This is a genomic window from Streptomyces sp. ALB3 (assembly GCF_044385685.1).
Classification (GTDB): domain Bacteria; phylum Actinomycetota; class Actinomycetes; order Streptomycetales; family Streptomycetaceae; genus Streptomyces.
The window spans coordinates 111,106-226,448 of record NZ_JBISCE010000039.1 but is presented as its reverse complement, the minus strand read 5'-3'; the positions used below and the strand labels follow the sequence as shown (position 1 = coordinate 226,448).

The following is a 115,343-nucleotide window of genomic DNA, read 5'->3' as shown; positions in this document are numbered from 1 at the left end:
GGCACCGTGCGGCCGCCACCGCGGGCCCCGACGAACGAGTAGCACGGGAGCTGGACTCCACTGCCGGCAGAGCCCTGCGGCGAGGCGGTGTAGCCGCAGCCCTCGCCGCACTGAGGCGGGCCACGGAGCTGACGAAGGACCCGTCCGCGCGGGCGGACCGGCTGCTCCGGGCGGCGGAGCTCGCGCTGGAGTCGGGCCAAGGAGAGGTCGCGGCACTTCTGCTGGCCGAGGCGCGACAACTGGACCTTTCGGTCCGGGACCGAGGCCGCGCGGCCTGGGTCAGCATCGCTCTGGCCGAGGGGACACGGGGCGAGGGTGCCGCGACCGCCGCACTCGCCGAGCTGGCGGTCGAGATCGCCGCTGGAGGCGAACCGGCACTGGGGCTGCGCATGCTGTGGGGCGCGGTCCTGCAATGCTTCTGGGGAGAGCCGGGGCCGGCCGCCCGCGAGCGGGTCGCGGCCGCCGCCGACCGGATGCCCCTGCATGCCGACAACGCCGACCTGGTCGCTCTGCGGGCGTACTCAGCCCCGGTCGAGCGCGGGGCAGGGGTCATGGAAGGCCTGACGGGGCAGATGGAGCGCTCGTCGGAGAACCCGGAGGGGGACCAGCTCCTGGGGGGCGCCGCCGTGACGGTGGGTGCTCCCGCCCTGGCGAGCAGGCTGACGACGAGGTCGCTGGACGCCCTGCGCGCGCAAGGCAGGCTGTCGATGCTTGCCCGCGCCCTCTGCGTCCAGGCGGGGAGCGCAGCACGGCTGGGTGACGTGCGCGCTGGTCACCTCGCCGCGGAGGAGGCCGCGTCACTGGCCCGCGAGACCGGTCAGCCGCTCGTGCACGCGATGGTGAACGCCATCCGCGCGCAGCTGGCCGCCGTCAGCGGCGACCCGGCGTCGGAGGCGTGGGCTGCGGAAGCCGAGCGCGCGGCCCTTCCCAGCGGAGGGCGCCCCGTACTGGCCATCGTGCAGATGGCCCGCGGGCAGGCGGCCCTCTGCCAGGGCCGCTACGGCGACGCGTACGGGCACCTGCACCGTGTCTTCGACCCGGCTGACTCCGCCTTCCATCCCTGGTTGCGCTTCTACGCGGTCGCGGAACTGGTCGAGGCGGCAGTGCGCAGCGAATCCCCGGAGGCGGCGCGCGACCTCGTGCAGGAGCTGACCCCGTTCGGGGAAACGACTTCTTCGCCCGCCCTGCTCTGCGGACTGCGGCTGGGCCGGGCCCTGCTGAGCCCGCAGGACGGCGCCGAGCCGCTCTACAGAGCGGCCCTCGACGCCGTACCCACAGAATGGCCGTTCGAGCGGGCGCGGGCGTGCCTCGCCCTCGGCGAGTGGCTGAGGCGGCACCGGAGGCCCGCGGAGTCCCGCGCCTCCCTGCAGGCCGCGCGCGAGATCTTCGACGCCCTCGGCGCGTCGGCATGGGCGGAGCGGACTCGGCAGGAGCTGCGCGCCGCGGGGGCGTCGTCCCCTCGCCAGGACCCGGCCGCGGTGGACCGGCTGACCTCCACCGAGTTGCATGTCGCCCAGCTCGCCGCGCAGGGTCTGACGAACCGGGAGATCGGCGAGCGGTTGTACGTCTCGCCCAGGACGGTGAGCACCCATCTCCAGCGGATGTTCCCCAAACTGGGGGTGGCCTCACGCGGCGAGCTCGCCGGGGTGCTGGGCGGCACGATGACGTACGCCGGAGGTGCGGCGCCATGACGTACGCCGAAGACGTAGTCCGACGGACGCGATCCCCCCTGCTCGTTTCCTAGGTTTGCGCCATGCCCGGTCCGCACACGGCGGACGGGCGGGAAGGCACACCATGGGGACCATCACCGTCGGAGCCGAGGGCTCGACCGGCATCGAGCTCTACTACGAGGACCACGGGGCAGGACAGCCGGTCGTCCTGATCCACGGCTACCCGCTGGACGGGCAGTCGTGGGAGAAGCAGACCGAGGCGCTGGTCAAGGCCGGCTACCGCGTCATCACCTACGACCGCCGTGGCTTCGGCCGGTCGAGCAGGACCATGACGGGCTACGACTACGACACCTTCGCCGCCGACCTGGACATCGTCCTCACGCAGCTGGACCTGCGGGACGTGGTTCTCGTCGGGTTCTCGATGGGCTCGGGGGAGGTCGCCCGCTACCTCGGCGTCCACGGCTCGCAGCGGGTGGCGAAGGCGGCGTTCCTCGGTTCGCTCCAGCCGTTCCTGCTGCAGACGCCTGACAACCCCGCCGGTGTGCCGCAGAGCGTCTTCGACGGCATCGCGGAGCAGGCAGAGGCCGACCGCTACGCCTGGTACGAGAGCTTCTTCGTCGACTTCTTCAACACCGACGAGACGCTCGGGACGCGGCTCAGCGAAGCCGCGCTGCGGGCGAACTGGGTCACCGCCATCGGCTCGGCGCCCATGGCGGCTCATGCGTGCGTCCCGGCGTGGCTGACGGACTTCCGGGCCGACGTGGAGCGCATCGATGTGCCGTCGCTGATCCTGCACGGGACCGCCGACCGCATCCTGCCGATCGACGCCACGGCCCGCGAGTTCCGCCGGCGCCTGCCCGACGCGCGATACGTCGAGATAGCCGGCGCTCCGCACGGACTGCTGCTCACCCACGCGGCCGAGGTCAACGCCGCTCTGATCGACTTCCTCGCCACCTGAAGCCGGCGTCCTTTCCTCTGCACGCCACGGAACACACGGACAGATGGGGAACCTCTCATGAACGGGATCATGGAAACGGAGGCCACTGCCCTCGTTCCGGCTCCGTCGCAGACCCGGCACCTCGCGTCGGACGCTGACTGCGACGCCTTCGTCAAGGACATCTACGACCAGTACGGCTCTCTGCTCGTCCGGTACGCCACGCGGCTGCTGGACGGTGACTGGCACAAGGCGGAGGACATCTTCCAGGAGACCGCGGCCCGCGCCTGGAAACACGCCCGCTTCCTGGGCAGCCGTAACGAACGCCTCAGACCCTGGCTGTTCACCGTGGTCAGGAATCTCGTCATCGACCACCACCGGGCACGCCAGGTCAGGCCGTTGGAGCTCATGCCCGTGGAGGAGCTGGACACATCCAGCGACAGCACGGCATCCACGATCAACTCCCACGTGGTGGTGCAGGCCCTGGGGGAGTTGAACGAGCAGCAGCAAACCGTCATCCGCCTCATGTACGTCCTGGAATGCAGCGTGAGTCAGGCTGCCGAGCACCTCGGCATACCGCCCGGCACCGTCAAGAGCCGTGCCTTCTATGCCGTGCGGGCGTTGCGCAAGGAGCTGGAGAAGCAGGGGATCCTGGGGGTCTAGCCGCCCCGAGGCGGGTGCTCGCCGGAGCTCTCCCGAGGGCCCAGGTGACGTACGGGCGGGGGCGCCTTCTGCGGATCTCGCAGACCCTGCCGCGCCGCGCTCAGGAACTGACGCCGCGCGCACCCACCGCCTCGTCCGGATCCGGGTGCGCCGGAACGTTCCGAGCTTCGCCGAGAGCGCCTGCGCCGCTGCCGACCTCCTGGGCCACCGCCGCCCGCTCGACGCCGGACTGTCACCGGCCGAACGGTCGCCGAACCGGGTACTCGCCCAGGCCCCCGCTCGTGCCGGACGAGGCTCGCCCGCGGGAAGCCCCGGCGCATTCTCCACCGGAGCCGCCGCGGACCGAGCCCCAGGACGGGCACGGCCGCCGCGGCCCCCGCCCTGGAGAGGCGACGCCGAGAGGGCTCGACGGACCCGGCCCGGCGAGGTCATCGCTGACGAGGACCCGCTGTCACCTCGTCCGCACCGGCGGGGCTACCAGATCCTGATCTTCGTGATCTTGTGGATGGGCTCGCCGGGGACATTGCCGAAATGCCACTTGTCCACGGTCATGCCGGTCGCCGGCGCGCCCAGCCTCGGCACGTACTCCAAGGTGACCTTGTTGTCTCCGGTCCAGATCCGGTCCACACCGTAGATCGCCACGCTCTGCACGCCCGCGTTGGCGAAGCAGAGGGAGCCGCCTGCGTTGTGAAGCGACAGGAGACCCAGTCCGTTGCAATCGGTGCGGTTGATGGCGGACGCCGACGAGGTAGGCAGCACGACGGCCATGGCCCCGGCCGCCGCGACTACCGCGAGGCGTGTGATGAAGCGCTTCACTGGTGAGTTGTTCCTTCCATGGTGAGGTGGTGCCGCCGAGGGCCGCAGCGCACGGCGGCATCGCAGGGACGCATGCGCGTCCCAATCAGCGCAACGTGGAGAAGGGCGCTCCCGTTCACCACGTGAGCGCGTCGCTTCGGGCGCGGTCGCGATCTGCCACGGCGCTCTCGGCAGTGACCGGGACACTGCGTGGGCGCATCTCGGCATCGGCCCGGCGGATGTCGTCACCGATGACCTTCTCCATGGCATGACCTGCGGCGATGCGTGAACCGCTGTGACGTTCAGCCCGTTGGGTGAGCGAACGGTTGTCGTCCGGAGTGGAGAAGAACATGGTCGTCGAGGGAACGAGCACTGCCCGGTTCGAACCGGTACGAGCGGCGCTGGCAGCGCACCTCGAAGCCGGCGAGGAGGTGGGGGCGTCGATCGCCGTCGATGTGGACGGGGTCATGGAAGTCGATCTGTGGGGCGGCCACGCGGACCGAGCGCGGACGGTGCCGTGGCAGCGGGACACCTTGGTGAGCATGTGGTCGACCACGAAGACCCTCACCAATCTCGCGGCCCTCGTCCTCGTCGACCGGGGCGCGCTGGATCTGCACCGCCCCGTGGCGCACTACTGGCCCGAGTTCGCCGCCCAGGGAAAGGAACACATCGAGGTGCGGCACGTCCTGTCCCACACCTCGGGACTTTCCGCCTGGGAGCAGCCCTTCACCATGGAAGACCTGTACGACCGGCCCACCGCCAGTGCCCGGCTGGCCGCGCAGGCCCCGTGGTGGGAGCCGGGCTCCGCCTCGGGCTACCACGTGCAGACACAAGGACAGATGGTGGGAGAGCTTGTCCGGCGGGTCAGCGGCCGGACGCTGACGGAGTTCGTCGACACCGAGATCGCCAAGCCGGCGCAGGCCGACGTCCAGATCGGTGCGCGCCAGGCCGACTGGCCGCGCATCGCCGATCTGGTGGCCCCCTCGCAGCTTTCCGGGATACCCACCGGCCTCGATCCCGAAGGGATCTTCACCAGGACGTTGCTCGGAAGCCCCGCCCGCGACGAGCACGTGGACACACCGCAGTGGCGCTCCGCGGAGCTCGGAGCAGTCAACGGCCACGGCAACGCACGAGGTATGGCCCGTGCCCTCTCCGCCATCTCACGGCGCGGCCAGGGCAACGGCCTCCGGCTTCTCTCCGCGGAGACGGTGGACAAGGTGTTCGACGTACAGGCCGACGGAGTCGACCTGTTCCTGGGCGTCCCCGTCCGCTGGGGCATCGGCTTCGCACTCGCCGACCCGAGGACGATGCCGAACATGCCCACCGGCAGAATCTGCTTCTGGGTCGGCCGGGGCGGTTCGATCGTCATGATGGACCTCGACCGGGGCGTCACGTTCGCGTACACGATGAACCGGGTGGGCGACGGGGTCCTCGGCTCGGAACGCACCCACGACTACATCAAGCACGTCTACGCAGTCCTGGAATCCACCGACTGAGGCGCGGAGTTCCCCTCGCGCACCCGTGGTCCTCCTCGTCCGGCCCGACGGAGCCGAGGCGCTCTGCCTCTCTCGCTCCCGGCGCACTGGCCGATGCCCTGGTCATCGGTGGTGCTGCCGCGCCCCGCTGCGGGCGCACCCCGGAGACGGCAGCCTGACCCACCGGTCACAGCTCCGCCCGCGGAGTCTCCTGCCGAGCGGGAGGGCTGCGGCGTCCCCTCGGCCGCAGGACCGAGCACGTACGGAAGCCGCTGCTCGCGGTGCCCGCCACAACCCGCCCCACCGTCCCCGCACGAGCAGCCCGTCTTCGGGTGAACCGGTCCGGCCGTCCTGCCGTCGTACGAGACGAAGGGCGCCCCACTCCCCGGTGACCGGCCGAGAGCGATACCTCAGGGCCACTCGAGCCGCAGACCCGCAACCGCCTCTCCTTACGGGTGCCGCCGACGGCCACCAGCAGTCCGATCAGTGCGGAACACGCAGCAAGGGCGGACGCACGTGAACGCGGTCACCGGCGAGGTGACTTCGGGCCCTGCTCCTCGGACGCACCGGCCCGCTCAGCCCGCACGGTCCGTAGAGGACCACCAACCGACCAAGAGGAATGTCACTCATGCGCATCGCCCGTCCGGCCCTTCCGAGCCGCAGATCCGCGCTGCTCGGTGTCATCACGGCCGTAGGCCTGTCCGTCGCCACCGTCACTTCGCCCACCACAGCCGGCGCGGCACCCCAGCACCCCGAACGCCCGACGATCGTGCTGGAACACGGGGCGTTCGCCGACGCCGCGAGCTGGGACGGTGTCGTCGCCCGGCTTCAGAGCGCCGGCTACCCGGTGGTGTCCGCCGCCAACCCGCTGCGCGGTCCGGCGACCGACGCCGCCTACCTGCGCAGCGTCCTTGGCCACATCGACGGGCCCGTGGTCCTGGTCGGTCACTCCTACGGCGGCACGGTCATCAGCCAGGCCGCCGCGGGCCTCGAGAACAAGGTGAAGGCGCTGGTCTACATCGCGGCGTTCCTGCCCGACACCGGTGAGAGCTCGATCGGCCTGACGAACAAGTTCCCCGGCAGCACCCTCGGCCAGGCCGTCGAGTCCGTCGACTACTCCCTGCCCGAAGGCGGTCAAGGCGCGGACGTGTACATCCAGCCGGAGAAGTTCCGCAGCCAGTTCGCCGCCGATGTGCCGAAGGCCAAGGCCGGGCTCATGGCCGCAGGGCAGCGTCCGATCGCCGCCGCCGCTCTGGAGGAGCAGTCCACCCAGGCCGCCTGGAAGACGATCCCCTCCTGGTCGCTGGTCACCACGGAGGACCGCAACATCCCCGTGGCCGCCCAGCGCTTCATGTCGGCCCGCGCCAAGGCCCGCACCACGACGATCGACGCGTCGCACGCGGTATCCGTATCCCGCCCCGAAGCCGTCACCCGCATCGTCGAGCAGGCTGCCCGCACGGTCCGGTGACCGCCGGCCCCGTCCTGTCGCCCGACGCACCGCACCGCACCCGCGCGACCGTTGCCGATCGTGCGCCTCACCGTCAGACGCATTCACACCGGAAGGCAGAAACCACCATGGCGTTCATCACCGTCGACCAGGAAAACTCCACCAGCATCGACCTGTACTACGAAGACCACGGGACGGGGCAGCCGGTCGTGCTGATCCACGGCTACCCGCTCGACGGCCAGTCCTGGGAGAAGCAGTCCGCCGCACTCCTGTCGGCCGGCTACCGCGTGATCACCTACGACCGGCGAGGTTTCGGCCGCTCCAGCCGGCCCACCACCGGCTACGACTACGACACCTTCGCCGCCGACCTGAACGTGGTCCTGGAGACCCTCGACCTCGACGACGTCGTTCTGGTGGGCTTCTCCATGGGCACCGGCGAGGTCGGCCGCTACCTGGGCACCTACGGCTCCGCCCGGATCGCCAAGGCCGCCTTCCTCGCCTCCCTCGAACCCTTCCTCCTCAGGACCGACGACAACCCCGGCGGCGTCGACGGCACCGTCTTCAAGGACATCGAAGGCGCCGTCACCGCCGACCGCTACGCCTACTTCACCGCGTTCTACGAGAACTTCTACAACCTCGACGAGAACCTCGGCACCCGGATCAGCGAGGAAGCCGTCCGCAACAGCTGGAACGTCGCCGCCGGCGCGTCCTCGTACGCCTCGCTGGCCTGCGTGGCCACCTGGTCCACCGACTTCCGTGCCGACCTGCCCAAGATCGACGTCCCGGCACTCATCCTGCACGGCACCGCCGACCGCATCCTGCCCATCGAGGCCACCGGGGAACGTTTCCACCTGGCACTTCCGCAGGCCGACTACGTCGTCATCGAAGGCGCCCCCCACGGCCTGCTGTGGACCCACGCCCAGGAAGTCACCGACGCCCTCCTCGCGTTCCTCGCCAAGTGACCGGCGGCCGACGCCTCACCTGCCGTGAGGCGGCATGCGTCTGATTCCCGCGTAGCGGGGACACCGGAACCCATCTGCCCGGCAGCGGCGCCCCGGCCCCGCCCTCCCGGAGCGGCGCGGACCTCCTGCGCGAGGCCGGTCATTCCTCCGCGTCACGTACCAGGAGTGCGATCTGCACCCGGTCTTCCGCGTCCGGTACGGGGAACAGCGGGCAGAGACGTCGTAACACGTGGGGTGGGACCGGGGCCGGTCCGGTGTCGGTTTCGAGGGAAGGATGGGATGTGCTGCCGCGACCACCCGCGAGGAAGGCGACGCCCCATGGACGGAACGACCCTGCACAAGACCGCCGCCGACTGCGCCGAGGGGCTGCCAGGCACCCGGCTGGAGCATCCCTTCGGCGACGACTGGGAGGTCTTCAAGGTGCGCGGCAAGGTGTTCATGCTGATGACCGAGGTCCCGGGGCGTCCGGTCGTGATCCTCAAGGCGGACCCCGGAGAGGCCCGTGCCCTGCGGGAGCAGTACAGCCACATCACCCCCGGCTACCACATGAACAAGAAGCACTGGATCACGCTGGAGGGTGGTGAGGGCGTCGACAGGGAACTCGTCGACGAGCTCGTCACCGACTCCTACCGACTCGTCGTCGCTCACCTGCCCAAGGCCGAGCGGCCCGTCGACCCGGACACCTACGGCGGTGGAACGCGGGCGGCCCGGTGAGCAGGGTCGGCGACCGGCTGCAGGACACCGCCCGCCAGGCGGCGGACGTGTACGAGGTCGTGGGCAAGGTGTTCGTGATCCTCACCGACGACCCGGACGAGCCGATCGTCACTGTCAGGTGCGGACCCGGACACGCCCGCGCGCTCGTGCGCGGCCACGCAGCCAACTAGGCTGCTGTGGAAGCGGATTGCCGACCAGGCCGGCCAGGGCGCGGCGGCGTCCGGTTCTGCGGTGCCGGAGGTGATGGGGGCGCCGAGCGCCGTTACCCTTCTGCTTGTGACGAACAGAGTGCAGCGTGCATCCTGACCTGGCGGCGGATCTGGTGCGTCTTCCCTCGCTTCTGCGGTCCGTGAGGGAGCATGCGGCAGCTTTCCTCGACGGGCTGGAGGAGCGGGAGGTCGTTCCGCCGTTCCGGGGCTCGCAGGCGGCCGGTCTTCCCGAGCGGGGGAGTGGGCTGCAGGCCGCGCTCGTGGACTTCGCGGAACGCTGGGAGCCCGGCCTGTCGGCGAGCGCGGGCCCCCGGTACTGGGGTTTCGTCACCGGCGGGGTGACCCCCGCCGCGCTCGCGGGGGACTGGCTGACAGCTGCGGCGGACCAGAACTCGTTCTCCTCGCTCGACGGTGCCGGGCAGCGACTGGAGCGTGAGACGGTCTCCTGGCTCCGCGATCTGTTCGGGCTGTCCCGCGAGCAGGAAGGGACCTTGGTCAGCGGGGCGACGATGTCCAACATGGTCGGTCTGGCGGTGGCCCGGGAATGGCTCGGTGAGCGGCTCGGCGTCTCTCCCGCCGAAGAGGGGGCGGGCGCGCTGGGAGCGGTGCGGGTGCTGTCCGGAAGCCCTCATTCGAGCGTGCCCAAGAGCCTGTCGATGCTGGGCCTCGGCAGGGCGTCGCTGGTCCTCGTCCCCACCCTGGCCGGGAGGGAGGCGGTGGACCCCGTCGCGCTGGAGGCGGCCCTCGAACAGGCCGACGGCCCGTGCGTCGTGGTGGCGAACGCGGGCACGGTCAACTCGGGCGACTTCGACGACCTCCGCGCCCTCGTGCGGCTGCGCGACCGATACGACTTCTGGCTCCATGTGGATGCCGCCTTCGGAGGGTTCGCCGCGCTCTCCCCCGAGTCGGCGTTCCTGGTGGACGGCATGGACGCCGCCGACTCGCTCTGCGTGGACCTCCACAAGTGGCTGAACGTGCCCTACGACAGCGCCGTGCAGTTCACCCGCCGTCAGGACCTGCAGGTCCGTGTCTTCCGCAACACCGCCGCGTACCTCGGCCCCGACGCGGCGGCCGGCCCCGGTCCCGCGGGGGCCGGGACCGACCGTGTGCACCGGACGCCGGAGAACTCCCAACGGCTGCGTGCGCTGGCGGCGTGGTTCACGCTCCGTGCCTACGGGCGGGACGGGCACCGGGAGATCGTCGAACGGTGCATGGCCTGCGCGCGCTCCCTGGCGGCGTCCATCGACGCGGCTCCCGGGCTGCGGATGCTGGCCCCGGTCCGGCTCAACGTCGTGTGCTTCACCCTCGCCGAGAATCCCACCCCCGCCCGGCTGGCCGCGCTCGCCGGGAAAGCGGCCGGCCGCGTTTTTCTCACCCCGACCGTGTACGCGGGTGTTCCGGCGTTGCGCGCCGCGTTCAGCAATTGGCGGACCACCGAAGCGGATGTCCGTACCGCATTCGAAACTTTGTGCGAGAGCGTGCCGACGGATACCTCGGGGGCGTGAGGCGCGCACCTGAAGGGGGCAGTCGGTGACGTGGCAGGTCACCCGGCCTCCGGCCGGCTCGGCGTACCCCCCTGGCGCCGTGGCTTCCTCCGTCACGGGAGCATTGCCGCCGAACGCTGTTCGTAACCGCTACGATATTCCAGCGATACTTTTTCAGGAGTGCGCACAACTAGAGTCATGTGTGAACGAGGTTCATGAAATCTGGTAGGCGTGTTCGGCTGTGACTTCCAAGGGGAAAATCCATGGTTCAAGCGGTGCAGCGAGCGGTCCAGGTACTCAAGGAATTGGCGACCGGGACGCAACGGCTCGGAGTCAGTGAGCTGGCGCTACGGCTCAACGTCGCCAAGCCCACCGCCCATGCCCTGCTGCGCACACTGGAGTCCGAGGGCCTGGTCACGCAGGACGTGGAGACCAGTAAGTACCAGCTGGGACCGGGGCTCGTCACGCTGGGTAACGCCTATCTGGACTCGCACAAGCTGCGGATCAGGGCCGTCACCTGGGCCGACATCCTCGCCACCCGCACAGGTTCGGCGGTCTGGGTCGGGGTCATGGTGGAGCGGCAGGTCCTCGTGATCCATCACGCCTCCCGCCCCGGCGCCACGGTGCAGACACTGGAGACCGGGGCGAGCCTCCCGTGGAACACCTGCGCCCTGGGCAAGGCGATCGTGGCGTTCCTGCCGCCCGAGCAGCGCACCGCCCTGCTGGGCGGGGAGCTGCCCCGGGTGACCGGAGCCAGCATCGACGACCCGGAGGTCCTGGACGAGCAACTGCGAGGCGTACGCGAGATCGGATACGCGTCGGACAACCAGGAGTCCACCCTCGGGGACGCCTCGGTGGCGGCACCCGTCTTCGACCACACCGGGCAGGTGGCCGGCGCTGTCGCGCTGGTCGGTCCGGTCGAGCGGTTCCTGGACGAGTCCGCCCGCCACGAAGGGGCCATCGCCACGCGGGAGATCGCCCGCAGCCTCTCCCGTGACCTCGGCGCCCCCCGCAACGCCGGCCTGAGCGCCGAACGGTTCCTCACGCCGTGATCCGCAGGGTGGCGGCCGAGCCCTCCGCCGCCGCGGCGGTGGCGGAGGCGGAGGTGTGGCTGCTGCAACCTCACGCGGCGAGCGGGCCGGATCTCGATCTCGCCCTCCTCGGCGAGGAGGAACGCCGCACCCTGCGTCGGATCGGCGATCCCAGGAACGGAGTGCGGTACGCCGCGGCCCACATCTGGTTGCGCCGGCTGCTGGGGGAGCGGATCGGCGTCGGGGCGGCGAGCGTCCGGTTCGCGCGCGAGACCCGCCCAGGGGGGAGCGGGGCGCGGGAGGGCCGGCCGACCGTCCTGGACCCGGCCGGACGGACCCACTTCTCCCTCTCCTACGGCGGCGACTCGGTGCTCATCGGGATCGCCGCCCGGCCTCTGGGAGTGGACATCGAGCCCGTCCCCGACGCTGCCAGGGCGCGGACCCTCGCCCGTGTGCTGCATCCGGCGGAGGCCGCCGAGATCGCCGCGGACGATGACGTGGCTCTGGCGTTCGCCCGCATCTGGACGAGGAAGGAGGCGTACCTCAAGGGCATCGGCACCGGGCTCGGCCGCGCGCTGGACGCCGACTACCTCGGCCTGCTGGATCGCACGGCCACCCCGCGGGGCTGGGTCCTGGCCAACATGGACGTGGCCCGGGGCCACGCCGCGGCCGTCGCCGTCCGGACGGACCGTCAGGCCTGATTGCCGCCCGTCCGGTGTCTGCCCGGAGTGTGCCCGTAGGCCTGGCGGAAGACGTCGATGAAGGCACTGGCGGAGGACCAGCCGCACCGGTGCGCCACCGTCGTCACCGGCATGCCCTCGGCCAGCAGCACCAGCGCCTGGTAGAGGCGTAGCTGCGTGCGCCACTGGGGGAACGTCATGCCGAGGTCGGAGGTGAACAGGCGGGACAGCGTACGGGCGCTGACGCCGGCCTCCTTGCTGAGCGCCGCCAGTGTGCGCTGTTCCCCGGGGTTCGCCCGCAGGATGTCGCAGATCTCCTCGAGGCGGCTGTCGGTGGGTGTCGGAAGGTGCAGCGCCTGCTGCGCGGACGCCGCCAACCGGTCCAGCAGTACCGCCCGCAACCGGTGCCGCTCGGCACTGTCATCGTCCGGATCGCTCGTGTAGGCGAGGATCAGCTCCCGCAGGAGGGGCTTCACCGTCAGCACCGTCGGTGCGTCCAGCCCCAGCGGGTTGTCCGTCGCGGGCAGTCCGACCAGGCGCAGGTCGAGCGCCCCGTGAGCATGGTGCGCGTGGACGGTGCCCGCCGGCACCCAGATCGCCCGGGTCGCGGGCGCGATCCAGGTGCCCACGTCCGTCGTGATGGCCAGGACACCGCGCGCCGCGTAGATGATCTGGTGGTCGTCGTGTCGATGGGCGTCGATGTCCGCCCCGGCCGCCAGCCACTGGGTGCGGGTCGGAGCGATCGACTCATGGCGAACGTTCTTCATTACTTGTCCTTTTATCGGAAGCGCGCCGGTGAGTCCAGGGCGACGATGGTCCGGTGGCAAAGAACCGAGCAATCACCCTGTTGTCCGTCGGACACGCCTGCGTCGACGTCTACCAGGGCGCCGTGGCCGCCCTGGTCCCGTACTTCGTGGCCGAACGCGCGTACACCTATGCGGCGGCCTCGGGCATCGTGCTCGCCGCGTCCCTTCTGTCCTCAGTGGCACAACCCCTGTTCGGTGTGCTCACCGACCGGCGTGCGATGCCCTGGCTGCTCCCCGTGAGCACGGTCGTCGGAGGTCTGGGCATCGCCCTGAGCGGCCTGAGCGGGTCCTACGCCCTGACCCTCGTGTTCGTCGCCGTGGGCGGCGTCGGCGTCGCCGCCTACCATCCGGAGTCGGCCCGCGTGGCGCGCATCGCGAGCAAGGGCAGCAACACAGCCATGGGCTGGTTCTCCCTGGGCGGCAACCTGGGTTTCGCCTTCGCCCCGGTCCTGGTGGCCGTGGTCGTGGGAACGGGCGGCCTGCGGCTCTCACCCCTGCTCATCTTCCCCGCGCTGATCGGCAGCGCCCTGTGCCTTCCCGTACTGCGTGGGATGGAGCGCACGGCCGCCACGTCCGGTGCTCCCGCGCACGCACCCGCCCGGCGGGACGACTGGCCGTCCTTCACGAAACTGGCCCTCGCGGTGGTCTGCCGGTCGATCGTCTTCATCGGGCTGAGCACCTTCGTCTCGTTCTACGTGCGGGGGCGCACCGGCGGCGGCATGGCGGCCGGGACGGCCGCACTGTTCGTGCTCTACCTCGGTGGCGCGGTCGGCACCGTCCTGGGCGGCAAGCTGGCGGACCGCTGGGACCGCGTCACCGTGGTGCGCCAGTCGTACCTCCTGACCGTCCTCGCCGTGGCAGGACTCGTCTTCGTACCGGGCCCTGCCATCTACCTGTTCGTGGCGCTGACCTCAGCCGGGCTCTACATCCCCTTCTCGCTGCAGGTCACGCTCGGCCAGGACTACCTGCCCAACCGCGTCGGCACGGCCAGCGGCATCACCCTCGGTCTGACGATCAGCATCGGCGGCCTGTTCAGTCCCCTGATCGGACGCCTGGCGGACGCCACGTCCCTGCAGACCGCCCTCATGCCCCTGATCGCCCTCCCCGCGCTGGCCTGGCTGCTGTTCTGGACCCTCGCGGAGCCGGCCGTGCCCGGCCGGCCGGCCGCGACGACCGCTTCCCCCACTCCAGAGGAGGTGAAGAGCTGATGTCTTCATCGCGCTCTTCCGCAAGGGACCTCGTACCGCTCCAGAAGCGCCCGCACACGGACCGCGACGCGAGTCCGGCACGGTACGGGTGCCCACTGCGCAGCCGGGGGTGCGCGGCCACGCTGCCCGAGCCCTCCTGGCGGCTGGAGTCCACCCACCTCACCTCACAGGGCGAGATCGAGTACTGCCGGTGTTCCTGCGGGGCGCGGGTCATCCTCCACGACGGCGAGTTATCGGCGTTCATCAGCAGCGACGGGGAGGCGTGAGGGGGCGGGCAGGGCCATGCGGAACTGCTCCATCACCTCGTCGAGCCCCTGGGAACTCGCCGGCAGCACGCGCAGCGTTCCGCCGCTGACATCCAGGTGCTTGTCCAGCAGGAAGAAGCTCTGCACCACGTGACGCGCCCCCAACGAGTGGGCCACCGGCCGCAGCGCGTAGTCGAGAGCCAGCACATGTGCCGTACTGCCCCCGGTGGCCAGGGGCAGTACCGCCTTTCCCGCGAAGCCGAACTGCGGAAGCAGGTCCAGGAAGGTCTTCAACAGGCCGGAGAAGCTGGCCTTGTACGTGGGAGTGGCCAGGACGATCCCCTCCGCCTGGGCCACCTGCTCCACCGCAGCGGAAACCGCCGGGTGCCCGACCTGCGCGCCGAGCAGCGGCGCGGCCGGCAGGGTGCGCACCCTCAGATGGTCGGTGTGCCAGGCGTACGTGTCCAGTCGTTCCGCCACGAGTTCGCCGAGACGTTCGGTCCTCGAGGTGGACGAGGGGCTTGCGGAGATCACCAGAATCTTGGGCACAGTCAGTCCTTCGTTGTCAGGGGGCCAGTAGTTCCGGCACCGGATCTCGGTGGTCGTCCCGCCGCGACCGGGGCGGGGAGACGCTGTCCACGGGATGGTCCTGCTCCTCGTCGCTCCTCCCGGCGTCCGCGTCGGGCTGCTCGTGCTTCGCGCGGAGCCACCCGCAGATCTCCTTCACCGCACTGCGGCACCCCCCGCAGCCCGTGGTGGCCCGAGTGGCCCGGGCCAGGCCGGACTCCTCCCGCGCGCCCCGCAGCCAGGCGGAGACCAGGTCGTTCTTCGTGACGTTGCTGCAGCGGCAGACGACCGTCTGCCCGGGCAGGGAGCCCGGGTCCCGCGCGGGGTCGGCCACGGCCCGGCCCATCAGCAGGGAAAGGCGGTCGTTGGGTGCCGCGGCCCCGGAGTCGTAGAGCTGGCTCACAGCCGGGACGGAGTCCGGGAGTCCCAGCAGTACGGCCCCGACGACCTGCGCGTCCAGCACCGACAGCCGGGCGTACTGACCGCGCGCGGGATCCGTGAGGACGACCGTCTCGGCGCCGGCGGCTTCGCCCTCGCCCGCGCCGATGACGGCCAGGTCGACGCCGCGCACCTTGAGCCGGGTGATCGTGCGGGTGCCGGCGTACGGGCGTGGTTCACCGGTGAGCACCCCCGCGAGCACGTCCGCCTGCTCCCAGGCGGGGGCGATGAGCCCGCTGACCTCACCGTGCACCTCCGCGCAGTCCCCCAGCGCATGGATACGGGGGTCGCTGGTGCGCAGGTACTCGTCCACGACGACACCGCGTCCGACCCGCAGTCCGGCATCGCGGGCCAGGGACGTCTCCGGCACGACACCCGCGCAGACGATCAGCAGGCCTGCCGGGACCGAGGAGCCGTCACTCAGGACGAGCCGGTCACCGGTCCAGGCGGTGGCCGTGCGTCCGGCCAGGACCCGGACCTGGAGGCCGTCGAGGGCCGTCGCCAGCAGATCTCCGGCCACGGGACCCAACTGGCGGTCCATCGCATGGGGTCCGCCGTGCACGACGTCCACGCCGTACCCGCGCTCGGTCAGGGCACGCGCCACCTCCAGGCCCAGCACACCTCCGCCCAGGACGGCGACGCGGCCCCGCACGGGCAGCCGGTCCTCGACGAGCTGGCAGTCGGCCAGTGTGCGCAGAGCGACGACACCCTTGGCGGTACGTCCGTCCTCCTCGGCCAGTCCGTGCAGCGGAGGGAGGAAGCACGTCGCGCCGGTCGCCAGGACCAGGTCGTCGTACGGGAGGACGACGCCCTCGCCGGTACGCACCTCACGCCGGCGCCGGTCGACGGAGACCACGCGGACACCGGTACGGACGCGGACGCTTCCCTCGCGGTGCCGCGCGAGGTACGTCGCCCCCGGGGACAGCCGGCCCGCGAGGACCGAGGGCAACAGCACCCGGTTGTAGGCGGGTTCGCTCTCCGCGCCGACGACGGTGACGTCGGTGCCGGGAGCGCGCGCACAGAGCAGTTCGGCCAGACGGTGTCCGGCCGGACCGTTTCCGACGATGACGACACGGCGGCTCACAGCTGATCACCTGCCGGGGCGGCGGGGACGTCGTCCACGGGCTCCAGACGCGCCGCGCACACCTTGAACTCCGGCATACCCGACGTGGGGTCCAGGGCGGCGTTCGTGATCGAGTTGGCCCGTCCCGCGCCGGGGAAGTGAAAGGGCAGGAAGACCGTGTCGGTGCGAAGGGAGGCCACCGTGCGCACCCGTGCGACGGTCGTGCCCCGGCGGGAGACGACGCGGGCCAGGTGGCCGTCGCGGACCTCGGCCCGCAGCGCGGTCTCCGGATGGACCTCGACGAAGGCCTCACCCGCGGCGGCCACCAGTTCGGGGACGCGCCGGGTCTGGGCACCGCTCTGGTAGTGCGCCAGCACCCGGCCGGTGGTGGCGTGCAGGGGGTACGTGGCGTCGGGGAGCTCCGCGGCGTCACGATGTGTCACCGCGACGAACCGGGCACGCCCGTCGTCGTGGGCGAAGCGGTCCAGGAAGAGCCGCGGTGTGGACTCGCCCTCGCTGCGGCTGGGCCAGTGCACGGGGGCGTCGAGACCGTCGAAGTCGATGCCGCTGTAGTCGGCGGGACCGCCGGCCGACGCGCGCCTCAGCTCGGCGAAGACCTCCCGGGGCTCGGCGGGGAACCGCTCGGGCGGCTGCCCCAGGCGGACGGCGAGTTCGCGCAGCACCCACAGGTCGCTGCGGACCCCTGCCGGGGGATCGAGGGCACGGCGGCGGCGGAGCACGCGCCCCTCCAGGCTGGTCATCGTGCCGTCCTCCTCGGCCCACTGCGTGACCGGCAGCACGGCGTCCGCCATCCGGGCCGTCTCCGAAGGGACGAAGTCGGCCACCACCAGCAGGTCCAAGGCGGCCAGACGCGCGGTGATCCGCCGGGCGTCGGGAGCGGAGACGACCGGGTTCGAACCGAACACCAGCAGGGCCCGGGGCCCGCCGGGACGGCCGAGGGAGTCCAGCAGTTCGTAACCGCTGGGGCCCGCACCCGGGAGCTCTCCCGGGTCCACGCCCCACACCCCGGCCACGTGGGCACGGGCCGCCGGGTCCGTGATCTTCCGGTAGCCGGGCAGCTGATCCGCCTTCTGCCCGTGTTCCCGGCCACCCTGTCCGTTGCCCTGCCCCGTGAGGCATCCGTAGCCGGAGCCCTGCCGGCCCGGCATGCCCAGGGCCAGCGCCAGGTTGATGTAGGCCGCTACCGTGTCCGTGCCCTTGGAGTGCTGTTCCGCGCCCCTTCCGGTGAGCACATAACGGCGTCCGGCCGCGGCGAGCATCCTCACGGCGACGTACTGGTCCGCGACGGGAACGCCCGTGACGCGCTCGACCCTCTCCGGCCACCACTCGGCGGCCCGGCGCCACGCCTCCTCGAAACCGGTCGTCCGGCGGGCGATGTAGGAGCGGTCCAGGTGACCGTCCGTCACGGCGGCGTGGAGGAGTCCCAGCGCCAGAGCCAGATCGGTGCCCGGCGTCGGACGCAGATGCAGGGCCGCGCGCTCGGCCGTGGCGGAGTGCCGGGGATCGATCACGATGAGATCGGCCCGCTCCAGGTGCTGCATCAGCGGAGGCATCGTCTCGGCCACGTTGGCACCGGCGAGCAGGACCACGTCCGCTGCCGCCAGATCAGTGACCGGGAAGGGAAGACCCCGGTCCGCTCCGAAGGCGGCGGCACCGGCCGCCGCGGCCGAGGACATGCAGAACCTGCCGTTGTAGTCGATCCGTGACGTGCCCAGCGCGACCCTGGCGAACTTGCCCAGCAGGTAGGCCTTCTCGTTGGTCAGCCCGCCGCCCCCGAAGACGGCTACCGCATCGGGTCCCGACTCGTCGACGATCCGGCGCAGCCGGCCGGCGACGTCGTCCAGGGCGGTCTGCCACGTGACCCGTCGGTGGGCGTCCCGCGAGCCGTGGCGCAGCAGGGGGGAGGTCAACCGGTCGGGCGCGGACAGCAGGTGAGGGGCTGTCCATCCCTTGGCGCACAGACGGCCCGCGTTGACCGGGAAGTCCTCGTCCGCCCGGACCGAGACCTCCTCACGGGACGAGACGTCGAGTCTGGTCCCGCACTGGAGGGCGCAGTAGGGGCAGTGTGTCCTGACCATCCTCAGTTCCTCACAATGGTGGTCGGCCACGGTCGGCGTACCGGCCGGGGCGGAGGGCACGGGCGGGTGGGGCGCGAGGCGTCCTCGCGCCCCACCCGCCCACTTGCTAGGCCGGCCAGCCGAAGGCGCTGATGGTGTCGCGGGCACGGCGGGGCTCCGGGTCGTTGAAGACGAAGCACCGGGTGTTGCTGACGCTGCCGCCCTCGGCCTGCGCCGTCGAGAAGATCAGGACCGGGCGCGGAGCACCGTCCTTCGTCACGAAGTTCGCGCGGAAGTTGATGATCGGCGAATCCTCGTCCCAGCGCGAGAGGAAGTCCTCGACCAGGCCCTGGTCCTCGTAGATCTTGCGGATGTGCTGTCCCACGTACTCGTCGGGGGTGTCGGTGTACTCCACCAGGGCGACGTCGGCCGGGTTGGCGTGCATCACCCCGCCGTTGACGCCGATCAGGTGGATCGCGACCGGCGCCACCTCGTAGAACTCGCGCATGACCGCGGCCTTGTCCGCGGTGGGAGCGAGCGTCGGGTGCTCGGCGTCGTCGACCGAGCGGATCCAGGCGGCGGCGTCGGACGCGGCCGCGTTCTCCGCGGCCGTGTTCGACACCGGGAGGCGCTCGCCCAGCTCCGGCCGGCTCACCCAGTGGACGCGTACCTGGCCACCGGACTCCACCCGCACGGCGTTGACCCGGGCGGGACGCTCCTGGCCGTCCGTACCGCGGTAGACGACCGCGACGTTGTCCAGCCGGTTCTCCTTCTTGAGCGCGGCCAGCAGATCCTTCAGGCCGTCAGTCGCGCCGGCCACCTTGACCCGCTCGCCCAGGTGGCTCGCCTCCCCGCCCATCAGCAGGGACAGCGCCTTGTTGTGCAGGATGACGGCCCCGGCCCCGTCGGTCACCGCGATCGCCACCGAACTGTTGCCGATGACGTCGATGAGCTGGTCGGTGGAAGGCACCTTGGTGATGGTCATTTCCCACTCCTGATTCTTTTCGGACTCGGATTCATGCGATCCACGATTTCTTTTATCGTGGAAGCCAGAAGGTCTTTTCCGGCGAGATAGTAATCATGTCCGCCGTCGAATGTAAACGTTCCGAGGAAAGGGCCTGTGATGAATTCTTTCCATGCGGCCATATCTTCGGCGCGGACGAATTTGTCATCTCTGCCGCACAGTAGTGCCAGGGGTGCGTGGACGGTTCTTCTCGCTCCCCGGTATTCCCGCCGCATGCGGAGGTCGGCCGTCAGATGGACGCCTTCCTTGTCCCCCTCCTCATCCGTGAGGCGGCGTTCTGCCCGCACGGCGGAGAAGGCGGTGGCGATAAGAGCGCGGGGCGCGTACCCCGGCTCCCGGGCGCCGGATATCAGCAGGCCTGCGACCTCGCACACGGGGTCGGCCGCGAACCGGCCCGCCATTTCGTAGGCGAACAGTGTGCCCAGGCTGTGGCCGAACAGATGGAGGCGTCGCCCCGCCAGGTCGGGGGAGAGATCCGCGGTCCATCGGTCCACGGCCTGCTGCACCGTGCCGGCCGGCTGCTCGTCGGCCAGTCTCCCGCGGCCCGGTAACTCGCAGTGCACCGCGAGGAGGCCGGGGGGAAGCCGCCCTCCCAGGGGTAGGTACGGAGAAGTGATGCTGCCCGCCGGGGGCAGGAAGACCACCACGTCACCGGCTTGCTCCAGGTCGCCCTGTACGACGACGGATGATGTGCGCGTCATGTCGAACCCGCTCTTTCCGCTGCCGCTACGGACGGAGGAAGTTCTCCTCGATGCCTTTCAGGGTGCGAAAGGCGTCGAGGTCGATCTCGGCGGACTCGAGCATGGCTCCGCGCAGCTCCTCGACGTGCAGGACCAGCTCCACGAACTGCAGGGAGCTGATGATGCGGGTGTCGATGATGTCGGTCTCTGCGTCGAGCTCGGTGACGTCGGGATTGCGGCTGAGGATCCACTCGCGCACGTCCTTCCAGGTGGCCGTCATGACCACTCCCTCCTGCTGTGGCGGTTCACCGGCTCGCGCCGGCGGGCAGCCGGGACGCGAAGGCGTTGAAGGCGGCCACCCTGTCGGCCACTTCCGAGACCAGGGCGAGGTCGCCCGGCCCCACCGGGCCGCGGCGGTGTGCCGGGCCCCGCACGATCACGAGGCGTCCGCCGGGGACCCCGCGGAACTCCAGCGCGAGAGCGACGGCCGAACCGACCCCCCACTCCCGCAGCTGCTCGAGCAGCCGCGGATCGGTCTCTGCGGAGAAGCCCTCGTGATCGCTGACGACGAGACGCGGCCGGCCGGCGGAGTCCGCCAGCGCGCGCACCTCGGAGAGGGCTGCGGCGAACTCGTCCGGCGCCTGGACGACGGGCTCCCCGTGCACGGCCGGCGCCTCCAGCGAGATGGCGGAGGCGAAGAACGGCACGCACGCCTTGGCCGTGGCCGGCACGACGTCCGCCGGGTCGACGGTGCTGCGGATCGTGGAACTGACGTGGGCGAGGAATCCCAGTGATTCCTCGGCGGCCTTGCGTCCCGAGATGTACCGCAGGGCGGTGGTCCAGTCCTCGGCAGGCTTTTCCTGGCTCTTTTCGGGCATGATTGTCCCTCAGGTGGAATGGGAATTGCGGGTGAAGGGGGCCGAATGGCGGTGACGCGGTGAATTCGGCGTCCATGCGAAATCGCGGGAGATTGAGACTCCGGCCGATTAATTCGACCCTAACAGTGACGCGATACTCGCACAACAGGATTGTGAGGTCAGCTGAAATTGACCTCGGGGTCGAGCAGGCAGAGCTGACCGTCGGCCAGGTGCAGCCTGTCGTTACTGTAGTTCAGGGCCGCTGAACGCAGATCCCGCAGCGCCTTTTCCAGTCCGGTCGGTGAGTCCTTGAGATAGCCGTGACGCAGGCCGACGGCATCGATCAGATCGTTCACCGCGGCATGGCATTCCTCGGCGGCCGTGATCTTCAGGGAATTCAGCAGCAACTGGCTGCCGGGCGCGGACAGGTCCTCCTCCTCCTGGACCAGGTGCTGCGTGCGGCGCAGGAGGGCGTGCACGGTGTCGAGCCGCTGCCGGGCCCGCGACAGCCTGGTCAGCAGCAGTTCCGACCCGAGGTCCGCCCGGCTACGGCCGGCGGGGTCACGCAGCATGCGCACCACCCTGGAGAGCGCGCCCGCCGCCGTACCCAGCCACGCCGCGGACCAGCCCAGATGGGCCAGTGGCCCGAACACGGACTGGGCGATCCGGTGGAAGCCGCCGTGATCACCGATCACCTGGTGCGCGGGGATCGTCCCTGTCAGCCTCAACGGCAGACTGTGGCTCGAACGCATGCCCATGGGGTTCCACTCGCCCGACGCCTGCACCTCCAGCTGACGGCGGTGCGCGTACACGAGCGAGACGTGATGGTCGGCGGTGGCGGACGGACTGCGCATGGTGATCAGGAATCCGTCCGCCTGAGTGCCGCCGGTGACGATCGGGGCGGTCCTGTCGATCTCCAGCGTCCCGCCGACGGCCGGCATCCGCGCGTACGACTTGAAGAGGTGACCGCCCTTCCCCGGCTCGGTCGTCACCGACGCCAGGTACAGATCGCCGGCGGCGAGCAGGGGCAGCAGCTCCTCACGCAGGGGGGACCGGGCGTGCGCCACGATCGCCTGCGACTGCTGGCAGTGCATCGCGAAGATCATGGCCATCGACATGTCGGTACGGCCGAGAGCGAGGGTGACGTCGACCAGATCGGCGACGCCCCCGCCGAGCCCTCCCTCCGCTCGGGGCACGAGCAGCCCGAGCAGTCCCGTACGGCGCATCTGCGCCAGTGCCTCATCGGGGAAGGCCGCCTCGCGTTCGGTGCGGGGCAGGTGCTCCTCGGCGGCCAGCGCCACGGCGGCGACCCGCTCGTGAAGACTCATGCCCGCCACGGGTGGGGCCTCCGCGCGCTCCGGCCCCGCGGGGGTGGCCTCGGCCGTCTGTGCGGTCATGACGCTTCCTTCCCGGAAGTCGCACCGGCTGCCCTGAGCGTCCGGTGATCGATCTTCCCGTTCTGGGTGAGGGGTAGGGCGTCCCACCGGTGCCAGCGCCGCGGCACCATCGCAGGGGGCAGGACCTCGTCGAGGGACTTCTGGAGCTCCTCGGGTGACACCGGCGTGAGTACGGAGTAGTGGCCGACGAGTTCGCTGCGGTCGCCGTCTCCCGAGACGACCACCGCACACCGTTCGACGCCCGGGTGCCGGCTGAGTACGGCTTCGATCTCATCGAGCTCCATACGCACCCCGGCGACCTTGACCTGGCGGTCGCTCCGGCCGGCGTAGTGGACGAGACCGTCGTCGAATCTGGCGAGGTCACCGGTCCGGTAGAGCCTGCCGGTAGGTGACAGCGGGTCGAACGGGTCGTGGAAGAACGCCCGCCCGGTGACCTCCGGGTCGTTGAGATAGCCGAGGCCCACGCAGATGCCGCCGACGAACAGCTCACCCGTCTCACCGGGTGCGGCCGCGCGCCAGGAGTCCTGCTCCCGCACCAGCAGATACAGGGAGGTGTTGTCCACGGGTGAGCCCACGGGAATCCGGTCCCGCACGAGATCGGCCCGGGTCACCACGTGGTGGGTGATGTCGTCGGAGCACTCCGTGGGGCCGTACGCGTTGACGACCGCCACGCCGGGCAGCGCGTCCAGGACGCGGGCGGCGAGTCCGGGGTGCAGTTCCTCACCGGTGGACAGAAGCCGGCGCAGCGACGCGAGTGACCCTCCATCGGTTCGCCGCACCTCGTCGACCAGCCAGCCCACGACGGTGGGAACCAGTTCGACGACACTCACCCCGGCGGCGTCCAGAGCACCGATGAGCCAGCGCGGCAGGCGCAGGGCGGAGTCCCTGATCACCACGGTGCGCCCGCCGATCAGGAGCGGGCACAGCATCTGCCAGATCGAGATGTCGAACACGAGCGGCGCGGTGAAGGCCACCGCGTCCCGAGGACTCAGGGACAGGTCGTGCACCTTGGCCCAGAGGTGGTTGAGCATGCCCTGGTGCTCGACGGTCGCCCCCTTGGGACGCCCGGTGGTGCCCGACGTGAAGATCGTGTAGCGGGTCTCGTACGAGCGGTCGGACCCGCTCCGCCCGGGTAGGTCGCGGCAACGGCGCTCGACGGGCAGCACCAGGAGCGCGACGTTCTCCGCCGCGGCGGCCGCACGGGCCGCGTTGGCCATCTCCTCGGCCCCGGTGTAGTCGAGCAGCAGCCGCGCCGCGGCCCTGCCGAGGACGTCGCGGACACGAACCGCCGGCCACGCGGGGTCGACGGGCAGGTACGAGGCGCCGATGCTCTCCAGCGCCAGGAAGACCACGGGGGTCTCCAGGCTCCGGGTGCCGACCGCTGCCACCACGTCGCCGGCCTCGATGCCGCGGGCGAGCAGCAGCTCACGGACCGCTCCCACGTCCTCGACCAGAGTGCGGTAGGTGAGGGCGCGCTCGCCGTCCACCACGGCCGTGCGTCCCGGGTCGTTCTCGGCGTGCCGGATGACGTGATCGAGGAGAGCCGTGCCGGTGTCCACGGTGCGGGAGCGGCGCAGCGCCAGACCGCCGGCCCGGTCCACCGCGCCGGCCGCCAGGGGAAGGCGGGCCCACACGCGCTCCGGCGCGGCCGGACCCCGTGCCGCGCTCACCGCGCACCGGCCTCGGTGCGCGGGGCGGCATGGCGTGCCAGGTCGTGGAAGAAGCCCTCGACGGCCATGACCTCGCCGGCCTCCTCGGCCCGCCTGAACACGTGCTCACCCACGGCCATGTCCAGCACGCCCAGGCCGAACGGCGAGAAGACCACGGTGCGGTCGGCCGGGACGGTGAGCCGGCCGGTGAGCACGTCGAAGAGGGTTCCGGCGAGGAAGTCCCGGCCGCCGGTGCTCTGCTCGGCCAGGTGGACCGACGTGTTCGCCTTGAGCACGTGCTCGACGTCGTCGACCACGTTGACGCTGTCGAGGATGACGTCGGTGCTCAGGTCGCGCAGCGAGACGTGCAGGACGAGCGGGTGGTGGTCGAACCAAGCCGGGTCGCTCACGTGCGGTTCCGCCGCCGTCGTCGCGAGGACCACCACGTCGCTGGCCCGGATGAGCTCCTCGGAACTCCCGTACACACGCACTGACGTCCGGTCCCCGCCGGACTCGCGCAGATGCCGGGCGAAGTCCCGCGCGTACCGGTCGGACAGGTCGTGGACGCCGAGCTCCTCGGGCTCCCAGCCGAGCGTGGACAGGTACTGGTGCAGATAGCGGGCGATGAGCCCGGTACCGAGGAACCCGATCCGGCGCGGTCGCGGGCGGTCCGCGAGCAGGGCGCGAGCAGCCACCGCGGCGGACGCGGCGGTGCGCACCGCACTGATGATGGAGCTCTCCAGGCACGCGTAGGGGTACCCGGTGGCCGGGTCGTTGAGGATCAGCACGGCGGAGGCTCGCGGTATGCCCCGCTCCAGGTTGGAGGGGAAGCTGGAGATCCACTTGATGCCGTCCACGGGCCGCTCGCCGCCGACCGATGCCGGCAACGCGATGATGCGGGCCGAGGGGCGGTCGGGGAAGCGCAGGAAGTAGGAGGGCGGATTGACGGTCTGCGCCTCACCGTGCAGGCGGTACGCCTTCTCGACGAGGTCGATGACTTCGGGCCGGCGCCCGTCGAGCGCCCGGTGCACGGCCACGCCCGGTACCACCCCGAACCGGGGGACACCTACCTGCTCGTTCATATGCTCTCCAGAAGTTCGCGGATGTCGACCTGCCCGTAGTGGTCACTGACCCAGGCGTCGTTGTAGATGGTGTTGATGTAGCGCTCGCCCAGGTCGGGGGCGATCGCGACGGCACTGCCGGCGGGGTACTGGGCGAGCCACTGGGACGCGGCGGAGACCACGGTCCCCGAGGAGCCGCCGAGCAGGATTCCCCGGGCCGCCAGCTGCCTGCAGGTGTGGATCGTGTCGATCTCGTGGACCCGCATCACCTCGTCGACCAGGCCGGCGGTGAGTGACGGATCGATCAGCGGCATGGGTGCGCCGGCCCCCAGCCCCGGGATGTGGCGTGGTCCCGGGGTCCCGGCGAAGCTGACGGAGCCGACGCTGTCGACGGCGATGACGCGCACGTGGGGCCGGTGGAGGCGGAAGTACCGCGCGCAGCCCATGAGCGTGCCGCCGGTGCCGGCACCGACGAACAGGGTGTCGAGATCGGGGAAGTCCTTGGCGATCAGCGCGGCGGTCGTCTCGTAGTGGGAGATCCAGTTGGCCGGGTTCTCGTACTGGTTGAGCCACAGGTAGCCAGGGTTCTCGGCGCACCGCTGCCGCACGTAGGAGCGTCGCGCTGCCAGGAACCCGCCCGAGGCGTCGGGTTCGTCGAGGACCACGACCTCGGTTCCCAGGGCCCGCATCAGAGCGACGGTCGCCGGGTTGCAGTTGACGTCGGTCACACAGACGAACTTCAGTGCCTTGGACGCGGCTATCACCGACAGGGCCACGCCGAGGTTCCCGGAGGAGGACTCGATGAGCGTGGAGTCCGGCCCCAGCGTGCCGTCGTGCTGTGCGGCCTCGACCATCCAGGCGGCCGGCTGCATCTTGATCGAACCCGCGAAGTTGAAGCCCTCGCACTTGAGGACGAGAGGGATGCCGAGACTGGTTCGCAGGTCGAGGTACACGTCACTGTCCAGCAGATCGTGAGCTGCTGAGATCACAGGCATGCGTGCAGTTCACTTCCTTTCATGTGGTGGAACCGATCGTTGTGCGGGGGTTCAGCGGACGCCTGACGGTTGCTTCGGGAGGGCGTCCAGCTCCTGCGGTTCCTGGCGCCCGCCGCGCAGGAACACGGTGCGGACGACGGCCATGCACAGGGCGTAGTAGGCGAGGAACGCGACGAAGGCGGGAGTGCCGCTGCCGTCCGGGCCGCTGTACGAGGCGCGGAAGACCAGGTTGATCGCGACTCCGCCCAGCGCCCCCACGGCCCCGGCGATGCCGAGCACAGCGCCGCTCAGCCTCCTGGAGCGTTCGAACTCGGCCCGTGCGTCGCGGCCCGCCGCGACCGCCTCTTCCGCGTTCCTGCCGAAGAGAGCCGGGATCAGCTTGAACGTGGACCCGCTGCCGACGCCGCTGAGCACGAACAGGGCGGTGAAGCCCGTGACGAAGAGGGAGAACGTCCTGGTGTGCGAGGCGATGACCAGGAGAACCGTCCCCGCGGCCATGCCCATGAACGTCAGCAGGGTGATCCGGGCGCCGCCCCACCGGTCGGCCATCCGGCCTCCCAGGGGCCGGGCCACCGAACCCAGCAGTGGTCCGAGGAAGGTGAAGGACGCCGCCTCGAGCGGCGTGGAGCCGAACTGGCTCTGCAGCACCAGGCCGAAGGCGAAGCCGTAGCCGATGAACGACCCGAACGTGCCGACGTAGAGCAGCGAGATCCACCAGGTGCCGCGATGACGGACGGCCTCGCGCTGAGTGCCCGGTGTGGCGCGTACCGCGTCGACGTTGTCCATGCGCAGGGCCGCGAGCAGGGATACCAACGCGATCAGTGGGAGGTAGGCGGCGGCGACGTACGAGGGGTGTGTGTCGCCGGCGGTGGCGATCACCAGCAGCCCCAGCAGCTGGATGACCGCGACGCCCAGGTTGCCGCCCCCGGCGTTGAGTCCCAGTGCCCAGCCCTGGTGCCGCTGCGGGAAGAAGGTGGTGATGTTGGTCATGGAGGAGGCGAAGTTGCCGCCCCCCACTCCTGCCGTGGCGGCGATGACCACGAACACCCACAGGGGCGTACCGGGTTGCTGCACGAAGTGGACGGCGGACGCCGTCGGCACGAGGAGGAGCAGCGAGGCGAACACGGTCCAGGTGCGTCCGCCGAAGCGGGTCACGGCGTAGCTGTAGGGCAGCCGTAACAGGGCGCCGACGAGGGTGGGGGTGATCACCAGGAGGAACTTCTCACCGGGTGCGAAGCCGAGTCCGATGTCCGGGGACATGAACAGCACCAGGACCGACCACATGCTCCACACCGAGAAGCCGATGTGCTCGGACAGAACGGACAGCCACAGGTTGCGGCGGGCGACGCGCTTGCCGGAACGGTTCCAGAAGACCTCGTCCTCGGGGTTCCAGCCTTCGATCCATCGTCGCCGGGTGGACTGTCTGCGCGACATGAGTCTTCTCTTTCTGGTTTCGGAGAGACGGCCGGTTGGCTGTAGGGGATCTGCTGACGTTCGGGCGGGGTGGCGCTTTCTGGCCAAGGTCACGGCGGACGACCGGGAAACGGTGGCGCGCACGGACGGCGAGCCCGGCCCGGGAGGCCGGAGGGGACCGCCCGGCGGGCCGGGACGTTCCTCCGGGGCGACGCGGACGACCTGGCCTCACGGCGCCGACTGGTCATGGAAGGGCTCTCCTTGTGCTGGAACGGGACTGCGGCGGAGGCGATCGTCGCTTCGGGCCCAGGTGCGGGGCGGTAGCGGCCCGCCGTGCGGGAGCTGACCCGGTGCAGTGGCCGAGACGCGGTCGGTCGGCGGGAGAGGGCCTGTGCCTGTGGCATGTGGCCCATGAAGAATGTGGCGCCGGCGACCTGGCTTCCGCAGCGTAGATCAACCGAACGCTGTTCAGCAATAGGAAATGGTTAATCAGTTCTGGCAGGACTCCTGTGGGCCAAGTACGTCCTTGACGCCATGCGGGGAGTGCGTTTTGATGAACACCGTTCATCAGTACCGAACTTACGCCATCTTTGTTTGACAGTCTCTCGCCCGCAGTGACCCCAGCTCAGCACGCTTCGACGGCCCACGAGGAGAGAACAGCCAGTGAACGTCACACTCGCCCGGGAGTGGGTGGGCAACGCCAACACGCTCATCAGCCGGCAACGCGACCACCTGACGGAGCTGGACGCCGCCATCGGGGACGCGGACCACGGCGTCAACCTCACCCGCGGCTTCGCCCGAGCCCACACCGTCATCACGCGGGGGCCGCACCTCAGCGGCACGCCCGCCAGCATCCTTTCCTCCACAGGCCGACTGCTGATGTCGGAGATAGGGGGCGCCGCAGGCCCTCTCTACGGCAACGCCCTGTTCGCCACAGGCTCAGCATTACCAGACACCGACGAGGTGAACCCCGAGGAGTTCGCCACCGCCCTCCAGGCAGGTCTCGACCGCATCCAGGAGCTGGGTGCCGCGACACCCGGCGACAAGACCATGGTCGACGCCTACGCACCGGCCGTAGCCGCGTTCCGCCACGCCGCCGCCGGCGGCTTCGGCCCCGCCACCCGGGCCGCCGCGAGCGCGGCCGAGGCGGGCATGCGCGCCACCGTTCCCCTCCAGGCCGCCAAGGGCCGCGCTTCCTATCTCGGGCTGCGAAGCATCGGCCACCAGGACCCGGGCGCCACATCGACGGCCCTCGTCTTCCGGGCCCTGGCCGACACCTTCCAGGCGCCGCAACAGTCCCTCGCCCGCCCGGCCTGCTCCGGGTCGCGTCCCGCCCAGCCGACACACAGGAGGTGAGCCGGATGACATCCCTCTCCGGCACGACCCGGCGCACCGCTGAGGACCTGCCCCGTGAACCGGCCGGAAGGCGGGGCCTGCGGCTGGCCCCGCTGCGCGGCCTCCGCTACGTCCCGGACGCGGTCGGCGACCTGGCCGCCGTGACCTCACCGCCCTACGACGTCGTCACACGGCCGGACGGTCTGCGGCACCTGGAGTCGGCGGACCCGAACAACATCGTGCGGCTCATCCTTCCGCAGGCCCGCAGCGCCGCCGCGCGTCACGAACTGGCCGCGGCGACCCTGCGCGACTGGCTTGCCGCCGGCATCCTCGCCCCCGACCCGCAGCCGGCGCTCTACGTGTACGAGCAATCCCGCGGGGACCTCCTCCAGCGAGGTGTCATCGGTGCGCTCGGCCTCTCCGCTCCGGCGGAAGGCGTGGTGCTGCCTCACGAAGAAGTCATGCCGCACGTCGTCGAGGACCGCGCTGCCCTGATGCGTGCCACGGCCGCCCACCTCGAACCCCTGCTCCTCACCTACCGAGGCGACACGGACGTGGCCGGTGCCGCCGCCGTCATCGAGCGCACGGTCGCGACACGCCCTCTGCTGGCCACCACCACGGAGGACGGCTTCAGCCACCGCCTGTGGGCGGTCACCGGCCCCGCCGAACTCGCCGAGGTCATCGACGACCTGGCGGGCCGCCAGGCCCTCATAGCGGACGGCCACCACCGCTGGGCCACCTACCTGCGCCTCCAGCAGGAGCACGCCGCGGCCCCCGGGCCATGGGACCGCGGACTCGTGCTCCTGGTGGACACGGCACGCCACCCGCTCCAGGTCCGCGCCATCCACCGCCTCCTCCACCGCATGCCGGTCTCCGCCGCGCTGACACGGGCAAGCCCCTTCTTCCGCGTGCGGCACCTCCGGACCTCTCTGCCCGACGCCCTCCGCGCGCTCGGGGAGGCGAAGACCGCCGGAAACGCCTTCCTCCTCGCCGGCGACGGTGCCTTCCACCTTCTCGACAGGCCCGATCCGGCGCTCCTGTCCCGGACGGTCCGGCAGGACCGCCCCGAGACATGGCGCACGCTGGACGCCACGGTCCTGCACGAGACGCTCCTGCCCCACGTATGGGGAATCCCGGACACCCCACGGGACATCGCATACGTGCACGACACGGAGGAAGTGGTGCGACAGGCCGAGCTCCACCGGGCCACCGCCGTCATCCTGCGTCCCGTGCGCGAGGAACTCGTCCGCACTCTTGCCCGCGAGGGGGTCATGATGCCGCGCAAGACGACCTCGTTCGGACCGAAGCCTGCCTCGGGCCTGCTCCTCCGCAGCCTGGAAGTGGACTGACCCGGTACCACCCATGGGTCGGCCCCGCCCTCCGCCGAGCCTCAGGCGAGGTCCAGCAGTTGCTCGTAGAAGCCGCCGAACCCGCGTTCCCGGTCCACGAAATGCAACTCCAGGATCCAGTGACAGGTCCGTCCCTCACGGTCGGTCCGGCGCAGGGGCATGGCGTTGTCCGGGGTGACGTAGGAGTTCGTCCGCGCGCCGTCGTTCAGTTCGTGCGGGAACTCACCGACGAGATGGCCGGTGTGCCAGGAGCCGATCTCCCAGCCGGCCTCCTTCGCCAGCCCTTCGACAGCGGCGAACAGGTCCCGGCCGGTGATGTCCGCATCCGCCGCGAACACCGCGCGCCCCGCGTCGAAGACCTCCGGCAGGTCACGCAGCAGCCGGTGCTTGTCCGGGTCGTCGCCGAAGACGTAGGTGCGGCCGAAGTCGGCCTCGTACTCCTCGAAGACCGGACCGAAGTCGACGAAGGCGACGTCGTCGTCGCCGATGACGCGGTCCGGGGGGTTGTCCTGATAGGGGCGCAGGGTGTTCGCTCCGGAACGGACGATGCGCTTGTGCCAGTGTTTCGTGGTGCCGAACATCGCGTTGGCGAGATCCCTGATCCGGTCGCTCGCCACCCGCTCCCCGACGCCCGGAGAGACCAGGCCGCGTGCCTCCACCTCGGCGAACAAGGCGATGGCCTTCTCCTGCGCCGCCACCAGACCCGCGACCCGCTGGACCTCTGCCCGCTCGGAAAGGTCGGACCCCATACCCTGCCCCCTGTATCGCTCGGAACCCTCTGCGCCCCCTGCCCTGCGGCGGGGCCGACTCGTGGGACCGGAGGCGGAGCGGCGTACGCGCCACCTCCGCCGCGGTGTCGGCACGGCGCATCCGCCATCGTAGGAGGTCGGTTCCCGTGGCTGGGGCGATTGTGGCGGTCTCGCTCACACGGGTGCCGGGTGATCCGCTGCCCGTGCGCGTCGGTGACGCGACGCCGGCGCCCGGGGCCGGCGGTCCGGGGCCGGCCGCGATCACGGCCCCGGGGCCCGGCGGAAGGTCAGGCCGTCGCGGACTCCGCGGCCCGTGCCCCCTCCAGCACTCCGGTCAGCGCCTCGTCCCACAGCTCCGCGAGGCGTGTGGCGTCCGACGGGGAGAGCGCGCCCACGGCGTAGCGGAGCGCGGCGGCGAGACCGGCCGGGGTGTCGGATACCTCCACGTTCAACTCCAGCCCCACTTCCCGGAGTTCGAGTGGCGCGTCCGTGACGGAGAGGCCGTCGAGGGCCCAGTTGGTGTCCACCGCGTCCGCCGTGTGGATGAAGGCGATCTGCCAGACCGGGTTGCGGCGGGGGACGGTGACCGACGGATCGCGGAACTCCTCGGCCAGGCGGGCCACGGGGTAGTCGCGGTGGGCGAGGGCGGCCCGGACGGCACGCTTGCAGTCGTCGACCAGTGTCTGCGGGCTCGCGGTGGCGGCGGTGCGGGAGCGCACCGGTATCAGGTTCTGGAAGAAGCCGACCGTCTCGAAGTCCTCGACCGTGTTGCGGGTGTCGGTGGGCACGACGACGAGGATGTCGTCCTGCCCGGTGTACGTCTTCATGGCGAGGAAGAAGGTGGCCAGGAGCAGTTCGAACCGGGTGCAGCGCAGGCGGCGGACCAGGCCGTCCAGCTCCGGGCGCCGGCCGGCGAGGAGGGCGAACTCGTGCGACCCGGCCCGGAAGGCGTCGGGGTCGGCGACCGGGTCGGGGCTGGGCAGGACGCGTGGCGGCAGCGGGTCCAGGGCCGCCACCAGGGCGGGGATCTCACGGGCCGGGGGGAAGTCGCTGCGGACGCGGGCCGGGTCGTAGGGGGTGGCGGGGCCCAGCTTCTCCCCGTCGCCGCGGTAGAGGAGGGCCAGCTCCTCCTGGAGCATCGCCTTGGAACGCTCGTCTATCGCGATGTGGTCGAAGACCAGGAGGAGTGAGAAGAGGTCGTCCCCGCGGCGGTGGAGCACCGCCCGCATCATGCTCTGGCGGTCCGGGGCGGAGAACAGGTCCGCCTCACGGGCGAGGGCGTGCTGGACATGGGCCGACGCCGTCGCGTCCTCGGCCGCGTCCACCAGCTCGCGCACCTCCACCACGTCGGGCGCGGGCTGCTCGTGGACCACCGCAGCCACCCGGCCGTCGAGTTCGGCGTAGGTCGTGCGCAGCATGGCGTGCCTGGCCACGAGCCGGCGCAGGGCTTCCGTGAGGCGGGCTTCGTCCAGACCGCCTCTGATCACCAGGTGGTTGGCCACCGTGAGGTGGCGCGGGCGTCCCGGGGTGCGCCGTATGCCGATGAGGCGTTCCTCGGGGAGGGAGGCGGGCCGTACACGCGCCCATCCGCCGGCCGTCCGGGCGGCGGGGACGGACGCCGGGGCGGCCCCGACGTGACGGCGCAGCACCCGCAGCCCGCACAGGCCGGTCAGCCGGGCCACGTCGACCTCCAGCTTCGAGGTGCGCGGCAGGCTCGCCACGACGTCGACAGCGGTCGGCACCATGTGGAGCGGAAGCACTCGTGCGAGCCGGCTCCGGCAGGCGCTCCGGGTGAGGGTGGCGGACTCGACCACCACGCCGAGTGCGGCCTCCTGGTCGCGGCCCCGCGCCGGGTAGACGTGGCAGTCGGTCACCCCGTCGAGGCCGCGCACCGCCGCAGCCACCTCGGTCAGGTCGACACGAGCGCCGTGGATCTTGAACTGGGAGTCGGTGCGGCCCACGTAGTGCAGCAGACCGTCCGCGTCCAGGTAGCCGAAATCGCCGGTGCGGTAAGCGGTGCGGCGCCCCGGGCCCGGTCGCCCCGCCGCGTCGTCGGCCGCGTCGAACGGGACGAACGCGTCGGCCGTCCCACCGGAGACCACCCGTGTGGTGCGGGCCGCGATCCCGCCGACCAGGATCTCCCCGACGGTGCCGGACGGCACCGGTCGCAGCGCCCCGTCGACCACGGTCAGGCTGGTGTCGTCCACGGCTCGGCCGACGGGCACCGTCGTGTGCCGCTCGTGGCCGGGGCCGCACTCCAGCCAGGCGACGTCGATGCAGCACTCCGCCGGACCGTACTGGTTGAACAGCACCACGCCGGGCAGGGCCGCCCGGGCCTTCGCCAGGGTCGTGCCGGGCAGCGGCGCACCGCCGGAGAACACCCGGCGGAGGGCGGGCAGACCCGAGGACAGCGCGGCCAGGCCGCTGAACTCGTCCAGCATGCGCGGGAAGAAGTGGACCGTCGTCGCGCCCTCGTCCTTGCACCGGCCGAACAGCGCGTCGGCGCTCGCGGCCTCGAAGGCGGTGGTCAGCACGAGCCTGGCTCCGAAGCACAGGGCGGCGGCGGACTCCCACACGTAGAAGTCGAAACTGGGGCGGGAGGTCGAGAGCACCACGTCGTCAGGGGCGAGCGGGTAGACGCTCTGCCCCCATCGCAGGCGGTTCTCCAGGGCCGCGCCGTCGATGCGCAGGACCTTCGGCTCGCCGGTGGTGCCACTCGTCTGGATGTAGTAGCCGCTCGGGGTGAACGAGGGCTCGACACGGGGTCCGTCGGTGGGCCGCTCGGGCCGGACCGGGACGACCGCCGCCGTGGCGGGGGCGAGTGGCTCGCCCCCGGGGCCAGGCCGGGCGGGGTCGACCACGACGCACCGGGGCCGTACGGCGTCCAGGAACCGGGCACTGCGTGCGGCCGGGACATCGAGGTCGACGAGGACGAAGTCGGCACCCGTGTAGGCGACGGCGACCAGTGCGACGGCCTGCTCGACGCTCTGCGGCAGCGCGATCGCCACGGCCTCTCCGGGCCCCGCGCCCTCGGCCAGCAGTGCCGAGGCCAGACGGACCGCCGCGTCGTGCAGGCGGGCCGCGTCCAGTCCGGTGCCGTCCGCGCCCACCACGGCGGTCGCGCCGCCGCGCCGCAGGAGCGAGCTGTGCATCAACGATCCGATCATCGGTGTTCCTCGTTCTCCTGGGTGGCCCGCACACGGGTGCCGGCCTGGACAGGGGGTGCGGCTCGGACGGCGTCCGCCCCGGCTCCGGCCGGGGCGGACGCGTAGGCCCGCTGCTGGGCTCCGTACAGCGCCCCGTACAGCGGGTTCCGGAGCAGTTCGTCGTGCGGGGCGACGGCGGCCACGCGGCCCCGGTCCATCAGGATCACCTCGTCCACCTCCTTCACCAGCGACAGCCGGTGGGTGACCACGACCGCGACGCCGTCGTGCGCGCGGGCCGAGCGCCGTGACCAGGAGGCGAGGCGGGAGAGCAACTGGTCCTCCGCGAGCGGGTCGACGGCCGAGGTGGGCTCGTCGAACATCAGCAGCGTGGCGCCGCCGGGGAGCAGGCCGCGGCAGACCGCGATCCGCTGCCACTGCCCGCCGGACAGCCCGGTGCCGTCCGGGAAGGACGGGCCCAGCCGGGTGCTCTCCGACAGCCGTCCCCCGGCGAGGAGTTCATCGAGGCCGGAGTCCCGGTGGGCGCGGGCGCGGTCCTCGTCGGTGGCCCGGTCGTTGCCGAGAGCGATGCTGTCGGCCAGCGCGAACTCGAAGCGCGCGTAGTCCTGGGAGACGACCGTGGTGCCGCCGCCGTGCCGGGGGTCGATGCCCGGGCCGCCCGTCACGGTGCCCTCGGTCGGCGGAAGGAGCCCGGCCATGACCTGGACCAGGGTGCTCTTCCCGCAGCCGTTCGCACCCACCAGCGCGTAGACCCGGCCCGGCCGGAGATCGAGGTCGACCGAGGAGAGCGCCGGTGTGCTGCCGCCGGGATACCGGAAGGTCACACCGCGCATGCGGATGCCCCCGTGCTCCGCCGCCGGGCGGGCCACGGGGGCGGCGCGCTCCTCCAGGACGGTCCGTACGCCCAGCAGGATCCGGGTGACCCGCAGCGAGTCGGAGAGGGAGGACACGTACCGGATCAGCGCTCCCGTCAGCACCGTCACGCCGGACAGCAGCAGCAGAGCGGCCAGACCGGTGACCACCGAGGCGGAACCGTCGCGCAGGGAGCGGGTCAGGAAGGCGATGCCGGTGCCGTAGGCCCCGGTCATGACCAGTACGCCCAGGGCCGACCAGGCGAAAGCGGTACGGGCGCCGCGCGCGCGGGCCCGCTCGGCGTCACGGGCGTGGTCCCGGTGCCGGGCGAGCGCGAAGGCGAGGCCTCCGGTGAGCCGCAGTTCGTCGCGGTGGTCCGGGTCGGTGCCGAGCGCGAAGTACCCGGCACGCAGCCGGTCCGCCTCGGCGGCGGCCTCCCTGCCGCGTTGCCGGGCCCGCTCGGCGCGCAGGGTGCAGGCGTAGGAGAGGACCGACGCGGCGGGGACCAGCAGCAGCCAGCCGGTGGCGAGCGCGGCGACCACCAGGGTGCTGCCGAGCCTCAGCAGGGTTCCCGCGATGAGGCCGGTGACGTCGGCGCCCTCCGTCAGCCGGGGCCTCTCGGCGCGGATCACTTCCAGCCGGTCGAGCAGTCCGGGATCGTGGAAGTGCTCCACCGTCCGGGTTCCGTGCAGGAGTCGCTGGACCTCCTCGTCGACCAGCCGGCCGGTCCGGTCGACCATGCGGGCCGAGACGGCGAGCGCCGTCCTGGACAGCGCCAGCTGGACGACGAGCGCCGCGCAGGCTCCGCAGGCCAGGGTGACAGCGGTCGCGGTGTCGCGGTCGATCAGTGCCGCGAGCATGCCTGCGAGCCCCAGCGCGAACACCACGGTGGCCAGCGGGCGGAAGGTGAAGAGCAGCAGCGTGGTCCAGGCGCCGCGCCGGTCGGCGCGGAAGGACAGGCCGAGGAAGAAGGAGAAGGGCCGCACGGGAGCGGTGGGCCCCCTCCCGGAGGGGCGGGGCCCCACGGACGGGCCGGCCTCGGCGGAAGGCCCGGCCGGCTCGGAAGGTTCAGTCGTCATAGCGCCTCGCCTGGGCAGTGAACATGTCCGCGTAGCGTCCCCGCTGTCGCATCAACGAGGCGTGGTCGCCCCGTTCCCGGATCCGGCCGCCGTCCAGCACCAGGATCTCGTTGGCGTCCTTCACACCGGACAGCCGGTGGGAGACCATCACCGTCGTGTTCCCCGGCCCGGCCAGCTCCCCTGCCTCGCCGAAGAACTCCGCCTCGGCCTGGGCGTCGAGGGCCGCCGTGGGCTCGTCGAGCACCAGGATCCGGCAGTGCTCGGGGTCGAGGGCCTGCACCGCCCGCGCGGTCGCGACCCGCTGCCACTGGCCGCCGGACAGGTCCACGCCGCCCCGCACCCCCTTGGCCAGCAGGGGCGGGGGAGCGGCGGCCGGCACCAGGCCGGCCACCAGTTCGCGGGCGGCCTCCCGGACGGTGACCGGCGCGCCCGGGGCGAGGGTGACGTTCCGGTCGAGGGTCGCCGGGTAGCGGACGAAGTGCTGTCCGAGGAAGGCGAAGGCGGGGCGCCTCAGGCCCTCGGGGGACCCGACGGGCAGGCCGTCGTAGGTGACCGTGCCCCGGTCCGGCGGGAGCACGCCGGTGAGCAGGCGGACCAGGGTGGACTTACCGGCGCCGTTGAGGCCGACGACCGCCAGGCTCCGCCCGAGACGCACCTCGAAGGTGAGGTCCTCGAAGACCGGTTCGCCGCCCGGGTAACGGAACGACACCTGCTCGAAGCGGACGACGCTGCCCTCGCCCGGCACCGGCCGTGCGCGGTCGCGGTCCGTGGCGCGGTCCGGGCGCGGGCGCAGTACCCCGGAGGCCCTGACGTGGGCGAACAGGAGGACGGCGCGTCCCGAGTGGACGACGTTCATGGTCACCGCGAAGACGCCGGTCAGCGCGGTGAGGGCGGAGACGCAGACGGCGAGCCGCCCGGCGTCCGGCGGGCCGCCCGCCGGCTGCCGGGTGAGGACGGTGAGCAGGACCAGCGCCGACAGGAGCACGGCCGCGTACGCGCCCCGGACCGGCCAGGAGGTGCGGGTGGGCCCGTCACCGTCGGCGGTGGCCGCCTCGTGGTAGCGCTCCACGGCCCAGTCGGCCGCTCCGAAGACCTTGATCTCACGGGCGGCGGCGGGGGCGAAGGCGAGGGAGAGCAGGTAGCGGGGGCGGCGGGTGGAGTCCGCAACCGAGTACGCCTTGCCCTGCTCCCGGTCGTAGTCGGATTCGAGCAGCAGCGCGCAGAGCAGGAAGCTCGCCACCACCAGCAGGCCGGGCAGAGGGGCGAGGACGACCAGCAGGCACCCGGCGGCCACCGCCTGCGCCCGGGTCAGCAGGTGCTGGCAGGTCGCCACCACCAGCTGGCGGACCGGCACGGTGTCGCGCAGCGTGTCGACCACGGCCCGTACGGGGGCGTCGGCGCCCTCGGGCGCGGTCACGGCCGCCTCGATGACGGCGGCCTCGAGCACCCGTTCCAGTGCCCCGCCGTACAGGTCGGAGACGGCGGCGACCGACAGCGTCGCGAGCTGGCCCACCAGGAAGACCGCGACCAGGGCGGCCACCACGTGCGCGACCGCACCGGTGCCCGTCGCGTCCGGCAGCGCGGACCCGACCAGCAGACCGGTGCACCACGCGGACGCCGCCGGGGCCGCGGCGGCCACCAGCAGGACCGCGCCCGTGCAGAGGGTCCAGGCGGGCAGCGGGCGGAACCCGACGGCGAGGGGCGTCAGCCGCAGCCTGTCCGCCCAGGTCCGGGGTGTGCCGCTCACACCGCCCTCCAGTTCCGTACGGCGGCCGCCGTCGCCGCCGGGTCGTCCAGGTGGAACATGTGGCCTCCGTCGACCTCGGCGCGGACCGGACGGGTGAGGTAGGGCGCCCAGCGGTCCCACGCCCCCGGCGGACAGACGGTGTCGTCGGTGCCCAGGAGCAACAGGGCGGGGGTCCGGGCCAGTCGGCCGTCCGGACGGTAGGAGCCGTACAGGCGCAGGTCGCGGCGGAGCCGGGGCGCGAACGCGGCGAACACCTCCCGGTCGGCGGGGGTGGGCCGCCGGTCCCGGACGGTGCCGAAGGACCAGGTGAAGAGTTCGTCGTCGGTACAGGTGCGGGCGTCGACCCGGGCGGGCCGGGGGACGCCGTCGCCCGGCACCCCGGCGGCGATCACGACTCCGGCCGCCGGGGTGCCGCGCCGCTCCAGTTGCAGGGCCGTCTCGAACGCGACCAGTCCGCCGAGGCTGTGCCCGTACAGGAGGGGGGCTTCACCGGTATCCGCGGCCTCCTGATCACGGAGCCGCCCGGCGACGAACTCGCGCACGCTGCCGGGAGGGCTTCCCCAGGCCTCGGCCCGCGGGTAGTCCACCCCGCGATACGTCAGGGGAGCCAGTGCGCCGGCCAGGGGACGCAGCTGGTGCGCGAGGCCGCCGCTGTGCGGGAAGCAGTACAGCTCGGTCATGAGCCGCCTTCGCCGGTCGCACGGGCGGTGATGTCGTCGATCATCTCGTCGACGCTGGCGAACATCAGCATGTCGATGACGTCGTACTCCACCGCCCAGCGGGAGGCGATGACCTTGGAGACCGCGAGCAGGTCGACGGAGTCCAGACCGAGTTCGACGGCGCCGAGGCGGCCGCCCTCCTCCGGTGCGGGGCGGTCCGAGACGACGCGGTCCAGGACCAGGTCCAGCACCTGCCGGCGGATCGTCCCGGGGTCGGTGACGGTGTCCGGACGCCTCTCCGGAGCGGGGGCGGGCACCGGCGCCGGGGGCGAGGGGGCGGCCCGGACGACGGGGGAGGGCGACGGGGCGGCGGGCCGCCGGACGGTGACGGCACGGTCCGACACCACGGCGTGCACGCTGGTGCCGCTGGCGCCGAACGAGCTGACGCCGACCCGTACGACACCGTCGGGACCCGTGGGACGCAACGCCACCGGTCCGGCGGAGGGACGGGCGACACCGTTGGCCAGGGCGTCCGTGACCCGGGTGAAGTTCACGGTGCCCGGCATGGAGCCGCGCCGCAGCCCGAGGAGGACGTTCACCAGTGAGGCGACGCCGGCCGCCGCGTCGAGGTGGCCGAGAGCGGGTTTGACGGAGCCGACCGGCAGGGGCGCCGGGCGCCCGGCGAAGACCTCGTTGAGCACGCTGAGCTCGATCAGGTCGCCGACGGGCGTGCCCGTGCCATGGGCCTCCACGTAGGAGACGGAGTCCGGTTCGGCTCCCGCCGCGCGCAACGCGCCACGCAGGACCCGCAGTTGTCCGTCGAAGGCGGGTGCGGTGTAGCTGGCGCGCGCCGACCCGTCACTGCCCTGGTGGATGCCCTCGACGACACCGTGGATCTCGTCGCCGTCGCTCAGCGCGTCGGCGAGCCGCTTGAGGACGAACACGCCACCGCCACTGCCGCCGACCGTGCCGTCGGCCGACGCGTCGAAGGCGCGGCAGACCCCGTCCTGGGAGAGGATGCCGCCGCGCTCGTGCCGGTAGCCGCGCTTGGCGGGGAAGTACAGGGAGGCCGCCCCGGCGAGCGCGAGCCGCACACGGCCCGCGTTCAGCAGCATGCAGGCGTATTCGACGGAGGCCAGCGCCGTGGAGCAGGCGGTCTGCACGTTGACGGCGGGGCCGGTCAGCCCCAGCCGGTACGCCACGCGGCCGACTGTGTGGTCGCTGCCGTTGCCGACGAGGATCTCCGGGGGTACCGCCTCGTCGAGGAGCGTCCGGTCGTGCCGGAGGTGGTGGGTGAAGTGACTGGACAGGTCGTTGCCCGCGTAGAGGCCCATGCCGATGCCGCCGACGCACGCCACGTCCTGGCCGGACACCTGCCGCGGCGGGATCCCGGCGTGTTCCAGGGCCGCCACCGCGCAGTCCAGGAACAGCAGTTGCTGCGGGTCGGTGACGCGGCGCTCGCGGGCGGAGAGCATGTCGATGTGCTTGGCGCCCTCGACGGTCCAGCCGGTGGCGGCCGAACGCGGGACGTAGCCGGGGTGGTCGAGCTCGGCCGGGTCGATGCCCTGCTCCAGCAGTTCCTCGCGGCTGTGCGTGCGGACCGCGCTGCGGCCGTCGGCCAGGAAACGGTCCAGGTCGTCCAGGCTGTCACCGCCCGGGAGCCGGGCGGCGTAGCCGATGACCGCGATCGGGCCGGTGATCACGCGCCACCGCCCGCCGCCGGGGCCGGACGGCGCGCCGAAGCGCGGTCCTCCAGCGCTCCGGCGAGTGCGGTGACGCTGGGGTAGCGCATCATGTCCACGAGCGTGACCTCTTGTTTCTCCTCGCGCGCGATGCGCTTGGCCAGCAGCGGCAGGTCGACGGAGGTCAGCCCCAGGTCGAACCAGTTGTCGTCGGGATCGGCCAGGGGGCCCGGCAGCAGCTCGCGGGTCAGGCGCATCAGCCGGTCCGCGAGATCCCCGCCGCCCGCGGCCCCGGCGGGGGTGGGCTCCGGGGCGGGGGCGGCCGGCCCGGGCACCCGTATCCGCAGGCGGCAGGCGCCCTCCTCGTTCAGGTACCGGTTCCGGGCCGCCACTCCGAGGAGCAGCGAATCCGGCCGTCCGGAAGCCGTCAGGACGTCCGCCAGGTCCTGGAGGGCGACGGTACGGATACCGGAGAGCGTCGCGACGTCCTCGCCCCCGGTCAGGTGTTCCGCGCCCTCGACGCGGGAGCAGGAGATGACCCCGGCACGGACGTCGGACACCGCGGCGCGCGCTTCGGCCGCCGCGCAGGCCGCCGCGTAGTAGGGCACGCCGGCCCCGCCCAGATGGGCGTTGACGGATGACAGGACCGTCACCGTGGCGCCCAGCTCGCGCGCCACCGCGAACGTGTGGTCGAGGCCGTCCGTCTTGGGACGGACGACGTCCGGGGGCGGCACCTGGTCTCCGATGTCGGGGGAACCCGCGAGGTGTACGAGGTGCACCGGTGTTCCGTCCACGGCACCGCCCTCACCCCCGGACAGGACGCGCAGCAGGGCGTCGCGGCCCTCCTCGGTGCCGATGTCGCAGGCGATGCCCGTGCCGCCGGCGGCGGTGCGCCCGGCGACCGTCACACGGTGCCCGGCCCGGGCGAGCCGTGCGGCCAGCGCGGTGCCGAGACGGCCGGTCCCGCCGACCAGGACGTGGTGCGCGGGCCCGGCCTGCGCGGGCGTCAGCGTGACGGGGACGAGGGCCCGCGTCCAGACCGCCCCCCGGCCGTCCAGGCACCTGTCCCGGAGGTCGGCTCGGCCGGCCGCAGCCCGGACGGCGTCCTGGCCGGCCCGTGGGTCGGCCCAGAGCGTGCGGACGTTGGCGATTCCGCGTTCCGCGAGGTACGCGCGGATGAAGGCGGCGAGGGGGTGTGAGGTCGCCGCGGGGCTCGCGCCGTCCACCCGCTCCCTGACCAGGACGGTGACCGGTGCCGCCCTGGGCAGTCGCGCACACAGCTCGTCCAGCCAGGGCGTCCACCGGCCGCAGGCGGCCAGCAGGCCCTCCGGGCCGTCGAGGAGGGTGCCGGCCCCGAGACCCGCTCCGTGCAGGACGACTCCGGCGCGTCCGTCCCCGGGGACGCCGGGAGGGGTCCCCAGGTCGAGCAGGACGGGAAGGGCGCCCGCCGGACCGGCGGGACCGCCGGCGGTCCCGTCCAGCCAGACGACCCGCGACCCGCGCACCGGACCTGCCTGTCCGGCGGCCGACGTGCGGGCGTCCTCGTCGCCCTCCCGGACGAACCGTTCGACCAGCTGCTTCTTGCGCACCTTCCCGATGCCGGTCCGCTCGATGTCGGACGGCTCCACGACGATCACGCGCCGTACGCCCAGCCGGAGTCCGGTGAGCAGGTGCGCCCGCACCGCTGCCGGCAGCCCGTCGGGGAGGGCCCCTTCCGCGGCGGCGCAGAAGACGACCGGTTCCTCGGTGCCCGAGGTCCGGGACCGGTGCGCGGCCACCACAGCCGTCCCGGGGGCGACTCCCGGCGCGCCCTCGACGGCGGTCTCGATGTCGGCGGCGTTCCAGTTGACGCCGTTGATGATCAGCCTGCCCTCGTCACGGCCGGAGATGTGGAGCCCGTCGTCGGCGATCCACCCGAGGTCCCCGGTGCGGAACCAGCCCTCGGCGTCGGGGTCGGCCGCGCCCGCGCCGACCGCGTACCGCTCCAGCACGGAGGGGCCGCGCACCTCGACCCGGCCGGTCATCGGCCCGTGGGCGGACTGTTCCTCCAGCGGCACGATCCGGATCTCGGTCCCCGGCACCGGGAAGCCCACCGAGGGGACGCCGGGCGCGGCGGTCCGTGTGTCCAGGCAGGTGTTGTACGTGACGCCCGAGCACGTCTCGGTCATGCCCCAGGCCGGGGCGACGATGCCGGGCCGGAGGCCGAACGGAGCCAGCCGGCTCTCGAACTCCCGTACGTCGCCGACCGATACGGCCTCGCCGCCGTTGAGGTAGAAACGCAGCGAGGACAGGTCGTAGGAGGACCCGCCACCGAGGGCGGCGGCGGTGCGGGAGAGCAGTTTGAGGGCGAAGTTGGGTGACCAGGTCGCCGTGACCCGGTGGGCGTCGACCAGACGGAACCACTCCTCGGGGTCGGAGAGGACCACCCCGGGGGCGACCGTGACGTGCTCGGCGCCGATGTACGCGTCCCGCACCAGGTTCATCATGATGCCGCCGACGTGCGAGAGGGGCATCCAGTTCAGCCCGACGTCGTGGGCGCCCAGGCCGTTCATCCAGCTGGATCCGGCGGCGACGGAGAGCAGGGCCGCGTGGCGCTGGGCGATCACCTTGGGGCGGCCGGTGCTGCCGGAGGTCATGAAGGAGACGGTGCGTTCCGGGTCACCGGAGCGCGGGTGGCCCCTCTCCCAGGAGGCGCGGCGGGCCGCCAGGCCGGCGGGGCTTTCCCCGGCACGCGCGGCCGAGGCGTCGGCCGTCACCACCGGGATGCCCCGGCCGGCGAACCGTTCCCAGACGGAACCGTCGAACTCGGCGGTGTCCCGGTGGGTGACGATCAGGGAGAAACCGTACTCGTCCCTGAGCCCGGCCACCCAGGTCTCGATGTCCGCCGGACGGGAGGTGAGGAGTTCCGCGGGGACGAGGACCGGGTCCAGGTCGGCCATGACGCAGGACCAGAACGCCAGCAGGGTCGCCGAGGGCTCCACGGTGGCCAGCAGGACCCGCGCGGGCCGCCCGCCCGCCGCTGCCCGCAACCGGGCTCCGAAGACCAGCGACAGGTCCCTCAACTCCGCCCAGGACAGCCGTGTGCCGGTTCCGTCGGTGTCGACCACGGTGATGCCCCGGTCGCCCATGGCCGCCCTGGTGAGCGTGTGGCCGAGGGTCACCAGACGTTCCCGGGGCCCGTCGGCCACCTCGGACGGGGGTCCGACGAGCGCGATGATCCCGGTCTGCCTGCGGACGCGGGGCTGGGTGTGCTCCCGGCGCTCCCGTGCCGTGGCGGGCCCCTGCCCCGGTGCGAGGCCCGCCGCCGGGAGTTCGGTCACCTCGACGCCCGGCACCAGGCGGGCGAGGCGCGTGCGCAACCCGGCCGCCGGTTCGTCCCGTTCGAGCTCGACGTCGAGGACGTACGCGCCGTCGGCCCCGGGTGCGCCACGCGTGAACCGGCGCACCCGGATGTCCTCGTCGAGGGCCTCGGTCAGCGGACCTGGGGCCGGGGTTTCGTCGTGTCGCATGCTCATTCCGTGTCCAGAGACTTCCCGTGTACGGCGACCTGTCGCGCCCGGAGACCTTCACCTGCCCGGACCCCTCACGTCCGGAGACATCGAGGGGCGGCTACAGGCTCGGGGCGGTGGGAACGCCGTCCTTCAGCACGAGGTAGTGGCTCTCCATGTAGTTCGCGGGGGTCTTGATCTGCTTGCCCCACGGGTCGAGCGCGATCCGCTGCATACCGTCCGGCGCGTACTCCAGCATGATCGCCTTGCGGGCCCAGCCGCGCTCGTTCCCGCCGGTCATGTGCGGGAGGGTGGCGGTGAAGACGGCCATCGATCCCGCACGCATCGGCACCGGGATCATGCCCCGGGGGTCCTCACCGAAGATGTAGTTGCCGAACTCGCTCCGGTGGTGGCGCAACGTGCCGACCCGGTGGCCGCCGGGCAGCACCCGCAGGCATCCGGACTCGGCGTCCACGTCGGTGAGGGCGATCCACACCGTGAAGAGCTGCTCGTAGTCGACGAAGGTGTAGCCGGTGTCCTGGTGCCAGGGGAACGGGTCCGAGCACCGGGCGGGCTTGTACACCGACTGGTCCCAGTAGAGCCGCACGTCGGGGCCGATGATGTCGTGGCCCAGGTGCTGGAACAGCGGCAGCACGGAGAGCTGTTGCACCGCGCGCAGGCGCCGCGAGGGCTGGGCGCCGAAGCTCATCTTCTTCTCCGCCTCGGTGTTGCCCGTCCGGCGCAGGGTCTCCAGCCGTCGGGCGTCGTGCTCGTCGAGTTCGTCGGTGAGCCGCTGGAGGAAGCCCTTGTCGAAGACGTCCTCCAGGATCACGTAACCCTGCTCGTTGTACTGACGGGCCTCGGCCTGGGTGAAGATACGGCCCCGTTCACCGATGGGGTCCCAGGTGAAGTCGGTGTTGAGCGGGTGGCGCTCGAACTCGGGCCAGAAGCTGGACCGGAGACCGAAGTTCTCCTGGCAGAACAGCGCCCAGTCGGAGCGGCGGTCCGCGGCCAGCGGCATCCGCGAGCCGGGGAGGTGGACCCGCAGGTCCTCGTCGACGACGACCTCGAGGTCGTCGGGCAGAACGCCGTCCTCGAATCCGTGGGCGCGCGCCGAGGTCTCGCCGGGGTCCTCCCAGAAGGCGAACCGCCGGACGTCCGCGAGTGTGGCTTTCCGAATGGCTGACATCGAATCGTCCCTCCTAGCCACGCGCCGGCGCGCGGGAGTCGTCTGTGGGGATGGCGTCCGCCTCGGTGACGAGGGCCGCCGCGAGCTCGCCGACGGACGGGTGCAGGTAGACCAGGTTGACCGGCAGGGTGCTGCCGAAGCGGCTGTTCAGTTCGGCGACGACCCGGATGGCGGCGATGGAGTCCCCGCCGAGGTCGAAGAAGTCGTCGGCGTCGTCGAATCCGGTACGGCCCAGCGCCTTCTCCCAGGCCGCGCGCACCCCGGCCAGGAGCGCGGCGTCCCCCGTGGAGGGCGGCTCCGCCCCGGCCGCCTCCGCGTCGGCCCCGGCGGCCGTGACGGCTCCGGCCCGTTCGGCCAGGACGGCGGCGGCCCCTCCCACGGCGGTGACGCGTCCCGGGGCGTGCCGTGCGGCCAGCGCCGTGAGCATGCCCGCCACCGCGTCCGTCCCGGAGGGCGTGCACGGCAGCGGGGCGTCCGACTCCACGTAGGTCCAGGCCGACAGGCCCACCACCACGTGGCCGTCGGTGGACCCGGCACCCGTCGACACGGCCTGGATCTCCAGCCACGCGCCGTCCGACGCGCCTTCACCGACCCGGTCGGCCAGGCCGAGCATCGAGCACACCAGGGCGGCGCCGAGAAGGTCCTGTTCGGTGTCCACGGACAACCGCACACCGGTGATCCGGGCGAGGTCGCAGCGTTCCAGGACGGCGGCGGCGGTGGCCCTGGCCTTGCTGACCGCCAGTCCCGCCAGCTGCTCCTGGCCGTCGAGACGCAGGGTGCGCACCCAGTCGGCGCCGGTGCCGCGGACCGCCCCGGCCGCGGCGCGGGCGAGGGCCTCGGCCGCCGCTTCCGACGAAGGGCCCACGGGTGCGGACGCCACGGCGGGCCGGTCCCCGTACCGCTCGGTCAGGGAGGCGTAGAGCGCCTCGAAGCACTTCTCCGCCGCCGCGTCCTCCATGGCGGCGCCGATGTCCAGTGAGAGGGTCACCGTGTCACCCGGCTCGACGGTGAAGGTGACGGCGAGCGGGAACCGGACCACCTCGGTGCGCATGGGGAGTTCACGGATGGCGGCCTCGCCCAGACTCATCGAGTCGAAGTAGTCCCAGGCGAAGGTGACGTCGGGGGTGATCCGCCGCCCGGGGTCACCCGCGGTACCGGTCCCGAAGATCTGGGTGAAGGTGAGCGATCCGTGGCGCAAGCCGTCCAGGACGGCCGTCCGGCAGTGCCCGCGGAGGTCGCCGGCGGCGGGGTCGGCCCACAGGGGCAGCAGGTTGGCGTTGCTGCCGTACTCCTCGGTGCGGGGGCGCAGCGCGGGGAACGAATACAGCAGGGGCCGTCCCGCGAAGGCGTCGAGGCTGCCGATGGTGGTGGCGAACGACTCGACGAAGGGGGTGACACGGTGCTCGCGGCCCTGGGCCTTCACGGTGCCGAGCCAGTCGGCGGGCAGGCGGCGGCTGTAACGGCGGCCTCGCCAGCTCCGGTCGAACACCGGTCGGCTGCGGGCGTGTTCGAGGGTCTCACGCGGGATCCCGGCGACGGCCTCCCGCCAGTAGGCGCGGTCGGCGTCGGCGCCGGAGGTGTCCACCGGGCGACGGGGCGGCGGCCCGCCCGTACCGGTCCCGGCCGTACCGGTTCCGGCCGTGTAGATCCGTCCGGCCTGCTCCAGGATCTCGGAGAACTGGGTGCCGTCGATGATCGCGTGGGAGGCGGCCAGGTGCAGCAGCATCCCCCCGGCGGCACGCTGGCAGCGCAGCACGACGGCGCATCCCCGTTCCGGGTCGAGCGGGTCCCGGGCCAGGTCGCCCGCGACGCGGTCGCAGAAGGTCTCCTGGTCGGCGGCCGTCCCCTCGTAGAGGACGAACGCCTCCCGGTGCACCCGGGAGAACTCGGGGACGACGCCCCCGTCACCGGTGGGCCGCACGGTGAGCCGCAGGGCGGGATCACGGCGCAGGACCTCGTGGAAGGCGTCCCGCAGCCGGCCGGGGTCCACCTCCCCACGGATCTCGAAGAGCCGCTGAATGGTGTAGGCGGCCATGGCCTCGGGGCTGGTCCTGGACGCCGCCCATATCTCCACGGCACCGCGCGTGAGGGCGACGGCCTCCCCGACGACGGCTTCCTCGGGGACGGCCTCCCCGGCGACGGACGGCGCGGCAGAGGCCGAGGCCGCCGTCGGTCGCTCGACGGCCGCGACGGGCGTGCCCGGTCCCGTCCCGTTGACTTCCGCGCGCAGGCCCACCAGGGCCTCGACCGTCTCCTCCCACCGGCCGGGTTCGCCGACGAAGTCGACCAGGCAGGAGATCTCGGTGGCGCCCGCGTCGTGCAGTGCCCGGCACTGCCGCCGCCACTCGTCGGCGGTGCCGACGAGGCTCAGCCCGTCGAGGAGGCGCCGGGCGGCGGCCCGAGTGCGCGGCGTCCAGTCGACAGTGTCGAGCGAAGCGGGGTCGGGGTGGGTGCTGCGGAAGGTCTGGAGCATGTAGTTCTCGAGGTCGCGGCGCGCACTCTCACGGGCCGCCTCGTCCGGCGTGAACGCGGTGTGCACCAGCACGGTGACCTCGCCGCCCTCGGGGTCGAGCCCGGCCTCCCGGCGGCCGTCCCGGTAGGCGCCCAGCTTGGCCCTCAGCTCGTCCAGATCCTGCTGGATCAGGTTGGTGAGGATGTTGCGCCCGGTGCGCCCGGCCTGCCGGAACGACCGCTCGTCGCCCAGCACCGCCTGCCACAGCGGCAGCCGGGCCTGGACGGGCTTGGGGAAGAGCTCGACCTCGGCGGCGGTGCCTGCCGGGCTCTCCAGCAGGACCTTCTCCCCGGCCCAGAGCCTGCTCACCTCGTCGATCCGACGCTCGAAGAGCTCGCGCCGCTCCTCGTAGGGCCCGTCGGACAGGACGAAGTCGCGCCGCATCCAGCCGGAGGCCACGGCGACGCCGACGCGTCCCGCACTGGCGACGTCGAGCATCGCCCAGTCCTCGGCGACGGTGACCGGCGAGTGCAGCGGGAGCACCGCGCTGCCGGCCCGCAGGCCGATCCGTGAGGTCCGGGACGCCACCAGGGCGGCGAGGACGGCCGGGTTCGGGGAGAAGCCGGCGAAGCGGTCGAAGTGCCGCTCGGGGAACCAGACGGCGTCGAGTCCACCCTCCTCGGCGGTCTCGGCGAGCCGCACCACACGGTCGTAGAAGTCGCCGCCGTGCGCGGCGTCCTGCATGCCGAAGAACGACAGGCTGACGGCGAGGGGCCGCTGAGAGGCCGTCTCCTCGCCGGTCCCGGCGGAATCCTGGGGGGCGCGTACCGCGCGGGTCACGGCGCCGACGATCTCGTCGAGTACGTCGTCGGTGTGCGCGTCGGAGACGTAGCTGAGCCCTGTCTCCGTGATGTAGACGCCCTCGGCGATCAGGTTCCGCCGGAACTGGTGGAAGTCGCTCCCGATGAAGGCGAAGCTGGTGCTGTTGGCGCGGACGAACCGGAACGCCGAGCCCCGGCCGATCACCCGCACCCCGGCGTCCGCGTCCCGCAGCACCGTGTCGATCCGGCCGCGCAACAGGTCGCCGCGCTCGTTCAGCCGGGCGAGGAAATCAGGTCCCCGTTCGATGAGTTCGCTCATCACGGCGTTCGCGGCCGCCACCGAGAGCGGGTGCTTGACGTAGGTACCGGCGGTGTAGGTGAGCCGGTCCGAGGACACCCGCAGGTCCCGGGTCCACGGGCCGCCGTCGACGAGGTCCATGATCGCGGCGCGTCCGGCCACCACGGAGATGGGCAGACCCGCACCCACGGTCTTGCCGTAGGCGACCAGGTCGGCCTCGACGCCGTGGAGCTCCTGGAAGCCACCGGGCGCGAACCGGAAGCCGGTGAGCACCTCGTCGAGGACCAGCAGCGCACCGATCGAGCGCGTCACCCGGCGCATCTCGACGGTGAACTCCCGCAGGTCCCGGTCCGGGTACTGGTTCTGCATGGGCTCCATGACCACGGCCGCGATCTCGTCGCCGTGGTCGAGGAGGAACTGCGGCAGCTCCGGGTCGTCCACCGAGCCGATGAGGACGTCCTGCGCTCCGGAGGCCGGCACGCCGGGGGCGTTCGGTGTCGCGGCCCGCAGGGCCCGCCCGCCGGGCTTCGGCCCGTAGAGGGTGGCGTCGGAATGGCCGTGGTAGCTGTTGCGCAGCAGGACGATCTTCGGCCGGCCGGTGTGGGCGCGGGCCAGACGCATCGTGGTGAAGACGGCCTCGGTGCCGGTCACACAGAAGTTGACCCGCTCGGCACCGGTCAGCGCCTGGATCTTCCGGGCGAGTTCACCCGTGGCGGCGATCTCGTTGCCCACGTGGATGCCCTGGTCCAACTGGTCGCGGAGGGCCTCCGTGACGAAGGCGGGGTTGTGGCCGAAGAGGTGGGCACCGTAGCCCATGGCGATGTCGACGAGCCGGTTGCCGTCCACGTCCCACACGTAGGGGCCGTCGGACTTCGTGACCCAGATGGGGTACGACTCGGCCCGCTCCTTCTCGTCCCGTTCGGCGAAGCGGCGGTTGTTGCAGAGGGTGTCCTGGTAGGCCTCGGACAGCCGCAGTGATGCGGCGGTCGCCCCGGCGAACGTACGCCCGGCCCCCGGTACCGTCTCGGCGGCCGGCCCGGGAGCACCGGGAACGGCGGCAGCCGGCGCGGCGGGAGCGGGTGCGGACGGGGCCGGCGGGATGGCCGGCGTCCCCGGGAGCGGCGCGGACGCCGCGGCGGGGAGTACGGCACCCGGGGCCTCCTGCTCGATCCAGCGGGCGACCGCGTCCACGGTCACCACGTCCTCGAACAATTGCTGGACGGATATCTCGACACCGAAATCCTGCTCGACCCGGTGCGACAACTCGATCAGCACGAGTGAATCCGCGCCCAGGTCCAGCAGCGGAACAGCCGCCGGCACCTCGTCCTGGATTTCCAGCAGTTCACCCACCAACGCGCCGACACGCCCCACCAGAGCGGGCGGTTCCTCGTCCTTTGCCCCCGCGGCGACGACGCCTGTATCCGGTCGCTCCTGTTCGATCCAGCGGGCGACCGCGTCCACGGTCACCACGTCCTCGAACAATTGCTGGACGGATATCTCGACACCGAAATCCTGCTCGACCCGGTGCGACAACTCGATCAGCACCAGTGAATCCGCGCCCAGGTCCAGCAGCGGAACAGCCGCCGGCACCTCGTCCCGGATTTCCAGCAGTTCGCCCACCAACGCGCCGACACGCTCCACGAAAGTCATTGCGACAGACCTTTCTGCATTCACTGTGCTTGGACGGGCGCGACGATCGCGTGGACATTGGTGCCGCTCATTCCGAACGCGCTCACCCCGAGCGCGCACGTCTCGTGCTCCGGCAGGGGCGTGTCGTCCCGCACCAGCCGTACGTTGCCGCCGGACCAGTCGACGCCGGGGTTCGCGGCCCCCTCGGACCGGGTGCCGGGGATGATCCCGGTGCGCCGCACGGTGGTCGCCACCAGCAGCGACAGCAGCCCCGAGGCCGCTTCCAGGTGACCGAACCGCGGTTTGTTGGAGCCGATCAGCAGCGGCCGTCCCTCACCCCGGTCCCGCGTCCGGTAGGCAGCCGTCAGTGCCGCCACCTCGAGCGGGTCGCCGAGCCTGGTTCCCGTCCCGTGCGCCTCGACGTAGGCGACGCGGTCGGGCTCCACCCCGGCCCGCTGCAGCGCGCGGACGGCGACATCCTCCTGCGCGGCCCGGTTCGGGACGGTGACGCCGGCGGTGCGGCCGTCCTGGTTCACGGCGGTGGTGACCCTTACGCGTGCCCCGTCGGCGTGTTCCGGCGCCGCCGTCAGCACGAAGGCGACCACGCCCTCGCCCACGACGAACCCCGCCGCCCGGTCGGTGAAGGCGTTGCACCGCGCTCCCGGGTCGATCGCACCGGTGGCTTCGCGCAGGACACGCCCCTGCTCACTGCGGACGAGATGGGAGGCGATGACCAGCGCGCGGTCGATCTCGCCGTCCCGGATCGCCGCCGAGGCCAGGTGCAGGGCCAGCAGGCCCGAGGAACACGTCGAGTCCACCTGCATGCTGGGCCCGCGGAGATCGAAGGCGTACGAGATGCGGCCGGCCGCCATCCCCCGGTTGTTGCCGACGCCTACGGAACTCAGGTTCGCCGGCGGCACCCCGGCCAGGTCGACACCGAGCAGGTGGTCGGATTCCGTCATCCCCACATAGACACCGGTCCGGGAGCCCTTGAGCTCCTCGGGCGCCAGGTCCGCGTCGGCGAACGCGGCCAGCGCGACCTCCAGCAGCAGCAGTTGCTGCGGGTCGATGTAGCGGGCCTGACGGGGCGACACCGCGAACCGGAGCGGATCGATCAGGAATTCCTCGTCGGCGAACGCCAACTCGTCGGGTGTGCGGCCCGGTGGCCCGTAGAGAAGACTCTCGAACTCTTCCCGGGAGCGTATTTTTCCAGGGAGAGCGAGCCCTGAACCAGAAATCTCGACGACAAGAGGCATCTGCGAACCCGATCCCCTTACTGGGAATTTAGCCGAATGTCGCACCACGCAGGAAAGGAGCAGGGACGACGGTGCCGCCACGAGGACACCCCGCCCCCGCGGGAGATATACGCAATAATCCGCGTCCCGCCCGGGAAGGTGCACCCTGTATGTCGAGCGATTTGAGTGTGGCGACCACCGGTCGGCGCGTCAACACCCCTATGGGGAATAGGGGTGGTCGAATACCTGGGTTGTCGGACCGGTCGTGCGAAACCTGGCCTTTCCGGCCGAGGCCACCCCCTTTCACCTCGAAATCCGGTGACGGGCAACCGGCGGGCCCGGGACGGAAACCCCGTACCAGGGGCGGTCGCTGAGGGGGGCTTCGTCCCCCGCGCGAGGGTGGTCGGCACGTGGTCGCGGGCGGTGGGGTGCGGCGGTCAGGGGGCAGAGCGCCGGTGACCACCGTGCCCGCACGGCCGGCCCGGCGGCAGCCGGGGGCACCGTGCGACGGAGGAGTCATCGGCGCCGGCTCGGAGGAGGTGGCCGGGACGCGTGACCTGAGGCGGCCGAGGCGCTCGCGGACCCTTCGGGAGGTCCACCGGTTCCCGCGTCGGGCGGAGGTCCTGCCGACGGGGAAGCGGAACCCGCCGCCCACATGGTGGACGGCCGCCGCCCATGAGCGGAAGGGGGGGCCGGAAGTCACGCCGTGGGGGCTCCCGTGCGGACCCCTTATTGAATGGCGAAGGATTCTTGTTGAATGATTAAAGGCTTTGCTCGTGCGTCACCCGCCGTCATCCCGGCCATGGGGCGGGACGGGGCCGGGCCCCCGAGCGGAGGTGCGGGGGCCCGGCTGTGCTCATTTTGTTTCCCGCTCAATTACTGTGGACCCGCGCGGCGGGAAGCCGTCGCACCGACACAGAGGGAACGGTGACGAAGGCATTCCTGCGCTTCGGACGCCGCTCGTTGTGACCCCAGGTGACCCAGCCCAGCTGGGCGGCGGCCACCCCTGCGGCGAAACGGTTCTGCACGTCGAGCAGTTCCATGATCCTGGCCACCCGGCGCCGTACCGTACGCACACTGACGCCGAGGTGACGCGCGATCGGCTCGTCGCTCGGGTAGGTCGCCAGTAAGGTCAGCAAACGGAGATCATCTTCGGTGAGAATGCAGTCCTGTTCGGCAGTCATTGATCCCCCGGAATAATGAGACGGATGCATCGAGGTGGAGGTCACCCACCCTTGACGACCGCAATTGAGTCGATTGCAGTCCCATTGCGAGAGCCTAAGCGGCCGAATACGCCTCCTCAAGGGTAGGCTTTCGGACACCCGATCACGACATCAGGGCGTTACCCACGATTTCCGAAGTCTCGGGCGACAGCCCGCCGGTCTTGCGGAGCGACCGCAGTGTCCGCAGGACGAGTTCCCGCCGGACCGGGTCCAGCGACCGCCACATGTCGAAGCAACCGGCCAGTCGCGCCGCCGCCTGGGGGTTGAGGGCGTCGATGCGGAGGACCTGCTCGGCGGCGAAGGCGTAGCCGGAACCGTCCGACGCGTGGAAGCGCAGGGGGTTGTCGGAGCAGAAGGCGATCACGAGTGCCCCCACCCGGTTCGGGTTGGCGTCGGAGTAGGCGGGGTGGCCGGTCAGGTTCCGGACCCGGGCCAGCGTGTCCGGACGGCGGCTCCGGGCGTGCAGGGCGAACCACTTGTCCAGGACCAGCGGGTGTTCCCGCCAGCGGTGCCCGAACTCCTCCAGGACCTCCTCGCCGTCCGCGCGGTCGGCCAGCGCGGTGAGGGCGGCGAGCCGGTCGGTCATGTTGTCGGCCGTCCTGTACTGCCCGTGCAGCACCTCCGTGACCTCGGGGTCCGCCAGCTCGGCCAGGTACGCCAGGCTGGTGTTCCGCAGTGCGCGGCGCCCCGCGTCCGCCGCCGCGAACACGTAGGGGCGGCCGTCGTCCAGGCGCCGGTGGCAGGCGAGGAGCGGTGCCCGCAGGGTGCGTGCCAGCTCCGCCCGCGTGTCGTGCAGCACCGTGGCCAGCCTGACCGGGTCCACCTCGTCGAGCGAGCCGGACAGGGTTGCGAACCCGGGGAGTTCGAGCATGAGCGCGGCCAGTGCCGGGTCGGTCCCGTCCTCGTCGAGGAGACCGGCGAGCGCCTCGGTGAGCGCGGCGGGGAACGGCGGGTGCGACTCCGCCGCCGCGTCCGGCGTGCCCTCGGCGCGGTAGCGCTCCAGGAGCAGGTCGACGAGGCAGCCGTGCAGCGACTCCCAGCGCACGAAGGGGTCGTCGTCGTGCGCGGCGAGCAGCAGCCGGTCCTCGGCGCTCAGCGGAGCCCGGAGCCGTACCGGTGCCGAGAAGCCGCGCAGGAGCGAGGGCACCGGCCGCTCGGGTATGTCGGCGAAGGTCAGGGTGGTGACCGGTTCCCGCAGCTCGCAGACCCGTTCGGTGCCGGCCGGGGCCGCCTCGTCCGCCAGCCGCAGCGGCAGCCGGCGCCCGTCAGGACCCAGCAGGGCGAGGGTCAGCGGGAGGTGCAACGGCTGCTTCTCCGGCTGCCTGGGCGTGGGAGGGCACGACTGGCGCACCGTCAGGGTGTAGGTGCGGTCCTCAGGATCGTGCCGGGCGGTCACGTCGAGGACGGGGGTGCCGGCCTGGCCGTACCAGCGCGTGAACTGTGCCAGGTCGGCCTGATTCGCCTCCCCGACGGCCTCCACGAACTGCTCGCAGGTCGCCGCCTGCCCGTCGTACCGGGCGAGGTAGTGCCGCAGGCCCCGCCGGAACCCCTCCTCGCCGAAGAAGGTGTGGAGCATCCGGATGAGCTCGGAGCCCTTCTTGTAGACGGTCCAGGTGTAGAAGTTGCTGATCTCCTGGTACTCGTCCGGGCGGACCGGATGGGCCTGGGGCCCGGCGTCCTCGGCGAACTGGCGTTCCCGCAGAGCGCGTACGTCCCGGACCCGCTGGACCCCGGGGCTGCGCCGGTCACCGGAGAACCGCTCGTCGCGGTAGACGGCCAGCCCCTCCTTGAGGGAGAGCTGGAACATGTCCCGGCAGGTGACGCGGTTACCGGTCCAGTTGTGGAAGTACTCGTGGGCGACGACGGTCTCGACGGCGGCGAAGTCGTCGTCGGTGGCGGTCTCCGGATCCGCCTGGAGGTAGAGGCTGTTGAAGATGTTCAGCCCCTTGTTCTCCATCGCGCCCATGTTGAAGGCGTCGACGCCGACCAGGGTGTAGGTGTCGAGGTCGTACTCCAGGCCGAACCTGTCCTCGTCCCAGGCCATCGCCGCGCGCAGCGCCTCCAGGGCATGGCCGCAGCGCGGCAGGGCGCTCCTCTCGGCGTACACCCGTAACGCGACGTCCCGGCCGGAGCGGGTGCGGAAGGTGCCGTCGAGGTGCCCGAGGTGGCCGGCGACCAGGGCGAAGAGATAGCTCGGCTTGGGGTGGGGATCCGCCCAGGTGACCCAGACGCGTCCGTCGGGCAGGCGCCCGGCGTCCCGGCGGTCGCCGTTGGAGAGGAGGACGGGGAAGGCCTCCTCGTCGGCGACGAGGGTGCAGGTGTAGACGGCGAGGACGTCGGGCCGGTCCGGGAAGTACGTGATGCGGCGGAAGCCCTCGGGCTCGCACTGGGTCAGCAGGGTGTCGCCCGAGGCGTAGAGGCCGGTGAGCGCGGTGTTCGCCTTGGGTTCGAGCACCGTCACCACCTCCACCTCGGTGCGGCCGGTGCGGGGCGGCAGGACCAACGCGTCCCCGGTGAGCTCGTACTCGCCCGGGGAAAGCGCCGCGCCGTCCACGCGGACCGATTCCAGGACCAGGTCGCGGCCGTCCAGACGGACGGGGGCCGGGCCGTCCCCCACGCCTCTCCGCAGCACCGTCCTGGCGGTGACGCGCGTGCGGTCCGGGTCGAGTTCGAAGGTCAGCTCGATCGTCTCCGCCCGCCACTCGGGCGGCCGGTGGTCGAGCCGGCGGACGGGGGTGGATGACTCGCTGGTCTTGCTCACCGGGGTTCCTTACTCGTGTCACGGGGCCGGCGCGGCGGCCGGTGACCGCCGCGCCCCGCCTCCGGGAGGGGGCCCTACCTCTGGTACACGCCTCGTTCTCGGAAGGTGTCGAGGACGTGCGTGGTGAGGGCACTCATTGCGTGGTTGACCTGCTCGGCGGTGACGGTGCTGTCGTTCTGGAAGGCCAGCTCGAAGGTGTGCGCCCGTACCTCGCCGCTCTCGTACAGATCGGTGACGTGGACCCAGGCCAGCTCCAGCGGGGAGACGGCCTCCAGCTCCGTGCGCACCTCGCCGGCCGTCAGGCCGGCCGGCAGGTGGAAGGCGACGTCACGCCGGAGCAGCGGGTGCTCCGGCAGCTCGTCGACCTGCTCGGCGCCGTCCGGGGCACGCTCCGTGAGCAGGGCCGTCCAGTCCATCTCGAAGTAGAGGACCCGGTCCGTGCGGAGCTTCCAGTTGGCCGTCACCGAAGGGTGGACCTCGCCGCACAGACCGACCCGGCGGCCGTCCACGAAGAGGTGGACGGAGCGCGTCGGATGCATCAGCTCCATCAGCGGTGCGGCGTCGTCCGTGCCGAGGCGGAACTCGAAGCGGGTGCCGCAGGCATGGGCCAGCTCCTCCAGGACCCCCTTGAGGTACCAGAAGTCGAGGCCCTGGCCACCGTGCTGCCAGGCGCCGTACGTCTCCTCGCCCCAGAGCATGCCCCACAGGACGGGCAGTTCGAGGTGGTCGTCGTCACCCACGGCCTCGAAGAGGTGGGTGAACTCGAAGTACTTGCCCAGGGTCAGACTGCGCCGCTGGTTGTAGTCGGCGATGTCGAGCGCCTGGAGCAGGGCGTTGTTCTTCAGGAGGGAGAAGTTGCGGTCGATCGCGTTGCGCAGCTCGACGTGGCGGTTCAGCGGGGAGTCCTCGGACACGCCGAGGCGCTCGTGGGCGGTGCGGCTGTAGAAGCCGTCCGTGATCACCTCGAAGAAGCCGTAACCGACGAGTACCTGCTCCAGTGCGGTGCGGGCACGCTGGCGAGGGGTGGGCGCCGCGCCGCCGCCGGCCTCGGGGAGGACGGCGGGGAAGCTGTCGAAGCTCCACATCCGGCCGATCTCCTCGTAGAGGCACTCGGGGTTGAACACGTCCCACAGCCGGTGGCCGGGGACGCCGACGCGCAGTGCCCTGCTTCCGGACCGGCTCGCCCCGTCCGCCTCCTCCGCCTTGCGGACGGTGAAGCCGAGGCAGGTGAGCCGCCGTTCGACGGCGGCCGGGTCGAAGTCGACGGCGTAGTACGTGTCGAGGGCGTCCAGGTCCAGCGGGATCTCACGCGGGGCGAGCCGGGGATCGGGTGGGCAGACGGCCTCGCTCCAGGTGCGCGGGCTGCCGGGGGCCAGTGCACCCCAGGCGTCGAGCAGCGCGACCGTACGGGCGGCTCCGGCCCGGACCAGGGCCGGGTCGCCGCCGCGCTCGAAGCGGGTGGCGGCGGCGGTCTGCCTGTTGAGGGCGCGGGCGGCCCGGCGCACCGCGCCGGGGTCGAAGAGCGCCGACTCGACGAGGAGGGCGCGGGTCGCCCCGGTGACGGCGGCGCGGCGGGTGCCGATGACCCCGGCGACCGCGACGACGCCCTCGTCGTCCGCGACGACGGTCAGTCCGGCCGGGAGCTCGACCGGTTCGTCGGAGTCCAGGAGCACGGCGCTCTCGCCCTCCCGGGAGAGGCGGACGCGGAGCGGGCCGGCCAGCAGGCCGGCGTCGTAGACGTGGACGGGCTGGCCCAGTTCGCGGCCGGTGACGTTACCCGCGTCGACGGGGAGGAAGCCGGTGTGCTCGCCGTTGAGGGCGAGGGCCTCGGCCCATTCCCGGGGGAGCCGCGCGGGGTCGGCGTCCGCGAGGTCGCAGCGGGCGACGCCGAAGGCCAGGCAGGTGTCCGTCTCGACGAGGGGGCCCGGGGTGCCGGCCCCGGCCAGCGGCGCGAGCGGGGGCACCGGGGTGGGCGCCTCCAGACGGCCGCCGAGCTCGCGGGCGAGGCCGAGGTAGCAGTGGTGGTCGCCGCGGTTGGCGAGCAGTTCCACCGTGAGGACCTCGCCCGCGGGCGTGTCCTGGTGGCGCTTCACCTCGATGCCGACGTCCTCCAGGACCTCGCAGGCGGCCCGGGAGGAGGAGGGCAGCTCAGGACGGTAGTGGCGCAGCAGGGGGAGGCTCACACGCACAGCGCGGGCCTCCCGTCCATGACGCGCAGCAGACGCAGGTCGCCGCGGTAGACGGGCCTCAGCTTCGAGAGTCCGTACATCTGCGTGGTCATGCGGGACAACCCCCACCCGAATGCGAATCCGGAAAACACTTCCGGGTCGTAGCCGAACTCCTGAAGAACATTCCGGTGGACCATTCCCGCGCCCATGATGGTGACCCAGCCGGACTCGTGGCACGCGGAACAGCCGTCGCCCCGGCAGATCCCGCATTCCACGTCGATTCCGACGGAAGGCTCGGTGTACGGATATGACTTCGGCTTCAGACGCACGCGCCGGTCGCCGTAGAGTTCCCGGGCGAGGTGGACGGCGACTCCCTTGAGATGCGCGAAGGTGAGCCCGCGGTCGACCCAGAATCCGTCGAGCTGGTGGAACATCGCGAGGTGCGTGGCGTCCACGGCCTCGTTCCGGTAGACGCGGCCGGCCACCACGACCTTGACGGGCCGGCCGCCGGCACCGGCGAGGACACGGGCCTGGACGCTGGTGGTGTGGGTGCGCAGCAGGCGCTGCTCGTCGACCCAGAACGTGTCCTGCATGTCCCGGGCGGGGTGGTCGCGCGGGATGTTCAGGGCGTCGAAGTTGAAGTAGTCGGTCTCCACTTCGGGCCCCTCGGCCTGTTCGAAGCCGAGCCTCGCCATGATCTCGACACAGCGCTGTTCGACGATGCGGACGGGGTGGAGCGCGCCGCGCCGGGGCGCGGTGGCGGGCAGCGAGGGGTCGATCCGGTCGTCCGCGATCCGGCGGGCGGTGGCCTCGGCGGCGATGCGCTCGGTGGCCTCGTCCACGACGCGGGTGATCTCCTCCGCGATGCGGTTCACCTCGCGGGCGAACTCGATGCGCGCCTCGCCCTGGTGCTCCTTGATGGCGGCGCGGGCACGGCGGACGAGTCCCTTGCCGCCGAGCCATTTCACCCGCTGCGCTTCCAGTTCCCGGACGTCGCCCAGTGCGGAGATTTCCTGCACCGCACCTCGTGCCATGTTCTCCAATTCGGAGACTTCCATTACCCTGCACCACTCCTTGCGACGGCGGTTCCGTACCACATTCTCGTACGGCCAAGAACTCTAGCGCAGGCGCCAGTTGGGGCCCCGCCCGCTTAATGGCCGAATTTCGTCGGTCTGTTGATGCGGAAACCGTTCACTGTCCGCAGGGCGGAAGGAGCGTCATGAAGAACGGACGCTCCTTCCGCCCTGTGGGGGAGTCAGTCGTCGTCCTCGCCCAGGCTGACCTCCTCCAGGGCGAGCAGCAGCTCGGCGTGGTCGACGTCCGCCGTGCCGGGCGTCGGGCCGCCGTCGGCGAGCAGGCCGCGCAGGGCCTCGGCGCAGCCGTCGAGCAGGGCCCCGGCCTCCTGGGCGGAGTGGACCTCCGGCGAGAACTTCACCGCGAGCTCCAGTTCGCCGCCGGCGACGACGGCCGCCACGTCGATCAGGTAGTGGCGCTCCGCCTCCGGGCTCTGTTCGGCGCCGAGGGAGCCGGGCAGGGCGGCGAACAGCGGGTCAGGCTCCGGCCCGGCGCCGTCGAAGAAGCCCAGGTAGTTGTAGCTGACCTGGCGCTCCGGCAGGGCGAGCAGCGGGTGGCCGGGCGGGCAGGCGCCGCCGTACCTGAGCAGACCCCATTCCTGGTCCCGGCCGCGCAGCGACGCGAGCGCCTGCCGCACGCGGGGGACCGCGGCGGCGGGGACGGCGCAGTCCCGCAGGTCGAGCCGGAGGGGTGCGATGGCCGTGAACCAGCCCACGGTCCGCGTCAGGTCGACGGGCGCCTGAGCGTCCAGCCGGCCGTGGCCCTCCACGTCGAGGGCGAGGGCCTCGGCTCCGGCCCACCGCGCGAGGGCCCAGCCGACGGCGGTGAGCAGCACCTCGTTGACGCTGTTCTCGCCGATCCCGTCGAGCAGCCCGGCCGGGATCCTGCGGGTGAGGATCTCGGTGTCCCGATCCAGGAGGGGCCCGGTGGGCGTCCCGGGCAGGCTGCCCCAGCCGCCCGCGAGACGGTCGGCCCAGTCGTCGGCCCGCTCCGGCTCCAGGCGCTCGGCACGGTGTTCCATACGGCGGGCCCAGGGCAGGAAGCCGACGGTGGGGGCCGGGAGTCCGGGCTCGGCGCCGCGGGCGCCGGCGTCGAGGAGGAGCCGCAGGTCGTCCTCGATGATCCGCCAGGAGACCCCGTCGACCGCCGCGTGGTGGATCACCAGGACCAGGACGGCGTCGGCGCCGCCGGCCGGGCGGAGCAGGGCGGCGCGGACGAGCGGGCCGTCCTCGGCGCCCACCCGGCGGTGCAGGCCGGGCTCCGCCGCGTCCGCCGCCGCGGCGGCCTCCTCGCCGGGCGCCAGGTCGTGGACCTCGAAGCGGAGGCTGTCCGGGACGGAGTCCCCGGCGAGCAGCCGCCAGCCCTCCGCGGTGTGGGCCAGACGCATGCGCAACGCGTCGTGCCGTTCGACGAGCGCGCCGAGAGCCGCCTCCACGGTGTCCGGGCCGACTGCGGCGGCGACGTGGTAGCGCATGCTCATGGTCAGGTGGTCGCGGACCTCGCGGCGGTCGGCCTTCTCCAGCCACCAGCCGAAGACCGGCGGGACGGCGGCCCGTTCCACCGGCTCGGCGTCGTCGTCGGCGTCCGTCCCCAGGCCGGCCAGTCCGTCGCGGCCCGCCAGGTGGACACAGAGCTCGGCGGCGGTCTTGTGCTCGAAGAGGTCGAGCGGACTGAAGCGGAAGCCGCGCTCGGCCGCGCGGGCCACCGCCTGGATGGCCCGGATCGAGTCGCCGCCCGCCGCGAAGAAGTTGTCCTCGGGACCGATCTCCGCGGTGCCCAGGACGTCATGGAAGACGGCGAGCAGGGCCTCGACGTGTTCCGCCGCGACGGTCGCCACCGGTCCGCGGGACGCGGTGCTACGGGTCCGGCGCACCAGAGCCGGGTCGATGCCGACTTCGGCGGCGACGCGCGCCGGGTCCTCGGCGTCGGCCTCCAGCTCGTAGCCGACGGTGCCGAACGGCAGCAGCCCGGCCACCGCCTCCCCGGCGGCGCTCAGACCGATCAGCAGCCGGTCCTCGGCGGACTCCAGCGCCGTGTGCAGCGAGGCCAGACCCTGGGCGGGGGTGAGGGAGGCGAAGCCCCGGCGCTGGGCCAGCTCCTGCACCCCGGCGGGAGTGCCGGAGGCCATGCCGACCTGCTTCCACATGCTCCAGTCGAGGCAGAGGCGGGTGCGGCCGGTCCGGTGGGCGCTGTGCGCGGCGTGCGCGGCCTGGTAGGCGCAGGCCCCGGCGTACTCGGTGAATCCGGCGCCGCCGAAGAAGCCGTTGACGGAGCTGAAGACGACCAGCGGGGTGTCGCGGCCCTGGAGCGCCTCGTCGAGGGCGTGGCTCATCCGGATCCGGGCCTCGGCGCGGGCGTGGAGCCGCCGGGCGGAATCCTCGTCGGGCGCGGCCAGGACCTCCAGCTGCTCGCTGACCGAGCCCTCACCGGCCAGCTGGAACACCCCGTCCAGGGGGCCCCAGTCGGCTTCGGCGGCGTCGATGGCGGCGCGCAGGGCGTCCGCGTCGGTGGCGTCGAGGCGGGCGTGCCGGAGTTCCCCACCGGGACCCGTCCGGTCGGCGAGGTGGGCCAGCAGCGCGCCGCGCGCGTCGTCGGGACCGGCCGCTCCGCGCCCCACGACGACCACCCGGGCGTCGAACCGGCGCAACAGGTGCTGGGTGAGGTGGGCGCCGACGCCGCCGAGGCCGCCGACCACCAGGTACGCCCCCTGCTCGCGCAGCACCCGGCGCGGCCGCGCCGGGATGACCGGCTCGTCCAGGGGGCGCAGGCCGCGGGCCAGACGGACGCCGTCGCGGTGCGCGGTCTGCCCGGTCCCGCGCAGGGAGCACTCGGCGAGCAGGGCGTCGTCGGTGGCGCCGTCGACGAGGGCGACCCGGAGCCGGGGGTGGGACAGCGCGAGGCTCTCCGCGACGCCCGCGAGCGCGGCGTGCGTGACGTCCGGCTCGGCACCGGTGGCGACGACCGCCGCACGGGTGGCGAGGACCAGGGCGGGCGGCTCGGCGAGCCGGGCGGCGGCAGGCAGGAGCGCGGCCCACGCCGCGTGGGCCTCGCGCAGGGCGCGCGCGGCGGTCTCCGCGGGCGCCTCCGCTCCCGTGCCGGCAGCCGCTTCGGCGGGCGCGGTGTTCCAGCGGGTGTCGACCACGGCGTCGAGGCCGTCGAGGCGCTCGGCGGCGGCCTCGAACAGCGCGTGCAGATCCTCCGCGCGGTCGGTGCGGAAGCGGGCCCCGCCGGCCGCGTCGAACCCGGCGAACGGGGCACCCGGTTCCGCGGACAGGGCCGCGCCCGCCGGCGCCCGGCCGCCGATCCACAGCACACGGCAGGCGGGGTCCGGGTCCGGGGCCGCGACCGGCCGCCAGTCCGGTACGAAGTGCCAGGCGGGCACCGTCGCCCGGTCGCCGAGTCCGTGGGCGCGGCGCAGAGTGATCCGGTCGGCGAAGTCGCCGGCCTGGAACCCCTGGGCGAGGACGGGGCGGCGGATCTTGCCGATGGCCGTGCGCGGCCACTCCTCGGGGCCGATCTCGACGAGGGCCACGGGGCGCAGGCTGTGCTCGGAGACCAGGGCGGCCTCCACGGCGGCGGGGTCGGCGGCGCCGGGCGCGGTGGAGCTGTAGAAGACGACGAGGTCGTCGGTGGAGGCGTCGGGGCGGCGGACCGGGACGGCGGCGCAGCAGCCCTGGCGGACGCCGGCGACGGCCTCGACGGCGTTTTCCAGCGCGCGGGCCGCGTAGTTGAGGCCGTTGATGATGAGGACGTCCTTCTCCCGGCCGGTGACGACGAGGCTCCCGTCCACCATGAAGCCGCAGTCACCCATCCGCAGCCAGCCGTCCTCGGTGAAGGCCTCCGCGTCGGCGTCGGGGTTGCGGTAGTAACCGTCCATGACCTGGAGGCCGCTGACCTCGATCCGGCCGCCGACGCCCTCGGGGCAGACCCGGCCGTCGGCGTCCACGACCCGGAGCGCGAGGCCCGCCATCGGGGTGCCGACCTCGGCGAAGGGGGAGCCCTCACCGGGCAGGGCCCGTCGCACCGGGCGGTCCAGGGTGGCGTCGTTGAGCCAGTGCACGTAGGCCTGGCTGCCGGCGACCAGGTTGTGGGCGCCGATGACGGCGGAGCTGGTCTCCGTCATACCGAAGACGGGCTTGATGACGTCCGGACGCAGACCGTGCGGGGCCAGCAGGGCGAGGAAGCGCTGGTTGCCCTCGTGGGTGACAGGTTCGCCACCGTTCTCCCAGACCTTCAGCCGGCTGAGGTCCCAGGAGCCCTCGGCGATCTTCGCCGCCTGTTCGTTGACCAGGGTGAAGCCGAAGTTGGCCATCCAGCTGAGGGTGACCCGGTGGCGGTCCATCAGGTCGAGCATGCGGGTGGGGTCGGCCAGCACCCAGCCGGTGTCCACGTGGACCTGCTCGTTGGCCAGGCACAGGTCGCGCACGTGGTGCTGGACCAGGCCGCCGACGTGGTCGACGCCCAGCCAGTTCAGGGACACCTCGTCGGCCAGGTCGAACTCGTTCCTGACCGACTCGGCCAGGCTCACCAGGTTGCGGTGCGAGAGGGCCACACCCTTGGGTGCGCCGGTGCTGCCCGAGGTGAGGATCATCAGGGCAGGCGAGCGGGGCGCGGCCTCCCCGGCGGGCAGCGGCTCGTGGCGCCGCGCCTCCTCCAGGGTGAGCACCTGGGCGGTCAGGCCGCGGCGCTCCAGGACGCCGGCCATGACGTCCTTCTGCGCCTCGGTGGTGAGGACGGTGCGCCCGGTGAGCATGGTGTCCGGGCCGAGCAGGTGCCACAGCGGGTTGCCGGCGGCGTCGTACGGGGTGGCCGGGGTGAGCGGCACGGGCAGCACGCCGAGGAGGACGCAGGCCCAGACGCCGACGAAGATGTCGCCGGCCGCCGAGGCGTGCACGATCAGCTCGTCGCCGTGCCCGAGACCGCGCGCCCGCAGATGGGTGGCCACCCGGGAGACCTGGTCGAGGAGTTCGGCATAGCTGAGCCGGTGCTCCCGGCCCTCACCGTCGACGAGCGGGATGCCCCGGTCGGTGGCGGCGGCCTTCCGCAGCCGGTCGACCAGGTCGTCGGCGGGCGGGGCGAGTTCGGGCCCGCGCGCCTCGGCGGGGCGGGTGGCCGGATAGTGGCCGCCGCCGGCCATGAAGTCCTCGGGGAGCGGGAGTTCCTCGTCGCGGGTGGCGACGGGGACGGTGCGCAGCCGGACCGGAGCCCCGTCCGTGGCGAGGGCGAGCGCGGCGCGCTCCAGCTGGAGGTCGTCCGGCGGCGCGTCGGCGGCCAGCCGGGCGGTGTCCACCCGGCCCTCCGCGTCGCGGGGCAGCGTCGGCACCCGGCAGGCGCTGAGCGGCGCCGCCCAGGCGGGCAGCAGCGCCGCGAGCCGCTCCAGCGCCACCCGGCCGGGACCGTCACCCGGGGCGCAGAGGACGAGGCGTGCCCGTCCGGTTCCGGTGTCGCGGGCGACGAGGGCGGCGTCGGCGAGCCCCGCGCCGGCCAGCACGCGGGTGACGGCCGCGGGGGAGAGCAGGCGCCCGGCGAAGCGCAGGGCGTCCTCGCGGCGGGTGTCGAACTCGACGGTGCCGTCGCTGCGCTTCCGGGCCCGGTACCCGGTGAGCAGGGTCCGCTCCCCGGGCTCGGCCGCGACGGCCGCGAGGAGCTCCCCGAGGCCGTCGGCGACGAAGGGAAGCCGTCCGGCCAGTGCGAGCAGACCCCAGGCGTTGGTGGGCAGCGGCCGTCCGGCCGGGTTGCAGACGCGGTGCCGCCCGGGGACCTCACCCCGGTGCGCGCTGCCGCCGTCGGCCGGGTGGGCGCGGGTGACGGCGAGCACGTGGTGGTCACCGAAGCCGTGCGTCACGGTTCCGTCCGCCGGGGCCGGGCCCGCGCCCCAGGTGATCCGGTGGGTGAAGGTCCCGGCCGCGGCGGGTGCCGCGTCCGCGGTGGGACGGGAGGCCGGGCCCGCGAGGACGGCCGGGCCGTCAGGGAGCGGACCGGCGTCCCAGAACCCGTCGGACCGCAGGGATATCCGCTCCGTCCCGTCGAGCCAGGCCTCCAGGACGAGCGGCAGCCAGGCGTCGACACGCCAGTCGGCCAGCACCAGGAGGGAGGCGGGCCGTTCGGCGGGCAGCCGGAGGCGGCCGAGGGAGCCCGTGGGATGCGCGACGCATCCGGTCAGTTCCGCCGACACCAGCAGCGCCGCGTCGACCCGTACGGGCTCCTCGTCCCGCCCGCCGGGCTCGTGACCGGCGGCGGCCAGGGCCGCCCCGGCGGCGACGTCCACGACGAGGCGCGTGGCGCCGTCCGCCGTCGCCGGGCCCACGCCCGGCACCCCGCCGGAGAGCCAGACGGCCAGGCAGCCGAGCACGGTCTCCACGGCCTCGGCCGCGGCGACGTGGACCGGCTCGCCGGGCCGCACCCCGTGCTCGGCGAGCGACTTGAGGAGCCGGTCGGTCCGGTCGGCGAGGGCCTCGCCGCTGTGGGCGTCGGCCGCCGCGGAGGAGCCGCGGGCACGCAGCGCCGCGAGTACCTCACCGGCGGGGGCGGCGGCGTCGGTGGCGTGTTCGAAAAGGTGGAACGGCACTGCGGGCTCACTCCTCGGATCGGGCACGTACGGGCTGCGGCAGGGCGGGCGGAGAGGCGGTCAGACCGCCGCGGTCCGCAGCGACCGCTTGCGGGCGGCGGCCTGCTCCAGCCAGGCGGCGAAGAAGGCGCGGTTGTTGGCGCGCCAGCGGTTCACCGGCCGGTGGGGGTCGTAGTTCATCGGGACCGGCGGCGTGCGGCCCTTCTCCCGGGCGTTGAAGTACTCCTCCGCCAGCCGCTCGGTGGGGTAGTCCTGGTGGCCCTGGAGCATCAGGTAGGCGCCGTCGGCGGAGACCACCGTGGTGTGTCCGGACTCCTCGGACCAGTCGAGCGGGACGAGGAGTCCGTCGGCGACCGCCTTGGCGAAACCCTTCGGCTCCATCTGCGCGTACCGGCTCTGCGGCAGCCAGTAGCGGTCGTCGAGGCCCCGCATCAGCGGGTGGCCGGGGGCGAGGTTGGTCATCTCCACGACACCGGAGATCTTGGCCGGAAAATGCTCCTTCTCCAGGTCGAAGAAGACCTTTCCGACGACCTGGGCGCCCCAGCAGACGCCCGCGATGGAGCCGACCCGTCCGTCGGCGTCCCGGAGCGTCTCGACGACCTCGTCCCAGTAGGTGGCCGCGGTGAAGTCGGGGTTGAGGTCCATGGCCGCCCCGGTGAGGAGCAGCGCGTCGCAGTCCTCGAGGACGGTCTCGTCGTAGAAGTGGTGGGTGGCGGCGAGGATCTCCTGGTTGCTGCTCCGGTAGGGGTGGTTGCGTACCCGGAGCCAGCGCACGTCGGTGCCGGCGGGCAGGACCTGGGCCATGTAGTCGAGGTAGACCTCGGCCTGCGGCATCAGGTTGAGGACCGCGAGGCGGCGGGCGGGCGGGGCCTCGGCGGGGGTCGGGTCGAGCGGATCGGTGGTCACGGGGACACCTCCGTGGTGGTCTCGGGGGCCGGTCCTGCGGTCCCGTCGGGGTGGGCGGGGGCGGCCGGCCCTGCGACGGCGAGCAGCCGTTCGGCGACCAGGTCCGCGTGGCCGCGGACGAAGTAGTGATCGCCGGGCAGGACGGCGAGTTCGTGGCTGGGTGCGAGCAGACCCCAGCTGTGCCAGCCCTCGGCGTACCCCTCGGTCAGCGGGTCCGCCTCACCGATGAGGCAGGTGAGGGGCGTGCGCAGGAGACCGCCGGGAGCGGTGGCGACCCGGTCGAGGGCGCCGCGGAAGTAGCGCCTGGCCTCCGTGCCGTCGTGCCGCAGCAGCCGTCCGATGGTCTCCGCCTCCTCGTCGCCGAGGTCGTCGAATCCGCCCAGCGCGGCGAAGGAACGGGCGAGTTCGCGGTCGCTCAGCTCGGCGAAGGGGTCGTCGGCGAGGGAGTCGCCGGCGGCGGGCGGGTAGGAGGCCGCCACGACCAGGTGCCGTACGTCGAGGCCCTCCTCCTCCAGGAGGCGGGTGATCTCCGTGGCGAGGGCGACGCCTCCGCAGTGCCCGTAGACCAGCAGCGGGCGGTCCTTGAGGTCGCGGGCGGCCTCGGCGACGGCCCGGGCGACGGTGTCGACGTCCTGCGGCTGTTCGTCGGTGCCGTCGTGCTCGTGGCCCGGGAGGCGTACGGCGTGGACGGCGAGCCGGCCCGCGAGGGCGTCGGCCAGCGGCTGGTAGACGCCGGCGTGGCCGCCGCCGTAGGGCACGCAGATGACGGCGGGCGTCTCCGGCGCGGGCTCCGCGCCGCCGAGCAGGACGAGGGCGCCGGTGTCGCGGTCGGACCGGCCCAGGTGGTCGGCGAGGGCGCGGACGCTGCGGTACTGGTAGAGGGCGGTGATCGGGACGGTGTGGCCGGGGACCCGGCAGGCACGCAGGGCCTTGAGGGAGTTGCCGCCCATGTCGAAGAAGCTGCTCTCGACGTCGAGTTCGCCGGGGTCGATCCCGAGGACGCCGGCCCAGTGCTCGGCGAGGGCGGTCTCCAGCGCGGTGGCGGGGGCGGCCCGCAAGGCCGTGGTGGTGGTGAAGCGCGGGGCGGGCAGTTCCCGCCGGTTCACCTTGCCGTTGGCGGTCAGCGGCAGGCGTTCCAGCCGGACGAACGCCTCCGGGACGAGGTGGTCGGGGACCCGGCGGCGCAGCCAGGTGCGGAGCCCGGCGTGGAAGGCGGCCAGCCCGGCGTCGTCGTCCTCGGCCGGCCCGCCAGGGGCGGGGACCACGTAGGCGGCGAGCCGGCGGTCGCCCGACGCGTCAGGCGGCGCGGCGACGAGGCAGGTCTCCACGCCGGGGTGCTCACGCAGCAGGGCCTCGATCTCGCCGAGCTCGATGCGCACGCCGCGGATCTTGACCTGGAAGTCGATGCGGCCCAGGAGTTCGATCGTGCCGTCGGCGCCGAACCTGGCGAGGTCGCCGGTGCGGTAGAGCCGGTCGCCGGGCCGGTCGGACCAGGGGTGGGGCACGAACTTCTCGGCGGTGAGCTCGGGGCGGTCCAGATAGCCGGCGGCCAGACCGGCACCGCCCAGGCAGAGTTCGCCGGGCACCCCGACCGGGGTGGGCTCCATCCGCTCGTCGACGATGTACGCCGTCTGGTTGGCCATCGGCCTGCCGTACGGGATGCTCCGCCACGAGGGATCGACGGCCCCGACGGGGTACGTCACGGAGTCGACGGACAGCTCGGTGGCGCCGCCCGCGCTGACCACCTGGGCGGCGGGGAAGGAGGCGCGGACCCGGTCGGGCTGGGAGAGCGGGATCCAGTCGCCGTCCAGGACGGTGAGCCGCAGGGACCCGGGGCGGCGGCCGCGCTCCTCGGCGACGTCCAGGAGGGCGTCCATGAGGGCGGGGGCGGAGTGCCACAGGGTGATGCCCTCGCGGTCGACGAGGTCCAGCCAGTGCTCGGGGTCCTTGGCCCGGTCCGGTTCGGGCAGGACGAGCACACCGCCCGCGAGGAGGCTGCAGAACAGGTCGCAGACGGAGATGTCGAAGCTGAGCGACGAGACGCACAGGGTGCGGTCGTCCGGGCCCATGCCGAAGGTGCGGCAGTAGTCCTCGACGTTGTTGACGCGGCCCCGGTGGTCGAGCATCACGCCCTTGGGCCGGCCTGAGGAGCCCGAGGTGTAGATGACGTAGGCGAAGGCGTCCGGCGGCACGGTGAGGCCCAGCGGAGTGGCGGGCTGCCGGTCCACCAGGGCCGCCTCGGTGTCCAGGGCGAGCCGCGGCAGGCCGAGCCGGTCGGTGACCTCGGCACCGCTGCCCCAGGTGACCACGGCTCCGAGCCCGGCGTCCTCCACCATGTAGGCGATGCGCTCGGCCGGGTAGGCGGGGTCCAGCGGGACGTAGGCGGCGCCCGCCTTCATCACGCCGAGGATGCCGACCACGGTCGCCGTGGACTTCTCCGTGCACAGGCCGACCCGGTCGCCCGGACGCACCCCGAGCTCGACCAGCCGGTGGGCGACCTGGTTGGCGCGGGCGTCGAGCTCGCCGTAGGTGAGGCGGCCGTCCCCCGCGACCACGGCCGGCGCGTCGGGCCGGACGGCGGCCTGGTGCTCGGCAAGGCCGTGCAGGGTGCGCTCCAGGTCGAAGTCCGCCCCGGTGTCGTTCCAGCGGCGCAGGACCAGCTCCGCGTGTTCGCCGGCGACCGTCCCGATCTCGCCGACGCGGCGCTCCGGGTCGCTGCCCAGGCGTTCCACCAGGCCGCGCAGCTGGTCGAGCATCGTCCCGGCGACGTCGTCGTCCAGCCGGTGGCGGTAGTAGCTGAGGACGAGCATGATCTCGTCGCCGGGGAACGCGCGGACGGCGACGGGGTAGTTGGTGGGACCGCTCCAGCCGTAGTCGGTGAGGCGGATGCCGCCCCAGTCCTCGTTGTGGCCGTCGTCGAGAGGGTAGTTCTGGAAGCTGAGCAGGGTCTCGAAGAGCGGCTTGCCGCGCTCGACCTCGGACAGCTCCTGCACCCGGGCCAGACCGGTGAACTGGTGGGCCTGGAGGCGGAAGAGGTCCCGTTGCACCTCCTCCAGCCAGTCGCCGACGCGCTGGGCGGGGTCGATGCGGACGCGCAGCGGGACGGCGTTGATGAAGAGGCCGACCATCTGCTCGACGCCGGCCAGCTCCGGCGGACGGCCCGCTGTCGTCGAACCGAAGAGGACTTCCTCCTCGCCGCTGTAGGAACCGAGGAGGCGGGCCCATGCGGCGTGCGCGAGGGAGCTCAGGGAGACGCCGAGACGGGAGCACTGACGCTGGACCTCGGCGCTGGTGGCGCGGTCGAGGGTGACCGAGAGGGTGACCTCCGCGCCGCCGCCGCCCTCGTGGACGCCCTGGCCGCGGTCGACCGCCAGCCGGGTGGGGGCGTCGAAGCCGCGGAGGTACTCGCTCCAGAAGGCCTCGTCGGCTTCCGTGTCGCGGTCGCCGAGGTAGTGGATGAAGTCGCCGAAGGGCCGGGCCGGCTCCAGGGAGAGCGGGCGGCCCTCGCCGACGAGGGAGGCGTAGCACCCGAGGACCTCGTGGAGGACGAGGCCGAAGCTCCAGCCGTCCAGCAGGATGTGGTGGTGGCTCCACACGAACTCGTGCGCCGAGTCTGTGATCTGTCGCGCAGTCAGCCGGATGAGGGGCGCCTTGGACATGTCGAAGCCGCGCTGCCGGTCCTCTTCGAGGAGCGCCTGCCAGGCCTCCTCGGCGTCGGCCCGGCCGCGCCAGTCCTCCCAGTCCAGCGCGACGCGGACGGAACGCCCCACCACCTGGAGCGGCTCCTTGAGCCGCTTCCAGGCGAAGGCCGTGCGCAGGACGGGGTGCCGGGCGAGGGCCCAGTTCCAGGCGTCCTCGAAGGCGGTCCGGTCCAGATCGCCCTCGATGGTGCAGCGGATCTGTTCGAAGTAGGTGGGCTCACCGGGCCGGCTCAGGGTGTGGAAGAGCAGGCCCTGCTGGAGGGGGGAGAGCGGGTAGGCCGCCTCGACGTTCTTGGCCATGTGTCCTGGTGCCCCTAGAGGTTCTCGGTGGCCGTGGCGTACGGCAGCGGGAAGTCCCGGCAGAGTTCCCGTACGGAGGAGACGGTCTGCTCGCGGATCCCGTCGGGCAGCTCCACCTCGCCTCCGGGCAGGGTGCGGGCGTGGGTGAGCACGGTGTCGATGAGGGAGACGCAGCGTTCCATCTGCTCCGGCCCCATGCCCCGCAGGGCGGCGGTGTTGCTGCCGAGGCGGACACCGCTGGCGACGGTGGCGCCCCGGGTGTCACCCGGGATCTTGTTCTTGTTGACGAGGATGTGGCAGGACTCCAGGGCGCGCTCGGCGGTGAGTCCGTCGAGGTGCGGCGGCACCCGGAAGAGCACGATGTGGTTGTCGGTGCCGCCCCCTATCACCTCGTAGCCGCGGTGCGAGAGGGAGGCCGCGAGGGCGTCGGCGTCGGCGCGGATGCGCCCGGCCAGCTCCCTGAACTCGGGCTGGAGGAGCCGCCCCATGGCGCGGGCCTTCGCCGCGATGGTGTGCACCTCGGGCGAGCCCTGCATGAGCGGGAAGACGGCGCTCTGGATGAGCTGCGCCAGGGTGCGGGTGGAGCCCTCGGGGACGTGGCCGGCGTCGCGGCCCATCATGATGAGGCCGCCGCGCGGGCCGTAGAGCTGTTTGAAGGTGCAGGTGGTGGTGAAGTGGGCGGCGTCGACGGGGCTCGGGTGCAGCCCGGCGGCGACGAGACCGGCGATGTGGGTGACGTCGGCCAGGACGTACGCGCCGACCTCGTCGGCGATCGAGCGGATCCGGTCGAAGTCGACGACCCGGGTGTACGAGGTGGTGCCGCACACGATCAGCCGGGGCCGGTGCTCCAGGGCCAGATCGCGGAGTTGCGCGTAGTCGATCAGGCCCTTCTCGTCGAGGCCGTAGCTGTGTACGTCGAACAGCTTGCCACTCAGGTTGACGGGCGAGCCGTGGGTGAGGTGGCCGCCCTGGTCGAGGGCCATGCCGAGGACGCTGTCGCCCGGCTTCAGGAGCGCCTGCATCACGGTGTGGTTGGCGAAACTGGCGCAGTGCGGCTGGACGTTGACGTACTGGGCGCCGAATACCTGCTTGGCGCGCGCGACGGCCAGCTCCTCGGCCTGGTCCACGTACTGGCACCCGGCGTGGTAGCGCTTGCCCGGGTAGCCCTCGGCCGTGACGTTGACGATGCTCGAACCGACGACCGCCATCACCGAGGCGTCGGTGCCGCCGCTCGACGCGACCAGGGACAGCGTCTCCGTCTGGCGCACGTGCTCGCGCTCCAGCAGGTCGAAGAGTTCCGGGTCGTCGCGGCGCAGCGTCGCTATGCCCCGGTCCAGATTGCGCCCGATATGACTGTCGTGCATGTCTGTCTCCTCAGGTCCCGTCACCATGCGGCGTCGGCCAGCAGGTCGTGGATGGATGCGTGGGGTCGGTCCAGGCCGGCTTCGGCGAAGGCCAGCCAGTCCTGGCGGAAGCCCTTGACGGTGGCCTCCTCGAAGAGCGTGGTGCGGTAGGCGAGGATGCCGCCGAGTCCTCCGTCGGCCTCCCACAGGACGGCCGAGACGTCGAACCAGGCGACCGGGGTGTCCTGGTCGACCGGACGCATCGGCAGTCCGCCCAGCCGGTGGCGGGCACCGTCGCCGGGCTCCGCGCCGGACTGCAGCGAGAGCACCGTCTGGACGAGCGGCGGCCGGGAGGCGTCGCGGGCGACGCCGAGCTCCTCGACCATCGCGTCGAAGGGGCGGCGCTGGTGGCTGAAGGCGCCCGAGAGGGCGTCACGGACCCGCGTGAACAGATCGGCGAAGCTCACGTCGCCACTGGCGTCGATCCGCACCGGGAGGGTGTTGACGAAGCAGCCGACGAGCGGTTCGGCCTCGGCCCGGTGGCGCCCGGCCACGGGGACACCGATCAGGAAGTCCTCGGACTGGGTCAGCCGGGCCAGCCAGGCCGCGTACGCGGTCATCAGCCAGGCGTACAGGGTGCCGCCCCGGGCCCGGGCGGCCTCCCGCATCCGGGCCGTCGCACCGGCGTCGACACGCACCGGCAGCCAGGCGCCCGTGTAGTCCTGCTGGGCGCCGTACGGGTGGTCCGTCGGCAGTTCCAGCACGGTCGGGGCGCCGGCCAGCGCCTCCCGCCAGTAGCGGGCGTCCTCGGCCTGGGCGGGGGTGCCGTCGAGGCCGTGCTCCCAGACCGCCCAGTCGGCGAACTGGAGCTGCTCGCCCCTGCGGGGCGGGGTGCCGCCGGCGCGCAGCGTCTCGTAGTCCCTGGTCAGTTCCTCCAGGATCAGGTTCATCGACCACTCGTCGCAGACCGCGTGGTGCAGGACCAGCTGGAGGCGGGAGCCGGCGGGCCCGGTCAGGAGCAGGGCGCGGGCCGCACCGGGCCGGGCCAGGTCGAAGGGGCGGGCGGCGTGCTCCCGCAGCGCCGCGTCCGCGTCGAGGCCGGGCGCGTCCTGGTCCATGACCTCCAGCTCCCAGCCGCCCTCGGGCTCCACACGCTGCACGAGGGCGCCGTCCTCCAGGACGAGCCGGGTCCGCAGCACGTCGTGGCGGGCGGCGAGGCCGTCCAGGGCGCGGCGCAGCAGCCCGGCGTCGACGGGACCGTCGACGGCGAAGGCGGTGGAGACGTTGTAGGCGCCGGAGCCCGCGTCGAGCTGCTGGAGGAGCCACATGCGGCGCTGGGAGTGCGTGGCGGGGGCGCGGTCGAGGGCGGGATCGTGTACCGGGCCCCGGGGCGCGGGGGCGTCCTGCTCCGGCGGCGCACCGGCGGCGAGCTCGGCCAGGTGCGCGGCGAGTTCACGGAGCAGCGGGTAGTCGTAGACGGTGTCGAAGGGGAGGTCGTACCCGAAGTCGCGCTCCACGGCGTTCCCCAGCTGGACCTGCATCAGGGAGTCGCCGCCGAGGTCGAAGAAGTCGTCCTCCCGGCTGACCGTCCCGGCGCCGAGCAGGTCGCACCAGATGGCGGCGAGCTTGTGCTCCGCGTCGGTGCCGTCGTCCTCGGCCAGCCGCGAGGGCGGCTCCTCCTGCGTCGTCTCCGTCGTCCCCGTCGTCGGCCCGGTCCCTCCCGAGGCCGTCCGCTCGTCCGGGACGGCGCCGCGCGGCCGGGGCTCCACCCAGCAGCGGACGGGCTCGAACAGGTCCGTCGGCACGGAGGCCCGCCGGCCGTAGCCGCCGAGGAAGCGGACGCCGCGTGCCCAGTCGAGTTCGGCGCCGCACTCGTAGAGGGCGGCGAGCACCGCGAGGAGCCGCTCACGCGGGTCCTCGCCGGCGCCGGTGGCGGCGTCGACCAGGACGCCCCTGTGGCGGGGGGCCAGTTCGGCGGCGAGCCGGGACAGGCGGCCCTGCCAGGGGGCGACGAGGACGGGATCGCCCTGGGCGCCGATGGTGGCGAGGGCGGCCTCGGTGCGGCGTGCGTCCGGGTCGGCGACCGGCTCCGGCAGGGCGGGCCCGCCGGCCGCGGTGAGCGGGTCGGTCTCGCCGCGCAGCAGGTCGACCAGGACGTTCCCGCTGCCGTGCCCGATGACGATGCGGTCGGGCACACCGGCCTCGAAGAGGGCCCGTACCGGCGCCAGCCGGTCGATCAGGCGCTCGGCGGCGTTCCGTCCGGCCTCGGTCGCGCCGGAGAGCCCGGCGCGGCGTTCGGCGTGCCAGCCGGCCAGGGCCGGCAGCGACCGCGTCCAGAGCGCGGCCGTCCCGGGCGGGGTCGCGCCGTCCTCGTGGGGCAGCAGGGTGACGAGCGCGGTGGCGTCGGGCGCGCAGGTGACCGGGGCGGCGCCGGAGGCGATCCGCTCCAGGCCCTCGGCGGCCTCCTCCGCGGTGGTGGCGGTGACGGTGGCCCGCCACCGCTCGTGGTCACGCCCGGTGGCCTGGACGAAGGCGAGGTCGGCGAGTGTCGCCGGCTCGGGATGGGCCCGCAGGTGGGCGGCGAGCCGGGCCGCGTGCCGGCGCAGGGCCCCCTCTCCGCGCGCGGAGAGGGGGACGAGCACCCGGTGGGCCCCCGTGGCGGCCTCACGGGGCACGGCGGGGGCCTGCTCGAGGACCAGGTGCACGTTGGTGCCGGTCAGACCGAAGGCGCTCACGCCGGCGCGGCGCTGCGCGGAACCGTCCCAGGGCTCGGTGCGCGAGGAGAGACGGAGCGCCGAACGCTCGCTGTCGAGGAGCGGGTTGGGGCGGGTGAAGTGCGCGGAGGCGTAGCGGCGTCCGGTGCGCAGCGCCACCACGGCCTTGAACAGGCCGACCGCTCCGGCGGCCGAGTCGAGGTGCCCGATGTTGGACTTGAGGGAGCTGAGGACGCAGAAGCCGGTGCGCTCGGTGCGGCGGGCGAAGGCCGCGGTGAGGGCCTCGAACTCGATGGGGTCGCCGAGCCGGGTCCCGGTGCCGTGGGCTTCGATCAGACCGAGGGAGTTGGGGTGCACACCCGCGTTCCGCCACGCCTCCAGGAGCAGCTCCTCCTGGGCCTGGGCGCTGGGGGCGGCGAAGCCGTTGCTGCGGCCGCCGTCGTGGTTGGCGGCGCCGCCCAGGATGACCGCGTGGACCGGGTCGCCGTCCTCCTCCGCCCGGGCCAGGGTCTTCAGCAGGAAGACCGCGCCGCCCTCGCCGAGGCCGGTGCCGTCGGCGGCGGCGTCGAAGCTGCGGGACCGGCCTCCGGGCGAGACGATGCCCTCGCTGCCGGGGGCGGCGGTCGCGGGCGGGTTGCACAGGACGCGTACGCCACCGGTGACGGCCCAGTCGGCCTCGCCGTACGCGAGCCTGCGGCAGGCCTCGTGCACGGCGGCGAGGGCGGAGGAACAAGCCGTGTCGATGGTGAGGGCGGGCCCGCGCAGGTCGAGCAGGTGCGCCACCCGGCCCGCCTGCGCGGCCGGGAGGAGTCCGGTGACCAGCGGCGCGGACGCCGGGTCGACGAGCTCGGAGTAGGTCTCGCGGCCGGTGCCGAAGACCACCGCCGTACGGCTGCCGCGGAGGTCGGACAGGGGGCGGCCGGCGTCCCACACGGCCCGGCAGGTCAGCTCCAGCAGGAGCCGCTGCTGCGGGTCCATCTGACGGGCCTCGCGGAGCGACAGCCCGAAGAAGGCGTGGTCGAAGATGTCGACGCGGTCCAGGAGGGCGGCCTCCGTGAGGGAGGTGCCGGGAGCGGTGCCGGCGTCACGGCGCCGGTCGTCGGGGACGGGGCGCACCAGGTCGGCGCGGTCCTCCAGGAGCGCGGCGAGCCGGTCCGGGTCACCGCCGCCGCCCGGCAGGGCTGCGGCGATGCCCACGACGGCGATGGGCTGGGCGGGGACACGGTCCATGGAGGGCCTCATCAGAGTCGGAAGCTGAGGTCGGCGGCGGCCGGTGCGGCGGCGCCGGTCTCTTCGAGGGCGCCGGCGATGGCGGCGACGGTGTTGAGCCGGAACAGGTCGACGAGCCGGAGCGCGCCGGGATAGCGGGTGTCGACGCGTTCGTGGAGCCGGGTCAGGGTCAGCGAGGTGCCGCCCACCGCGAAGAAGCTGTCCTCGCGCCCGATCTCGGTGTCGGGGAGCAGCTCGCGCCAGATCGCGGCGATCTCCTGCTCCAGGGGCCCGCGCGGCGGTGCGGCCGGGACGGTCCGCCGGCGCCTGCCCTCGGCGGCCACGGCGAGGGCCTTGCGGTCGAGCTTCCCGTTGCCGGTGAGCGGGAAGGCGTCGAGCCGGTCGAGCCACGCGGGGACCATGTAGGCGGGGAGCCGGGACGCCAGGGCGTCCCGCAGCACCTCGGGGTCGAGCCCGGCGGGGCCGGCGACGAAGGCGACGAGATGCTGCTCGCCGCCGCTGCCGGCGACCAGGACGGCAGCGTCCGCGATCCGGGGGTCGAGTCCCGCGAGGGTGCGCTCGATCTCGCCGGGCTCCACGCGGATGCCGCGCAGCTTGATCTGGTCGTCGACCCGGCCGAGGAACTCGATCTCGCCGGAGTCGGTGAGCCGGGCGAGGTCGCCGGTGCGGTAGAGCCGTTCCCCGGGGGTGGTGGGGCTGGGATGGGGCACGAACCTCTCGGCCGTCAGCTCCGGCCGGCCCAGGTAGCCGCGGGCCAGGCCCTGACCGCCCAGGTGGAGCTCGCCGGGGACACCGGGCGGGAGCGGGTTGAGCGCGGCGTCCATGACGTAGGCCTCGGCGCCGGGGAAGGCGTTGCCGATGCTCGGGGAACGGCCGGGCGGCAGCCCGGCGCAGTCCTGGACGGTTCCGCAGACGGTGGCCTCGCTCGGTCCGTAGGCGTTCCAGAGGTGCACCGTGCCGCCCCAGCGCTGCGCCAGCTCGGCGGGGAGGGCCTCGCCCGCCAGGACGAGGTGCCGCAGGCTCTCCGGCAGGGTGCGGAGCATGGCGAGATTGGACGGCGGCATCGTCAGATGGGTGATCGACCGCTCGGCGAGGGTCTCCTCCAGCGGCGTACCGGGCAGCAGCCGGTCGGGGTTTGTGAGGTGCAGGCAGGCTCCGGTGAGGAGTCCCATCACGCACTCCCACACGGAGGCGTCGAAGGAGTACGGGGCGTACTGAAGGACGTGCGAGCCGGGGCCGGCGCCGAACGACCGGCGGTGCAGCTCGCGCAGTTGGGCCAGGCCGCGGTGGGCGAGCAGGACGCCCTTGGGTGTGCCGGTGGACCCGGAGGTGTAGATGACGTACGCCAGGTGCCCGGGTGTGAGGGCGGGAGCCGGGAGCGGTTGGGCGGCCTCGTCCGGCACCTCGTCGACGCGTACGGCCGGAACGGTCCCCGGGAGCCGGTCGGCGAAGGCGGCGTCGGTGATCCGGAGCCGCACCCCGGCGTCGCGGGCGATCCACTCCATCCGCTCCGCGGGCAGCGCGGGGTCGAGGCAGAGGAAGGCGGCGCCGGCCTTGGCGACCGCGAGGAGCGCGGTCACGGACGCCCGGGACCTGGGCAGGACGATGGCCACCCGGTCGTCGGGGCGGACACCGTGCGCGGCGACCCGGGCGGCGAGCAGCTCGGCGGCCCGGTCGAGTTCGCGGTAGGTGAGCACCCCGTCGTCGTCGTGGAGGGCGGGCGCGTCGGGATGGGCGGCGACCTGCTCGGCGAAGAGGGCCGGGAGGGTGGCGGGAACCGGGGTGGCCTCGGGGCGCCCCCGGTCGAGCGCGGCGCGCTCACGGGCGGGGGTGCTCAGGGGCAGGCCGTCGAGGGGGGCGTCGGCGTGCCGGCCGGCCTGGTCGAGGAGTGTCTCGAAGCAGTCGGCGTAGCAGGCGACGGTCCCGGCCTCGAACAGGTCGGTGCGGTAGTCCCAGGTGGCGTGCCAGCCGTCGGCGTCGCGGCCCACCATGAGCGTGACGTCGTACTGGGTGGCGACGGGTGGCACGTCGAAGCGGGCGGTCTCCAGGCCGGGGGCGCCAGGAGCGGGGGCAGCGGTGCCGTCGAGGACGAACATCGTCTGGAAGACGGGGGTGTGCTCCACGGTCCGCTCGGCGCCCAGAGCGGTCACGACCAGCTCGAAGGGCGTCTGCTGGTGGGCGAAGGCACTCAGGCACTCCTGGCGGCTCTGCTCCAGCAGCGCGCGGTAGGAGGGCGAACCGCTGTGGTCGGTGCGCAGGGCCAGGGTGTTGAGCAGGCAGCCGACCAGGTCCTCGGTGCCGGACTGGTCGCGGTTGGCGATGGGGGTGCCGACGACGACGTCGTCCTGCCCGGACAGGCGGGACATCAGACCCTGGTAGAGGGCGAGCACCGTCATGAAGGGAGTCGCGCCCGCTTCCCGGCCGAGGGTGAGCAGCCGCTCCACGGCCTCGTCGGAGAGCCGCCTGGTGAGGCGGGCGCCCCGGTACGAGACGGCCTCGGCCGGCGGGTGGTCGAAGGCGAGCCGGAGCCGCTCGGGGAGGTGGGCGAGCCGTTCCCTCCAGTGGTCGAGGTCGCGCCGGGCGAGGGCCGGGCGGTCGAGGTGGCGGCGCTGCCAGGTGCCGTGGTCGAGGACGGAGAGCCGGGGCGCGGCGGCCGGTGCCTGCCCGGAGGCCGCCGTGGCGTAGTCGCGGAACAGCTCGTCGAGGAGGAGCCGCAGGGACCACGCGTCGGCGACGACGTGGTGGATGACGAGGGCCAGGACGTGCCGGGGGCGTTCGCCCGGTGCGGGCGGCTCCTCGACCAGCAGCCAGCGGGCGGGAGCCTCGGTGGCCAGATCGAAGGGTTCCGCGAGGGCCTCCCCGAGCAGCCGGCCGGTGGTGTCCTCGCCGTCGGAGGCGAGGACGCGGGCCGGTGTCCGCTGGTGGTCCGCGGCCCGCTGGCGCAGGGTGCCGTCGGAATCCCTGCCGATCCGCAGCCTCAGCGCCTCGTGACGGGAGGTCAGGGCGTGCAGGGCGCGGTCGAGGGCGTCGCGGTCGAGAGGGCCGGTGGTGCGGACGGCCACGCCGATGTTGAGCAGGGGGCTGCCGGGCCGCAGCTGCTCGACCAGCCACATGCGCTCCTGGGCGAAGGAGAGCGGGGCGGGGCCGCCGCCGTCGCGGCGGCGCAGCGGCGGCAGGGACGCCTCCTGGGCGAGCGCCCCGTCGACGCGCGCGGCGAGGGCGCGGACGGTGCGGTTGCGGAAGACGTCGCTGAGCGCGATCTCCGCGCCGAACCTCTCCCGTACGCGCGTCATCAGCTGCATCGCCATGAGGGAGTGGCCGCCGAGGTCGAAGAAGTCGGCGTCAGGGCCGAGCGGTCCGGCGCCGGTCAGGGCGGCCATGAGGGCGCCCACCTCGCGCTCGGTGGGAGTGACGGGTCCGGCGGCCTCGCCGGTGTCGCGGACGGGTTCGGGCAGCGCGGCGCGGTCGGTCTTGCCGTTGGCGTTGAGGGGGAACGCGTCCAGCGGCACCCAGTGGCCGGGAACCATGTACGGGGGCAGCTGGGCGGTGAGCGCGGTGCGGACGGCGTCGGTGGCGGCCCCGCCGGTCCAGTAGCAGACGAGGTGCGGGGTCCCGGCGACCTCGCGGAGGACGACGAGGGCCTGGGAGACGCCGTCGACCTCCCGGGCACGGCTCTCGATCTCCCCGGTCTCGATGCGGAAGCCGCGCAGCTTGACCTGGTGGTCGTAGCGGCCGAGGTAGCGCAGCTCACCGTTCTCCGTGGCCCGGACCCGGTCGCCCGTGCGGTACATGCGGGCGCCCGGGACCCCGCTGAAGGGGTCGGGGAGGAAGCGTTCGGCGGTGAGCTCGGGGCGGTCCAGGTAGCCCTGGGCGACACCGAGGCCGCCGAGGAAGAGTTCGCCGTCGGCTCCGGCGGGCACGGGGGTGAGCCGGGAGTCGAGGACGTACGCGTTGGTCCCGGCGACCGGCAGACCGATGAGGGGCTCGTCGGACCCGGCGCGGGGGACCTCGTGCCAGGTGGAGTAGGTGGTGTCCTCGGAGGGGCCGTACAGGTTGAACACCCGGACGTGGGACGAGCGTTCGTGGACCGCGTCGGCGAGGGTGCGGGGCAGCGGTTCGCCCGCGAGGTTGACGACACGGACGCCGGGCGGGAGGGCGCCCGCGCGCAGCAGCTCGGTCATCGCGGACGGCACGGTGTTGATCAGGGTGGGCGCGGTGCCGGGCTGCTCGGCGAGCTGCAGGGCGTTGTCGACGAGGCGCAGCGAGCCGCCGGTGGCGAGCGGCAGGAAGATCTCGAAGACCGAGAGGTCGAAGCTGACCGAGGTGCCGGCGAGGACCACCGCGAGGTCCTCGGCTGCGAAGTGGGCGCCGGCCCAGCCGAGGAACGCGCGCAGCGCGCGGTGCGGGATGGCGACGCCCTTGGGCCGGCCGGTGGAGCCGGAGGTGTGAATGAGGTAGGCGATCCGCTCGCCGTGTGCCGGGACGGCCTCGGGCAGTGCGGCGGCGGCCGGCACGGTGGTGAGGTCGATCAGCGGGCCCGCGTCCCCGGGGAGGACGTCCCGGGTCTCCGGCTGGACGAGTACGACGCGGCAGCGGGCGTCCCGGGCGATGAACCGCAGGCGCTCGGGAGGGTATCCGGCGTCGAGCGGCACATAGGCCGCGCCCAGCCGGACCACCGCCAGCAGGGCGGCGACCAGGTCGGGCGTACGGCGCAGGCAGACGCCGACGAAGTCGCCGGGGACCACCCCGGCCGCCAGCAGCGCGCTCTGGACCGCGCCGACGCGGCCGGCGAGCCCGGCGTAGTCGAGGGCGTCGTGCCCGGTCCACACGGCGGGGGCCGCGGGCCGCTCTGCGGCGTGCCGGGCGAAGGCGGCCACCGGGTCGAGCTGTTCGGGGGCCGGGTCCAGGCGCCGGGCCGGGGCGAGCAGCGCGCGGTCGGCGGGCGGGGCGGGCACCGGCTCGGAGACGTACGCCTCCGGGGCGGCGACCATCGTCTCCAGGATCTGCTGCCAGTGCTCCAGCATCCGGGCGGCGGGCGCGGCGCCGAGGACGTCGGCGCGGTACTCCAGGGCGGCGAAGGTGCCGCGGACGGCGTCGCCGCCCCCGGTCGCGGTGAACCGGCCCTGGTCGACCTGGAGGAGCAGGTCGAACTTGGTGTGGTGGTGGTCGACGGGAAGCCGCGTGGCCTCCACGCCCGGCAGCTCGGGCAGCGGCACGTCGTCGGGCTGGACCACGAGCATGGCCTGGAGCGGCAGCCCTCCGAGACGGGCGGCGAGCCGGTCGAGGGGCACGTCGGCGTACGTGTACGTGTCCAGCGCGGAGTCACGGACACGGCCGACGAGCGCGTTCCAGCTGTCCTGCGCCCCGATCCGGACGCGCAGCGGCAGCGTGTTGACGAACAGGCCGTACGTGGCGTGGGTGGGCGTGCTCTCCCGGCCGGCCGCGGGCAGGCCGAAGACCACCTCGTCCTGGCCGGTCCAGCGGGAGAGGAGGACCGCGTAGGCGGCGGCATACAGCATGAAGTGGGTGGCCCCGCACTCGGCGGCGTACACCTCGACGCGCTTGACGAGTTCGTCGGGCAGCCGGCTCCGGTGGACGGCGGCGGGCGCCGGCTCGGTCGCGGCGGCGGTGTCGAACGGGAGGTCCAGGGCGAACGGCGCGCCGGACAGCGCGGCGGCCGCCGCGTCGAGCCGGTCGGCGTGCCCGGGTGACTCCAGCCTGCGGCGCTCCTCGGCGACGGCCTCGCGGTAGTCGCCGGGCGGCTGCTCCCAGCGGAGCTCGGCGCCGTCGGCCAGCCGCCTGTAGGCGAACTCCAGTTCGGTGAAGAAGAGCTCGGCGGACCAGCCGTCGGTGACGATGTGGTGCACGACGAGGGCGAGCACCCACTCGTCGCCGCCCAGGTCCAGGAGGGCGACCCGGTGGAGCGGCCCGTCGGCGAGGTCGAAGGGTACGGCGGTCTCCTCGGCGAGCCAGTCGGCCACCCCGTCGCGCGCGACCGTGTGCCGGGCCAGCCGGAAGGGCCGCTCGGCGGCGGGCACCACGCGCTGGGCGAGCTCACCGTCGCGCATCGCGAAGACCGCACGGAGCTGGTCGTGGCGGGTGACGACGGCCGCGAGCGAGCCCTCGAGGGCGTCCACGTCGAGCCGGCCGCGCAGGCGGACGGCCTCGGTGACGGTGTAGGCGCGGCTGTCGCGGTGCCGCTCCTGGAGGAACCACAACCGCTGCTGGGCGCTGGAGGTCGGGAAGAATGCGGTCACGTCTGGGTTCATGTCTCGGGCGTCCTCGGTGGGCCGGCTTCGTCAGGGTCAGGACGCCGCGTACAGCGCGTCGAGCGTCAGGTCCGCGCGCACCGCACGGCAGATTCGGGAGCGCTCGGAACGGATGACGAAGTGGTCTCCGTCGTAGACGCGCACCTCGTCGGTGGCGCCGCCGAGCCGCGTCCACGCGGACAGGTCCGCGGTCGGGACGAAGGCGTCCCGGCTCGCTCCGAACACGGTCATAGGACAGGGCGCGGGCTCCGCGGTGGGCACGAAGGTCTCGGCGACCTTGAAGTCGGCCCGCAGGACCGGCAGGTACATCGCCATCAGCTGCGCGCTCGCCAGTACCTCCGGATCGGTGCCGTTCAGCGCCCGCAGCTCCGCGATCAGTTCGGCGTCCGGCATCAGGTGCCGGGGCCGGTCGCGCGGCGGCAGGAAGGGCGCCCGCGAGCCGCCGACGAAGAGCCTGCGCGGGGTGCGGCCCCGCTCCGCCAGGTGCAGGGCGAGAGCGTAGGCCGCGTACGAGCCGAAGCTGTACCCCAGCAGCGCGAAAGCCTCCCGGGAGAGGTCCTCGCACTGCTCCGCCAGGTCGGCGACGAGGGCCGGCATGGAATCGAGGAGGGGCCGGCCGAAGCGGGCGCCGCGGCCCGGGAGCTCCGCGACGCGCACCTCGGCCACCGGTGCGAGGGCCTCGCGCCAGCCGTCGAACGCCTCGGTGCCGCCTCCCGCGAAGGGGACGCAGAACAGGATCACGGGCGCTGCTCCCGCTCGCGCAGGCTCAGGGGACGCATGTCGGACCAGTGTTCGCGGATGTGGTCCAGGCAGGTCTGCCGGCCGGCCGGCGGGGTGCGGGCCTGCCAGCCCGGTGGCAGCTCGCGGTGGGCGGGCCAGAGGGAGTACTGCTCCTCGTGGTTGGTGACGACGACGTACCGGGTGCTGTCGGCGGTGTCGTCCGTGGTCTCGCTGGGGATCTGGGTCATCGTGTCCGTGCCTTACGCGCGAGGGCCGTGGGGGATCGCGGCGACCGGCCACTGCCAGCCGTCGGATACCGGGGAGATGCCGTGCTGGATGTCGAGCAGGCGTCCGCGCAGGTCCAGCGCGGTGGACCGGCTCGGCAGCGGGAGGCGCAACCCGGTCTCGTCGCCGAGGAGTTCGACGGGGGCGACGACCGCTCCGGTGCCGCAGCCGAAGACCTCGACGTCCTCACCCGCCGCGACCGCGTCGGTCAGCTCGTGGATGTCGATGGGCCGTTCCTCCATCTTCAGCCCGGAGGAGGGGCCGAGGGCGAGGAGGCTGTCGCGGGTGATGCCCGCGAGGATGGTGTCGGAGAGCGGCGGGGTCACCAAGGTGTCGCCACGGCGCGTGAAGACGTTCATCGCGGTGAACTCCTCGACGTACCGGTGCTCCACGGCGTCCAGCCACAGCAGCTGGTGGAAGCCGTTCTCGCGGAGCGGGGCGGCGGCGGCGAAGCTGGCCGCGTAGTTCCCGGCCGCCTTCACGCAGCCGGTCCCGCCGGCGCCGGCCCGGCTGTAGTGCCGTTCGATCCACGCCGAGATGGGGGCGGTGAAGAAGGCGTCGGACGGGGTGGCGAGGATCAGGAAGCAGAACTCGGTGGAGGGCACCACGGACAGGTCGGCGGTGGCGCCGAACATGGTGGGCCGCAGGTAGAGGGACTGGCCCCGCTGCCCGGGCACCAGCCGCTCCAGGACCCCGACCAGCTCCTCCAGGGCCTCGACGAAGACGCGCTCGTCCAGCTCGGGCATGCCCAGCCGGGCGGCCGACCGGTTGAAGCGGCGTGCGTGCTCGTAGGGGCGGAAGAGCAGCGCCGGAGCGTCGAAGGCGTCGCCGAGGTTCCGGTACGCCTTCATGCCCTCGAAGATGGCCTGGCCGTAGTGGAGGGCCTGGGTGTGCGGGGCCAGCGGCAGGGAGTCGAGCGCGGTGAGCCGCGGGGTCTCCCAGGCGCCGTCGCGGTAGTACGCGACGGACATCACGGGGGCCATCAGCCGGCCGAAGCCCAGCGGGTCGGGCAGCTCGATCCCGGCGAGCCGCGCGGCGAGCTCGTCGGGCAGCACCGGGGACGGGGAGGACGGGGACATGGTCACACTCAGCTCCAGCAGCGCAGGGGGAGGTCAGGGCCGTAGTTGCCGACGAAACCGGAGACGGTGATCCGCCGGCCCGCGGTGATCTTGCGGATGGCGTGCACGCACGCGGCGTTGATGAGAATCAGGTCGCCGGGCTGCGGGGCGATCAGCACGGACTCCTCGGGGAGGATGTCGCGGGGATATCCGTAACTTCCCGGATACCTGTCGGCCATTCCCTCGTAATCCTCGTCGGAAATGACGTGGTCCCATACTTCCAGTTCACCGCCCTCGTCGGCGGTGTCGAGATAGATGTTGACGCCGAGCTGGCCGAGCAGGGAATGCGCCATGGGGTCGTCGAATTCCCGCCTCAGCACGTCCTGATGGGGCAGACCCTCGCTATCCGTGCGCCATACACGGGTGATGCCGAGCGGCATCTTCGCACCGTCGAGCGTCATGAGGGAGGAACCCCCGGGCCAGCTTTCGTCGAGCGCCACCCTCAGATGGTCGACAGGCGACGGGTGGGGGGCGCTCAGACGACGCATCCGATTCAGCAGGGGAAGCGTCCCGGCGAGATAGCGTTCGCGCCGCTCCGGATTCTGGGTGACGTTCCAGAAGGAGTCGATGTTGCTCTCGTAGATACCGGCACCTGCGGTGTTGTCTATCTCCTGGTACAGCAGGTCGGCCAGGGCCTTGCAATACGTCGCGTCGTAGAATTCGGGGACGCGGACGGCGACGCAGTCGAGCGCGAAGAGAGCGCGCAGGACCTCCGCGTCGAGGGTGTCGACGGTCACGAGCTTGTTGTGCGGGGACATACGAAAGAAGCCTTTCGTCAGGGGTGGTCGACGAAGACGTCCGGTGGCGCCGGTGCTCACCGGTCGATCAGGGCCCACTTGTCGGCGGTGGAGGCGACGTTGTTGGCCGGCAGCGCGATCAGCTCGGGCTTGTACAGGGGCGCCGAATCCATCGCCGGCTCCCAGGTGGCCAGGGCTTCGTCCTGCGGGACCTCGATGCGGAGGTCGTTCGCCAGGTCGTCGATCACCCGGAGCAGCAGCCGCACGCCGAGCGGCGCGAGGTGCTCGCGCCAGAGCGACTCGGCGGTCGATCCCGGCGGCACGAGGACGTGTTCCTGCGCCGCGATGGGCCCGCCGTCGGTGCGCTCGGTCAGGTGGTAGACGCTGCCGCCGGTCGCCCGGTCGCCGTCCCTGATGGTCCATCGGATGGCGTCCCTGCCCCGGTGCAGCGGCAGCAGGCTCGGGTGGTAGCCGATGGTCGCTATCCGGGCGCGCGCCCGGGTCTGCCGCCCGATGAAGGCGTGGGAATGGGCGGCGACGATGACGTCCACTTTTTCCGAGATGTGGTGGGCGCGCAGCTCGTTCGCCTCGGTCCACGGAATGCGCCGAGGGAATGACCAGCCGCGGAGGCGGTCCCACGACATGGGATCGGCGTCGTCCGTCCGCCCTTTCTTCAATCCCGGGGAAGCTGCCCCCAGAATGACGTGCCCGGCGTCCTCCACGGCCTCGGCGACTTGTACCGCAAAAGCACCGCGGCCAGAAATATAGATGTTCAAGCTTCCTCAACTCGCCATGCGTGAACGGGCTAGGTCCGCCACACGTTCAACTGTTTCAGAGCCACTCAGAAGGAGATCTGTTATTTCTGATGGTCGGTTGCCCGGCGCCTCGTACTCCTGGTTCTACGCTCGAAGGAAATGCTGATGCGAACGGGGCACGCGGCGGTCGGCCGCTCCTCGACGATGCCAACCGTAATGAGCCACACATGGGCCGATCAAGGATTTGTCATCAAGATGACAACGCGACGGAGTGCCTTCGAAAAAGACGAGGTCGGAACACCGGCGCGGGCGTCGCGCCCAGGGGGCGCGGCGCCGGGGTGGGGGGCGTCACACGGCCACGGGACGCGCGGCGGGACCCCCCTGGCGGCACGTCAGGTCATGGCGCGCTCGCGCCGGGCCGGCGGCAGCGCCGGCCATGCGGCGCGCGAGGGCCTGACCGGTGCCGCCGGGCCGGAGCCGGCGGGGCGGGGCGGCGCGGCCGGACCCCGGTGTGTGTACGGCCCTGTCGTGTCACCGCGCCGGCCCCGGGCCTCCGGTGCCTCGCGCCGCCTCGCCGGGCGGGTGCCGGCGCGGGCCGCTGCGGTGACGCGTCCCGCGCCGGGGCTTCGTCATGTCCCGGCGCGGCCGGTCGTGGCGGAGTGCGGGACGCCGCCCCCCGGAAGGCGCCGGGGTGAGGAGTCGGGCGGCCCCGGACGCGGAGGGGCACCGTCGCCTGTGGTGGCGACGGTGCCCGACGGCCCGGCGCGCCGGTCGTCACCGGCCTGCGGCGGGTCGGTTTCCCCGGTGTAGCCCGTGGCTCAGCCCCCGACGGCGCAGGCGTCCTCGTTGAGCGTGAACCGCGGCGGTGACGACGGGTCACCGGTGTGGCCGGCCAGATAGCCGAGGGTGATGCTCGCGCCCGGAGCGATCGCGGCGTTGTGCGAGGCGTTGGCCGCCTTGACCGTGTTGCTCAGCTGTGTCAGGTCCGTGTTCCAGTCCGAGATGATCGTCTGCCCGAGGGGCAACGGGAACGCGAGCGTCCAGCCGTCGACGGGGGTGCTGCCCGTGTTGGTGACGGTGAGGTCGACCTTGGTGCCCGTGCCCCAGGCTGTCACGGAGCGGTCGACGCGACAGGTGGGTTCCTCCCGCGCGAACGACACCCGGTGGAGGCCGCCGGGCAGGTCGTTGACCATGTAGAACTCCCCGTCGACGGTCGCGCCGATCGACGTCACCTGGGTGGGCGTCCTCCCGATCTCGGCCTGCTCGTAGCCGCCGTCGCCGTCGGGGCGCAGCGCCCAGACCGTGGAGGAGCAGTAGTCGGTGGCGATGTACGTCCCGCCCACCAGGCCGGCGTACTTCTGGCCCCGGTAGACGTGGCCGCCGATGACCGAGCAGCCGCCGGTGTAGGGGGAGTACGTGAACACGGGCTCGGTGTACGTCTCGCCGGGCACGCAGTCGCCGCCCTCGAACCTCTCCAGGCCCTCGTAGCAGGACCAGCCGAGGTTCAGCCCTCCCTGCCCGGGGGCAAGGTGGTCGATCTCCTCCCATCGGCCCTGGCCGACGTCGCCGATCCACATCGAGCCGTCGGCGCGGTCGAAGGAGAAGCGCCACGGGTTGCGCAGTCCGTACAGCCAGATCTCCCCACGGGCGCCGGGAGTGCCGACGAAGGGGTTGTCGCCCGGGACGCAGTAGGCGAGCGGGGCGCAGCTCCGGCTGACGTCGATGCGCATGATCTTGCCCAGCAGGGTGTCCAGCCGCTGCGCGGAGCGCAGGGGGTCCGCGGAGCCGCCGCCGTCACCGATGCTCCAGTACAGCTTGCCGTCCCGGCCGAAGGCGAGCTGGCCGCCGTTGTGGTTGTTGTACTCGGCGTGCTCCTGCGAGAGCAGCACCTCCAGCCGGGACTCGTCGAGCCGGTAGCGGGCGAGGGTGACCGCACCGTCGGGCAGGGCCGTGTAGGCGAGATAGAGGTCCTGGCTCTCGGCGAAGTCGGGCGGGACGGCGATGCCGAGCAGGCCGCGCTCGTTCCCCGATTCGTCCACGGCCGACGTGATGTCGACGACCGGCGCGGCGGCCAGTCCGGTGTCCGGGTGGTAGACGCGGACGGTGCCCGACTTCTGGGTGATGAACAGCCGGTCCGTGCCGTCGTCCGGGGCGGCTATCGCGGTGGGCCGTCTCAGTCCGGAGGCGACCTGGGTGGTGGTCGCGCTCAGCGACGGCAGGGGTACGGGCGAGGCGGCCTCCGCCGTGTCCGTCCGGGACGGGGCGTCGGCCGTGTCCGCCGTGGCGGGTAACGCGAGGGGGGCGGTCAGCAGGAGGGCCAGCAGGAGGGACCCGGCCCAGCGGTGTCGCGACATATCGGCTCCAGGGAAGGGGGCGCCCGCGCGGCGTGTCCCGGCGCGCGGGGTGGTCGTGCACAACGGTTTCTCGCACAGCGGTGGCGCTTCCGACGGTGACGGGTTCATGACAGGCAAGCCGCACCGTGGAGCGGGGGATGGGAGCGCTCCCGCGTCCTCAAGGCTGCGCGTCCGGGAACAGGGCGGCAACGTGCGATCACGCCACTTTCCCGCCGTGTGGCGCGAATGATGCGATGGCTGGAACGGTCACCCTCCGCCCCGTCCCGCCCGGAGGGCGACCGGTCCCGCGACGGCGGCCGTGCGGGCCGATGCGGCGGAGCGGCCGGCTGGGCCGGCAGCCGCGCGACCCGGCGGCCGGCCGGTCCGGGGCGCGACGGCCGCCGGGCCCGGCGGAGGGCACGGTCGTTACCATCCCGTGTGACCGAAACCGCCAAACAAGGTGTACCCCGCACACGCATACTCGCCGACCTGACGCCGCTGCGCTCCTCGCCCGACTACCGGCGGCTCTGGTTCGGGAACACCGTCTCCTGGATCGGGCAGGGCATGACGTCGCTGGCCGTCTCCCTCCAGGTCTACGACATCACCGGGTCCGCCTTCTCCGTCGGACTGATCGGTCTCTGCTCGTTCGTCCCGCTGGTACTCCTCGGGCTGTACAGCGGCGCGATGTCCGACACCATGGACCGGCGCGGACTCGGCCTCTTCAGCGCGGCCGGATCCTTCGTGCTCTCCGTGGGCCTGGCCGCCGTCGCCTTCGCGGGGATCGAGCACGTCGGGATCCTCTACGCCGTCGTCGCGCTCCAGGGCGTGTGCTTCGCGCTCAACTCCCCGGCCCGGAGTTCGATGATCGCGCGACTGCTCCCGGCGGAACAACTGCCCGCGGCCAACGCGCTCAACGCCATGACGTCCACCACGGGCGGCCTGGCCGGCCCGATGCTCGGCGGCCTCATCGTGGGCTGGTGGGGATACCGGGCGGCCTACACGGTCGACGCCGTCACCTTCACCGCCTCGCTGTACGCGATGTGGCGGCTGCCCTCGATGCTGCCCGACCGGGCGGCAGGGGAGAAGGGCGCGGGGCGGGCCTCGGTCGCCGACGGGCTGCGCTTCCTCGCCACCCGTCCCAATCTCCGGATGACCTTCTTCACCGACCTGAGCGCCATGGTGCTCGCCCAGCCCCGCGCCCTCTTCCCGGTGGTCGCCGTCCTCTGGTTCGGCGGTGACGCCAGGACGACCGGCCTCCTGGTCGCCGCCCCCGCCCTCGGCGCCCTGCTGGGCAGCGTGTTCTCCGGCTGGCTGGGCCGCATCCGCCGGCACGGGCTCGCGGTCCTCGTCTCCGTGGCGTGCTGGGGCGGTGCCATCGCCGCCTTCGGACTGACCCGGCAGCTCTGGCCGGGCCTGGCGCTGCTCGCGCTCGCCGGGTGCGCGGACTCCATATCGATGGTCTTCCGCAACACCATGCTCCAGGCGGCCGTACCGGACGACCTGCGCGGCCGGCTGCAGGGCGTCTTCATCGTCGTCGTGGCGGGCGGCCCACGGCTCGGCGACCTCGTGGCGGGCTCCGCGGCCGACCTGACGTCCCCCACCGTGGCGGTGACCGGCGGAGGCATCGTCTGTGTGCTCCTGGTGTGCCTGCTGGGGCTGCGATGGCGCGGCTTCGCCCGGTACGACGCACACGATCCACAGCCCTAGCGGGGGCGGGGACCGGGCGACCGCGGCCCCCGCGGGGCGGGGGCGCGCGTCCCGGCGGGACGCGTCAGGAGGCGTCCGTGACGCCCGGCATCTCGCCTTCGGTCGTCGTGGGGTCGAACAGCGAGAACACCGCGCCCTGCGGGTCGGTCAGCGAGGCGAACCTGCCGAACGGGATGGTCATCGGACCGAACGTGAGCTCCGCCCCGAGCGACCTGGCCTTCTCCACCGCCGCGTCGCAGTCGGCGACGGCGAAGTACACGTTCATGTGGGCCGGCACCTGGGGCGGGAACTCCTCGCCCATCTTCATCCTGCCGAGCACCGGGTCCGCGCCCAGGTCGTACAGCGCGAAGTCGACCGCGTCGTCGTCCAGGTGCTTCACCCCGTAGCCGAAGACCGCCGCGAAGAAGGCGTCGGCCCTGGCCGGGTCCCGGGTGTAGACCTCGGCCCAGCTGTAGGCGCCCGGCGCCCCCGTCGCCTGGAAGCCCTCGTGCGTGCCCGCCTGCCACACCCCGAACGGCGTCCCGCCGGGGTCGGCGGCCAGCACCATGGTCCCGAAGTCGCCGACCCGCATCGGCTCCACCAGCACCTCACCCCCGTGCTTGCGGATCTTCCCGGTGGTGGCGGCGGCGTCCGGCGACGCGAGGTACAGGGTCCAGGCGGGCGGTGTCTCCTGGCCTGGCATGGGGGGCGACAGCGCGGCGACCGCGTTGCCGTCCACATGGGCCTGGGTGTAGTCGCCGTACTCCGGCATGGACTCGCCGTACGTCCAGCCCAGGAGCTCGCCGTAGAAGCGCTTCGCCCCCTCGAGGTCGCCGAACGTACCGTCGGCCCAGCACGGAGTGCCCTCGGATTCTGCGGCCATGACTCGGACCTTCCTTCGCTCGACGGGGACGATCCCTCCCGTCACGCTAGTCAACCGGCGCCCGCGCGGCGCGCCGAACGCGTCTCAGCCCTCCCGCACGGCCGGCCCGACGACCGAGCGGGCGACCCCCAGCTCCACCAGGTCCTGGGGGCGCAGCCGGAGCTGGTCGGCGGTGGACCGCACCTGGTCCGGACCGCGTTTCAGGATGGCCGCCGCCAGTTCGGGGGCGATCACCGAGAAGTAACTGTCGGTGGTGACGTGGGTGTTGCCGGGCGCGGCCAGTGCGAGGGCGCCGCCCGAGCCGCCCTCTCCGATCACCAGTGTCGTCACGGGCACCCGGGCACCGGCCACCGCGGCGAACGCGTCGGCGATGGCGGCGCCCGCGCCCGCCCGCTCCGCCTCCGCGTCGTTGGCCGCGCCGGGGGTGTCGACCAGGGTCAGCACGGGGAGGCCCAGCCGGTCGGCGAGCCGGATCACCCGGGCGGCCGTGCGGTAGCCCGCCGGGCGGGTCGCCGTGCCGCACTGGGCGGCGTAGGCCACCGGCCCCCCGGCGCGCAGGCCCACTCCGCAGAGCAGCCCGGGGTCCCTGCCGCCGCAGCGGTCGCCGTTCAGCGGCATCCGGTGCTCGAAGTACGCGTCCAGATAGGCCTCGGCGCGTGGCCGCGCCGGCGCCCGGGCCTGCCGCACCGCGTCCCAGCCGCTCGCCGGCAGCGCCGCGGCCGACAGCGCTTCCGGCACGGGGGCGGCCCGCGCGGGGCCCGAGACCGTCAGCGCCGCCAGCCAGCGGCCCAGCGTCGGGGCGAGTTGCTCCGGCGCGACGACCGCGTCGATCTGGCCCGCAGCGAGCTGCCCCTCCGCGGTGTACGCGTACGGATCGGCCTCGGCGGGCCGCACCCGGGACCCAGCGAACCCGACCTGTGCCCCGGGCAGTGCCAGGACCACGTCCGCGCCCGCCCCCACGGTCGCCCAGCCGCCCCCGGTGGCCGGATCCCGCAGGACCGCCACCTGGGCCAGTCCCTCGGCCCTCAGCCGCGCGGAGGCCCGGGCCACCCGCTGGAGCTGTATCAGCGCGATCATGCCCTCCTGCATCCGGCTGCCCCCGGTGGCGACGAGCGAGACGAGGGGCAGCCGCCGCTCGGCCGCCAGCGCGTAGGCGGCTTCCAGACGGTCGCCCGCGTGCCCGCCCAGCGAACCGCCGAGGAAGCCGAACTCGAAGGAGACCAGGACGCACTCCCGGCCCTCCACGACGGCGGTCCCGTGGAGGACGGACTCCTCCTCGCCGGTCCTCGCCGAGGCACGAGCCCGGGAATCCGCGTAACCGCTCCAGCCGAGCGGGCCGTCCGGGGGAGCGGGACGCCTCTGCGGGCGGTGTTCCGTGAAGCTTCCGGTGACGGCGGCGATCGCCTCCCGCGCCGACAGGCGGTCGCCCCGCACGTCAGACACCGAGCGACCGCTTCATGATCTTGCCCAGCTCGTTGCGGGGCAGTGCGTCGAGGTAGCGGACGACGCGTGGGCGCTTGTGCGGTGCCAGCAGGTCCGCCACATGGTCCGCCAGCTCCCGCTCACCGGGCGGTGCCCCGGGGTCAGCGGGGACCACCCAGGCGACGATCCGCTCACCGAGGTCCGCGTCGGGCTCGCCGGTGACGGCCGCCTCCCTGACCCCGGGGTGCTCCAGCAGGGCGTTCTCGATCTCGCCCGCGCCGATCTTGTAACCCCCGCTCTTGATGAGATCGGTGGCCTTGCGCCCGACGATCCGGACGTAGCCGTCGGGGTCGACCGTGGCCATGTCGCCCGTCCGGAAGAACCCGTCCCCGGTGAAGGCGGCCGCCGTGGCGTCGGGCCGGTTCAGGTAGCCGGTGAAGAGGTTGGGGCCGCGCACCTGGATCTCGCCGATGGACGTGGTGTCCCGGAGCACCGTGCCGTCCTCCTCGACGAGCCTGAGCTCCACGCCCGGCAGTGGCGGGCCGACCGTCCCGGCGCGCGGCGCGCCATCGGCCCGCACACCCGTGTTCATCAAGGTCTCCGTCATCCCGTACCGCTCGATGACCCCGCGGCCGGTGGCCGCCGTGATCCGTTCGTGGTCGTGGAGCGGCAGCGCCGCCGAGCCGGACACCAGCAGCCGGGCCCCCGCCAGTGCCTTCGTGAGGTCGCCGGGTCCGGCGTCCAGCTCACCGGCCAGCCGGTGGTACATCGTGGGCACGCCGAACAGCATCGTTCCCCCGGAGAGCAGTTCCCGGGCCACGCCCCCGGCCGAGAAACGGCCGAGGTGACGCACGGAGCCGCCCCGGCGCAACGGCCCGAGGACGCCCAGGATCAGGCCGTGCACGTGGAACAGCGGCAGGGCGTGCACGAGGACGTCCTCGCCGGTCCAGCCCCAGGCGTCCTCCAGCGCGTCCAGGGACGCGGCGATCGCCCGGCGGGGCAGGACGGCGCCCTTGGGCGGGCCCGTCGTGCCGGAGGTGTAGACGACCAGGGCGGGGGACTCCGCCGAGGGCTCGGGGAAGTCCGCCCCCGGGGGAGGGCCGGCCGCGGCCGTGGCGACGTCGAGCCGCTCCAGGCCGCCCAGCGCGGACGGCAGTGCGTCGTCCTTGCCGGCCAGCACGACCGAGGGCGCGCTGTCCGCCACGATGTGCGCGAGTTCCCGCTCGCCGGTCTTCGGGTTGAGGGGCACGGCGGGCACTCCCGCCCGCAGGGCCGCCACGACGGCGACGACCGTCTCGGGGGTGGACGTGGCCCAGACGGCGACGCGTCCCGCCCCCGCGATCCGGGCGGCGAGGGAGGCGGACGCATCGGCCAACTGTGCGTAGGACAGGACGTGTTCGCCGAACCGGACGGCCTCGGGGGAGTCCGTCCGGCCGGACGCTCCGCGCAGCGCGGGCAGAAGAGAAGTCACCCGGCGAAGCCTAAGCGCTCCCCGCACGGTCCCACCCGGCACAGTCCCACCCGGCCCACGGCACCCGGACCACGACGCCCGGCTAGACGCCCGGACCACGACGCCCGGACCACGACGCCCCGCCGCGCGGTCAGCCGTCCCGCCGGATCGTCCGCATCCGGCCGTAGGAGTACACCGCTCCCGCCAGTGCCAGGTCGGAGAGCAGCATGAACCCGATGGAGTACGAGTCCTTGGCGCTGTAGATCGCCCCCATGACCAGCGGCGGCACGAATCCGCCGAGCCCGCCCATCGCGCCGACGATGCCGGTCACACTGCCCACCTTCGCCTGCGGTGTCACCTGCGAGACCAGGGCGAAGACACTGCCGCTCGCGGTGCCCAGCCCCGCCGCCATGCACAGCAGCGCGACCGTGCCGAGCGGATCCAGCGGCGGGTCGAAGGCCTGGACGACGGCCATGAGCGCCGCCAGCAGCAGAGCCCCGGCCGTGACCATGGCGGGGTGGAACCGGTCCGACAGCCAGCCGCCGACCGGCCGGAACACGACCGTGACCAGGGCGAACCCCGCCGCCTTGGTGCCCGCCTCGGTCGGCGACATCTCGTACCAGGTCTTCAGATACGTCGGCAGGTACACCCCGAAGGCGACGATGCCGCCGAAGCCGATCGCGTAGAGCGCGGACAGCTCCCAGGTCACCCGCAGCCGGCCCGCCTGCCCCAGCCGGTGCCCCAGCGAGTCCGCCGGGGCCTTCCGGCCCGGGTGGTCGGTGACGAGGACCGCCGCGAGGGCCGAGTAGACCAGCAGCGCGCCGGCGACGATCCAGAAGGGCAGGTTCTCGCTGTGCTCGGCGATGCGCGGAGTGAAGTAGCCGGACAGCGCCACGCCGCCCATGCCCATCCCGAACACCCCGAGCGCGAGCCCCCTCTTCGAGGGCGGGAACCAGGAGTTGACCAGGGGGATACCGATCGCGAAGGTCGTCCCGCCCAGCCCGAGCAGGAAGCCGACGGCCAGCATCGCCCCGTAGGAGTCCCTCGCCGGGATGAGCAGCAGCACCGGGACGACGGTAAGGGCCGACACGGCGGGGAACATCAGCCTGGCGCCGTACTTGTCGGTCAGTGCCCCCGCCGGGATGCGGCCGAGCGAGCCGACGAGCACGGGTACCGCGACCAGCAGCGACTGCTGGAAGGAGCTCAGGCCCAGCCGGTCCTTGAACTCACCCGACAGCGGGGAGATCAGGTTCCACGCCCAGAAGGTGAGGGTGAACCCGATCGTGGCCATGACCAGGTTCCGGTAGGCGGCGGCTGACTGCTTCCGGTCCGGTGCGGGGGTGTGCCTGTCGATGGTGTCCACACCGTCAGTCAAGAGTCGGGGAGGGGGCGCGGCACGGCGGACTGGGCCATCCGGGTAAGCCCCCGCACGGCAGACGCCCCATGGGCGGAGGGCCCGTCCGCGCCCCCTGGAGGGGCCGCTCGTCCGCCGCTTCCCGCACCGGGCTGCGACAATCGCCGGTATGGACCGGCTGGACAGAGAGATCCTCGGCATTCTCCAGGAGGACGCCCGGATCTCGTACCGCGATCTGGGTGTGCGCGTGGGCCTCAGTGCCAACGCGGCGGGCGACCGTGTGCGCCGTATGCGCCGCGACGGGGTGATCCGCGGCTTCACGGTCATCGTCGACCCGGCCGCCGACACCCGTTCGGGCCTCGTCGTCTTCATCGACGTGTCGCTGCGTCTGGACACGACGAACGAGGAGTTCGAACGCTCGGTGCTCACCCTCCCCGGCATCACCGAGGTGGTGCACGTGACGGGTGGCCACGACTACCTCGTACGCGCCACGGCGGCCGACCCCGGTTCCCTGGACACGCTTCTGCGCCGGCTCAAGAAGGACGCGGGCGTGGCCCACTCCAACACGCGGATCGCGCTCAGAGCGGCGCCTGCCAGGTGACCGTCGGCGACCGGGTGCCGTCCTCGGCGCGCCCGTCGTCCGCGACCACGAGCCGTACCGCCGCACGTCCGTCGGGCAGGCGCGCCGCCGCGTCGACCTCCACCTCGACGGCCGACACACCCGTCCGCCGGTGCGCCGCGGCCAGGGCCCCGCGCAGCACGTCGAGGAGCTCGCCGTCCACCGGCTCGGTCACCAGGGCGTCCACCGCGCCGGTGAACTGGACCGACGGCTGGAAGCCGAGCACCGCCGCCGCGCCGCCCGTCTCACGCAGGACCCGGCCGCGGAAGGTCGTGGGGACCTCCGCCGGGGGCTGCTGGAGCGCGAAGATCGCGGTCCTCACCTCCTGGATGGTGGAGTCCAGTTCGTCGACCGCCTTGGCGAGCAGCCCGGCGGTCTCCGTGTCGCCCGCCAGGTCCTTGCGGCGGGTCGACTCCAGCATCATCTCCGTCGCGAACAGCCGCTGCACGACGAGGTCGTGGAGATCGCGGGCGATGCGGTCGCGGTCCTCGTAGACCGCCAGCTGCTCCCGGTAGTGCTGTGCGTCGGCCATCACGAGGGCCAGCGCGGCCTGGGAGGCGAACTGGGAGGCGAGCAGCCGGTCCGTCGCCGTGTAGGGAGCCCCGCCGCGCCTCCGGGGGAGAGCGAGGGTGCCGATGAGCCTGCCCCCGCTCTGCAGCGGCAGCATCATGCTGGGGCCGAAGCGGGACCGGACCGGGGTCGTCATCCGCTCGTCCGTCGCGGAGTCCTCGATGAAGACCTCCTCGCCGCCCAGCAGCTGGACGAGGACGGGGGAGCCCGGCTCGATGGCCGTGCCGACGAGGCCGGCGGGATCGTCGGGGGTGGAGGCGGCGACGATCTCCATCCCGCCGCCCGGCGTCGGCTGGAGGATCACCCCCGCCGCCGCGCCCGCCAGTACCCTGGCCCGCTCGGCGACGGTCGTCAGGGCGTCCGTCGTACCCGCTCCGGTCAGCAGTGCCCGGGTGACGGCGGCGGCCCCCTCGATCCAGTGCTCACGCTGCCGCGCCGCCTCGGACAGGTGGGCGCCTCCGATCGCCGCGGCCGCCTGGGAGGCGAGCAGCCGCAACAGCGCCGGCTCGGTCTCCGTGAAGTGCCCCGGCTCCTCCGCGGCGAGGCAGAGGATGCCGAGCACCTCGGTGTGCACCCGGACGGGAGCCCCGGTGAACGAGCGCACCGGCAGCGGGGCGGGCCGCGTGGTCCACGGGCGCGGACCGGCCGTCAGATCATCGACGCGCACGGCCCGCGCGTCGTCCACGAGGGTCCCGAGGGCACCGGTGCGCCCGTGGAGGAGCGGGCCCGCGGCACGGCGTTCGCTGTCGGACATACCGGTGGTGAACAGGTCGGTGACATGGCGGTCCTCCCCGTGGAGGAGGGCGAGGGCGCCGTAGCGCGCCCCGCCCAGCGCCGTGGCGGTGTCCACGATGTGCTGGAGGGTGGTCCGCAGGTCGAGGCCCGCGCCCGCCACCGGGGGCCGCCGGCTCTCAGCGTGCGATCGGGGCGAGGGCCAGCGGCTGCACCGTGCCGTCCAGCATCGCGCCGAGCCCCAGCACGGAGCACACGTCGGGCCGGTCGGCGATGGTCACCGGGACGCCCGTCGCGTCGCGCAGCATCTGGTCGAGGCCCGGCAGCAGGGCGCTGCCGCCGACCATCATGATCCCGGCCTCCGCGATGTCGGCCACCAGGTCGGGCGGGCAGTCGCGGAGCACCTTGCCCAGCCCGTCGAGCACCGCGGTGAGCGGGGTGTGGATCGCCTGGCGTACGGCGGCGGTGTCGACCTGCACCGAGCGGGCCAGGCCGGTCGCCACGTCACGGCCGTGGATCTCCGTCACCGCCGGGCCGTTGAGGGTGAGGCCGTTGCCCCGGAGCGCCAGTTGCAGGGGGCGCACCGACTGGCTGGGCAGCATCAGCTCGTGGTGCTGGCGCAGGTGCTGGATGACCGCGTTGTCGATGGCCTCACCGCCGATCGGGATGCGTACGGCCGTCACGATCGAGCCGAGCGAGAGCACGGCGATCTGGGTGGTGGCCGCCCCGCACACCATGATCATGGTGGCGGTCGGCTGCTCGACCGGCAGTCCGCAGCCGATGGCCGCGGCGATCAGGGTGTCCACGAGCTCCACCCGCCGGGCGCCGAGCCCGACGAGGGTCTCGACGGCCGCCCGCTGGGCGAGCGGATCGGCGTCGTGCGGGACGCAGGCCGCGGCCCGCAGCCGGGGCTTGCGCCGCAGCTGGCGGCGGAGCTTCTCGCCGAGCAGATGGCGCAGCATGCGCTGGGCCATGTCGATGTCGACGACGGTGCCGCCGGAGACCGGACGGGCGACCCGGATGTACGCCGGCGTCCGGCCGGTCATCTGTTCGGCGAGCGTCCCCACGGCGATGAGCGAACCGGTGCGCGTGTTCACGGCGGCCACGCTGGGCTCGTCGACGACGAGTCCCACTCCCTTGACGTACACCCGGGTCCTGGCGGCCCCGAGATCGACGGCGACATGGCAACGGCGCAACTGTTCGAGACTGACGGTCACGGCAGATTCTCCCGGGAGCGCTGGCGGAGGGCACCGGCGGCCGCCGGCTGTCCTGGCATCGTCGCGCCGTCGTGGGGGCGGCGCGCGCTGGGTGAGCCGTAGGGGGGACACCGGGCTGACGGGGCGACAGATGTCAGGCGCCGCCGGGCAGCAGCCGCTGGAACAGCCCCCAGGTGAACTCGGCGACACAGGGCCGCCCGCCGTCCGGGTCGGTGAAGGCCAGTGCCCAGCGGGTCGGCGCGCTGCCCTCCATGGGACGCGCCGGGGCGAAGGCCCTGGCCACCTCGTCCACGGTGCAGGACCACGGGCGCAGGTCGGCGGCCGTACGCAGCCCGGGACCCGCCGCGCCCGGGGCCCGGACCAGCCATTCGTTCCACACGGCCCCGCCGGGGCCAGCCATCACCTCGAACCGCAGGTCCGGCCAGAGCGGCAGCCGCCACAGCAGCGCGTCGCACTCCAGGTCGCCGACCGTGCGGCGTACGGACGACTCGGGCTCGCCCAGGACCGAGCGGTAGCGGCGCAGCGCGCCCCGGCCGCGCGGGGCGCGCAGCATCGCCTGCCAGCGGCGGTTCGCCTCCCGCATGTCGGCGAGGGAGGCGCTCAGTTCGTGGCGGGCTTCCTCGACGAGGTCCGGCCGGTGGTCGGCCATCCGGCGCAGCAGGACGAGCTGGAACTGGAGCGGCCCGAACGGGGCGGGAGCGGTCATGGGGCTCATCCTGCCGCGTGTCGCGCTCATCGGACGGCGCGCCCCGGAGTCCGGGATTCCACACAGGATCCTCACCTGTGCGGCTTCCTGTGCCGTTCTCCGCGCGTCTAGTCTGCGGGCGCCATGGATTACTGCCACCCGTGCCGACGGCACCTGAACGGGGCGCTGGCCTGCGCGGGTTGCGGGACCCCGGCCGACGCGCTGGTCCCCTATGCCGTCGTGGGCCCCCCGGCACATGACACCGCGACCGCCGGTGAGACCCCGGACGCCTCCGGGCGGGTGGGCCACCGCCGTCGCGTCCGGCCGGCCGCCCGCGGGCGTGGCCGCCGTACGCACCGGCGGCGAGGCCGCACGCTGCTGCTGACGGCGGCGGGGCTCGTGCTGGCGCTGGGGGCTCTGAGCCTGGCCGAGCTGGCCATGGAACCCGGGGGTGACGGCGGCGCCTCGGAGTACGTGAGCGAGGCCACGTCCTTTGCCACCGGGTCCCTGCCGTCCGCCTCTCCGAGCGCGGAGCCCGAGGACCCCGGTCCGGCGGACGTGCCCACCGTCGTGCCGGTCACCGACTCGCACTCCGCGACGGCCTCGGGCGGTCCCTCCCGCTCCGCGGAGCCGAGCGCGTCCCCCTCGTCCGCCGCCCCGGCGGACCCCTCGCCGTCGGTCCCCACGTCCGGGTCCCCGGAGGAGACGGAAGGTCCGGCCGAGCCCTCGGGCTCCGGTGAGCCGACCGCGCGACCGTCGTCGCCGTCGCCCGAGCCCTCGGAGGACCCGGCGCCCAGTCCGTCGCCGACGGAGTCCTGCTGGTGGATCTTCTGCGCCTGACGCGGTGAGGAAGCCGGTCAGGCGTCCTCCTCGCCGACCATCCTGCGCAGCAGGTCGCGCAGCACCGTCCGCTCCGACTCCGACAGCTCGGCCAGGGGCTCCCGGGCGAAGTCCAGCGCCTCGCGCAGCTGACGGGCGGTCCGCACACCCTCCTCGGTCGGAGCGGCGAGCTTCACCCTCCGGTCGGCCGGGTCCGGGCGCCGTTCGACCAGGCCGCGGAGTTCGAGCCGGTCGACTATGCCGGTGATGTTGGACGGTTCGCACTTCAGTTTCCGGGCAACCTTGCGCATGGGCATCGGCTCCAGGGAGAGCAGCCCGAGCACCCTGGCCTGTGCGCCGGTCAGCGCGTGCGCGGCGGCGGCCCGGTCGTACTCCTCGTGGTAGCGCGCCACGACACCGCCGATGAGCTGGATGACGTCGAGGGTGAGCGGGTCCGTGCGCGAGGTGGCCATGACACCCAGGGTACCGAATTACTTGACAAGGTGAAATATCTGGACGCATGGTTGTTTCAGGTCCTGAAGCTTCCGGCTTCCCGCTCCCGTACGACACCGAGGAGAACCCGAGCCCATGTCTGCACTTCCCACCTCCAGCCGCGAATGGCACCTCGTCGCCCGACCGCACGGCTGGCCCGAGGCCTCGGACTTCGCACTGCGCGAGGCGCCGGTGACCGCTCCCGGTGAGGGCCGCGTCCTCGTCCGCAACCTCCACTTCTCGGTCGACCCGTACATGCGCGGCCGGATGAACGACGTGAAGTCGTACACCCCGCCCTTCAAGCTCGACCACCCCATGGACGGCGGCGCGGTCGGCGAGGTCATTGCGTCGAACGCCGAGGGCTTCGCCGTGGGCGACCACGTCCTGCACGGGCTCGGCTGGCGCGAGTACGCCGACGTCCCCGCCAAGCACGCGGTCAAGGTCGACGGCTCGATCGCCCCGCTCTCCGCCTACCTCGGTGTGCTCGGCATGCCCGGGCTCACGGCCTACGCCGGCCTCTTCGAGGTCGCCTCCTTCAAGGAGGGCGACGCCGTCTTCGTCTCCGGCGCGGCCGGCGCGGTCGGCAGCCAGGTCGGGCAGATGGCGAAGATCAAGGGTGCCTCCCGGGTCATCGGCTCCGCCGGCTCCGACGAGAAGGTCAAGCTCCTCGTCGAGGAGTACGGGTTCGACGCGGCCTTCAACTACAAGAACGGCCCCGTCCGCGAGCAGCTCGCCGAGGCCGCCCCCGACGGCATCGACGTCTACTTCGACAACGTCGGCGGTGAGCACCTGGAGGCCGCGATCTCCGCGTTCAACGTCCACGGCCGCGCCACCATCTGCGGAATGATCGCCCAGTACAACGCCACCGAGCCCACGCCGGGTCCGCGCAACCTGGCGCTCGTCATCGGCAAGCGGCTCCGCCTCCAGGGCATCCTGGTCGGCGACCACGCCGACCTCCAGCCGCAGTTCGTCAAGGACGTGGCCGGCTGGCTGGCCTCCGGCGAGCTCAAGTACCGCGAGACGGCGGTCAAGGGCATCGAGAACGGCTACGACGCCTTCGTCGGCCTGCTGCGCGGCGAGAACACCGGCAAGATGATCGTCTCGCTGGACGCCTGACCGGTCACGCCGGCCCCGCACCGCTCGTGGGCCCGTGACCGCCGTCCCGGGCGCGGTGGGGTCGCACCGCGCCCTCGGCGGTCACGGGCGGGGCCGGCCGCGAAGCCCCCTGTCACGCCCCTCCGCGGTCCGAGGGGGGCCACACGTACGGCAGGTCGTCCGGGACGCCGGGGAACAGCGGGCGGTAGTAGGCCGGGTCCTTGCGCACGAGTGCGGAGCGATGGCTCTCGTGCAACGCCTCGTCGCCCAGCCACGGCGGGAGCTCGCCCGCCGCGGCGAGTTCCGCGTCGGACCGGACGGCGGCGAGCCCGAGCGACGCGGCGAGATCCGCGCGCAGGGTCGCCGCGCAGGTGTCCGCCCGGCCCTCGGCGGTCCACACGGCGCACATGTCCAGGCCGTAGCGCACGAGGGCCTCCTCGTACCCGGTCCACATGCGGACCGCGGGGTGATGCCGCCAGCCGTAGCCGGGGACGGTCAGTCCGCGCAGGACCTGGATCGCCTCGACCCGCTGCTTGCCCAGCCGTCGCGGGTCCAGCGTGAGGGCGCTCCGGCGGAAGTCGGCGTACGGCAGGAATGTCTGCATGGTCCATGCCTATCCCATGTGCGCCCGGTGGCTGTCCCGCTCACGCGGTGTCACCCGCTAGGCTCCGTCCAGGCCGTCGCGATCGTGGGCGCGAGTCGCGGCGCACCAGAGGAGGAACACCCGTATGAGCATCCAGAACATCGACGTGGCCTACACCGCCGTCGCCACCGCGGAGAACGGCCGTGACGGCCGGGTCGCCACCGACGACGGCAAGCTCGACGTCGTCGTCAACCCGCCGAAGGAGATGGGCGGCAGCGGCGCGGGGACCAACCCCGAGCAGCTCTTCGCGGCCGGCTACAGCGCCTGCTTCCAGGGAGCGCTCGGAGTGGTCGCCCGCCAGGAGAAGGCCGACATCTCCGGTTCGACGGTGACCGCGTCGGTCTCCATCGGCAAGACCGAGGCGGGGGGCTTCGGCCTCGAGGTCGCGATCAGCGCCTCCATCCCCGGCGTCGACACGGCGACCGCCCAGGCGCTCATCGAGAAGGCGCACCAGGTGTGCCCGTACTCGAACGCCACCCGGGGCAACATCAAGGTCGAGCTGTCGGTCGCCTGATCCCGTCCTGACCGCGTCCGTCCGAGGGCCGCATCCCGTCACCGGGGTGCGGCCCTCCGGCGTGTGCGTACGGCTCCATCCGTCGAAGCGTGCGGAGGCATTGACGGCCGGGGAGGTTGAACTCTACGGTCCCGTTCGAGGTTACGAGCAGCATTCGATATATCGAACGAGAAGGAAGCCATGACCCGCACCGCGCGCTTCACCCTCGATCCGGCCTTCACCGTCGGTGACGTCGACCCCAGGCTCTTCGGCTCCTTCGTCGAGCACCTCGGCCGCTGCGTCTACGACGGCATCTTCGAGCCGGGCCACCCGTCCGCGGACGAGGCCGGACTGCGCACCGACGTCCTGGATCTCGTCCGTGAACTCGGTGTCACCGCCATCCGCTACCCCGGCGGCAACTTCGTGTCCGGCTACCGCTGGGAGGACAGCGTCGGCCCAGCCGACGAGCGCCCCCGCCGTCTCGACCTCGCCTGGCGCTCCACCGAGACGAATCGTTTCGGCCTCTCCGAGTACATCGGCTTCCTGAGGAAGATCGGGCCGCAGGCCGAGCCGATGCTCGCGGTCAACCTCGGCACCCGGGGCGTCCAGGAGGCCATCCAGCTCCAGGAGTACGCCAACCACCCGTCCGGGACCGAGCTCTCCGACCGCCGCGTCGGCCACGGTGACAAGGACCCCTTCGGGATCAGGCTCTGGTGCCTGGGCAACGAGATGGACGGGCCGTGGCAGACCGGCCACAAGACCGCCGAGGAGTACGGGCGGCTCGCGGCCGAGACGGCGCGCGCCATGCGGCAGATCGACCCGTCCGTCCAGCTCGTCGCCTGCGGGTCCTCCAGCCGCGCCATGCCGACCTTCGCCGCATGGGAGGCCACGGTCCTCGCCGAGACCTACGACCTCGTCGACTACGTCTCCCTGCACGCCTACTACGAGGAGACCGACGGCGACCGCGACTCCTTCCTCGCCTCGGCCGTGGACATGGAGTCCTTCATCGAGAGCGTGGTCGCGACCTGCGACCACGTGGGGGCGCGCCTCAAGTCGACGAAGAAGATCAACCTCTCCTTCGACGAGTGGAACGTCTGGTATCTGAGCCGCTACCAGCAGGACGCGCAGGAGAACCCGCTCGACTGGCCCGAGGCGCCACGGCTGCTGGAGGACAACTACAGCGTCACGGACGCGGTCGTCTTCGGCAGCCTGCTCATCGCGCTGCTGCGCCACGCGGACCGGGTGACCGTGGCCTGCCTCGCCCAGTTGGTCAACGTGATCGCGCCCATCATGACCGAGCCCGGCGGGCCCGCCTGGCGGCAGACCACCTTCTTCCCCTTCGCCCAGGCGGCCCGGTACGGGCGGGGCCAGGTCCTGGACGTACGGGTGGACTCGCCCACGTACGGGACGGCGAAGTACGGCGAGGCCGACCTCCTGCACGCCACCGCCGTACGGGACCCGGAGACGGGTGCGGTCACCGTCTTCGCCGTCAACCGCGGCCAGGATGCCGTGCTGCCGCTCGAAGTCGCCCTGGCCGGGCTGGGTCTGGACCGGGTCGCCGAGCACCAGGTCGTCGCGGACGCCGACCCGGAGGCCCGCAACACCCTCGCCGAACCCGAGCGGGTCGTCCCGCACGCGGCGCGGGGCACCGAGCTGGCCGGCGGCACGCTGAAGGCCGTACTGGAGCCGATGTCCTGGAACATGATCCGGCTGGTCTGACGACGGCGGACGGCGCCCCTCCCCGGCCGGGGAGGGGCGCCGTCCGCGTCCCGGGAGGGGCGCTCAGCGCGCCGAGAAGGCGTGCACCGTCGTCGAGCGGTAGGTGTCACCCGGCCGCAGCACCGTCGAGGGGAACGACGGCTGGTTGGGGGAGTCCGGGAAGTGCTGGGACTCCAGGCAGAACGCGTCGCCCTGGCGGTAGACCCGCCCCGAGGTGCCGGTCAGCGTGCCGTCGAGGAAGTTCCCCGTGTAGACCTGCATACCGGGCTCCGTCGTGTACATCTTCATCACCCGGCCGGAGCCGGGGTCCGTCACGGTCAGCGCGTACTCCGGGCGGGCCGTGATGCCCTTGTCCAGGACGTAGTTGTGGTCGATCCCCTGCCCGTAGCCGATCTGCTCGTGCGGGGTGCGGACGGCCTCCCCGATGGCGCGGGTCCGCCGGAAGTCGAAGGGCGTGCGCGCGACCGGGGCGAGCTCGCCCGTCGGGATGAGTGTCGAGCCGACCGGCGTGTAACGCGCGGCCGCCAGCTCCAGCAGATGACCGTCGACGCTGCCGCTGCCCTCACCCGCCAGGTTGAAGTAGGTGTGGCTGGTCAGGTTGAGGACGGTGGCGCGGTCCGTGGTCGCCGCGTAGTCGATGCGCCACTCGCCCCGGGAGGTGAGGGTGTAGACGACGCGGACGGCGAGCCTGCCCGGATAACCGGCCTCGCCGTCCGGGCTGGTACGCGTCAGGACCAGGCCGACGTCACCGCGCGAGGTGAAGGGCTCGACGTCCCAGACCCGCTTGTCGAAGCCCTGGTCCCCGCCGTGCAGGCTGTTCGGGCCGTCGTTGACGGGCAGTTGGTGCGTGGTGCCGTCGAGAGTGAAGCGCCCCTCGGCTATGCGGTTGCCGTAGCGTCCGATCAGGGCCCCGAAGTACGGGGACTTCGCGACGTAGTCGTCGAGGCCGGCGAAGCCGAGCGAGACGTTCGCCGTCCGGCCCCTGCGGTCCGGGACCTCCAGGGACTGGACGACGCCGCCCCAGGAGAGGACCTTCAGCCGGGTACCGCCGTTGGCGAGCGTCCAGCGGTGCACCTTCGTGCCGTCGGCGAGCGTGCCGAAGAGCTCCTTCACCGGGGTGCGTCCGGTGGCCGAGGCGTGCGCGGACGGGGTGCCCGCCGCCACGGTGAGCCCGGCGGCGGCGGTGGCCGCCAGTACGGTGCGTCTGCTGGTTCCGGTCATGAAACAACTCCTGTGGGATGAGGGGAGGTTACGAGCCGACCTTGCGCTTGTTCCACACGTCGAAGCCGACCGCGGCCAGCAGCACCGCGCCCTTGATGACCTGCTGCCAGTCCGTGCCGATGCCGACGAGGTTCATACCGTTGTTCAGCACGCCCAGGACCAGGCCGCCGATGATCGCGCCGAGGACCGTGCCGACCCCGCCGCTCATCGACGCGCCGCCGATGAACGAGGCGGCGATGGCCTCCAGCTCGAAGTTGAGGCCCGCCTTGGGCGAGGCCGCGTTGAAGCGGGCCGCGAAGACCAGGCCCGCCAGGGCCGCGAGCATGCCCATGTTCAGGAAGACCAGGAAGGTGACCTTCTTGTCCTTGACCCCCGACAGCTTGGCCGCGGGCAGGTTGCCGCCGATGGCGTAGATGTGGCGGCCGACGATCGCGTTGCGCATCACGTAGCCGAAGCCGACGACCAGCACGCCGAGGATGAGCAGCACGACCGGGGCGCCCTTGTAGCTGGCGAGCAGCAGCGTGACGACGAGGACGGCCGAGACCAGTGCGACCAGCTTCAGCAGGAACAGCTTGACCGGCGGGACCTCGAGGGCGAACTCCTGCTGCCGCTTGCGGTCGCGTACCTCCTGGATCACCACGAAGGCGATCAGTGCGAAGCCCAGCAGCAGGGTGAGGTTGTGGTAGTTGGTGGTGGGGCCCACCTCGGGCAGGAAGCCGTTGGCGATCTTCTGCAGGTCCTTGGGGAAGGGGCCGAGGGTCTGGCCCTTCAGGAAGATCTCCGTCAGACCGCGGAAGAGCAGCATGCCCGCCAGGGTCACGATGAAGGACGGTATGCCGAGGTAGGCGATGAAGAACCCCTGCACCGCACCAGCGACGGCGCCGATGGCCAGGCACAGCACCACCGCGAGCGGCCAGGGGAGGTCGTGTTCGACCATGAGCACGGCGGCCATCGCGCCGATGAAGGCGGTCAGTGAGCCGACCGAGAGGTCGATGTGACCCGCGATGATGACGAGCATCATGCCGATCGCGAGGATCAGGATGTAGCTGTTCTGGAGCACCAGGTTGGAGACGTTGCGCGGCAGCAGCAGGTCGCCGTCCGTCCACACCGCGAACAGCACCACGATCAGGCCGAGAGCCATCAGCATGCCGTACTGGCGCATGTTCCGGCGCATGCCCCCGAGCATCAGCCGCAGCAGGCCGTCACCGGCGGCCGGTCCGCCCCTGCCGGGCGGCACGGGTGCCGGGGTCTTGGCGGTCAGGTCCGTGCTCATCGCGTTACCTCTTTGTCCTTCGTCATCTGACGCATCAGCGCTTCCTGCGAGGCCTCGGCCCGTGGGAACTCACCCGTCAGCCGTCCCGCGGCCATCGTGTAGATGCGGTCGCACATGCCGAGCAGTTCCGGCAGTTCGGAGGAAATGAAGACGACCGCCTTGCCCTGGGCGGCCAGCTGGTCGATGACCGTGTAGATCTCGTACTTGGCGCCCACGTCGATGCCGCGCGTGGGCTCGTCCAGGATCAGCACCTCGGGACCCGCGAAGATCCACTTGCTGAGGACGACCTTCTGCTGGTTGCCGCCGGACAGCTTGCCCACCGGCTCGAAGACGGTCGGCGCCTTGATGTTCATGGACGTGCGGAAGCCCTCGGCGACCTGCCGTTCCCCGTGCTCGTCGACCACGCCCCGCCTGGCGACCTTGCCCAGGGCGGTCAGCGAGATGTTCCGGTTGATGGTGTCGATGAGGTTGAGGCCGTAGTGCTTGCGGTCCTCGGTGGCGTACGCGATGCCGTGCCTGATCGCCTCGGGGACGGACCTGGTACGGATCTCGGTGCCGTCCCTGAGGACGGTGCCGCCCGCGTAGCGGCCGTAGGAGCGGCCGAAGACACTCATCGCCAGCTCGGTGCGGCCGGCGCCCATGAGCCCGGCGATGCCGACGATCTCGCCGCGCCGCACCTCGATGGAGACGTCGTCGACGACCTTGCGCTGCTGGTCGATGGGGTGGTGCACGGTCCAGTTGCGGATCTCCAGAGCGGGCGCGGTGCCCTCCTCCGGGTGGTGCGGGGTCCGCTCCGGGAAGCGGTTCTCCAGGTCGCGGCCGACCATCCCGCTGATGATCCGGTCCTCGGTCGTCTCCGCGGCCTTCACGTCGAGCGTCTCGATGGAGTGCCCGTCGCGGATGATCGTGACCGAGTCGGCGACCCGGCGGATCTCGTTCAGCTTGTGCGAGATGATGATCGAGGTCATGCCCTGTTCCTTCAACTGGAGGATCAGGTCGAGGAGCTTGCCGCTGTCCTCGTCGTTGAGCGCCGCCGTCGGCTCGTCGAGGATGAGCAGCTTCACCTTCTTCGACAGTGCCTTGGCGATCTCCACCAACTGCTGCTTGCCGACGCCGATGTCGGCGACGCGGGTCTCGGGGTGCTCGTCGAGACCGACCCTGCGCAGCAGTTCACCGGCGTGCCTGAGGGTGTCGTTCCAGTTGATCAGTCCGTGCGCGGCGTGCTCGTTGCCGAGGAAGATGTTCTCCGCGATGGAGAGGTACGGCACCAGTGCCAGCTCCTGGTGGATGATCACGATGCCGTGCTGTTCGCTCGCGCGGATGTCCTTGAACCGGCAGGCCTCGCCCTCGAAGAGGATGTCCCCTTCGTAGCTGCCGTGCGGATGGACGCCGGAAAGCACCTTCATCAGGGTCGACTTGCCGGCGCCGTTCTCTCCGCAGATGGCGTGGACCTCGCCCTGACGGACCGTCAGCGTGACGTCCGAGAGCGCTTTGACACCGGGAAAGGTCTTGACGATCGAGCGCATTTCCAGGACGGGTCCCGCCATGGTCTTGCCTTCCAATCCTTGAGGGGGCCCGGTTACTTGAGGTCGTTCTCGGTGTACTGGCCGTTGTCCACGAGGGCCTCCTTGTAGTTGGCCTTGTCGACGCTGACCGGCTGGAGCAGGTAGGCGGGGACGACCTTGACGCCGTTGTCGTAGGACGTGGTGTCGTTGGTCTCGGGCTTCTTGTCGTTCAGGGAGGCCTCGACCATGTTGGAGGCGACCTTGGCGAGCTTGCGGAGGTCCTTGTAGACGGTCTGGGTCTGCTCGCCCGCGATGATCGACTTCACGGAGGCGAGCTCCGCGTCCTGACCCGTGACCACCGGCATGGGCTTGGCCTCGGAGCCGTAACCGTCCGACTTGAGGGCGGAGAGGATGCCGATGGAGATGCCGTCGTACGGCGAGAGCACGGCGTCGACCTCGGTGCTGCGGTAGGTGGACGTCAGCAGGTCGTCCATGCGCTTCTGGGCGGTGCCGCCGTCCCAGCGCAGGGTGGTGACCTGGTTGAGCGCGGTCTGCTTGGACCTGACGACCAGCTCGCCCTTGTCCATGTAGGGCTTGAGGACGTTCATCGCGCCCTGGAAGAAGTACTTGGTGTTGTTGTCGTCGTTGGAGCCGGCGAACAGCTCGATGTTGAAGGGGCCCTTCTTGCCGTCCGTCAGGCCGAGCTTGTCCGCGATGTACGTGCCCTGGAGCTCGCCGACCTTCTCGTTGTCGAACGAGGCGTAGTAGTCGACGTTCTCCGTGCCGAGAATCAGCCGGTCGTAGGAGATCACCGGGATGTCGGAGTCCTTGGCCTGCTGGACCACGTTGTCGAGGGACTTGTTGTCGATGGCGGCGATGATCAGGGCGTCCACGCCCTGCGTGATCATGTTCTCGATCTGTGAGACCTGCTGGTCGGGGTCGTCCTCACCGTAGACCAGCTTGGTCTTGTAGCCCTTGGCCTTCAGTTCCTTCACGACGTTGGCGCCGTCGGAGATCCAGCGCTCCGAGGACTTGGTCGGCATCGCGATACCGATGGTGGCGCCGTCGGCGCCACCCTTGTCCTCCTCGCTGCCGCCCTCACTGTTCTGGCCGCAGGCGGTCAGGGCCAGGGCGAGGGAGGCGGCGGAGGCGACGGCGGCGAGTGCGGCTCTGCGGTTGCGCATGGTCATCATCCTTGGTGTGGGTCGGTGCTCGGTCCGGGGTACCGGACCGCTGACGGGGGATCGACCGGGAACGGGTGTGTGGGATTGTGCGCGGCTGTGTCCAGTTCTGGGGAGCGCGTTTCCGGAACGTTATGACGGGATTCCGAACCGGTTGAGCGGGCCCGGCAGCCGGCTGCCGAGCGGAGCCATGCCCCCGTCCGCCCCGTGCCGCGCGAGCAGGTCCAGCGCGAGCCGGCCGCGCCGCACGCGCTCCTTGGCGGTGGACAGCGCCAGTTCCCGGAGGTGCTGGCCGTAGGGGTAGATGCCGGGGGACTTGGAGAGGCCGAACTTCAGGTACAGCGGCGCGCCGCGCCGGACCAGTTCGGCGACCTCGTACATCCGCACGTAGCCGCCGAGGTCGTCCGGGGCCTCGATGTAGATGTCCATCGGAGCCCGTGAGACCCGGCGGATCTCGGTGAACTGGGCCGGCGTCAGGTCGGACGGGATGTTGATCGAGTCGGCGCCGAGCTGCTCGAACACGGCGTAGGAGGCCGGGTTCACCGGGCCGATGAGCGCCGAAACCTTGAAGGTGGTGTCCGCGGGCAGGGTGCCCTGCTCACGCAGCCGGTGCAGGGTCCACAGCACGCCCTCGTCGGCCACCAGCAGGCACTTCACGCCCAGCCCGGTGGCGCGCAGGGCGTCCTCGACGCAGCCGGCCAGGGCGTCGTGTCCACGGGAGCGCAGACCCGCGCCGCCGGAGTCCGTGCGGACCGAGGCGCCCGTGTCCCAGGTGCCGCGCGGTCCCGTGAAGAGGCAGAGCTCGATGTCCCGCTCGGCGCAGCCCTCCACCATCTCGGTGATCTCCGCGTCCGTCAGCATCCAGATGCCGCTGCCCTGGCTGATGCGGTGGACCGGGACGTCGAGCCTCGCTGACTCCTTGAGCACGACACCGAGGGCCTCCGGACCCTCCACGGACGGCACCTCGGTGCGCCAGCTCCCGCCGTCGGGGAAGGAGTGCGGAGAGGCGTCGGCCGGGGACAGCGGCGCCGGGCCGAGGCCGAGCGCGGTGAGCGCGGGGTCACCGGGACGGCGGGCGCCGGGGGAAGAGGCGGGGGCGTCGTTCACGACTGGTCCTTCATGTTCGGTATTTCGGACGACATTCGGGTCTTTGGGGGTGCGCCGGTACGGAGGCGGTCAGGACGCCGCCGTACCGGCGCACGGATCAGGGCGGGCCCGTCACGGCCGCAACAGCACCTTCCCGGTCTCCGGATCCCCGGATCCCACCAGCGCCACGGCCTCGGCGAACCTCTCCAGAGGGAACTCGTGGGTGATCAGAGGCGCCGGGTCGAGCAGCCCGGCCGTGAAAGCCCGCACCGCGTAGGACCAGGCCGCCGACGGCGCGCCGAAGACGCTGCGCACGGTGAGCTGGCTCAGCGACAGGTGCACCGGGTCGATGCCCACGGCACCCGGGGTGAACATCCCGGTCAGCACCACCCGGCCGCCGCGACGCGCCAGCAGGCACGCGTCAGCAGCGGTGGAGGGCGCTCCGGCCGTCTCCACGACCAGGTCGTAGCGGCCCCGCACCTCCTCGGCCTCCTCGGGTACACGGGCCTCACCCGCCCCGAAGTCCAGTGCCAGAGAGGCGCGTTCCTGCCTCGGGTCGATCACGGTGAGCTCCGCCGGCGACACCGCCGCCAGCAGCTGCACCGCGAGCAGGCCGAGCGTGCCCGCTCCCAGGACGGCGATCCGCTCGCCCGGCTCGGGCGCCCCGGCCCGCACCGCCGCCGCGATCACCGCGGCCGGCTCCAGCAGCGCCGCCGCCCGCAGGTCGGCGTCGTCGGCCAGCGGGTGCAGCAGCCGCGCCGGGACCACGAGGTGGTCGGCGAACGCGCCGGGCCGGGTGAAACCCGTCTCGTCGTACCCGGCCGTGCACAGGGAGGTCTCCCCGTGGCGGCACCGCTCGCAGCGCCCGCACGCCCGGAAGCCCTCGGCGACCGTGCGGCGGCCGGTCAGCGCGGGATCGACGCCCTCGCCCACCGCGTCGACGGTCCCCGACCACTCGTGGCCCGGCACCACCGGGTAGCGCACGTAGGCGGGATCGCGGTGGCCGTCGTACACCTCGCGGTCGCTCATGCAGATCCCGGCGGCGGCGACCCGCACCCTGACCTCTCCGGGGCCCGGCTGCGGGAGCGGGCCCTCGGCCAGCCGGTGACTGCCCGGCCGGTCGACGGTCAACGAACGCGAGAGGGAGGTCACTTGGGCTGCCTCTTCTCCCAGCCGTCCGCCCACAGGTCGAACCGTGCCTGCTGCTGCGGGAACTCCGCCGCCGCGTCCACGTCCAGCTCGACCCCGAGACCCGGCGCGTGGGAGAGCTCGAAGCAGCCGGTTTCGGGGTCGACGGCCGGAGCGCCCTTGACGACCTTCTTGATGTCCGCGTCCGCGAAGTCGTTGAAGTGTTCCAGGATCTTGAAGTTGGGGGTGCAGCCCGCGACCTGGAGGCTGGCCGCGGTCAGCACCGAGCCGCCCACGTTGTGCGGGGCGATCAGCGTGTAGTGGGTCTCCGCGGTCGCCGCCAGCTTGCGGGTCTCCAGGATGCCGCCGATGTGGCCGACGTCCGGCTGGATGATGTCGACGGCCTGCGACTCGAAGAGCTCGCGGAACTCGATCCTGTCGTGGATGCGTTCACCGGTCGCGATCGGCAGGTCGACCTTCTCCGCGACCTTGCTCAGGGCCTTGAGGTTCTCCGGGGGCACCGGCTCCTCCAGCCAGGCGGGCCTGAACGGCGCCATCTCGCGGGCGATCCGCACCGCGGTCGACGGGCTGAACCGGCCGTGCATCTCCAGCATCAGCTCGGTGTCGGGGCCGATGGCGTCCCGCACGGCCTCGATGAGGGAGACCGCGTAGCGGGTCTCCTCCTGGCCCAGCTCGAAGTGCCCCGTACCGAAGGGGTCGATCTTCAGCGCCCGGTAGCCGCGCTCGACCACTCCCTGCGCGGCCTTGTGGTAGGCCTCCGGGGTGCGTTCCGTGGTGTACCAGCCGTTGGCGTAGGCCTTGACCCGGTCGGTGACCTTCCCGCCGAGCAGCTGCCAGACGGGGACACCGAGCGCCTTGCCCTTGATGTCCCAGCAGGCCATCTCGATGACCGCGATGCCGGACATCACGATCTCCCCGGCCCGCCCGTAGTCGCCGTACTTCATGCGGCGGACGAGGTCCTCGATCGCGAACGGGTCGGAGCCGGTGACGTGGTTGGCCGACGCCTCCCGCAGGTAGCCGAGGAGCGCGTCCGTGCGGCCCAGCATCCGCGTCTCGCCCACACCGGTGAGGCCCTCATCGGTGTGAACCTGGACGTAGGTGAGGTTGCGCCACGGCGTGCCGACGACATGCGTGCTGATTCCGGTGATGCGCACGTGTGTTGCCTCTCAACGTGTTCGGTATTTCGTCGCTCGTTCGAAATGCTGGCGTGACGGTAATGACGGGTCAGGGGAAGTGTCAATGGTCCGCGCAAGTACGCTGACGCCCATGAGTGATCTCGGGGCGGGTTTCGGTTACTTGATCAAGGGCCAGCGCTGGGCCTTCGGCCACGGCCGGTGGTTCGGCTTCGGACTGCTGCCCGCGCTCGTCACCCTGGTCGTCTACGCGGGCGCGCTGGTCGGACTGGGCTACGGCGCCGACGACTTCGTCGCCTGGGCGACCCCGTTCGCCGACGACTGGTCCTCGCCCTGGGCGGGACTCCTGCGCACCACCCTGGTCGTCCTGGTCTTCGTGCTCGGCACGTTCCTCGCGGTGATCACCTTCACCGCGGTGACCCTGCTGGTGGGCCAGCCGTTCTACGAGTCGCTCTCCGAGGAGGTCGACCGCACCGAGGGCGGCGAGGTGCCCGGGTCGGGCCTGCCGCTCTGGCGCGAGCTGTGGATCTCCGCACGCGACTCGGTCCGCGTCCTGCTGCGCGTCGCGCTGTACGGGGTACTGCTCTTCGCCCTCGGCTTCGTCCCCGTCGTCGGGCAGACCGTGGTCCCCGTCCTCGGCTTCTGCGTCTCCGGGTACTTCCTCTCGGAGGAACTCACCTCCGTCGCCCTCCAGCGCCGCGGCATGGTCCTCAAGGACCGGCTCACGCTGCTGCGGGGCCGCCGCATGATGGTCCTGGGCTTCGGTGTCCCGCTCGCACTCGCCTTCGTCGTCCCCTTCGTCGCCGTGTTCCTGATGCCGGGCGCCGTCGCCGGGGCCACGCTGCTGGCCAGGGAGCTCACGGCGGCGCCCGCCGCAGGGCCGGTGCCGGCCCCCGCGTCGCCCTACACCCTGCACAAGGACTGAGGGGCGCACCGCCCTCCCGGCGCGGTCGCGAGCAGGCCCCGGACCGGCCGGTCCGGGGCCTGCCGCCCGTCAGGCGCCGTGGACCTCCAGCGCCGTCCGGACCGCCGACTCCAGGGCGCCCTCGATCCAGGCCGGCTTGACGGACGTGTGGCAGCCGGCGAAGTGCAGCGGCCCCTCGGGGGTGCGTACGTCGGGGAACAGCTCGGTGTGCTGACCGGGCAGGAGCACCGAGGCCTCGCCGTACGCGTAGGGGTCACGCATCCAGGACTGGGTGCGGCCCACGCCCGTGTAGAACACCTCGACGCGCTGCCCGTACACGTCCTGCACCCCGCCCAGGGTGCGCGGGTAGCGCTCGTCGTCGTCCAGCGAGTCCCACTTCAGCGCGTCGTCGGCCCAGCTGTACGAGGCGAGCATCACTCCGCCCGCACAGCCCTCCACGGGGTGCGAGGGCTGGTACATGAACCGGTTGGCGTTGTCCGTCACCGAGCCGCCGCCGATGACGTGTGCCGCCTCCGGCTGGTTGCGGGCGGTCGCCCGGCAGGCCGCGTAGTGCACCCGCTGGCCGGGCGGGATGTGGCCGCGCGGTACGGAGGGGTGCGCGCCCAGGAGCGAGCCGTCGGCCGGAGCCCTGCCCAGCCGGTAGGCGTCGTACAGCCCCGGGCGCACGGCCTCCAGCTCCCGCTTCCAGTCGGCCTCGTCGAACTCCCACCAGCGGCGGCTGAATTCGAGGAGCACCTTCGTCGCCGCGTCGTAGTGGACCTCGGTGATCGCCCGCCGTTTGCCGTAGGACAGCGCGGGCGTCACGGGGATGTGCCGCAGCCCGGAGAAGGGCACGGTGATGATCGCCCGGTCGCCGGTGTAGGTCTCCCGGACGACGGGGCCACGCCGGCCCTCGGAGACCGTCTCGACCCTCACCGTGTCCTTGGTGTGGCTGATGCGGGTGGCCCGGCGGTCCAGGCGCACCAGGTCCTTCACCTGGGCGTACATCGCGTCGGCCAGGGTCGCGGTGCCGTCGGGCAGTTCGAAGAACGAGGTGGCCGGGCTGATCAGGGACGCCCCGATGAAGCTGTGCAGGAACGCGAGGTGGAGCCGTGACGTCATGTTCTCCACGGTGCCGATGAGGTCGACGGTGCGCTCGTCGAGCCCGGCCGCCTCCGTCAGGTACCGGTACATCGACCAGTGTCCGTACCGCTGCAGCACGGTCGCCCAGCCCTCGACCAGCGCCGTACCCTCCTTGCCCTCGATCTCCGCGCGCACGGGGGCGAACGCCTCCCGCACGATCTGCGAGGCGGGGGTGTTCTCGTAGGCCGCGGGAACGCCGAAGGAGCGGTTGACGGCCTGCGGCTTCGCGGCGTAGTCGGCACGGCGCGTCCGCACGCCGTTGACGTGGATCCAGGTGCGGTTGGCGGGACGCCCCTCGCCGTCCACGTCGACCAGGTGGAAGCGGCGGGTCTTCAGCCCGAGGTGGGCCATCAGTCCGGTGACCAGGGGATGGCTGTCCGGGATGCGCATCGCGCCGGCCTCGGCGTACTGCTTGGGGTCGGCGAAGGGCGGCTCGGCCCGCTCGTGACCACCGGCCCGGAAGGTCTTGATGCGGCCGCCGACCCGGTTGCCGTTGGCCTCGATCACGGTGACCTCGTGACCGGCGTCCCGCAGGAGCCGCGCCGCGGTCAGCCCGGCCGGCCCCGCGCCCACGACCAGCACCTTCCTGCGTGCGGCCCGGGTGCGGGGCAGGCCCTTCCCCAGCAGGACCTCACGGTAACGGGGTACCAGGTCACGGTCGTCGGCGTCGCGCACGAGGATGGCGCGGGCGACGGTGAGGCAGGCCTCCCGGCCGGCGCCCGCCGCCGCCCCCGGCGCGGCGGCGGCCCGGGAGGCCGGGGCTGCGGAGGCGGCGGCGGACGGGGCGGCCGGGGAGACGGCGAGGGCCGCGGCACCGGCCGTGGCGCCCGCGAGCAGCGAGCGCCGGGACGGCAGGGCGGACGACGAGTCGTCAACAGGTGGAGTCATGGTGATCACCCTGCTGCGCGGAGCCGCCCGTGACCGTCGTCAACGCGCCCCCGGCGCCCTGATTCACCCACTGGTGATCATGTCCGTCCGGTGTTGACACGGTCCGGAACAGGGGGAGTTGAGGGACTCAGCGCACGGAGAAGCCGTAGACGGTCGTGGAGGTGAACTCCTCGCCCGGCCGCAGCACCGTGCTCGGGAACCCCGGGTGGTTCGGCGCGTCCGGGAAGTGCTGCGTCTCCAGCGCGATCCCCGCGCACGGTGCGAAGGGATCACCGCCGAAGTGGTCGGCGGTGTACAGCTGGAGCCCCGGTTCCGTCGTGCGGACGGTCAGGACACGGCCCGACGCGGGGTCGTACAGCTCGGCGACCGGCTCGCCGCCGGTCTCCTCCAGCACGTAGTTGGTGTCGAAGCCGGGACCCACCGGCTTCGGCTCCCGGAAGTCGAAACGCGTCCCCTCCACCGGCAGGAGCTCCCCCGTGGGGATCGACTCCTCGTCGCCGGGA

The 115,343-nt window shown here is 72.6% G+C and carries 81 protein-coding genes (2 of these 81 only partly in view); 22 read left to right on the top strand and 59 right to left on the bottom strand.

Annotated elements, in window-relative coordinates:
* The 3 genes from ACHFIV_RS25675 to ACHFIV_RS25665 form a co-directional block, all read left to right on the top strand.
* Window positions 1–1,691, top strand: the 3' portion of a protein-coding gene (locus tag ACHFIV_RS25675) for an ATP-binding protein (RefSeq protein WP_398973498.1). It extends 1,060 nt beyond the left edge of the window; 1,691 of the gene's 2,751 nt are visible here — the last part of the coding sequence; the start codon falls outside the window, past its left edge; the stop codon is at window positions 1,689–1,691.
* 103 nt (window positions 1,692–1,794) lie between these two features.
* On the top strand, window positions 1,795–2,628 hold the full coding sequence (locus ACHFIV_RS25670) for an alpha/beta fold hydrolase (RefSeq protein ID WP_398973495.1): 834 nt from the start codon (window positions 1,795–1,797) through the stop codon (window positions 2,626–2,628).
* Window positions 2,629–2,685: 57 nt separating this feature from the next.
* Window positions 2,686–3,267, top strand: coding sequence for a sigma-70 family RNA polymerase sigma factor (locus ACHFIV_RS25665; protein ID WP_398973493.1), 582 nt, complete (start codon window positions 2,686–2,688; stop codon window positions 3,265–3,267).
* A gap of 474 nt (window positions 3,268–3,741) precedes the next feature.
* Here the strand turns inward: ACHFIV_RS25665 and ACHFIV_RS25660 are convergent, their stop codons facing one another.
* A complete protein-coding gene (locus ACHFIV_RS25660) occupies window positions 3,742–4,083 on the bottom strand; it encodes a beta/gamma crystallin domain-containing protein (protein ID WP_398973490.1) in 342 nt (113 codons plus the stop codon).
* Window positions 4,084–4,198: 115 nt separating this feature from the next.
* Window positions 4,199–4,414, bottom strand: coding sequence for a hypothetical protein (locus ACHFIV_RS25655; RefSeq protein ID WP_398973487.1), 216 nt, complete (start codon window positions 4,412–4,414; stop codon window positions 4,199–4,201).
* On the opposite strand from ACHFIV_RS25655, the gene ACHFIV_RS25650 reads away from it, so the two are divergent.
* The 8 genes from ACHFIV_RS25650 to ACHFIV_RS25615 all read left to right on the top strand — a co-directional run bounded on the left by ACHFIV_RS25650 (window position 4,413) and on the right by ACHFIV_RS25615 (window position 12,085).
* On the top strand, window positions 4,413–5,558 hold the full coding sequence (locus ACHFIV_RS25650) for a serine hydrolase domain-containing protein (protein WP_398973485.1): 1,146 nt from the start codon (window positions 4,413–4,415) through the stop codon (window positions 5,556–5,558). The two genes, ACHFIV_RS25655 and ACHFIV_RS25650, sit on opposite strands and share 2 nt — an antisense overlap.
* 607 nt (window positions 5,559–6,165) lie before the next feature.
* Window positions 6,166–7,005: an alpha/beta fold hydrolase gene (locus ACHFIV_RS25645; protein ID WP_398973482.1), complete on the top strand. Its 840-nt coding sequence runs from the start codon at window positions 6,166–6,168 to the stop codon at window positions 7,003–7,005.
* A gap of 107 nt (window positions 7,006–7,112) precedes the next feature.
* Entirely contained in the window at window positions 7,113–7,946 is an 834-nt protein-coding gene (locus ACHFIV_RS25640; RefSeq protein WP_398973479.1) for an alpha/beta fold hydrolase, read from the top strand.
* A gap of 318 nt (window positions 7,947–8,264) precedes the next feature.
* Window positions 8,265–8,660 (top strand): MmcQ/YjbR family DNA-binding protein, encoded by a 396-nt coding sequence (locus ACHFIV_RS25635; RefSeq protein WP_398973477.1) that lies wholly within the window; start codon window positions 8,265–8,267, stop codon window positions 8,658–8,660.
* A complete protein-coding gene (locus ACHFIV_RS25630) occupies window positions 8,657–8,830 on the top strand; it encodes a hypothetical protein (protein WP_398973474.1) in 174 nt (57 codons plus the stop codon). Before ACHFIV_RS25635 ends, ACHFIV_RS25630 begins: the two co-directional genes overlap by 4 nt.
* A gap of 125 nt (window positions 8,831–8,955) precedes the next feature.
* Complete coding sequence (locus ACHFIV_RS25625) at window positions 8,956–10,374, top strand: pyridoxal phosphate-dependent decarboxylase family protein (protein WP_398973471.1); 1,419 nt, start codon at window positions 8,956–8,958, stop codon at window positions 10,372–10,374.
* A gap of 242 nt (window positions 10,375–10,616) precedes the next feature.
* Window positions 10,617–11,405 (top strand): IclR family transcriptional regulator, encoded by a 789-nt coding sequence (locus ACHFIV_RS25620; protein WP_398973468.1) that lies wholly within the window; start codon window positions 10,617–10,619, stop codon window positions 11,403–11,405.
* Window positions 11,402–12,085: a 4'-phosphopantetheinyl transferase family protein gene (locus ACHFIV_RS25615; protein WP_398973466.1), complete on the top strand. Its 684-nt coding sequence runs from the start codon at window positions 11,402–11,404 to the stop codon at window positions 12,083–12,085. The genes ACHFIV_RS25620 and ACHFIV_RS25615 overlap by 4 nt, the downstream gene beginning before the upstream one ends.
* On the opposite strand, the gene ACHFIV_RS25610 is transcribed toward ACHFIV_RS25615, so the two are convergent.
* On the bottom strand, window positions 12,076–12,831 hold the full coding sequence (locus tag ACHFIV_RS25610; protein WP_398973463.1) for an AraC family transcriptional regulator: 756 nt from the start codon (window positions 12,829–12,831) through the stop codon (window positions 12,076–12,078). The genes ACHFIV_RS25615 and ACHFIV_RS25610 overlap by 10 nt on opposite strands.
* A 53-nt stretch (window positions 12,832–12,884) precedes the next feature.
* Here ACHFIV_RS25610 and ACHFIV_RS25605 point away from each other — a divergent pair, with 53 nt between their 5' ends.
* Both ACHFIV_RS25605 and ACHFIV_RS25600 read left to right on the top strand, forming a co-directional pair.
* Window positions 12,885–14,078 carry an MFS transporter gene (locus ACHFIV_RS25605; protein ID WP_398973460.1) on the top strand — a complete coding sequence of 398 codons (1,194 nt, stop codon included), beginning with the start codon at window positions 12,885–12,887 and terminating at the stop codon, window positions 14,076–14,078.
* Complete coding sequence (locus ACHFIV_RS25600; protein WP_398973457.1) at window positions 14,078–14,344, top strand: hypothetical protein; 267 nt, start codon at window positions 14,078–14,080, stop codon at window positions 14,342–14,344. The genes ACHFIV_RS25605 and ACHFIV_RS25600 overlap by 1 nt, the downstream gene beginning before the upstream one ends.
* On the opposite strand, the gene ssuE is transcribed toward ACHFIV_RS25600, so the two are convergent.
* The 12 genes from ssuE to ACHFIV_RS25540 form a co-directional block, all read right to left on the bottom strand.
* Window positions 14,309–14,872 carry an NADPH-dependent FMN reductase gene (gene ssuE / locus ACHFIV_RS25595; protein ID WP_398973455.1) on the bottom strand — a complete coding sequence of 188 codons (564 nt, stop codon included), beginning with the start codon at window positions 14,870–14,872 and terminating at the stop codon, window positions 14,309–14,311. The genes ACHFIV_RS25600 and ssuE overlap by 36 nt on opposite strands.
* A 16-nt stretch (window positions 14,873–14,888) precedes the next feature.
* Window positions 14,889–16,412 (bottom strand): FAD-dependent oxidoreductase, encoded by a 1,524-nt coding sequence (locus tag ACHFIV_RS25590; RefSeq protein WP_398973453.1) that lies wholly within the window; start codon window positions 16,410–16,412, stop codon window positions 14,889–14,891.
* Window positions 16,409–18,490 (bottom strand): molybdopterin oxidoreductase family protein, encoded by a 2,082-nt coding sequence (locus tag ACHFIV_RS25585; protein WP_398973451.1) that lies wholly within the window; start codon window positions 18,488–18,490, stop codon window positions 16,409–16,411. The genes ACHFIV_RS25590 and ACHFIV_RS25585 overlap by 4 nt, the downstream gene beginning before the upstream one ends.
* Window positions 18,491–18,596: 106 nt before the next feature.
* The gene (locus ACHFIV_RS25580; protein WP_398973448.1) at window positions 18,597–19,454 is read right to left on the bottom strand and encodes a PAS domain-containing protein; all 858 of its coding nucleotides are present in this window, start codon (window positions 19,452–19,454) and stop codon (window positions 18,597–18,599) included.
* On the bottom strand, window positions 19,451–20,194 hold the full coding sequence (locus ACHFIV_RS25575) for a thioesterase II family protein (protein WP_398973445.1): 744 nt from the start codon (window positions 20,192–20,194) through the stop codon (window positions 19,451–19,453). Before ACHFIV_RS25575 ends, ACHFIV_RS25580 begins: the two co-directional genes overlap by 4 nt.
* A gap of 25 nt (window positions 20,195–20,219) precedes the next feature.
* Entirely contained in the window at window positions 20,220–20,453 is a 234-nt protein-coding gene (locus ACHFIV_RS25570) for an acyl carrier protein (RefSeq protein WP_398973442.1), read from the bottom strand.
* 25 nt (window positions 20,454–20,478) lie between these two features.
* Complete coding sequence (locus ACHFIV_RS25565) at window positions 20,479–21,051, bottom strand: hypothetical protein (protein WP_398973440.1); 573 nt, start codon at window positions 21,049–21,051, stop codon at window positions 20,479–20,481.
* A gap of 158 nt (window positions 21,052–21,209) precedes the next feature.
* Window positions 21,210–22,427, bottom strand: coding sequence for an acyl-CoA dehydrogenase family protein (locus ACHFIV_RS25560; protein ID WP_398973437.1), 1,218 nt, complete (start codon window positions 22,425–22,427; stop codon window positions 21,210–21,212).
* Window positions 22,424–24,097, bottom strand: a complete 1,674-nt coding sequence (locus ACHFIV_RS25555; RefSeq protein ID WP_398973434.1) for an amino acid adenylation domain-containing protein — start codon at window positions 24,095–24,097, stop codon at window positions 22,424–22,426. The genes ACHFIV_RS25560 and ACHFIV_RS25555 overlap by 4 nt, the downstream gene beginning before the upstream one ends.
* Window positions 24,094–25,158, bottom strand: coding sequence for a 2,3-diaminopropionate biosynthesis protein SbnB (gene sbnB, locus ACHFIV_RS25550; protein ID WP_398973432.1), 1,065 nt, complete (start codon window positions 25,156–25,158; stop codon window positions 24,094–24,096). Before sbnB ends, ACHFIV_RS25555 begins: the two co-directional genes overlap by 4 nt.
* Entirely contained in the window at window positions 25,155–26,132 is a 978-nt protein-coding gene (sbnA, locus tag ACHFIV_RS25545; protein ID WP_398973429.1) for a 2,3-diaminopropionate biosynthesis protein SbnA, read from the bottom strand. Before sbnA ends, sbnB begins: the two co-directional genes overlap by 4 nt.
* Before the next feature lie 51 nt (window positions 26,133–26,183).
* A complete protein-coding gene (locus ACHFIV_RS25540; protein WP_398973427.1) occupies window positions 26,184–27,566 on the bottom strand; it encodes a nitrate/nitrite transporter in 1,383 nt (460 codons plus the stop codon).
* A 642-nt stretch (window positions 27,567–28,208) separates the two neighbouring features.
* Between ACHFIV_RS25540 and dhaL the strand changes: the two genes are divergently transcribed.
* Window positions 28,209–28,901 (top strand): dihydroxyacetone kinase subunit DhaL, encoded by a 693-nt coding sequence (gene dhaL, locus ACHFIV_RS25535; protein ID WP_398973424.1) that lies wholly within the window; start codon window positions 28,209–28,211, stop codon window positions 28,899–28,901.
* A 5-nt stretch (window positions 28,902–28,906) separates the two neighbouring features.
* Window positions 28,907–30,229 carry a DUF1015 family protein gene (locus ACHFIV_RS25530; RefSeq protein WP_398973422.1) on the top strand — a complete coding sequence of 441 codons (1,323 nt, stop codon included), beginning with the start codon at window positions 28,907–28,909 and terminating at the stop codon, window positions 30,227–30,229.
* Window positions 30,230–30,270: 41 nt separating this feature from the next.
* On the opposite strand, the gene ACHFIV_RS25525 is transcribed toward ACHFIV_RS25530, so the two are convergent.
* The 26 genes from ACHFIV_RS25525 to ACHFIV_RS25400 all read right to left on the bottom strand — a co-directional run bounded on the left by ACHFIV_RS25525 (window position 30,271) and on the right by ACHFIV_RS25400 (window position 87,499).
* Window positions 30,271–30,978 (bottom strand): M24 family metallopeptidase, encoded by a 708-nt coding sequence (locus tag ACHFIV_RS25525; protein WP_398973419.1) that lies wholly within the window; start codon window positions 30,976–30,978, stop codon window positions 30,271–30,273.
* 287 nt (window positions 30,979–31,265) lie between these two features.
* A complete protein-coding gene (locus ACHFIV_RS25520; RefSeq protein WP_398973416.1) occupies window positions 31,266–34,145 on the bottom strand; it encodes an AMP-binding protein in 2,880 nt (959 codons plus the stop codon).
* Window positions 34,142–36,073, bottom strand: coding sequence for an ATP-binding cassette domain-containing protein (locus ACHFIV_RS25515; RefSeq protein ID WP_398973413.1), 1,932 nt, complete (start codon window positions 36,071–36,073; stop codon window positions 34,142–34,144). Before ACHFIV_RS25515 ends, ACHFIV_RS25520 begins: the two co-directional genes overlap by 4 nt.
* Window positions 36,063–37,820, bottom strand: a complete 1,758-nt coding sequence (locus ACHFIV_RS25510; protein ID WP_398973410.1) for an ATP-binding cassette domain-containing protein — start codon at window positions 37,818–37,820, stop codon at window positions 36,063–36,065. The genes ACHFIV_RS25515 and ACHFIV_RS25510 overlap by 11 nt, the downstream gene beginning before the upstream one ends.
* Window positions 37,817–38,500: a thioesterase II family protein gene (locus tag ACHFIV_RS25505; protein WP_398973407.1), complete on the bottom strand. Its 684-nt coding sequence runs from the start codon at window positions 38,498–38,500 to the stop codon at window positions 37,817–37,819. The genes ACHFIV_RS25510 and ACHFIV_RS25505 overlap by 4 nt, the downstream gene beginning before the upstream one ends.
* Window positions 38,497–40,182, bottom strand: a complete 1,686-nt coding sequence (locus ACHFIV_RS25500) for a polyketide synthase (RefSeq protein ID WP_398973405.1) — start codon at window positions 40,180–40,182, stop codon at window positions 38,497–38,499. Before ACHFIV_RS25500 ends, ACHFIV_RS25505 begins: the two co-directional genes overlap by 4 nt.
* Window positions 40,179–43,670, bottom strand: coding sequence for an AMP-binding protein (locus ACHFIV_RS25495; RefSeq protein WP_398973402.1), 3,492 nt, complete (start codon window positions 43,668–43,670; stop codon window positions 40,179–40,181). The genes ACHFIV_RS25500 and ACHFIV_RS25495 overlap by 4 nt, the downstream gene beginning before the upstream one ends.
* 100 nt (window positions 43,671–43,770) lie before the next feature.
* Window positions 43,771–44,838, bottom strand: coding sequence for a phytanoyl-CoA dioxygenase family protein (locus tag ACHFIV_RS25490; protein WP_398973399.1), 1,068 nt, complete (start codon window positions 44,836–44,838; stop codon window positions 43,771–43,773).
* 13 nt (window positions 44,839–44,851) lie between these two features.
* Window positions 44,852–50,059 carry a MupA/Atu3671 family FMN-dependent luciferase-like monooxygenase gene (locus tag ACHFIV_RS25485; RefSeq protein WP_398973396.1) on the bottom strand — a complete coding sequence of 1,736 codons (5,208 nt, stop codon included), beginning with the start codon at window positions 50,057–50,059 and terminating at the stop codon, window positions 44,852–44,854.
* A 20-nt stretch (window positions 50,060–50,079) separates the two neighbouring features.
* Window positions 50,080–51,294 (bottom strand): polyketide synthase, encoded by a 1,215-nt coding sequence (locus ACHFIV_RS25480; protein WP_398973393.1) that lies wholly within the window; start codon window positions 51,292–51,294, stop codon window positions 50,080–50,082.
* Between the two features lie 851 nt (window positions 51,295–52,145).
* A complete protein-coding gene (locus ACHFIV_RS25475) occupies window positions 52,146–52,457 on the bottom strand; it encodes a hypothetical protein (protein WP_398973390.1) in 312 nt (103 codons plus the stop codon).
* Between the two features lie 142 nt (window positions 52,458–52,599).
* Window positions 52,600–55,257 carry an aminopeptidase N gene (pepN, locus tag ACHFIV_RS25470; RefSeq protein WP_398973387.1) on the bottom strand — a complete coding sequence of 886 codons (2,658 nt, stop codon included), beginning with the start codon at window positions 55,255–55,257 and terminating at the stop codon, window positions 52,600–52,602.
* 74 nt (window positions 55,258–55,331) lie between these two features.
* On the bottom strand, window positions 55,332–57,440 hold the full coding sequence (locus ACHFIV_RS25465; RefSeq protein WP_398973385.1) for a phenylalanine--tRNA ligase beta subunit-related protein: 2,109 nt from the start codon (window positions 57,438–57,440) through the stop codon (window positions 55,332–55,334).
* Complete coding sequence (gene pheS / locus ACHFIV_RS25460) at window positions 57,437–58,483, bottom strand: phenylalanine--tRNA ligase subunit alpha (RefSeq protein ID WP_398973382.1); 1,047 nt, start codon at window positions 58,481–58,483, stop codon at window positions 57,437–57,439. Before pheS ends, ACHFIV_RS25465 begins: the two co-directional genes overlap by 4 nt.
* 197 nt (window positions 58,484–58,680) lie before the next feature.
* Window positions 58,681–65,067, bottom strand: coding sequence for an SDR family NAD(P)-dependent oxidoreductase (locus tag ACHFIV_RS25455; RefSeq protein WP_398973378.1), 6,387 nt, complete (start codon window positions 65,065–65,067; stop codon window positions 58,681–58,683).
* Window positions 65,068–65,127: 60 nt separating this feature from the next.
* Window positions 65,128–65,973, bottom strand: coding sequence for a homoserine O-acetyltransferase/O-succinyltransferase family protein (locus ACHFIV_RS25450; protein ID WP_398973375.1), 846 nt, complete (start codon window positions 65,971–65,973; stop codon window positions 65,128–65,130).
* The gene (locus tag ACHFIV_RS25445) at window positions 65,970–69,974 is read right to left on the bottom strand and encodes an amino acid adenylation domain-containing protein (protein WP_398973372.1); all 4,005 of its coding nucleotides are present in this window, start codon (window positions 69,972–69,974) and stop codon (window positions 65,970–65,972) included. Before ACHFIV_RS25445 ends, ACHFIV_RS25450 begins: the two co-directional genes overlap by 4 nt.
* Window positions 69,975–69,988: 14 nt before the next feature.
* Complete coding sequence (locus ACHFIV_RS25440; RefSeq protein ID WP_398973368.1) at window positions 69,989–71,338, bottom strand: serine hydroxymethyltransferase; 1,350 nt, start codon at window positions 71,336–71,338, stop codon at window positions 69,989–69,991.
* A gap of 20 nt (window positions 71,339–71,358) precedes the next feature.
* Window positions 71,359–75,261 carry a condensation domain-containing protein gene (locus ACHFIV_RS25435; RefSeq protein ID WP_398973365.1) on the bottom strand — a complete coding sequence of 1,301 codons (3,903 nt, stop codon included), beginning with the start codon at window positions 75,259–75,261 and terminating at the stop codon, window positions 71,359–71,361.
* 11 nt (window positions 75,262–75,272) lie between these two features.
* Complete coding sequence (locus tag ACHFIV_RS25430; RefSeq protein ID WP_398973362.1) at window positions 75,273–81,518, bottom strand: amino acid adenylation domain-containing protein; 6,246 nt, start codon at window positions 81,516–81,518, stop codon at window positions 75,273–75,275.
* Between the two features lie 48 nt (window positions 81,519–81,566).
* Window positions 81,567–82,271: a thioesterase II family protein gene (locus tag ACHFIV_RS25425; RefSeq protein WP_398973359.1), complete on the bottom strand. Its 705-nt coding sequence runs from the start codon at window positions 82,269–82,271 to the stop codon at window positions 81,567–81,569.
* Entirely contained in the window at window positions 82,268–82,498 is a 231-nt protein-coding gene (locus ACHFIV_RS25420) for an MbtH family protein (RefSeq protein WP_398973356.1), read from the bottom strand. Before ACHFIV_RS25420 ends, ACHFIV_RS25425 begins: the two co-directional genes overlap by 4 nt.
* A 12-nt stretch (window positions 82,499–82,510) precedes the next feature.
* On the bottom strand, window positions 82,511–83,614 hold the full coding sequence (locus ACHFIV_RS25415) for a branched-chain amino acid aminotransferase (protein WP_398973587.1): 1,104 nt from the start codon (window positions 83,612–83,614) through the stop codon (window positions 82,511–82,513).
* 8 nt (window positions 83,615–83,622) lie between these two features.
* Window positions 83,623–84,411 carry a 2OG-Fe(II)-dependent halogenase WelO5 family protein gene (locus ACHFIV_RS25410; protein ID WP_398973353.1) on the bottom strand — a complete coding sequence of 263 codons (789 nt, stop codon included), beginning with the start codon at window positions 84,409–84,411 and terminating at the stop codon, window positions 83,623–83,625.
* Between the two features lie 56 nt (window positions 84,412–84,467).
* Window positions 84,468–85,034, bottom strand: a complete 567-nt coding sequence (locus tag ACHFIV_RS25405) for a formyltransferase family protein (protein ID WP_398973349.1) — start codon at window positions 85,032–85,034, stop codon at window positions 84,468–84,470.
* Between the two features lie 929 nt (window positions 85,035–85,963).
* A complete protein-coding gene (locus tag ACHFIV_RS25400) occupies window positions 85,964–87,499 on the bottom strand; it encodes a PQQ-dependent sugar dehydrogenase (RefSeq protein WP_398973347.1) in 1,536 nt (511 codons plus the stop codon).
* A gap of 417 nt (window positions 87,500–87,916) precedes the next feature.
* Here ACHFIV_RS25400 and ACHFIV_RS25395 point away from each other — a divergent pair, with 417 nt between their 5' ends.
* Window positions 87,917–89,185, top strand: a complete 1,269-nt coding sequence (locus tag ACHFIV_RS25395; protein ID WP_398973345.1) for an MFS transporter — start codon at window positions 87,917–87,919, stop codon at window positions 89,183–89,185.
* A gap of 64 nt (window positions 89,186–89,249) precedes the next feature.
* Here the strand turns inward: ACHFIV_RS25395 and ACHFIV_RS25390 are convergent, their stop codons facing one another.
* From ACHFIV_RS25390 to ACHFIV_RS25375, 4 genes are all read right to left on the bottom strand, one after another.
* On the bottom strand, window positions 89,250–90,047 hold the full coding sequence (locus tag ACHFIV_RS25390) for a VOC family protein (protein WP_398973342.1): 798 nt from the start codon (window positions 90,045–90,047) through the stop codon (window positions 89,250–89,252).
* 84 nt (window positions 90,048–90,131) lie between these two features.
* Window positions 90,132–91,466, bottom strand: coding sequence for a carboxyl transferase domain-containing protein (locus ACHFIV_RS25385; RefSeq protein ID WP_398973584.1), 1,335 nt, complete (start codon window positions 91,464–91,466; stop codon window positions 90,132–90,134).
* A gap of 16 nt (window positions 91,467–91,482) precedes the next feature.
* On the bottom strand, window positions 91,483–92,940 hold the full coding sequence (locus ACHFIV_RS25380; RefSeq protein WP_398973339.1) for an acyl-CoA synthetase: 1,458 nt from the start codon (window positions 92,938–92,940) through the stop codon (window positions 91,483–91,485).
* A gap of 130 nt (window positions 92,941–93,070) precedes the next feature.
* Complete coding sequence (locus ACHFIV_RS25375; RefSeq protein WP_398973581.1) at window positions 93,071–94,210, bottom strand: nitrate/nitrite transporter; 1,140 nt, start codon at window positions 94,208–94,210, stop codon at window positions 93,071–93,073.
* 232 nt (window positions 94,211–94,442) lie between these two features.
* Here ACHFIV_RS25375 and ACHFIV_RS25370 point away from each other — a divergent pair, with 232 nt between their 5' ends.
* A complete protein-coding gene (locus ACHFIV_RS25370; protein ID WP_014156425.1) occupies window positions 94,443–94,874 on the top strand; it encodes an Lrp/AsnC family transcriptional regulator in 432 nt (143 codons plus the stop codon).
* On the opposite strand, the gene ACHFIV_RS25365 is transcribed toward ACHFIV_RS25370, so the two are convergent.
* The 3 genes from ACHFIV_RS25365 to ACHFIV_RS25355 form a co-directional block, all read right to left on the bottom strand.
* Complete coding sequence (locus ACHFIV_RS25365) at window positions 94,852–96,357, bottom strand: sensor histidine kinase (RefSeq protein ID WP_398973336.1); 1,506 nt, start codon at window positions 96,355–96,357, stop codon at window positions 94,852–94,854. The two genes, ACHFIV_RS25370 and ACHFIV_RS25365, sit on opposite strands and share 23 nt — an antisense overlap.
* Window positions 96,358–96,373: 16 nt before the next feature.
* Window positions 96,374–97,411 (bottom strand): rod shape-determining protein, encoded by a 1,038-nt coding sequence (locus tag ACHFIV_RS25360; protein ID WP_398973332.1) that lies wholly within the window; start codon window positions 97,409–97,411, stop codon window positions 96,374–96,376.
* 133 nt (window positions 97,412–97,544) lie between these two features.
* On the bottom strand, window positions 97,545–98,117 hold the full coding sequence (locus ACHFIV_RS25355; RefSeq protein WP_398973329.1) for a hypothetical protein: 573 nt from the start codon (window positions 98,115–98,117) through the stop codon (window positions 97,545–97,547).
* 123 nt (window positions 98,118–98,240) lie between these two features.
* On the opposite strand from ACHFIV_RS25355, the gene ACHFIV_RS25350 reads away from it, so the two are divergent.
* The gene (locus ACHFIV_RS25350) at window positions 98,241–98,936 is read left to right on the top strand and encodes an SCO2400 family protein (RefSeq protein ID WP_398973326.1); all 696 of its coding nucleotides are present in this window, start codon (window positions 98,241–98,243) and stop codon (window positions 98,934–98,936) included.
* Between the two features lie 17 nt (window positions 98,937–98,953).
* Here the strand turns inward: ACHFIV_RS25350 and ACHFIV_RS25345 are convergent, their stop codons facing one another.
* Window positions 98,954–99,388, bottom strand: a complete 435-nt coding sequence (locus ACHFIV_RS25345; protein WP_398973323.1) for a MarR family winged helix-turn-helix transcriptional regulator — start codon at window positions 99,386–99,388, stop codon at window positions 98,954–98,956.
* A gap of 115 nt (window positions 99,389–99,503) precedes the next feature.
* Here ACHFIV_RS25345 and ACHFIV_RS25340 point away from each other — a divergent pair, with 115 nt between their 5' ends.
* Window positions 99,504–100,523, top strand: a complete 1,020-nt coding sequence (locus tag ACHFIV_RS25340) for an NADP-dependent oxidoreductase (protein WP_398973320.1) — start codon at window positions 99,504–99,506, stop codon at window positions 100,521–100,523.
* 112 nt (window positions 100,524–100,635) lie between these two features.
* Here the strand turns inward: ACHFIV_RS25340 and ACHFIV_RS25335 are convergent, their stop codons facing one another.
* A complete protein-coding gene (locus tag ACHFIV_RS25335) occupies window positions 100,636–101,106 on the bottom strand; it encodes an MSMEG_6728 family protein (protein WP_398973318.1) in 471 nt (156 codons plus the stop codon).
* Window positions 101,107–101,230: 124 nt separating this feature from the next.
* Between ACHFIV_RS25335 and ACHFIV_RS25330 the strand changes: the two genes are divergently transcribed.
* Together ACHFIV_RS25330 and arfA are read left to right on the top strand one after the other, a co-directional pair.
* Window positions 101,231–101,659, top strand: a complete 429-nt coding sequence (locus ACHFIV_RS25330) for an organic hydroperoxide resistance protein (RefSeq protein ID WP_398973316.1) — start codon at window positions 101,231–101,233, stop codon at window positions 101,657–101,659.
* Window positions 101,660–101,839: 180 nt separating this feature from the next.
* Window positions 101,840–103,357, top strand: a complete 1,518-nt coding sequence (gene arfA / locus ACHFIV_RS25325) for an arabinosylfuranosidase ArfA (protein WP_398973313.1) — start codon at window positions 101,840–101,842, stop codon at window positions 103,355–103,357.
* A gap of 63 nt (window positions 103,358–103,420) precedes the next feature.
* Here arfA and ACHFIV_RS25320 read toward each other — a convergent pair whose 3' ends face one another.
* The 7 genes from ACHFIV_RS25320 to ACHFIV_RS25290 form a co-directional block, all read right to left on the bottom strand.
* Entirely contained in the window at window positions 103,421–104,578 is a 1,158-nt protein-coding gene (locus tag ACHFIV_RS25320) for an aldose epimerase family protein (protein WP_398973310.1), read from the bottom strand.
* 28 nt (window positions 104,579–104,606) lie between these two features.
* Window positions 104,607–105,851, bottom strand: coding sequence for a multiple monosaccharide ABC transporter permease (mmsB, locus tag ACHFIV_RS25315; protein WP_398973307.1), 1,245 nt, complete (start codon window positions 105,849–105,851; stop codon window positions 104,607–104,609).
* On the bottom strand, window positions 105,848–107,398 hold the full coding sequence (mmsA, locus tag ACHFIV_RS25310; protein ID WP_398973305.1) for a multiple monosaccharide ABC transporter ATP-binding protein: 1,551 nt from the start codon (window positions 107,396–107,398) through the stop codon (window positions 105,848–105,850). Before mmsA ends, mmsB begins: the two co-directional genes overlap by 4 nt.
* Window positions 107,399–107,430: 32 nt before the next feature.
* On the bottom strand, window positions 107,431–108,540 hold the full coding sequence (gene chvE, locus ACHFIV_RS25305) for a multiple monosaccharide ABC transporter substrate-binding protein (protein WP_398973303.1): 1,110 nt from the start codon (window positions 108,538–108,540) through the stop codon (window positions 107,431–107,433).
* 129 nt (window positions 108,541–108,669) lie between these two features.
* A complete protein-coding gene (locus ACHFIV_RS25300; RefSeq protein ID WP_398973300.1) occupies window positions 108,670–109,644 on the bottom strand; it encodes a hypothetical protein in 975 nt (324 codons plus the stop codon).
* A gap of 111 nt (window positions 109,645–109,755) precedes the next feature.
* Complete coding sequence (locus ACHFIV_RS25295; protein ID WP_398973297.1) at window positions 109,756–110,775, bottom strand: zinc-binding dehydrogenase; 1,020 nt, start codon at window positions 110,773–110,775, stop codon at window positions 109,756–109,758.
* Window positions 110,772–111,926, bottom strand: a complete 1,155-nt coding sequence (locus ACHFIV_RS25290; RefSeq protein WP_398973295.1) for a mandelate racemase/muconate lactonizing enzyme family protein — start codon at window positions 111,924–111,926, stop codon at window positions 110,772–110,774. Before ACHFIV_RS25290 ends, ACHFIV_RS25295 begins: the two co-directional genes overlap by 4 nt.
* A 112-nt stretch (window positions 111,927–112,038) precedes the next feature.
* Between ACHFIV_RS25290 and ACHFIV_RS25285 the strand changes: the two genes are divergently transcribed.
* Window positions 112,039–112,830: an EI24 domain-containing protein gene (locus tag ACHFIV_RS25285; protein WP_398973292.1), complete on the top strand. Its 792-nt coding sequence runs from the start codon at window positions 112,039–112,041 to the stop codon at window positions 112,828–112,830.
* 69 nt (window positions 112,831–112,899) lie between these two features.
* On the opposite strand, the gene ACHFIV_RS25280 is transcribed toward ACHFIV_RS25285, so the two are convergent.
* Both ACHFIV_RS25280 and ACHFIV_RS25275 read right to left on the bottom strand, forming a co-directional pair.
* Complete coding sequence (locus tag ACHFIV_RS25280; protein WP_398973289.1) at window positions 112,900–114,840, bottom strand: flavin monoamine oxidase family protein; 1,941 nt, start codon at window positions 114,838–114,840, stop codon at window positions 112,900–112,902.
* Between the two features lie 127 nt (window positions 114,841–114,967).
* Window positions 114,968–115,343 carry the final stretch of an aldose epimerase family protein gene (locus ACHFIV_RS25275; protein WP_398973286.1) on the bottom strand. 617 nt of this gene lie beyond the right edge of the window, so 376 of the gene's 993 nt are visible here — the last part of the coding sequence; its start codon lies beyond the right edge, outside the window — the gene reads right to left on this strand; it ends in the stop codon at window positions 114,968–114,970.

Bases quoted from the DNA above. Each gene is read 5' to 3' on its own strand.
- ACHFIV_RS25670 (WP_398973495.1), top strand. From the start codon at position 1,795: ATGGGGACCATCACCGTCGGAGCCGAGGGCTCGACCGGCATCGAGCTC.
- ACHFIV_RS25665 (WP_398973493.1), top strand. From the start codon at position 2,686: ATGAACGGGATCATGGAAACGGAGGCCACTGCCCTCGTTCCGGCTCCG.
- ACHFIV_RS25650 (WP_398973485.1), top strand. From the start codon at position 4,413: ATGGTCGTCGAGGGAACGAGCACTGCCCGGTTCGAACCGGTACGAGCG.
- ACHFIV_RS25655 (WP_398973487.1), bottom strand. From the start codon at position 4,414: ATGTTCTTCTCCACTCCGGACGACAACCGTTCGCTCACCCAACGGGCT.
- ACHFIV_RS25645 (WP_398973482.1), top strand. From the start codon at position 6,166: ATGCGCATCGCCCGTCCGGCCCTTCCGAGCCGCAGATCCGCGCTGCTC.
- ACHFIV_RS25640 (WP_398973479.1), top strand. From the start codon at position 7,113: ATGGCGTTCATCACCGTCGACCAGGAAAACTCCACCAGCATCGACCTG.
- ACHFIV_RS25635 (WP_398973477.1), top strand. From the start codon at position 8,265: ATGGACGGAACGACCCTGCACAAGACCGCCGCCGACTGCGCCGAGGGG.
- ACHFIV_RS25620 (WP_398973468.1), top strand. From the start codon at position 10,617: ATGGTTCAAGCGGTGCAGCGAGCGGTCCAGGTACTCAAGGAATTGGCG.
- ACHFIV_RS25610 (WP_398973463.1), bottom strand. From the start codon at position 12,831: ATGAAGAACGTTCGCCATGAGTCGATCGCTCCGACCCGCACCCAGTGG.
- ACHFIV_RS25600 (WP_398973457.1), top strand. From the start codon at position 14,078: ATGTCTTCATCGCGCTCTTCCGCAAGGGACCTCGTACCGCTCCAGAAG.
- ACHFIV_RS25585 (WP_398973451.1), bottom strand. From the start codon at position 18,490: ATGGTCAGGACACACTGCCCCTACTGCGCCCTCCAGTGCGGGACCAGA.
- ACHFIV_RS25580 (WP_398973448.1), bottom strand. From the start codon at position 19,454: ATGACCATCACCAAGGTGCCTTCCACCGACCAGCTCATCGACGTCATC.
- ACHFIV_RS25575 (WP_398973445.1), bottom strand. From the start codon at position 20,194: ATGACGCGCACATCATCCGTCGTCGTACAGGGCGACCTGGAGCAAGCC.
- ACHFIV_RS25570 (WP_398973442.1), bottom strand. From the start codon at position 20,453: ATGACGGCCACCTGGAAGGACGTGCGCGAGTGGATCCTCAGCCGCAAT.
- ACHFIV_RS25565 (WP_398973440.1), bottom strand. From the start codon at position 21,051: ATGCCCGAAAAGAGCCAGGAAAAGCCTGCCGAGGACTGGACCACCGCC.
- ACHFIV_RS25560 (WP_398973437.1), bottom strand. From the start codon at position 22,427: ATGACCGCACAGACGGCCGAGGCCACCCCCGCGGGGCCGGAGCGCGCG.
- sbnB (WP_398973432.1), bottom strand. From the start codon at position 25,158: ATGAACGAGCAGGTAGGTGTCCCCCGGTTCGGGGTGGTACCGGGCGTG.
- sbnA (WP_398973429.1), bottom strand. From the start codon at position 26,132: ATGCCTGTGATCTCAGCAGCTCACGATCTGCTGGACAGTGACGTGTAC.
- ACHFIV_RS25540 (WP_398973427.1), bottom strand. From the start codon at position 27,566: ATGTCGCGCAGACAGTCCACCCGGCGACGATGGATCGAAGGCTGGAAC.
- ACHFIV_RS25530 (WP_398973422.1), top strand. From the start codon at position 28,907: ATGACATCCCTCTCCGGCACGACCCGGCGCACCGCTGAGGACCTGCCC.
- ACHFIV_RS25525 (WP_398973419.1), bottom strand. From the start codon at position 30,978: ATGGGGTCCGACCTTTCCGAGCGGGCAGAGGTCCAGCGGGTCGCGGGT.
- ACHFIV_RS25520 (WP_398973416.1), bottom strand. From the start codon at position 34,145: ATGATCGGATCGTTGATGCACAGCTCGCTCCTGCGGCGCGGCGGCGCG.
- ACHFIV_RS25515 (WP_398973413.1), bottom strand. From the start codon at position 36,073: ATGACGACTGAACCTTCCGAGCCGGCCGGGCCTTCCGCCGAGGCCGGC.
- ACHFIV_RS25505 (WP_398973407.1), bottom strand. From the start codon at position 38,500: ATGACCGAGCTGTACTGCTTCCCGCACAGCGGCGGCCTCGCGCACCAG.
- ACHFIV_RS25495 (WP_398973402.1), bottom strand. From the start codon at position 43,670: ATGCGACACGACGAAACCCCGGCCCCAGGTCCGCTGACCGAGGCCCTC.
- ACHFIV_RS25490 (WP_398973399.1), bottom strand. From the start codon at position 44,838: ATGTCAGCCATTCGGAAAGCCACACTCGCGGACGTCCGGCGGTTCGCC.
- ACHFIV_RS25485 (WP_398973396.1), bottom strand. From the start codon at position 50,059: ATGACTTTCGTGGAGCGTGTCGGCGCGTTGGTGGGCGAACTGCTGGAA.
- ACHFIV_RS25480 (WP_398973393.1), bottom strand. From the start codon at position 51,294: ATGCCTCTTGTCGTCGAGATTTCTGGTTCAGGGCTCGCTCTCCCTGGA.
- ACHFIV_RS25475 (WP_398973390.1), bottom strand. From the start codon at position 52,457: ATGACTGCCGAACAGGACTGCATTCTCACCGAAGATGATCTCCGTTTG.
- pheS (WP_398973382.1), bottom strand. From the start codon at position 58,483: ATGGAAGTCTCCGAATTGGAGAACATGGCACGAGGTGCGGTGCAGGAA.
- ACHFIV_RS25445 (WP_398973372.1), bottom strand. From the start codon at position 69,974: ATGGCCAAGAACGTCGAGGCGGCCTACCCGCTCTCCCCCCTCCAGCAG.
- ACHFIV_RS25440 (WP_398973368.1), bottom strand. From the start codon at position 71,338: ATGCACGACAGTCATATCGGGCGCAATCTGGACCGGGGCATAGCGACG.
- ACHFIV_RS25435 (WP_398973365.1), bottom strand. From the start codon at position 75,261: ATGGACCGTGTCCCCGCCCAGCCCATCGCCGTCGTGGGCATCGCCGCA.
- ACHFIV_RS25420 (WP_398973356.1), bottom strand. From the start codon at position 82,498: ATGACCCAGATCCCCAGCGAGACCACGGACGACACCGCCGACAGCACC.
- ACHFIV_RS25415 (WP_398973587.1), bottom strand. From the start codon at position 83,614: ATGTCCCCGTCCTCCCCGTCCCCGGTGCTGCCCGACGAGCTCGCCGCG.
- ACHFIV_RS25410 (WP_398973353.1), bottom strand. From the start codon at position 84,411: ATGTCCCCGCACAACAAGCTCGTGACCGTCGACACCCTCGACGCGGAG.
- ACHFIV_RS25405 (WP_398973349.1), bottom strand. From the start codon at position 85,034: ATGTCGTGGGACCGCCTCCGCGGCTGGTCATTCCCTCGGCGCATTCCG.
- ACHFIV_RS25400 (WP_398973347.1), bottom strand. From the start codon at position 87,499: ATGTCGCGACACCGCTGGGCCGGGTCCCTCCTGCTGGCCCTCCTGCTG.
- ACHFIV_RS25390 (WP_398973342.1), bottom strand. From the start codon at position 90,047: ATGGCCGCAGAATCCGAGGGCACTCCGTGCTGGGCCGACGGTACGTTC.
- ACHFIV_RS25375 (WP_398973581.1), bottom strand. From the start codon at position 94,210: ATGGCCACGATCGGGTTCACCCTCACCTTCTGGGCGTGGAACCTGATC.
- ACHFIV_RS25370 (WP_014156425.1), top strand. From the start codon at position 94,443: ATGGACCGGCTGGACAGAGAGATCCTCGGCATTCTCCAGGAGGACGCC.
- ACHFIV_RS25355 (WP_398973329.1), bottom strand. From the start codon at position 98,117: ATGACCGCTCCCGCCCCGTTCGGGCCGCTCCAGTTCCAGCTCGTCCTG.
- ACHFIV_RS25350 (WP_398973326.1), top strand. From the start codon at position 98,241: ATGGATTACTGCCACCCGTGCCGACGGCACCTGAACGGGGCGCTGGCC.
- ACHFIV_RS25345 (WP_398973323.1), bottom strand. From the start codon at position 99,388: ATGGCCACCTCGCGCACGGACCCGCTCACCCTCGACGTCATCCAGCTC.
- ACHFIV_RS25340 (WP_398973320.1), top strand. From the start codon at position 99,504: ATGTCTGCACTTCCCACCTCCAGCCGCGAATGGCACCTCGTCGCCCGA.
- ACHFIV_RS25335 (WP_398973318.1), bottom strand. From the start codon at position 101,106: ATGCAGACATTCCTGCCGTACGCCGACTTCCGCCGGAGCGCCCTCACG.
- ACHFIV_RS25330 (WP_398973316.1), top strand. From the start codon at position 101,231: ATGAGCATCCAGAACATCGACGTGGCCTACACCGCCGTCGCCACCGCG.
- arfA (WP_398973313.1), top strand. From the start codon at position 101,840: ATGACCCGCACCGCGCGCTTCACCCTCGATCCGGCCTTCACCGTCGGT.
- ACHFIV_RS25320 (WP_398973310.1), bottom strand. From the start codon at position 104,578: ATGACCGGAACCAGCAGACGCACCGTACTGGCGGCCACCGCCGCCGCC.
- mmsB (WP_398973307.1), bottom strand. From the start codon at position 105,851: ATGAGCACGGACCTGACCGCCAAGACCCCGGCACCCGTGCCGCCCGGC.
- mmsA (WP_398973305.1), bottom strand. From the start codon at position 107,398: ATGGCGGGACCCGTCCTGGAAATGCGCTCGATCGTCAAGACCTTTCCC.
- chvE (WP_398973303.1), bottom strand. From the start codon at position 108,540: ATGCGCAACCGCAGAGCCGCACTCGCCGCCGTCGCCTCCGCCGCCTCC.
- ACHFIV_RS25285 (WP_398973292.1), top strand. From the start codon at position 112,039: ATGAGTGATCTCGGGGCGGGTTTCGGTTACTTGATCAAGGGCCAGCGC.
- ACHFIV_RS25280 (WP_398973289.1), bottom strand. From the start codon at position 114,840: ATGACTCCACCTGTTGACGACTCGTCGTCCGCCCTGCCGTCCCGGCGC.